Here is a 112,441-nt window from a genome sequence, read left to right as displayed (position 1 = left end):
CGGCGGGATCCACCGCTGGGCCCGCGGCGCCATCGTCACCGGACCCGGGCCGATCGAGGAGCCCGACCTGCCCCCGGACCGGGACGCGATCGTCGCCTGGTTCCGCGAAGGCGCGGACGCCCTCCACGAGACCCTCGCGGCCGCCGACCCGCAGACCCCGTGCTGGTCGTTCGGCCGGGACAAGAGCGTCGCGTTCTGGCTGCGGCGTCAGGCTCTCGAGACCGCGGTGCACCGTTGGGACGCCGAGGCCTCCCAGGGCACGCCTGGCCCGCTCGATCCCGCGCTCGCCGTCGCCGGCGTCCACGAGGTCGCCGAGATGTTCTTCCCGCGCCAGGTCTCCCTCGGCCGGATCCCGCCGCTGGCCCGAACTCTGCGCCTGATCCCGGACGAGGGCGCGCCCGTCGTGTTCGCCGGGGACGGCACGGCGTCCGGCCCGCCGGCCGAGATCGACGCCGACGTCGCCGGTCCCGCGGAGGCGCTGCTCCTCCTGATCTGGGGCCGGACCGTCCTCGACGACCCCCGGCTCCACCTCGCCGGCTCCCGCGCCGCCGCCGAGGAGGTCCTCGCCCAGGCCCTCGCGCCGTAGCTCGCCCCCGTCTGTCGGACACCGGGTCTGGACTATCTGTAGCGGATGTTCAATACTGAAAGTCCGTTACAGAAACGCCCGCGGGATGACGTCCCCTGCGGGCGCTTGTCAGCCCGCCCGGGGGCTGACACGGACCCCCTGCGGGACGTCATCCCACGGAGGTTGGGCATGGCTATGGGGCCGAATGTGTTCGCGCAGAAGCTGTGCATCCATCTGACCGGGCTGTTCTTCGTCCTCGTGGGCGGCGCGTTCGCGGTGGCGGGGTGGGTCCCGCCGTTCTCCCCCGACGGGTCGTTCGAGGAGCTGGCGAACAACTTCCGCGACCAGGACAACGTCCGGATCGCGGCGGCGATGTTCTTCTTCGGCGGGGCGGTGTTCGTCTTCCCGACCGTCGCGATCGCCGGCCAGCTGCGCCGGATCGAGGGCACCGCCCGGCCGGTCATGACCTGGGCTCAGCTGCTCAGCGGCGCCGTCGGTGTCCTCGGCATCCAGATCGCCGCGGCCATCTGGCTCGCGATCTCCTTCTACGACGGCAGCAGCGACGACGTCGTGTCGACGATGAACGCGATGGCGTGGTTCTTCATCCTCGGCGCGGTCGCGCCGGCGGTGTTCCAGAACATGGCGATCGCAACCGTGGTGCTCTCCGGGGACGGCGCGGTGTACCCACGCTGGATCGGCTACCTGAACCTGTACTGCGCGCTCGGACTGACGCTCGGGGTGCTGACGCCGTTCTTCAAGGACGGTCCGTTCGCGTGGAACGGCATCGTCGGGTTCTGGGTCGTGGCCGTCGACTTCTTCGTCTGGATGTTCGTCATGTGGTGGGCCACGGTCCGCGCCATCGACACCGACCGCGGCGAGGAGGTGCCGGCCGATGGGCGGCGGGTTGCGGTACACGTCTGAGGACGAGGGCAACCACACGCCCGGCTCCGATCCCTGGTGGCAGGAGAGCGTCTTCCTGCACTGGTTCGACCCGGCGGCCGGTGTGGGCGGCGTGCACCGGATCGGGCAGGAGGTCCCCCAGGACACCTCCGCGCTGTGCTGCTTCGTCTTCGACCGCGAGGCGCGGTACCGCCGCGTCGAGCGCGTCCCCCTGCTCGCCCCCGACACGCCACGCGGCTTCCGCGCCGGCGGCAGTACGTGGGACGTCGAGGACGGCCGGCCGCGCCTGCGCGTGAAGGAGGACGGGCTCGCGCTCGACCTCGTGATGGAGAACTTCTACGACCTCACCGACTTCTTCCCCTCCGGTGGGTCGATGGTCGAGGACTTCGCCAAGCACCACTACGAGACCTCCGGCCGGGTGCGCGGGACGGCGGTGCTGCAGGGCCGCAGCTACGAGATCGACGGCCTCTGCCACCGCGACCACTCGTGGGGTCCGCGCCGCTGGGACCAGCTGTTGTCCCACCGCTGGGTCTCGGGGACGATCGGCCCCGAGCTCTCGTTCGGCTCGATGGCCTGGCACGCGGCCGACAACAGCGTCGTCCAGATCGGGTACGTCGTCCGCGACGGTGAACTGGTGCTCGCGACGAACGTCGACGTCCTCGCCTACATGGAGGTCGACGCCCTCACCCACCGCGGCGGCGAGGTGTACTGGACGCTGGCTGACGGGTCGTCACTGTCGGCGCGGTGCACGGTCGTCGACGGCGTGGTCACCGGCAACCACGGGGTGGTCTGGGTCGACTCCCTGTGCGAGGTGATCCTCGACGACGGCCGCACCGGCTACTGCGACTTCGAGCTGTCCACCAACCCGCGCGCCGGCACCCGGGACATCGGTCTCGCCGTGCGCGCCGCCCTGCACAACGGATGGAGCACCCGCACATGAGTTCCGCGTCCGACAACCCGGTCCACGCCACCTCCTCCCCCACGACCCGCTGGTCACGGGCGAACTTCGCCGAGGCGATCCAGGGCGTGCAGACCCCGCTCGGGTGGACGTACTGGGACTACGTCATGGAGATCTCCGTGCGCCGCGCCTTCGGGCGCATGGGCGTGTTTCCCCGGAGCCAGCTCAAGATGCCCACGTCGGTCGACGAGAAGTTCGCCGCCGCGTTCTTCGGCCGCCCGGCCGGCAACGTGCGGACGATGTGGCTGATCGGCGAGGCGATGCCGGGCACCTCCGGTGACGCCGTCGTCGAGCAGATGTTCGGCGAGCGCCGTCCCGAGGGCGCCCGGAAGAAGGACTCCGCGGGCAAGCGGCGGTACCCGATCGTCGCGGTGAAGTTGCCGCTGTGCGCCCGGTGGGCCGCGAAGACCTTGCGCCCGATCCTCGCCGACCAGCGGCAGTGGTGGCACCAGTCGGTGATCGTGTCCCCGCCCAAGGACCAGGCGTCCGCGATCGCGCTGCTGAAGCGCTCGGCGGAGGAGTTCATCCGCGTCGGTGAGCGGCACGCGTCGATGACCCTGATCGGCCAGGGCATCGCCGAGCAGATCGAGGCCCTCGCGCAGTCGGCGTGGGGCAGCCGCGACCGCGCCGCCGACCTGATGACCGGCTACGGCTCCATGGAAGAGACCGAGCTGATGGGCGACCTGTGGGAGGTCGCGCAGAACCAGCTCTCGCTCGACGACTTCCTCGCCCGCCACGGCTACCACGGGCCCGACGAGGGCAACCTCGCGAGCACGATCTGGCGCGAGGACCCCAAGCCGGTTCAGCGGATGATCGACCAGTACCGCAGTGCGTCCGTCGCGCACCCCAAGGCGAAGGAGGCGGCGCAGATCACGCGCCGCGAGGCCACGGAGGCCGACCTGCTCGCCGCCCTCGGTCGGGGCAAGCGCTCCAAGGCGAAGCTGCTGCTCAAGCTCGGACGCTCGTTGATCCCGATGCGCGAGGTCGGCAAGGCCGGCTTCCTCCACGCGATCGACGGGGCGCGCTGCGCGGCTCGCGTGCTCGGCGACGACCTCGTCGCGAAGGGCTTCCTCGACGCGCGCGACGACGTCTTCTTCCTGACCTACTCCGAACTGATCGCGGGCGTCAGCACCCCGCAGCAGGAACTCGTCGCCGAGCGCAAGGCGAACCACGCGCAGTACCAGACCCTCGACGTCCCCCAGGCCTGGACGGGTAACCCGACCGCCGAGGTCGCCACCCCGAAGGCGTCGGACGCCCCGGTCGCCGGCGTCGAGCAGATCACCGGCATCGGCGTCTTCGGCGACGAGGAGGTCACCGGCCGCGCCCGCGTCGCTCTCGACCCCGCCGCCGTCGACCTCGAGCCCGGCGACATCCTCGTCTGCCGCACCACCGACCCGAGCTGGACACCGCTGTTCCTCGTCGCCGAGGCCCTCGTCATCGACACCGGCGGGCAGATGAGCCACGGCGCGATCGTCGCCCGCGAGCTCGGCGTCCCCTGCGTCATCAACACGCTCACCGGGACCCGCGACATCCCCGACGGCGCCCACCTCACCGTCAACGGCACCACCGGCGTCGTCACGATCCGCCAGACCGAACCCGCCTGACCATCTCCCTATCGCAGCTTCACTGGCTGGGGCCTCTCCTCACCGGCCGGTCCGCCTGGTGCAGCGGGGGCTCGCCTGGTGAAGTGCGCGGGGTGGCTGGTGAGGTCGGGGCACAACCGAGGGGCGGGGTGTTGGGTCCCCCGCCCTGGAGCGGAGGGCTCCGAGGTGGTGTTATCGGATCCGACACCACCGGTGAGTGAGTGAGGAGCGGGATGAAGACGCGAGCAGCAGTGCTCTGGGAGCTCGGCGGCAAGTGGGAGGTCGAGGAGATCGACCTGGATCCGCCGAACGCGCACGAGGTGCAGGTCAAGATGGTCGCGAGCGGGCTGTGCCACTCCGACGAGCACCTCGTCACCGGCGACATCCCGATCGCCCTGCCGGTGCTCGGCGGGCACGAGGGCGCCGGGATCGTGACCGAGGTCGGCGAGGGCGTCACCGACGTCGAGGTCGGGGACCACGTCGTCATGAGCTTCCTGCCCTCCTGCGGCAAGTGCTCCTACTGCGCCCGCGGCATGACGAACCTCTGCGACAGCGGCGCGGCGCTCATCCTCGGCCCGCAGCTCGACGGGACCTGGCGGTTCCACGCGCGCGGCGAGGACGTCGGCCAGATGTGTCTGCTCGGCACATTCACCGAGCACACGGTCGTGCCGGACCAGTCGGTCGTGAAGATCGACGACGACATCCCGCTGGAGAAGGCCGCGCTCGTCGGCTGCGGCGTCCCGACCGGGTTCGGCAGCGTCGTCCGCACCGGTGCGGTGAAGCCGGGTGACACGGTCGTCGTCATGGGCATCGGCGGCATCGGCATCAACGCCGTGCAGGGCGCGCGGATCGGCGGGGCGCGGAACATCGTCGCCATCGACCCGGTCGAGTTCAAGCGCGAGAAGGCCATGGAGTTGGGCGCGACGCACGCGGTCTCCGACGTCGACGAGGCGTGGACGATCGTCGCCGAGCTGACCCGCGGCCAGCTCGCCGACATCTGCGTCATCACGACCGACGTCGCCGAGGGCGACTACATCGCGCCGGCGCTCTCCCTGGTCGGCAAGCGCGGCAAGGTCGTCGTCACCGCCATCGGTCACCCCGACCAGATGGAGATCAAGACCAACCTGTTCGAGCTGACGCTCTACGAGAAGCAGATCCTCGGCTCGCTGTTCGGCTCGTCGAACCCGCGGCACGACATCCCCCGCATCCTGGAGATGTACCGCGCCGGGCAGCTCAAGCTCGACGAGCTCGTCACCCGCGAGTACACCCTCGACGAGATCAACCAGGGCTACGAGGACATGCTCGCCGGCAAGAACCTGCGCGGTGTGATCCGGTTCTGATCCGGTCGCCGATCTGACGGCAGCCGACGCAAATACCCGCGCAGCGCCCCCGCCTCCCCAATACTGGTGATCTTGGTTTTCGGCCCGGACGGGCCGAGGGGAAGCGGGGGCGTTCGCATGTCTGCACGGTTGCGCCGTGGTCCGGGCCGGGTTCGACTGACCGCGGCCACCGCGGCGCTTGCCCTCGTCGCCCTCGCGGCCGGCTGCAGCAGCGACGACGACAACGATGGCTCCCCCGGCGCGACCGGCGCCCCGGCCCCCGGCGGGGGCAAGACCGCCGCGGTGCAGCTGCCCGACGGCTGCACCACGGTCATCGACGCCGAGAGCCCGGCCGAGGTCTCGGTCGCGGTCAGCTCCGCGCTGTTCACCTCCGCCCCGGTCGTGGTCGTCGCCCCGGCCGAGGGCCCCGGCCTCACCGCCGCCACCCAGGCCGGCCGCGACGCGAACGCCCCGGTCCTGGTCACCGACCTCACCGGCGGCAGCGAGACCGGCGGCGAGACCGGCGGCGAGACCGCCTCCCCGACGAGCGCCGCGACCACCGCGGCCGTCTCCCTCGAGACCGACACCGCCGACTGCGCCGCTCCGCCGGCGACCGCGATCCCCACCGCCGACCCGAGCGCGAGCCCGTCGGCCGCCGGCAGCCCCTCCGCGACCGCCTCCCCGACGGCGACGTCCACGGAGTCGGAGACGGAGTCCGACGAGACGGACGAAAACGACGAGACCGACGAAACCGACGACGCGGTCGCCACCGCGACGCCGTCGATGACCCCGGCCGCGTTCTCGGTCGCGGCCGCGGGGTCGTCGTCGTGCCTCGACGCGCTCGAGGAGACCGCCGGCGCTGAGGGCACCGCGACCCCCGCCCCGAGCGAGACCGCGACCGCGTCCCCGACCGAGACCGCGACCCCGACCGAGACCGCGACCCCGACCGAGACCGCGACCCCGACCGACACGGCGGCCCCGACCGAGACCGCGACGGAGACACCGACCGAGACCCCCGCGGTCCCGGTGAACGTGCCGCTGGACCCGACGGTCGCGGCGGAGATCCAGCGGCTCTCGCCGGAGGCGGTGCTGGCGACCGACCCGGCGGTGGCGACGAAGGTCCGGGAGGCGCTGCCGGGGGTGAAGGTCGTCGAGAACGCGGCCGACCTGCCGCGGACGTCGGCCCCGGCCGGGCTGTCCGGGCTCGCGGTCCTCGTTCCCGCCGAGGAGGACCTGCGCGCCGGTGCCCTGGCGGCGCAGACCTCGGCGACCGTCGCCGGCGCGAACGTCGTGGGCGTCACCGACGGCGACCCGCGCGCGGGCGAGTGCGCCGTCCAGGCGCTGTTCTCGGCGAAGCCGACGAAGGTGCTCGGCGTCGGGGACATCGGGTCGGCCGACCGGCTCTCGGACCGCATGGCGGTCGTCGGCACCGGCGTCGAGCTGCCCGGCGGCGGCCAGGTGTTCTTCCCCGGTCGGCGGCTGATCGCGATGTACGGCTACCCGGGCGCGCCGGAGCTCGGTGTCCTCGGCGCGCAGGGCATCGAGGCCAGCATCGCCCGCGCGAAGAGCATCGCCGACCTCTACGACGGCGTCTCCGACCAGCCGGTCATCCCGACGTTCGAGATCATCACGACCGTCGCGCAGGGCGTGCCCGGCAGCGACGGCGACTACTCGGCCGAGTCCGGCCTGGACAAGATCCGGCCGTGGATCGAGCAGGCCGACGCGGCGGGCATGTACGTCATCCTCGACCTGCAGCCGGGCCGCACGGACTTCCTGACGCAGGCCAAGCGCTACGCCGAGTTGCTCAAGCACCCGCACGTCGGGCTGGCACTCGACCCCGAGTGGCGGCTCAAGCCCGGCCAGGTGCACCTGCGCCAGATCGGCAGCGTGGACTCCTCGGAGATCAACCGCGTCATCGACTGGCTCGCGGACCTGACGGCCGAGAACAACCTGCCGCAGAAGCTGCTCGTCCTGCACCAGTTCAGCCTGACGATGATCACGAACCGCGCGGCGCTGGACACCTCACGGGACGAGCTCGCGCTGTTGATCCACATGGACGGCCAGGGTGAGCCGATCGCCAAGGAAGGGACCTGGCGCATCGTCACCAACACCGTGCCGGACGAGATCTGGATGGGCTGGAAGAACTTCTACAAGAAGGACACCCGGCTCATGAGCCCGACCGAGACGCTGGACCGGGAGCCGGTCCCGGTCATGATCTCCTATCAGTGACCATCGCCTGACGCGCCGTCAGCGCCACCCGTCGACACCCGTGAGGACGTCGGCGGTGGCCTGGCCGGGGCGCAGGATGCTGATCGTCCCGGTCCGCTCGACGATCGCCACCCCCACGTCGGCGTAGGACCCGATCCCGGCGCGGCGCAGGGCCGCGCGCAGGTCGTCCTCGGACAACTGGGCGCTGCGGAGCGCGTCCGAGAGGACCTGGCCGTCCTTCATCACGAGCACCGGTCCCCCGCCGAGCAGGAGGTCGACGCGGGGACTGCCGAGCAGCTGACGCGTTCCCGTGTGCAGGACGAACAGCGTCGCGAGGCCCAGCACACCGGCCGGCAGCGACGGCGTGTACCCGAGGATGGCGCGGCCCATGATCGAGCCGAGGCACAGCCCGAGCGCGAGGTCATAGGCCGACACCGCGGCCACCAGGCGCCGCCCGGCGAGCCGGATCAGCGCGAGCACGGCGACGTACATCCCGGTCGCGGTCAGGACGACGGCGGCGGCTTCTTCCCAGTTCAGCGTGTAGTCCACGGCGCCAACTCTTTCGCACCCGCCCGCGCGTTCAGCGCAGCCGGGTCGCCAGCCAACTCAGGGCGAACTCGCTGATCCGCGGCCAGTACGCCGCCCCGTGCTGGTCGCCGGCGAGGACCTTCAGCGTCGACGGGACGCCGACGCCGCGCGACCGGGCCGCGAACTCCCGCGCCTGTGCGGTGTCGAAGGGGTTCTCCCCCTCGGAGTGGAACAGCAGCGACGGCACGTCGCGACGGTTCAGCGCCGCGGCCGGCGTCGCGTCGCGGTAGACGTCCGGGCATTCGGTCGGGTCGCAGCGCAGCAGCTTGTCCTGCACGACCGCGTCCTCGAAGTCCGGCGCCTGCTTGGTCACCGTCACCGGGTTGAGCAGGCCGGACAGGACGACCACGCCCCGGAAGCGGTCCCGGCCGTCGCCCGCGGTCGCGACCGCGGCCGCGATGTGCCCGCCCGCGGACGAGCCGAGCAGCGCCATCCGTCGACGGTCGATGTTGAAGCGGTCGGCGTTCCGGCGCAGGTAGGACACGGCCGCGCTGACGTCGTCGCGCTGCGCCGGCCAGCGGGCCTGCGTCGCGAGCCGGTAGTTCACCGCCACCGCGACGTAACCCTGGCGCGCGAGCTCGCGGGCCATCGGGGCCATCGACGCCCGACTCCCCCGCGTCCACGCCCCGCCGTGGACCAGCACGACCGTCGGCAGCTTCGCGCCGGTCCGCCCCACCTCGGCGGGCGGCAGGTACACGTCGAGGGTCGACGCCGTCCCGTGGTCCCCGTAGCGGTGGGTCGCCTTCGGGGTGGTTGGCTTCGCCGGCCCCTCCGCTCGCGCGCCCGGCTTCTGTGTCTGCTTCGTCTGCTGCTTCGCCCGGGACTCCGGCGCCGCCACCCCGGGATCCGGCCCCCACCCGCCGGTCGCGGCGTTCCCGGGCGCGGGGAGACCGGTCAGCAACAGGCCGGTCAGTACCGCCGTCCCGACGCGCGCACGCCACATCTGCCCGGATCCCCCTCGCACCGCGACCCCCCGCGGCGAGAGGAATCCTGGCGGTGCGCGGACCCGCGCCGTACCCCGTTGCTCCCGAATGTCCGGCGCTGCCCCGAAACAAGTTCCACCGTCCGGGCGAACGGGGTCCGGCGTGTCGTGCGCGGCGCCGTCAGGACGCGCAGCGCTGCCGGGTTCCGGTGTCGGCGGCCGCCTGGACGGCGTCGAGCATCCGGTGCCGGCGCAGGGCGTCGGCGAAGGTCGGGGTGCGGTGGCCGCCGTCGTCCAGGTCGCGGAGCAGGCCGGCGTAGGCCTGCGCGACCGTGTACGCCGGGCCGCCCCGCCCGTGCGGCACGAGCTCGTAGCCGCCGGGGATCTCGACCGGGCTCAGGACCTTGTCGTCACCCGTCGCCTTCAGCAACTCGACCATGCCGAACTGCAGGTGGCCGTGGACGCCGGCGAACACGAGCTCGCCCTGAGTCCCGCTGATGATCCAACGGAGCTTCTGGTCGCGCGTGCTCCCGCCACGGAAGTGGACGTTGACGACGGCGCCGTTCGCCAGCGTGCCGGTGATCGCCACCTGGTCGGGGGCGGTCATCGTCATCGCCTCGCCGGTCTCGACGTGGTGCACCGTCGGCTGACGGGTCGTCACGGTCGCGGCGACCTCGGCGAACTCACCCAGCGTCCAGGCAAGCGCGTCGACGGCGTGCCCGACCGGCACGGTGAGCAGGGTGGCCCCGTTCGCCGCGTCGATCAGGTACTCGCCGCCGGGACGGACGCTGCCGCCCCACTCCCCGCCGACACCCACGAGCGTCGACGAGAGCACCTCCCCGATCTCCCCGGTGGCGATCAGGTCGGCCGCGTGCCGGATCGCCGGCGTGGCCCGCGCCTGCAGCCCGACCCAGGCGTCGACGCCCCGCTCGGCGGCTTCGGCGGTGAGTGCCTCGGCCTCCGCGGTGCCGTTGCCCAGCGGCCACTCGCACAGGACCTTCTTGCCGTGCGCGATCGCGTGCCGGACCAGCTCGGCGTGGTACGGCACCTTGACGGTGATGACGACGAGGTCGACGTCCGGGTGCGCGGCGAGCTCGGCGGCGTCGGCGCACGCGATCGGAACCTCGTGCGCTTCCGCCGCCGCCTTGCCGCTGGCCGCCGAGCTGGCGCTGGCCGCGCGCAGCTCGAGGCCGGGGATCGCGCGGATCGCCGGGACGTGCGCGGTCCCGGCCCAACCGCGAGCGGCGGACAGACCGACGATGCCGACGCCCAGAGGAGCCGGGCTCACGCGGTCTTCTCCTTCAGCAAGCCCTTCTGCAGCTTGCCCGTGGCCGTTCGTGGCAGCGTGTCCCGGAACTCCCACACGCGCGGGATCTTGAAGCCGGCGATCTTGTCGCGGAGGAAGGTCATCAGCTCCTCCTCCAGCTCCGGGCCGGGCGTCGCGCCGGGAGCGGCCTGGACGAACGCCTTGACCCGCTCGCCCATCTCCGGGTCCGGGATGCCGATGACCGCGACGTCGTCGACCGACGGGTGCAGCGCGAGCGCGTCCTCGATCTCCTGCGGGTAGATGTTCACCCCGCCACTGATGATCATGAAGGCCTTACGGTCCGTCAGGTAGAGGAAGCCCTCGGCGTCGACGTAACCCATGTCGCCGACCGTCGTCCACGTCGGGTGCTCCGGGTGCTGCGCGCCCTTCGTCTTCGCCGGGTCGTTGTGGTACTCGAACGGGAGCTCGTCGCGCTCGAAGTAGACGTCGCCGGGTTCCCCGACGTCGCAGAGCGACCCGTCCTCGCGGCAGATCCGCAGGACGCCGAGCGCCGCGCGGCCGACGGTGCCGGGGTGGGCGAGCCAGTCCTGCGGGGTGACGAACGTCAGGCCGTTGGACTCGGTGGAGGCGTAGTACTCGTGGATGACCGGGCCCCACCAGTCGATCATCTGCTGCTTGACCTCGACCGGGCACGGCGCGGCCGCGTGGATGGCGATCTTCAGGCTGGAGACGTCGGCGGCGCTCCGCACCGACTCGTCGAGCTTGAGCATGCGGACGAAGTGGGTCGGCACCCACTGACTGTGCGTCACGCGGTGCTTCTCGATGAGCTCGAGGGAGCGCTGCGCGTCGAACTTCTCCATCATCACGACCGTGCCGCCGAGGGACTGGACGCCGGCGCAGAAGCGCAGCGGCGCGGCGTGGTACATCGGAGCGGGCGAGAGGTAGACGGTCGAGTCGTCGAACGCCCACAGCATCTTGAGCAGCGGGGTGATGACGCCCGGGTCGTCGGCCGCGAGGGTGCCGGGGATCGGCAGCTTGACGCCCTTGGGGCGGCCGGTGGTGCCACTGCTGTACAGCATGTCGGCGCCGCGGGGCTCGTGCTCGAGCCGCTCGGGGGTGCTCCCGGCGAGCGCGGTCTCGTAGTCGTCGTAGCCGTCGACCGCGCCGATGGCGAGCTTGAAGTCGAGCTGGGGGCACCGCTTCGCGACCTCGGCCGCGAGGTCGGCGAGGTCGGAGTGCACGACCAGCGAGCGGGCGTTCGCGTCGTTGACGATGTAACTCGCCTCGTCCGCGGAGAGGTTGAAGTTGATCGCGGTGACGTAGAGACCCGAGCGCATCGCCGCCCAGTAGATCTCCAGCACCTCGGCGGTGTTCGGCAGCAGCATGGCGACGCCGTCGCCGGTGCGCAGCCCGGCGGCGTGCCACCACTGGGCGAGGCGGTTCGAGCGTTCGTCGAGCTCGCGGTAGGTCACGGTCCTGCCGGTGCCGGCCACGATCAGGGCGGGCTTGTCCGGCGTCGTCTTCGCATGGGTTCCCGGGTACATGGCTGCACGCTATCCAAGGCCCTGCTCTTGCGTCGGCGCTGGTCCTGGTCTATATACAACCGTATGGTTGTAGATCGGGCGGACGTGGATCTGCTCTTCCACGCCCTGGCGGACGCGACGCGCCGCGACATCGTGCGCCGCACCCTGGACGGATCCCACTCCGTCTCCGCCCTGGCCCGCGAGTACCCGATGAGCTTCGCCGCCGTGCAGAAGCACGTGGCCGTGCTGGAGCGGGCGGGCCTGGTGACCAAACAACGACGCGGCCGCGAGCACCTGGTGGCGGGCAACCCCGACGCCCTCGCCGCCGCCCGCGACGCCCTGGACCGACTCGAACTGGTGTGGCGCGACCGCGTCGCCCGGATGGCGGACCTCCTGGCCGCCGACCCTTCCCCCGACAACTCTCCCGACGACGAGGACTTCACATGACCGTCACCTCCGTGGCCAAGGACGCTGCCACCCGCACGATGACGCTGACCGCCGAGTTCGACGCCCCCGTCCCGCGGGTGTGGCAGCTGTACGCCGACCCGCGCCAGCTGGAGCAGTGGTGGGGCCCGCCGACCTATCCGGCGACCGTGGTCGACCACGACCTGTCGCTCGGCGGGACCGTCCGGTACTTCATGACCGGGCCGGAGGGCGACAAGTCCTGCGGGTACTGGATCGTGCGCGCCGTCGACGCCCCGCACTCGCTGGAGTGGGAGAACGGCTTCGCGACCGACGACCTCTCCCCGGACCGCTCGATGCCCGTCATGACGATGCGCATGACCCTCGCCCCGCGCCCCGGCGGCGGGACCGTGATGACGATCGCGACCACCTTCGAGACCGCCGAGAACATGACCTGGTGCCTGGAGATGGGCATGGAGGAAGGGATGTCCTCCGCCGTCGGGCAGATCGAGGCGGTGCTCGCGGGCTGAGGGCTACTGCCGCTCGTCGTCGAGGTAGAGGTCGACCTTCTCGTTGTAGAAGCACACGAGGCCTGCAATGTCCGCGCGCTCCGGCTTCGGGTCTACGTAGCTCCACACGATGTCCGGGTAGGTCTGTTCCCCCACCCGTAGCGACCAATACGACGCGTCGCCCTTGAACGGGCAGTACGTCGAACTGTCGGTGGGAGTCAGCAGGTCCATCCGTACGTCCTCGCGCGGCAGGTAGTACCGCGCCGGCGCGCCGGTCTCGGACAGGATCCGGGGCCGGCGGGACTCCGCGACGACCACGCCGTCGACCTCGACCCGGACATGGCGCGTGGACTGCTCGACATCGATCTGGTGCAACTTCATACCGACGCAACTACCCGGGTCCGTCCAGACATTCCGGCGGGCCCGCGGGATAACGTCCCGTCCATGGCGACCATCCGTGACGTCGAGAAGGTCATCGCCCGGCTGCCCGAGGTGACCGAGGGGCTGCGGTTCGGGCACCAGACCTGGAACGTCGGCAAGAAGGCCTTCGCGTGGGAGCGGCCGTTCAGCAAGGCGGATCTCAAGCGCTTCGGTGACGAGACTCCGCCGGACGGCGACATCCTCGCCGTCACGACCGCGGACGTCGGCGAGAAGGAGGCGCTGCTCTCCGCGCACCCGGGCCCGCTGTTCACGATCCCGCACTTCGACAACTACCCCGCGGTGCTCGTGCACCTGAGGTCGACGCCGGTCAAGCTCCTGCGCGAGGTCGTCGAGGACGGGTGGCTCGCCGTCGCCCCGCGCAAGCTCGCCGAGCAGTACCTGCAGCGTTGACGCTCGACATCCCCGACGCGCTGCGCCCCGCCGGGGGCGCGGACCCCTGGAACGACTGGCTCGCCGTGCTGCCGACACGGGTCGAGGAATTGCTCGGCGAGTGGGCGTTGGCGGTCGACGGCTCGCCGATCGCCGGACGGCTGTCGCTGGTGGTCCCGGTCCGGACCGAGGACGGCCGCGCCGCCATGCTCAAGGTCGGGTACCCGCACGAGGAGGCCGCGCTCGAACACCTCGCTCTCCGCTACTGGGGCGGGACCGGGGCGGTGGAACTGCTCCGTGCGGACCCGCACCGGTTCGCGCTGCTGCTCGAGCGCGCCGGCCCGGAGGATCTGACGGAGCGTTGGGAGCTCGAGGCGTGCGAGATCGTCGGCGAGCTGTACGGACGCATCCACGTCCCCGCTCCCCCGCAGTTCGCGACCCTCCCCGATCAAGTGCTGCGCTGGACCGAGCAGCTGCGGGCGTTGCCGGGCGGCCTGCCGCCGCGGCTGGTGGAGCAGGCGATCTCGCTCGGGACCGATCTTGCCGCCGATCCCGCGAGCGTCGGGACGCTGATCCACACCGATCTGCACTACGAGAACGTCCTCGCCGCCGACCGCGACCCGTGGCTGGTCATCGACCCCAAGCCGCTCTCCGGCGACCCCCACTACGAGATCGCCCCGATGCTGACGAACCGCTGGGACGAGGTCGCGGGCCAGGTCCGCGCCGCCGTCCGCCGCCGCTTCGACACCCTCGTCGACGTCGCCGGGTTCGACGAGAACCGCGCCCGGGCCTGGGTGATCGTCCGCGTCGTCCACAGCGCCGCCTGGGCCCTCACGGAAGGAGGCGCCGGCGGCGTCGACGCCCACGAGTGGCTGACCCGCTGCGTCGCCGTCGCCAAAGCGGTCCAGGGCTGACGCCCCCCGTTGAACAAGGGGTGCCGTCACCCCTTGTTCAATGCCGAGCCGGACGGCGGAGGGGGATCCGACCGAACGGAGGAGCAGGGCGCGCACGGGATCCCCCGAAGATGGACATGTCGGTCACAGGGGGTCGGGGACGTGCGGTTTCGTGTACTTGTTCCGGGTGTGGCGGCGCTCGCCGTGCTGGCGGGCGGACTTGCCGTCCCGGCGGCCGCGGCCGAGCTCGCCCAACCGACGTTCTACTTTTCGCACCAGGAGACGCCGGTCGCGGTGAAGGCGCCCGCGACGCTGGCCACCGCGGGCGATCGCGTCTTCGTGGGTGACCGCGAGGGTCGCCGGGTGCTCGTCCTCGACCGCAACGGCGCCCAGGTCGCGACCATCGCGGATCAGTCCGTGCCGCAGTCGATGACCCCGTCCTCCGACGGCACCAAGGTCTACGTGACGCTGAATCGGGCCGTCAGCGTGCTCGACGTCGCCACGGCCACCGAGACCGCGCGCTACGAGTTGGGCACGGCGGTTCACGAGACCGCGTTCAGCAACGGCCGGATGTACTACTCCTTCTTCGGGGACGGTCGGTATCAGGTGGCCAGCATCGACCTCGCGAGCGAAGCCGCGCCCGTTCCGGCACTGACCGACCTGCCCTCGGTGCCGCAACTGTCCGGCACGGCGACGCACCTCGTCGTCGGACTGGACCGCGAGGTCGAGACCGTCACGAGCTACGCCACGGCGGCGGACGGCACGGTGTCCAAGGCGGCGGCGTACTCGCCGACGTTCGCGCCCTGGGAGGTCGCGGACCTGACGGCGAGTCCCGACGGGAGCCGCGTCGCGGTGCGGCGCGGGGGCCACATCGACGTCCGGACGCTCCCCAGCCTGGCGCCGGCGCATGAGCTCACCGACAACGCGCCCGTGGGCGCGGTCTACTCCCCGGACGGCAGCCGGCTCTTCGTCGGGGCGGCCTACGAGACGACGGTCCGGATGTACCACGCCGGCACCGGCGGCATGCTTTGGCAGCGGTACAGCGCGGACGGCCACAACGGGTGGAGCGAGACCGTGAACGACCGACGCGTTGTGCCCGGAGCGGTGGCGTTCTCCCCCGACGGGTCCAGCGTCTACGCGCTCACCGTCGACTTCAGGAACGAGAACGTCCGGCTCTTCCGCAGCGCCACCATGCCGGGGACCGCGCCGGCGATCTCGTTGTCGTCGCAGGCCACCTACGGCCGGCCGACCACCGTGACCGTGTCCGTTCCGGGCGTGAAGTCCGGGGTGGTCGAACTGATCCTGAAGGCGTACGGCAACGAGCGATCGCTCGGCAAGGCGACCGTGGTCAACGGCGTCGCGCGGCGGACGATCTCCGGCGCCACATCCGGCCCCGTGCAGGCGTACTTCCTCGGCAACACCAACCTGCTCCCGCGGATGTCCGCGACCGTCGACGTCAAGCTGGCCAGCCGCGTCTCGATCGCCATGAAGGGGAAGCAGAAGGTCGTGAAGGGGGTCCACAAGTACGCCCAGCACTCCGACGTCCGCGTGAAGATTCGCCTCGAACCGCAGAAGGCGACCACCGTCCTCGTCACCCTGTGGAAGTGGCACAAGGGGAAGTGGCGCACCGACGGCTACACGAAGCAGCGGACCGACCACCGCGGACACCTGACCCTGGTCTTCAACAACCGGGTGAAGGGCAAGCTGTCGTTCACCGCGTACTTTCAGGGCAACAAGAAGACCGCCGAGTCCGGGATCAGCGGTCCCGTGTTCACGATGGCGAAGTGACGCGAGGACTCCATCCGGAAACGAGTCGCGGAGTAAGGCAACCTGGGACGGCACCCATTCCGTAGAGACGGATGACCGAAGGGGGTCACCGGGGTGGGATCCGACCGGAACGCCGAGGCGGAGTTCGCGGCGTTCGTGCTGAGTGCGCAGCGCCGGCTGCGGCGTGTCGCGTACCTGGTGTGCGGGGACTGGCACCGGGCCGAGGACATCGTCCAGACGGCGTTGGCGCAGGTGTACGCGCGCTGGGACCGGATCCGCCGCGAGGACGGGCCGGAGGGCTACGCCCACCGCGCCGTGGTCAACGCCGCGATCGACGAGCGGCGGCGGCCGTGGCGTCGGGAACGTGCGACCGACGTCCTGCCCGACCGAGCCACTCCGCCCGCCGACGACGGCATCACGCCGGCGGTCCTGGCGGCGCTGGCGACGCTGCCCCGCCGGCAGCGCGCCGTCGTGGTGCTGCGCTACGTCGAGGACCTCGACGTCGAGCAGACCGCCGCGATGCTCGGGATCTCCCCGGGGACGGTCAAGAGCCAGGCCGCCAAGGGCCTGGCGTCCCTGCGGGCGCACCTGTCCGGTGTCCCCGCCGACGCGAGAACGGGTGAGTAGGCCATGACGGGACCGCTGGCACCACACAACGACGACGGCGTCGTGGAACTCCTCCGCGCCGCCGGGCACGGCGGGGGCGACCCCTCCCCCGCCGACGTGCACCGCGCCGTCGCCGCCGGACGGAGGATCCGCCGCCGACGCCAGACCGCCCAGGTCCTGGGCTCCGGCCTCGCGATCGTCGCGGTCCTCGGCGTCGGCATCACCACGGTCAGCGCCCTGAACGACAACGACGGCACCCCTGTGACCACCGCCGACGACCCCGGCCCGACCCAGCCCGGCCCGGCCGCCGGGAGCAACGCCGCCCTCGCCGCCGGCTACCTCGCGGAGGACCTCGGCGACCGCTGGGTGAACAAGGACGGCACCGTCCGCCTCGACCCGACGAGCAAGGCGGCCGAGGGACTCCCCGACGGCGGCTACGCCGCGACCGCGTACGCCGAGATCGTCAGCCGCTCGGCGTTTCACCAGGTCTGTGACGGCGCCGGCGGCAAGCTGCCGTGCGAGGAGATGACGACCTCCGACGGCGCGACGCTTCATCTCTGGAACTGGGCCGATCACGACCTCACGACCGGGGAGGTCCGCGGCGAGGCCGCCGCCTACCGGGCCCTGGACTCCGGGAAGTACCAGCTCATCGGGATCAAGCTCGACGGCCCGGAGATCCCCGCCGCCCAGCGAGACGCGCACCTCAACGCCGTCAAGTCCTGGTACGACGCCCAGGAGGACGGGCTCCGCACGGCCGTCACCGACACCCGTATCGAGAACTCGTTGACCATCGAGCCGAGCCTGGCGGAGGTCGTTCTGGCCCGGAACGCGAACGTCACTCTTCTGATGGAGGCGTTGGGAGCAGACTTCCGCGTGAACGTTCGGGGAGAGCGGCCTGGCGCGATCCTGCGCGCGGGATCACCGGCTGCGGCCGACCTTCCGGCCGGTTACGAAGCTGCTGCCGAGATCTGGGTCAAGGCACCCACCGAGGGCGCGGTCAAACTGGAGGACCTCTGCACGCCGCTGACCGAGAACGGGCTGCGGCGGTCGGGGTGCACGGTGGTGACGACCGCCGACGGCCGAACGGTGCAGATCCAGACCCGGGAGTGGATGCCGACGGCGGGGTCGAACACCTCCGCCTACTCCGCGCTGTTCGCGTTCCTCGACCGCGGGGACGGATCGTTCGTCGAGGTGCGCATGACTGCGACGGACACCACCGACCGTCCGAGCACCGCGCGTCAGGAAGCGGCCGCGGCCTGGCTGGCGAAGTACCGCGACACCCTGGCCGGGGTCGCCGCCGACCCCGAGGTCGAGCCGGGACCCGCTCAGGGCTGAGGGGCCCGCGCCCACAACGAAGGGGCGGTAGCCGGCCGCTACCGCCCCTTCGTGCTGGGTCGAGGAGCTACTCGACGACCAGCGTCCCCCGCATGGACGGGTGGACCTGACACACGAACTCGTACCTGCCCTTGGGCAGCTTCTCGGTGCCGTTCACCTGCTTGACCTGCATCCAGTCGACCAGCCCGCTGCTGAAGCGGGTGGGCGGGCAGTCCTTGCCCGCGCCCGGCTTGTAGGGCGGGGCGGTGCAGCCGGGGATGTACTCGTCGATGCTGTGCGACGGGATGCCCTGCACGACGTCGTAGTTCCCGAACTTGAACGTGCCGCCCTGCGGGATGTGGATCTCGTTGGACGGGAAGTAGCTCCAGCCCGACGCGAACGTGTCGGCCGGGTGGGGCTGGGTCGTGAAGTCCTCGATCGGGTCGGCCGAGGCGTTGCCGGGAACGGTCGCGAGGCCGAGTGCGAGGAAGAACGCCCCGCCGAGGCCCCCGTAACGGGTGGTCTTCTTCATGGAGTCTCCCTTTCCGCTACGAGACCGAGAACGACGGGAAGGTCACGCGCGCACCCTCGAGGGGACGCGACCCGGCCAGACCCAGGACGAAGGGGTGCGGCAGGCAGCCCGCGTGGACCTGAAGCCCCGTCAGGACCCGCACCGTCTCGCCGGCCTTGGACTTCTTGAACAGCGGCACCTCGACGGACCCGCTCTCGTAGTACTTCGGCCCGAACGCGGCCTTGTGCCCGAGCACACGGCCGTTCGAACCCATCACGATGACGTCGATGATCGGGTGCTCGGTCATGATCGCGTCGACGTAGTCGACCCGCACCATCGACGCCGGGCTGTTCGTCACCTGCTCACCGACGAGCGTGGCCCGCGGGCCCTCGCCGACGCAGTGAACGGTGCCCGCCTGCCGGGTGTTGTGCTGGAAGATCGTGATCTCGCCGGTGCCCGCGTCGACCTGGTGGAACGTCGACGCATCGCCGTTGGCCGGCCCGGCCTTCCAGGACGCCGTGGCGTTGGCCGAACTCGCCTCCGCGGGAGCGATCGACCCGGCCACCAGCAGGGCGGCCGCGATCGCTGTCGTGCCGATCCGGAACATGGAGCGCCTCCTGTCTGGTGTGGGGGTCACGGGGTGTACTCGGGCGAGTTGACGTAGCGCCAGAACTCGCGACGTGTACGCGGCCCGATGATCTGGTTGCTGCGGAACGTCGCCATCTCACGGGGCGTCATCGGGTTGAGGATGTACGCATCGCGCATGGCCTGGACCTGGTCGGTCGAGATCTTGCCGCGGTGCGCGTCGGGGTCCATCCCGTAGGCCTTGGCGGCGTTGCGGCCGAGGATGCCGTTGCGGATGCTGCGCTCCGGGTGGGCCTTGTTGTCCGTCGGCCAGCCCTTCACGTTCGGGTGCTTCTTCGTGTAGCTCGACGGGGCCAGCGCGTTCTTGCGCGGGTCGAAGCGGTCGCCGTCGAGGCCGTAGGGCAGGTTGTAGAACTCCTTCGCCTCGTCGCTGAACTGGAGCGCGCGCATCGTGACGAACTGGGGCTGCGGGTTGCCGTACCAGATGCAGTCCGTGCCGAGCACGATCCGCTCGGGGCCGACGTAGGTGATGAGCTTGCCCAGCAGGTGCGCGGCCTGGTCGGCGTCGTTCATGACGTTCCACCAGACGGAGCCGAGCTCGGCGTACATGTTCTTCGTGTTGCCGTGCTCCATGCCCGGCTTGACGAACTGCGTCGCGTCCCAGGCGTTCTCGCGGAGGCTCTTGATGAACGCGTCCACGCTGCGGTTCGAGGAGTTGACCTTCTCGTCACCGGGGTACGCCGTCATGTACTCGCCGTCGTAGCCGCAGTGGTACGTGTAGAAGGCCACGTCGGGGTACATACGGCCGATCACCCCCATGTCGCGCGGGGAGAACTTGGCCGAGTCGAAGGTGCCGTTGAAGGCCAGACCCTTGTGGGTGCAGATGACCTTCGGCCGGTCGTAGCGCTCGCAGATCATGCGGATGTGCTCGACGATCGCGATGCCGTTGTCGTCGTCGAACCACCAGCCGTTCATCGGCGGCGCGCTGCCGAGCGGCGGCGGCGTCCCGAAGGTGGAGTCACCCCAGCCGCAGTACAGCTTCCAGCCGTAGATCGGCATGTTCTTGGCCGCCTGCTCCATCCAGGCGAAGTCCTCGGCCTGGTGGATCGGCGTCATGCCGTTGCGGATGAACCCACGGTTCGGCTGGGCGAACGCGTGCATGAAGCAGCGCTCGGACTTGGAGAGGTTGTTCGCGAGGTCGACGGTCTCCTTCGCGTACGCCACCGGGAGGATGTTCGTCGCGTCCGGGAGATTGGGCAGCGCGGTCAGCAGGCTGACCGTCGTCGAGGAGTCGAGGAACATCTCCTTGAAGTAGTGGTAGCGGCCGAGGTTCTCGATCCAGTCGAGCTCGCCGCCAAAGCCGAAGCCGCGCAGCTCCCCGTCGTCGACGCCCGGCATCTGGCCCATGGCCTGCGAGGTCCACAGCTGCAGGAACTGGCCGAAGCCGGGATTCTCGGTGCGCCACCGGCCGGCGGCGTCGAGGTGGTGGCCCTGGGTGTCGAGGATGAACTCGCCGGGGAGGTTGGCCAGCTGCGCGCCGGGGTTCTCCAGGTCGACGGCTTCCTCGCCGGGGATGCCGTCGTTGGCGAAGGCGTAGCTGCCCCACCGTCCCGCGGTCACCTGGTTGATCGCCCAGACGCCGATGGCGTACCCCGCGGCGGTGCGAACGAACGAGCGACGGTCCATGTTGAACCGACGACGCCAGTGCTCAACCGCCTCGTCCTGCAGCGCCATGATCTGAAGCTGCTTCTTGGTCGGCGGCTTGGGGACGTACTCGCCGTTCGAGGCCGGCATGACGTCGATCGGGACGTCCTCGGGGACGTCCGGCCAGGTTTCCTTCCAGGGCAACTTCGGGGCTTTGGCCATCAGGCGCGCTCCTTACCGGAGGATCGACGAAGAAGCCGTCCGTACGACGGCGTACTCGGCTGCGCGCGCGACCCATTCGCAGAGGGCCCGCACGCCGGGGGCTCGTCTCGGCGACCGGGGCGGGCCGGACATTCGAAACGGGTGTTGGTGTCCGGAAAGTCTCCTGCTGCGCAAGACGCCCCCGCAAGGGTTGCACGACGCTGCATAAGGGGAAATATGCTCCGGACCACCGAAGCGACGAGGTGGACGCGTGAAGGCCCCGAACGGCTTCAATTCCATACGCCCCGGCACGGACCTGCCCACGTACGCGCGCGCCCTTCGACAGGCGCACGAAGCGATCACGAGCACCGGCCGGGCCACCGAACTTCGTCCCCGTCCGGTCATCGCCCGATCGTGGAACCGTTCTCAGGTCTCCGGTCTGCAGCCGCTCGGCGACATCCGCCAGGATCTCTTGACGCCGAGTCAAATCGACGAGCGTCGTGAGTGCTCCTTACTGGCCGAGGTCATCGAGGGTCTTCGACGCACCGTCACTTCCTACGCCGAGGCCTCGCACTACCTGCTCGCGGTCACCGACGACCAGGGAATGATCCTCTGGCGCGAGGGCTCGACCCAGCTGCGGCACGTCGCCGACAGCCACGGCTTCGTCCAGGGGGCCCTCTTCACCGAGGAGCGGGTCGGCACCAACGCGATCGGCACCGCACTGGCCGAGGAATGCGGGGTGCAGGTCTTCTCGGCCGAGCACTACTGCGTCGAGCTGCACCCCTGGTACTGCACCGCCGCGCCCGTGCACGACCCCCGCACCGGCCGGCTGGCCGGCATCGTGGACGTCAGCGGCCCGGCCCTGACGCTCCACCCGGCAATCGGCGCCCTGGTGGAGACGGCGGTCCACTGCGCCGAGATGCAGATCTGGCAGCGCCACGTGACCCACCTCGAGCGCCTGCGCAGCCAGGCCGCGCCGATCATCGCGACGCTCGACGGCCCCGCGCTGATCGTCGATGACGAGGGCTGGATCGCCGAGGCCACCGGCATCGCGACCGGACGCCGGGTGGCGGTGCCGTGCGCCGACCGGGCGATCTCGGTCCCCGGCCTGGGTGTGTGCGTCCCCGAGCGGATCAACGGCGGCTGGCTCCTGCGCCCGGCCGAGCGGCAGGAGCGCATCAACCTCGTCCTCGACCTGCGCAGCGCTCCGGTCGTCTCGACCTGCAGCGACAAGGGCAGCTGGCGCTTCGCGCTGACGGCCCGTCACGCCGAACTGCTGCTGCTCGTGCACCTCGCCGGGCGGGCCGGCATCGGCGCCGCGGCGCTGAGCGAGGCGCTCTACGGGGACGCGGAGCACGTCATCGCCGTCCGGGCCGAGGTGTCGCGGTTGCGGCGCTCGCTCGGGGCGATCCTGCTGAGCCGGCCGTACCGGCTGGCGGACGAGGTCGACCTGGTTCTCGACTGGGGCGACGCGGAGCTTGTCGGTCAGGCGCCCGTGGTCGCGGGGTCGATGGCACCGGCCGTGCGGGCGCTGGCCGACCGGCCGGTCAGCAAGCTCCCCTGATCCACGGCTCCCGCGACTAGGGTTTCGCTCATGGATCTTGGAAGCTTCGGCATCTGGCAGCCCACCGTCCGCTCGACCCCGGAGCTCGCCGCGGAGGCGGAACGGCTCGGGTACGGCACGTTCTGGATCGGCGGGTCTCCGCGTGAGCCGCTGACGGAGGTCGAGGAGCTCCTCGACGCCACCGAGCGCATCGTCATCGCGACCGGCATCGTGAACATGTGGGCCGACGACGCCGGCCCGATCGCGGAGAACTACCACCGCATCGAGGCCAAGCACCCCGGCCGCTTCCTGCTCGGCGTCGGCATCGGGCACCCGGAGGCGATCAAGGAGTACCAGGCCCCGTACCCGACGATGGTCAGCTACCTCGACGAGCTCGACGCCGCGGGCGTCCCGCGCGACCGGATGTGCCTCGCCGCCCTCGGGCCGAAGGTGCTCAAGCTCGCCGCCGACCGCACCGCCGGCGCCCACCCGTACCTGACCAACCCCGCGCACACCGCGCGGGCCCGCGAGATCGTCGGGGGCGCGCTGCTCGCGCCGGAGCACATGGTCGTGGTGAGCACGGACGCCGACGAGGCGCGGGCGATCGCGCGCAAGTCGCTCAAGATGTACCTCGGGCTGATCAACTACCGGAACAACTGGCTGCGCGACGGGTACACCGAGGCCGACCTGGACAACGGCGGTTCGGACGCCTTCGTCGACGCGATGGTGCTGCACGGCGACGCGAAGTCGATCGCCGACGGTCTCCGCGCCCACCACGACGCGGGCGCGGACCACGTCTGCATCCAGGTCCTCGGACCCGACCCCGCCGCCGGGCAGCGGGCGCTGGCCGACGTGCTGTTCTGACCGGGTTCGCGCGCTAGACCGTTTCCAGCAGCAGGACCTCGCCGGTGTCGCCGTCGACGGTGATCGGCTGACCCTCGCGGATCCCGGTGGTGCCGTCCTTGACGTTCACCACGCACGGGATCCCGATCTCGCGCGCCGCGATCGCGGAGTGCGACATCGGACCGCCGACGTCGACGACGACCGCGGACGCCTGGAAGAACAGCGCCGTCCAGGCGGAGTCGGTGCCGGCGGCGACGATGACGTCGCCCTCGTCGAGGTCGACCGCGGACGGGTCGCGCACGATGCGGGCCCGGCCGGTGTGGCGGCCCGGGCTGCCGGGGGCTCCGACGAGGCGGTCGCGGCCGGCGGTGCTCTCGACCGGGGGCAGGACCCCGAGGCCGCGCCACCGCTCGGGCGTGATGACCGACAGCGCGCCGGGGCCGGCGTCGATCATCTCCGGCAGCGGGAGGTCCTGGGCGAGCTCGTGGGTCCGGCGGCGTCGCGCGATCCGGTCGGGCAGATCGGAGACGGGGCGACCGTCGAGGTCGTCGAGGAGCTCGGCCAGGCGGAGGAAGTGGACGTCGTCCGCGGTGGTGAGGCGGCCGCGCTCGACGAGCCGGCGCGCGGCCTCGCGGACGACGAGCCGGATCGAGTGCGTCTGCATCGCGAGCGGCACCTTGCCGTTCTCGCGCCAGCGCATGTGCGTCTCGGCCATTGTGAGCAGGCGGCGGAACACGACCCAGCGGCGGCCGGCCGCGGCCCGGAGCTGGGCGCGGGCCTCGTCGCGGACCGCGGTCGAGTGCTCGGTGCGCGGGGCGGACCGGCCGATGAGCTTCTCCAGCGTCGCGGGGTCGTCGCGCCACGGCGTCGCAGAGAGCTCGAACTCGTTGAAGCCGCGGAAGCCGAACTGGTCGAGGAACTCCTCGCGCGTCAGCGTGCCGCGCGCGACGTCGCCGAGCGCGGCGGTCGCCTCCTGCATGTGGATCCCGCCGAGGCCGGTGACGGCGGCGGTCAGCAGACCGGTCGCCTCCTCGCCGGCGAAACTCGCGGCCATCTCGTTCGCCTTCTTGAAGATCGGCGCGGAGATGACACTCGCGAGGACGTGCGGGACCCGGGCGCGGGTCGCCTCGTCGGTGTGCGCGCGCAACCGGCCGAGGAGCTCGGCGTCGGAGACGGTGGACCAGTCGCGGTTCAGGTCGACGCGCAGCCGGGCGTGGGCCGCGACCCGGTCGCGGGCGGAGTGCTTCGGGTATCCGCGCAGGGCCTTGGTGAAGTTGAGGCCGATCCTCGCCAGCGCGAGCGGGCTCGCGCCGCCGGTAGCGGCGGGCGCGGGGGCGTCCGGGTCCTCGGCGACGCCGAAGTAGTCGCCGTAGACGCCGGCGCGCGACCAGCCCGGGAGGTTGTCGGCCATCGCGGCGGCGGGCTCGACCGCGAAGGTGTACCAGCCGTAGAAGACGGCGTTCCAGGTCCAGGGGCCATGGTCGGGCGCGACGCCGAGCACCTGCGAGAAGGCGACGCCGATGCCGCGTTCCATCGGGAGGCCGATCAGGTCCTGCGTCAGCGGCGTGATCGGGCGGGGCCACTGGTCGTTGGCGTTCGCCCGCGTGAACAGGCCGGGCTCGGCCGGCCAGGTGCAGAGCTCGTCGTCGAGCCCGGCCCGATGCTGTTCCAGGTACCGCTCCAGGGCGTCGCCCATGTGCACCCCTCGCCCGGCAATAAATCGATAGCTAATATAGCGTTAACTGCCGCGGTCACAAGGTGCCGTGCTCGACTCGGGAGACGCGTATGAAGCTGGCCGGCACGCACGCCCTCGTCACCGGCGGGTCGCACGGGATCGGGATCGAGATCGCCCGCGAGTTCGCGGCGCGCGGGGCCCGCGTCACCGTGCTGGGGCGGGACAAGGAGCGCCTCGCCGCCGTCGCGGCGGAGCAGGGGGCGACGCCGCTCGTCGCGGACCTCGCGGACCCGGAGCGGCTCGCGACCGTCCTGTCCGAGGCGGAGGCGGGCCTCGGCCCCGTCGACGTGCTGGTGAACAACGCGGCGCTGACCGCGGTCGCCCCCGCGCAGTCCTCGCCGGCCGGTGAGACCCGGCTGCTGATGGACGTCAACGCGACCGCCCCGATGGAACTGTGCCGCCAGGCGCTGCCGGGCATGCTCGAGCGCCGGCGCGGCCACCTCGTCAACGTCTCGACGCTCGCCGCGGTGAGTGCGGTCCCGGAGCTGTCGGTCTACGGCGCAAGCAAGGCCGCGCTGCACCAGTACACGGCGGTGCTCCAGCGCGACCTCAAGGGGACGCCGCTGACCGCGACCCTCGCCACCCTCGGCGAGGTCGCCGGGACGCACATGATGGAGCAGGCCCGCCAGTCCCCCAAGATCGCCGCGGTCTCGAAGCGGCTCTCCCGCCTGCTGCCGGTCCTCACCCCCGTCGACGTCGCCCGCCAGCTCGCCGACGCCGTCGAGCGCGATGCCCGGTACGTCACCATCCCCCGCCGACTCACCCCCGTCGTGACGATCCGGAACCTCCCCTCGACCCTGAACGACCTCGCGTTCCTCGGCCTCCGGTCCTGACGCCCCGCCCCGCCCCGCCGCTCGCCGCTCGCCGCCGCCGCTGTCAAAAAAGGGTGACACCCCTTACTCCGCAGTAAGGGGTGTCACCCCTTCTTTTCCACAGGCTGCCGTCGACGAGTCACTCGGCGAGGAAGTCGGGGAGGCGCTTCTCCTTCAGGGCTCGCAGGCCGACGCGGATGTCCGGGTGCTTCAGAGCGGCGTTCATGTCCTGGACCGAGCGGGTGTAGGCCTCGTCGAGGGGACCCCAGGCGTCGACCATGAGCTGACGCTTCATCAGCCGGAGCGACTCGCCCGAGCTGTGGCGGGCGAGGGAGGTCGCGAACTCCTGCGCGGCGGGGAGCACCTCGTCCGGGGCGTGGACGGACTGGACCCAGCCGAGGTCGCGGGCGCGGTTGCCGTCGCAGATCGCGGCTGTGTAGAGCAGGATCGCCGCGTTGGTGACGCCGATCTGACGGGGCAACAGCCAGTTGATGCCGTACTCCGCCGGGAGGCCGAGGCGGGCGAACGAGGTTGTGATCCGCGCGTCGGCGGCAGCGAAGCGGAAGTCGGCGTAGGTCGCGAGGACGAACCCCGCGCCGGCGCAGGCGCCGCGGATCGCGGCGATCACCGGCGTCGAGATGAGCAGAGGCACGACGTGGTTGCGCCGCATTCCGTCCGGCGCGCCCTCGGGGTATGGGGGCAACGGGAGCTTCTCCGGCGTGTACGAACCGCCGCCGTCGGAGATCTTGTTCAGCGACTCGGAGTGGGCGCCGGCGCAGAAGTCACCACCGGCACCGGTCAGCACGACGACGCGCACGGCCGGGTGGGTGTCGGCGTGGTGCAACGCCCACCGGTACTCCACCGCCATCCGCCCGGACCACGCGTTGCGCCGCTCCGGGCGGTTCAGCGTGACGGTCGCGACGCCGTCGGCGACGGCGTAGTCCAGTTCGGCGAAGTCGCCGGGTTCCATCGCGTGCTCCTCAGGGCCGGAACTCGTTCACCGTCAGGTAACCACCCGCGTCGACGCGCAGTTGCATCCCGGTCACGTACCGGGACTCGTCGGAGGCGAGGTACAGCACCGCGTGGGTGATGTCCGCGGCGTCGACGAACGGCGTCGGCATCGGGTGCAGCACACCGAACACGCCCTCGGCATCCGCCCGCGTCGGTTGCTCGAGATCGCGCCGGAACTGCCGGTAGATCGAGTCGTTCTGCAGCATCGGCGTGTCGACGTTCGTCGGGTGGACGGCGTTGACGCGGATGCACTCGGGCGCGAGGACCGTCGCGAGCTCGTGGACGTAGTGCGCCAGCGCAAGCTTCGCGTACTTGTACCCCGCGGACCCCGGCCCGGCCTCGTCGTACGCCCGCCGAGGGCGCAGCGCCACCAGCGACCCGGTCGCGATCACCGACGCCCCGACGCCCAGGTACGGCAGCGCCGCGTGGACGGTGTTCACGACCCCGACCAGGTTCACGTCGACGGTGTCGGTCCAGGCGGTGCGCGGGAGCTCGGCGCCGAGCGCGGTGATTCCGGCCTGGGCGACGACCACGTCGAGGCGTCCGAGCTCGGCCACGCCCTCCGCGATCGCGCGACGCAGGTCCGCCCGCTCCCGGACGTCGACGCGCAGCGCCACCACGCGCCGACCGGTGGCGGCGACGAGCTTCGCGGTCTCGTCGAGCTCGTCGGGCGTCGCCAGCGGGTACGGCACCGAGTCGATGTCCGCACACAGGTCGAGGGCGAGGATGTCCGCGCCCTGTTCGGCCAGCCCGACCGCCTGGTGCCGGCCCTGCCCTCGTGCGGCGCCGGTGATCAGGACGACCTTGCCGGCGACGCGACCGCCACCGGGAGAGGTCATGCCGGCTTCGCCGCCGGCAGCTTGCCCTGAACCGCGATCGACTGCCGCGCGATCTTCCACTCGCCGTCGACGGCGCGCAGCTCCCAGTCGTAGTTGACCGAGAACCCGCCGGAGGCGAAGAAGACGAGCATCTTCATCCGCGTCGAGGCCCGGTCGCCGTCGATCGTGGAGTGCAGGCTCGTCGGGTGGTGCGCGATCGCGGTCGGGAAGGACTTGTAGAAGTCGAGCAGGTCGTCGTGCCCGGTCGCGACGCGGCCGTAGACGTCCTGGGCGTCGAACACGCCGTCCGCGGTGTAGAGGGCGACGACGGCGTCCCAGTCCGCGCGGTCGCAGAGGTCGGCGTACCGGGCCGCGAGCTCGTGGATCTCCAGCTTGTCCATCACAGTCCTTTCAGCGTCTCGACCAGGACCCGCAGGTCGTCGAGTTGGTCGTCGAGGTGGGGCTTGCGCAGTTCGAGGACGAGCTCGTCGACGCCGGCGGCAACGTAGCGGGCGGCCCGTTCACGGATCCGCTCCGGCGGTCCGAAGAGCCCGATGGCGTCGACGTAGTCGTCGGTCACGGCCGCCTTCGCGGCCGTCCGGTCCGGCGCCGCGCGGAGCGCCGCGACCAATGCGCCGAAGCCCATCGCGGTCGCGGCGGCGGCGTAGAACTCGCCCATCCCCCGCAGGTACAGCGCGGACCACCCGCGCTCCAGGGCGCGCACCGAGTCGGCGTCACCGACAGCTGCGGGCACCGTGGGCGCGATCGCGACGGCGCGGCCGTTCCCCGCCCGACGCTTCGCCAGCGGGAGCGCGAACGCGGGCTCATCCGGGGTGTACGGCGTGGGCGTCCAGCCGTCGGCGAGGTCGGCGGTCAGTTCCTGGTTGCGGGGACCGAGCGCCCCGACGTAGACCGGCACGGGCGGCACGACGCCGGGCAGGGCGGTGCGCAGCGGCCGCCGGTCGCCGTGCGCGACCGGCTCCCCCGCGACGACGGTCCGGACCGCGGTGACGGTCTCGCGGATCCGGGCCAGCGGGCGCTCGAACGGGACCCCGTGCCAGCCCTCGACCACGTGCGGCCCCGACGTGCCGAGCCCGAGGCGGAAGCGTCCACCCGAGACGTCCTGCAGCGTGGCGGCCATCGCCGCGGTGGCCGCCGGCGTGCGGGCGTACACCGACGCGACGTGGGTGCCGAGCGCGATCCGCCGGGTTCGGGCCGCGCACCAGCCGAGGAGCGCGGAGGCGTCGACGCCCCACGGCTCGCTGACCCAGAAGCCGTCGTAGCCGTACTCCTCCGCAGCGAGGAGCAGCGGCTCCAGCGTGGCGGTCCCGGAGTACCGGACCCGGACCGAGAGGCGCACGACTCACCGCCTCCCGGTGCGGCCGCCGCCGGAACGACCGAAATCGGCAGTAAAATGACCGCTTACACCCCCGGTGGAGATGACATCTCCACCGATCGGCCGGAAGGAGCCGTCGCGATGTCCGAGCCCGCGGCCCCGGTCGATCCCGCGGAGCCGGCTGCCAAGGGCCGGGGCAAGGCGGCCGAGGTGGTCGCGGCGGAACTGCGGCGCCAGATCGTCTCCGGCGAGCGGGCGGAGGGCGAGATGCTCCCGCCCGAGGCGGAGATGACCGCCGAGCTCGGCGTCTCGCGTCCGACGCTCCGTCAGGCGCTGCGGATCCTGGAGACCGAACTGCTCGTCACCGTCCAGCGGGGTCGCCGCGGCGGGACGCGCGTCAACCGGCCCTCGCCGCAGGTCGCGGGGCGGTACCTGGGCAACGTGCTGATGTTCCACTCGACGTCGCTGGACGACGTCCACACCGCACGCCTGCTGCTCGAACCGGCGGCGATCGCGGAGCTCGCGAGCAGCCCGCCGACTTCGGAGCAGATCGCCAAGCTCCGTGACCTGGTCGCCGCCACCCGCGACGAGACCGACTTCGCGACGCTGTGCGCGGTCGGCGGACGGTTCCACACCGAGCTCGTCGCGCTGGCGAACAACCCGCCCCTGACGCTGTTTCAGGAGCTCGTGCAACAGCTCATCGACGCGCACACCGCGCGGTTCGAGAACCAGCGCCTGCGGAGCCGGGAGCCCTCGCGGTCGCAGGAGGGCGTCGACGTGCACGAGCAGGTCGTCGACCTGATCGAGGCCGGGAAGTTCTCCGACGCGGCGAAGGTCTGGCGCGAGCACCTGGAGTTCATCCATCGCCGGCTCGCGCAGACCGTCGACACCGCGAGCGTGCTCGACCTGGAGATCTGACCCGCTCACCGCGCGGCCTTCTCCGCGAGCGCCCGGACGGCCGGGCGGTCCACCTTGCCGTTGGCGACCTTCGGCAGCGCGGGGACGACGAACACGTGCCGCGGCCGCTTGTACGGCGCGAGGCGGGGCGCGACGGCGGCGAGCACGTCCTCCGCCGTCGCCGCGGTCTCGACGACCGCGACGGGGATCTCGCCGAGCTTGTCGTCCGGCAGCCCGACGACCGAGGCCTCGCGCACCCGCGGGTCCTCGGCCAGCGCGGCCTCGACCTCCTCGGGGATGACGTTGAAGCCGCCGCAGATGATCGTGTTCTTCAGCCGGCCCGTGATGTACAGGTACCCGTCGGCGTCGAGGTGGCCGAGGTCGCCGGTGCGCAGCCAGCCGTCGTCGTCGAGCGGGCTCGCGCCGGGCTCGGCGCCGAGGTACCCCGACGTCGTCGAACGCGACCGCGCGCGGATCTCGCCCTGCTCCCCCGGGTTCGCAACGGTCCCGTCGGCACGGACGATCCGGACCTCGACGCCCGGCAGCGGCCGGCCGACCGAGCCCGGGCGACGCCGCCCGGCGAGGACGTCCTTCGCGCTCTCGACCGCGATGCCGCCGAACGCTTCCGTCTGCCCGTACGCCTGCAGGACCGGGACGCCGAAGCGCGCCTCGAACTCCTCCCGCAGCGGTGGGGGCAGCGGGGCGGTGCCCGAGCCGACGTACTTGACCCGGCCGAGATCCTCCCCCGGTTCGAGGGCGTCGAGCAGCAGGCGCAGCATCGTCGGATTGAGCGTCAGATTGTCGATGCCGTGGGCGTCGATGAGCCGCTTCGCCGCGCGGCCGTCGAACTTGCGCAGCAGTGCAATGCGGCGACCGACGTAGAGGGCGAAGATCAACCGCACGACGCCCGCGGTGTGCGAGAGCGGGTTCGCGATCAGGTTCGGGGGCTTGCTCTCGTCGGCGAGCGGGCTCGGTGCGGTGTCGGAGCGGAAGGCCGAAACCGTGGCGCGCACGTTGGACCACGCGTTGTCGTGGGTCAGCACGACACCCTTGGGCGCACCGGTCGTCCCCGAGGTGAGCAGGACCAGGGCGGGCTCGGCGCCGACGTCGCGCGTCGGGGCGGTGTACGCCGCGGCCTCGGCGCCCGGGTCGGTGCGCGGAATCCGGGCGAACGGCACGACGGGGACGTCGAGTTTCGTGCGGGCGGGGTCGTCGGGGTCGAGCACGACGGCCGTGACGCCGAGAGCCGCCACGACCCGCGCGACCTCCTCCGGCGGCGCGGCCGGATGCATGGGCACGACCGCCGCCTCGCGGGACCAGATCGCCGAGGCCGCCGCCAGGAACCGCTCGTCGTTGCCGATGCGGATCACCACGCGGTCGCCGGGGCGGACCGTGTCCAGTCCGGCCGCGACCCGCGCGGCACCCGCGGCCAACTGACGGTACGTCCAGGGACCGTCGTCCTCGACGAGGACGAACCCGGCGTCGGGAGCTTCGTCCCGTCGCCAGGCCAGGAGTCGGGCCAGCGAGCCGCCGGCGTCGCGCGTGCTCATCGGGCCGCGTACTTGATCGTCTGGAGGAGCGTGTACTCGTCGAGGCCCTCGGGCCCGTTCTCGCGGCCCAGGCCCGAACGCTTCCAGCCGCCGAACGGGACGCCCGGGTTCGTCCAGCCGGGGCCACCGTTGAGGTCGACGCTGCCGGTGCGCAGGCGGGTCGCGAGGTCCATCGCCGCCGCGGTGTCCCGGGAGACGACGTGCCCCGCGAGCCCGTAGGGCGAGTCGTTCGCGACCGCGACGGCTTCGTCGTCGTCGCGCACCTCGATGACGACCGCGACCGGCCCGAAGATCTCCTCCTGCGCGACCGGCCAGGAGTTCTCGACGTCCGCCAGCACGGTGGGCCGGTAGTACGCGCCGCCGGACAGGCGGGCCGGGAGGCCGGTCACGCGGGCGGCACCGGAGACGACGGTGGCGCCGCGCTCCAGCGCGCCGGCGACGTAGGACTCGACGCGGTCGCGGGCACTGGACCGGATCAGCGGGCCGACGGTCGTGGACTCGGCGCGCGGGTCGCCGACGACCGCGCGGTCGAGCAGAGCGGCGAGCCGCTCCAGGTACGCCGTGCGGACGTCGACGTGGACGAGGTGACGGGTCGTCAGCGCGCAGCCCTGGCCGGCGTGGGTGGTGACGCTCGCGGCGCCGACACGGGCGGCGAGGTCGAGGTCGGCGTCGGCGCGGACGATCAGCGCGGACTTGCCGCCGAGCTCGAGGACGACCTTGGTCAGCCGCGGCGCGGCGGCCGCGAGGATCTGCGCGCCCACGGCGTCCGAGCCCGTGAACGAGATCAGGTCGACCCGGGGGTCGGTGGTGAGCGCGACGCCGACGTCGGCGCCGCCGGTGAGCACCGTGAGGACCCCGGGCGGGAGGTCCGCGCGCTGCGCGGCCTCGGCGATGGCGAGGGCCGAGTACGGCGTCCACGGCGACGGTTTGAGCACGACGGCGTTCCCGGCGGCGAGTGCCGGGCCGAGCTTCATCACGTTCTCCAGCAACGGGAAGTTGTACGGCGTGATCGCGGCGACGACCCCGTAGGGCGCGCGCCGGACGACCCAGTTGCCGACGACGCCGGACCCGTCGGGGCGCCTCGTCGTCACCGGCGGGCGCGGGTCGAGCGCGGGCCGCGCGGCCGCCTCGGCCCAGTACTCCAGATGCTGCAGCGGCAGCGCGACCTGCTGAGTACGAGCGAGGGCTACCGGGCAGCCCGTCTCGGACACGACGAGGTCGAGCAGGTCGTCGCGCTTGGCGGCGAGCTCGGCGAACAGGCGGTACAGCAGCGCGCTGCGCCCGCGCGGGGTCTCGCGGCCCCACGCACCGTCGGCGGCGGCCCGGGCCGCCGTCAGCGCCGCCTCGACCTCGGCGGGACCGGCGTTCGGGACGGACCCGAGGACCTCACCCGTCGCGGGGTCGAGGATCGACTCGACACTCACCGCGCCCACGGGCCGGAGACCGGCGTCGGCATCCCGGGCAGCAGGCCGTGGTCGGCCGGGGGCTCGGGGAACTCGGGCAGGCCGCGCTCCCGCGAGGGGAGCCGAACGCGGAACGTGCCGTGCGAGGTGCGGTCACCGAACTGGTTGTGGCACTCGACGCGGCACAGCACCTCGGGCCACTCGCCGGTGGTGTCGATCTCGACGACCGAGCCCGTCAGTTTGGTCAGGTCACCGATCGTGTTGAAGCCGGTGATCTTGTCGTCGCAGGCGACGAGGATCGCGTCGTCGCCCATCCAGTCGGTGACGAGCTGGGTCATCCAGGCGTTGCGGAGCATGCCGTAGTCGTAGGCACGGCGGGCGCCGACCGAGCGCGCGTACTCGTCGTCCCAGTGGACGCGCATGGCCGAGTCCCAGGCGCCGTCGGCGTTCCGGGAGTAGAACCCGCCCATCCGCTGCCGGTTCTTGTGGTTGAGCCGGTACGGGTAGATCTCGTGCCGACCGTTGCCCTGGAGCCAGGCGATGATGTCGCCGATCACCATGGGGCCGCGGTACCGGGTCTCCAGTTCCTGACCAACCGTCACGTCCTCGACGTAACGGGCCTCCCCGCCCCGGACCGTCTCGGCCGCGTAGTGCGCGTCGACCTCGGCGACCTCCTCGTCGGTGTAGACGTGCTGGGGCGGCGGCGCCTCCTTGGTGCGGTTGCGCTTGGCGGCGGTGTCGCGCTCGGTGTGGACGAAGTCCGCATCCCAGATCGCGATCAGCTCGCCGGCGTCGTTCCAGTAGACGCGGCGGCGGACCGAGAGCGCCGAGCGGCCGCCGAAGCGTGACTCCTTCGGCTCGATCCCGACGTAGAAGCGGCGGACCCAGAGCCGATCGCCCTCGCGCACGGGGCGGAAGAAGCGGATGTGGTCCCCGGCCCAGAACATGTGGACCCCGGCGAGCGCCCCCTTGCCCCGGCCCTTGTCGCCGGGGTTCCGCGGGATCTCCGGCGTCAGCCCGGCACCCTCGAGGAACCCGGGCGGGGCGATGATCCCGCCCCAGCGACTCGCGGCCGCGTGGTCCGGTTCGGTCCAGAGTGGGTTGTCGTCCCCGAACCCGTGCGCGTAGTGGCGGATCCCGTCCCGGGTCGCCTGCTCGTTCCAGGTCGTCCAGCGGTTGTAGGGCCAGTCGAGGCCGATCTTCTCCCGGAACTTCTCGATCCCCGCGTCGTTCAGCCGCCCGAACGTCACGCCCTCCGGCTCCACCTGCTCAGCCGCCGCCTCGGGCTCGACACTGGTCGTCATCCACGCTCCTACGCTCGCTCCCGCTAAATCGTTGCATATATAACCGATTTAGCCAAGCGGACGTCAGCGAACGCGCGGGGGTGTGGTCACGGTGTAGTCGGAGTCCAGTTCCGCGCGAAGCCGCTCCACCAATTCGTCCCGCAGTGGCTCGAGCGCGTCGATCCATTCACGGCGACGCTTGTCGGCCATCGCCAGCGCTCTCTGCTCATCCGCTTCTCGCGTGAGCCACTGCTGTTCACTGACGTACTCCACCCAGATGTGCACGGCCGACCCCGAGAGAGGCTCGTCGTAGCCCGAGCCCGCGCGGTCCGCGGCTTCGGCGGCTTCGGCGGCTTCGGCAAGCTGCGTGCCGAGCGCCTGCCACGCTCGGAGGTCGGCGACCAGATCTGCGGAGAGTCGCTCCTCCAGCCAGGGTGCGGGCGCACCCCCGACCCACAGGGGTAAGCCGTCCCGGTCCTCGACGAAATGCACGCTCACGGTCGATCGGTCCGCCAGGGGTGGTGGGACCGCCCATCCGTCCGGGAGGGATCTCCACTGACCCCACCCGAACCGACTCTCACAGATCCATTCCGACAGTTTCTCGGCAAGGTCCCGGGCCGCCCAGTCGGCATCCTCCAGCCAGAAGCCGGCCTCCGCGATCGGGTGGATGAAGTCCTCAGACCCCACACTAACCTGCAGCCAGGGGCCGTCGTCACCATCGCTGTGATGCCACCACGAGCCGGCAGGCCGCCGCGGTGACAGCCCCACACGCGTCACCTCGCCGACCTCGAACAACGCAGCGAGGACGGGGTCCACCACCCGCCGCCGAACCTCCTCCAGGTCGGCCGGATCGAGGTCGCGACGGCCATCATCGACCTCGTCCACGCCGCCGAGTTTAACGACGGTGCACCGCACCGGGGTGACCCTCGTCAGTGGATCTCGACCGCACTCTTGCGCCGCCCGGGAAGGGCCGCGAGTCTTGCACCCTGGCCCCACCCGACGAGGAGCCCCGGGTGCGCGCACCGACCCTGCTCACGAGCGCCGCACTGGTCGGTGCACTGGTGGCCCCGGCCGCGGCCGAGGCGGCGCCTTCCCCCGCGGACGCCGCCGTGATCACCAAGACCCAGGCCCAGAAGCTCGCCAACGCCGGGGTGGTCAAGAAGACCGACGTCCGGGGGTTCACGGCGCAGAAGTACGTCGCCGATCCCTCGGACGACCAGTTCGACCAAGAGCTCTACCAGTGCCTCGGCGGCAAACCTCCGAAGGAGGTGGCGAGCAAGCACGGGCCCACGCTCTTCAAGGACAATGTGCGCATCGGGTCCAGCGCTTGGGTGATCTCGACGGTCAAGGGCGCGAAGGCCGACGCGAAGCTGTCACAGTCCCCGAAGGCGCCTCGCTGCCTCAAGAAGGCCATGACCGCCTCCATCGAGCGCGACGGCGGCGTGGTCGAACTCATCCGCTTGAAGCCCATCACGATGACGGTGGCCGGCGCGGACGTCGCCTTCGGGATCCGGTACGAGATCTACGCCGCGGTGGACGACGTCTCCATCTCGATGCTGGGGTACGACCTCAACGCTCTCGTCGGCCAGACCGAGCTCAACGTCGGCTCGTCCCGCTACAACGGGCCCTTCCCCAACCTCACGCAGTCCAAAGCCCTGCTCGCGAAGACCGTCAAGCGGGTCCGCGCACTGACCTGATCACGGCAGGACCCGAACCCGTACCTGCCTGCACGTCTAGTGAGCCCTTCTTCAGGGGCCGGTGTTGCTGATGTGGCGCCAGAGGTGCTACACCAGCGGGTGATCTGGGCGAAAACAGACTGTCGGTGGTGGCCTCTAGGTTCAGCAGTGATGACGGGGACATCGACAGCCACCACTTCCACGCCGAGTGCGTGGCAGGTCTCGCTCGGCCTGAGGCCGAGTGAGGGTGAGTGCGCGTCGATGACCGGGGCCGGGACGGTCGCGGTGCTGCGCGCCAGCCAGCGCCAGCTCAACGCCGCGAACGCGGTTTGGTTGGGCATGGTGGCCGAGGTCGGGTCCCGCGGCCTGGATTCCGAGGACGAGGTCGTGTGCCTGGCGGCCCCGGACCGCTGGGGCGCCGATGAGGTCCGCACCGCGCTGCGGATCTCGGCCTACACCGCGAATGAGCTGCTCGACTTCGCCTGGGCCGTCGTGCGGCGCTTCCCCAAGCTGCACGCCGCGATGACCGCCGGCGAGTTGAGCATCGAACGGGCCCGGGTGATCCATTTCTGGGTCCGAGACATGACCGACGAGCACGCCAACACCGTGATCGAGGAGGTCCTCGGGCACTGCTCGATCGACGCCGACCGCCCCTGGACCAGTGAGCAGATCGGCACGCGCTGCCGCAAACTCGGCATCCAACTGGACCCGGACTGGGCCCAACGACGGTTCGCCGAAGCGCACCGCGAGCGGCGCGTGATCTCCTGGCGCAACGAGGACGGCACCGCCACCCTGGCCGCGCAGAACCAGGACCCCGCCCGGGTCGCCGCCGCGATCGCCCGGGTGCGGAAGCTCGCCGACGACGCCAAACGTGCGGGTGATCCGCGGCCGCTGGATCACCTGCGCTCGGAGATCGCGCTCAACCTGCTGGACGGCACTTACGCCGACTTCACCGACGAGCAGATCCTCGCCCACCTCGCCACCACCCGCCCCACCGAGGACGAGCACGACCAGGCCACCGAGACCGACGACACCGAAGAGACCGACGAGGGCGACGCGTTCGAGCCCGAGCCCCAGCCGGCGCCCGAGCCGGAGTCCGAGCCCGAGCCCCAGCCCGAGCCGGCGCCCGAGCCGGAGTCCGAGCTCGAGCCCCAGCCCGAGCCCCAGCCCGAGCCGGCGCCCGAGTCGGCGCCCGAGCCGGAGTCGGCGCCGGTGGCGCGGTCTCCGCACCACGGGGTGCAGCTGACCGCGAAGCTCTCCACCCTGCTCGGGCTGGACCGCGACCCCGCTGAGCTCGCCGGGCAGGGCCCGATCCACGCCGAACTCGCCCGCGACCTCGCCCAGCAACTCTCCGCCGGGCAGTGGCGGTTCGCGGTCACCGGCCCCGACGGGTACGCGGTCAGCTCCGGGCTCGTCAGCGCCCGGCCGATCGACTGGGAACGGCGCCGGACCAGTGACCACGGCATCGTCGACCTGCTCATCCCGGCCACGCTGCTGCAGGCCCTGCTCGATGAGCCCGTCACCAGCCCCGAGGTCGCGCTCTGGCGCCCCGTCCTGGTCGAGATCGGCCGCCACCACCTCCTCGCCACCGCTAGCGCCGAGAACGAGACCGCCCCGGAAGACCCGGAGGACGCCCGGCGGCGGTTCCCCCGCCAAGGACTACGCCGGGACACCCAGCTCCGGATGACGACCTGCCAGGCCCCCGGCTGCCGGCTCCCCGCCGCGCGGTCGGAGATCGACCACACCCTCGACCACGCCCGCGGGGGCCTGACCCTGGCCGGGAACCTCGGCCCGCTGTGCGAGCACGACCACGACCTCAAGACCAAGGGCGGGTGGCAACTGATCCGGCTCGGCCACGATCGAGTCCGCTGGATCACCCGCCTCGGGGTCGTCTACGACGTCGAGATTCCACCCCTGATCGAACCCGACCCACCCGGCCAGGCCAGCGCACCCGGGGATGAACGACAACCACCCCGCCCCGCACCCGACGAGCCAGCCGCCTGAGGCTCCCGGGGCGGAGGAGCATGTGCCGGATCGGCTAGGCGGCCCGGGCGGCCGGGACGAGGGCCGGGACGGGCGGGGCGAGGGACTCGCCGGTGGGGAGGAGGGCGCCGCCGTCGTCGAAGAGGACCACCCCGTTGATCAGGAGGCTCCAGCCCTGCTCGGGGTGGCGGACGGACACCGGGGCCGTCAGTCGCTCGTCGATCGCCGTCATCGTTCTCACCGCATCCTCACGCTCGCGCCTTTGCTCGCCCCTCCATTGGACGACCGGGGCGCGCGGAGCACAGGAGTAGCGGACTACTCCTCTTCGGCGGGCGCTACTCAGCTGGCCCGAGCGAGGCTCACCAGCGGACGGCCATCCCCGCGTCGACGGGGAAGGAGACGCCGGTGACGAGGCGGGCCTCGTCGGAGCACAGGAACGCGATCGCGGCGCTCACGTCCGCGGGCTCGGCCCAGGGCTCGGGGAGCACGTTCAGGTGCTGCGCGATGCGGGCGAACTGCTCCTGCGTCGGGTTCTCCTTGCCCGGGAGGAACAGGTCGTAGGTCGCGGGGTTCTGCACCATGTCGGTGTTCACCGTCGTGGGGTGGACGGTGTTGACGCGGATCCGGTGCCGGCCGAGCTCGAGCGCCAGGCCCTTCATCATCCCGACCAGGCCGTGCTTGGCGGCGCAGTAGTGCGCGCAGTTCTCGATGCCGCGCAGGCCCGCGGCCGAGCTGGTGAGAACGATCGACCCGCCGTCGCCGTGCGCGAGGAGGTGCGGCAGCGCCGCCTTCACCGTGTGGAAGACGCCGGTGAGGTTGACGTCGATCATCGTCGACCACTGATGGGCCGTCAGCTCGGTGATCGGGGCGTACTGCGCGATGCCCGCGTTGCCGAGGACGATGTCGAGACGGCCGAGCTCGGCCACCCCGGCGTCGACGGCGACGGTCAGCGCGTCGAGGTCCCGGACGTCGGCCTGCGCCGCGACGATCCGCCGGTCCGCGGCCTCGACCAGACGCACCGTCTCGGCCAGGTCGTCCGGGGTCGCGAGCGGGTATGGCGCGACGTCGATGTCCGCGCAGAGGTCGACGGCGATGACATCCGCCCCCTCCTGCGCGAGCTTCACCGCGTGGGACCGACCCTGGCCCCGCGCCGCGCCGGTGATGAACGCGACCTTGCCCGCCAGGCGCCCGCTCATCGGATCTCCGGCTTCGGACGCGCGCCGCCGGAGGAGAAGTCGGTCTGGGACAGCGGATTCGCCAGCTGCGGGTAGACCAACGGGACCTCCCGGGCGGCGTGCGGCGACATCGACAGCGAGTCCCACACCGCCTTCACCGTCCCCTGGATCGCCAGCGGCGGTTTCTCGGCGAGGCGCAACGCGAGAACGTGCGCCCGCTCCCACAGCTCGGCCTGCCCACCCGGCACGACCTCGGACACCAGGCCGATCGAGTACGCGCGCTGGGCTCCCATCCGCTCGTCGAGGCCGAACAGCGCGATCCGCATCGCCTCCCCGAGCGGGATGCGCCGGGCCAGGCCGGCGGGCTCGAGCGCGGAGAGCATGCCGTAGGTGGTGTGCGGGTCGAAGAACGTCGCGTCCTCGGAGCAGATGACGACGTCGGCCTCGTTGATCCAGTAGAACGCGCCGCCCGCGCACATGCCGTGGACCGCGGCGATCAGCGGTTTCCACACGCGGTTCTGCTTAGCGCCGAGGAAGAACCCGGGGTCGTCGGCGCTCCACGGGTTCGGGTGGCGGTCCCGGCCCGCCTTGCGGTCGACGCCGGTGGAGAACGCGCGCTCCCCCGCGGCCCGGAGCACGACGACGCGGACGTCGTCGTCGAGGCGGCAGCGCTTCCAGACGTCCGCGAACTCGTCGAGCATCCGCTGGTCGAAGGCGTTGAGCACCTCGGGCCGGTTCAGCGTCACGGTCGCGACCCCGTCGGCCAGGTCGAACAGGACGGTCTCGTAGCTCTGTGCCGAAGAACTCAACGCTTGGCCTCCTGCGGCTCGCGCGGCAACCCGAGCACGCGCTCGGCCAACATCGTCTTGAGGATCTCCTCGGTCCCGCCGGCGATGCGGTACCCCATGCTGCCCATCAACCAGCGGTTCCAGGTGAACGTGCCCCACTCACCCGTGTCGGCAACGAAGGCCGGGCCGAGCAGCTCGGCGGCGAGATCGCCGATCAGCTTGTAGTTCGCCGCGAGCAGGACCTTGTCGATCGCGCGCTCGGCGCCGGTCAGCGTCCGCTCGTCCGTGGCCTGCATGCGCTGCTGCTGGAACCGCGCGATCTGCAGCCGGGAGTGCAACGCGACCCATGCGTCACGGACCGCGGGGTCGTCCGCGCGGCCGGTGCGTTGCGCCAGCGTCGCGAGCAGCGCCATCGCGCGGGCGTTCATCTCGTGCGAGCGGTCGCCGACCGCGCGCCGCTCCCCCGCCAGCGCCGATGTCGCGACCTTCCACCCGGACCCGGGCTCGCCGAGTCGCAGCGCGTCGTCGAGCCGGACGTCGGAGAGGAACACCTCGCAGAAGCTCGCGCCGCCGGTCATCTGCCGCAGCGGGCGGACCTCGATGCCGGGCGCGTCCATCGGCACCAGAAACATCGTCAGGCCGCGGTGCTTCGGGGCGTCCGGGTCGGTGCGGATCAGCGCGAGCCCGAGGTCGGCGAAGGTCGCGTTCGACGTCCAGACCTTCTGCCCGTCGACGCGCCAGGTGTCGCCCTCGCGGACGCCACGGGTGCGGACGCCGGCGAGGTCAGACCCCGCTTCGGGCTCGGAGAACAGCTGGCAGGCCACAGCCTCACCGCGGTGGAGCGGGACGGCGTGGGTCGCGATCTGCTCCGGGGTCCCGGCGGCGAGCAGTGCGTGGCTGACGGTGCCGAGGCCGATCCGCAGCGGCGCCATGTCGGGGACGTCGTACTCGGCCTCGATCTCGCGGTAGCGCCGGTCGTACTCGGCACTCAGACCGGCGCCGCCGTGCTCGACGGGCCCGGTGATCCAGCCGAATCCGGCCGCCCAGCGCTCCCGCTGCCAGGCCAGGGCGACCTCGGCCTCCGCTCGCTCCTGGGAGTCGGTGGTCTCGTGGAAGAGCGCGAGCCGTTCCTCGCCCGAACCCCACTCGGTCGCGACCGGGGCGCGCCGGGGGCGGCGGGCGTCGAGGAACTCTCGCACCCGGGCCTCGAACTGATCCAGCGTCACGTCAGCCCCACGTGGACGTTCTTGGTGCGGAGGAACTCGCGCATACCCTCGCGGCCGCCCTCGTTCCCGCGGCCGCTGGCCTTCCATCCGCCGAAGGGCGCGGACGGCGGCAGCCCGGCGAGGCTGTTCACACACACGTACCCCGCCTCGAGGCGGTCGGCGACGCGGTGCGCGCGGGCGAGGTCGTTCGTCCAGACGTACCCGGCGAGGCCGTAGCGCGTGCCGTTCGCGATCTCGACGGCCTCGTCCTCGGTGTCGAAGGTCGTGACGGCGAGCACCGGGCCGAAGATCTCCTCCTGCGCCAGGCTGCTGGCCGGGTCGACGTCCGCGAACAACGTGGGCTCGACGTAGGCCGGGCCGGGGCCACGTCCGCCGCCGGCGACGAGTCGGGCCGACGCGGCCGCGATGACGCCGAGGATGCGGTCGGCCGCGGCGACGTCGACGACCGGGCCCATCGAGGTCGTGAGGTCGAAGGGGTCGCCGAGGCGGACCTTCGCGAGTTGCGCGGTCGCGGCCTCGAGCACGGCGTCCGCGACGCCGCGCTGGACCAGCAGCCGCGTCGGGAGGAAGCAGCCCTGGCCACTGTTCTGGACCGCGCCGAGGAGCGCCGCCAGCTTCCCGACCCGCACCGGGTCGGCGTCGTCGAAGACGAGCGACGCGGACTTGCCGCCGAGTTCGAGGACGCAGGGGACGAACCGCGCCGCGGCGGCCGTGCCCACCGCGCGGCCGGCGTTCTCGCCGCCGGTGAAGCTGACCATGTCGACCTGCTCGACCAGGGCGGCCCCGACGTCCCCGGCGCCGCCGAGGACCGAGACCAGTCCCTCGGGCAGACCGAGGGTGTCGGCGAGGCGGATGCAGGAGAACGGCGCGAGGTCGGACGGCTTGAGCACCACCGCGTTGCCGGTCGCGAGCGCCGGGGCGAGCTTGAGCGCCGCCGCCATCACCGGACCGTTCCACGGGATGATCGCGCCGACGACGCCGTGCGGGACGGCGCTCGTGTAGTCGAGCACGTCACCCGGTGCGACGGGCGCGACCTCACCGCCGACCTTGTCCGCCCAGCCGGCGTAGTAGGCGAACCACTCCGCGGCCTGGAGGACGCCGGCCTTCGCGGCGCGGATCGGCATCCCCATCTCGAGGGTGACGACCGAGGCGAGGGCGTCCGCGTCGGCGCGGATCGCGGCGGCGGCCGCGAACAGGGCGTCCCGCCGCCAGGCCGGGTTTTTCGCCCAGGAGGGCTGCACCTTGCGCGCCGCGGCGATCGCGGGCTCGACCTGGTCCGCGCCCGCGAGCCGGAACTCCCCGAGGGCGCTCCCGTCGCCGGGGTGGACGTACGACCGCGCGTTGCCCGTCCCCGCGGTGACGCTCCCGCCGAGGAAGCAGGTCCCGGCGGGGAGGAGGGCGCGGGCGGCGTCAGCCGTCATTGGCTCTGTCGGCACCTCAGATCCCCAGCCGGTCGGCGAGCAGCGCGCGGTGGTGGCGCGGGTTGCCGAAGAGGATCTCAGTGCTCTTGGCGCGCTTGAAGTACAGGTGCGCGGGGTGCTCCCAGGTGAACCCGATGCCGCCGTGGATCTGGATGTTCTCCGCCGCGCAGTGGGTGTAGGCCTCGGAGCAGTAGGCCTTCGCCAGCGGGGCCAGGACCGGGACCTCGTCGCTACCGGCGTCGATCGCCCACCCGACCGCGTAGGCCGCCGAGGTCGAGGACTCGACCTCCAGCAGCATGTCCGCACACTTGTGCTTGATCGCCTGGAACGACCCGATCGGCCGGCCGAACTGCTCGCGGACCTTCGCGTACTCGACCGCCATCTCGAGCGTCCGCCGCGCACCGCCGGCCTGCTCGGCCGCGAGGGCCGCGGCCGCGAGGTCGAGGGTCTGTTCCAGGGGCACGGCCGCGCCGCCGTCCTCCCCGATGAGGCGGGCGGGGGTGTGCTCAAGAACCAGCCGCGACTGCTTGCGCGTGGCGTCCAGGGTGCCAAGGGCTTCACGCGTGACGCCGTCCGCCTCCGCTTCGACCGCGAAAAGCGTCGGACCGGCGGCGGTACGGGCGACGACGAGCAGCAGGTCGGCGACGTGACCGTCGAGGACGAAGGTCTTCTCGCCGGTGAGCCGGTACTGCGCGTCGGCGGTAACGGTGACGTCGTCGGCGCGCCAGCTGCCGCTAGCCTCGGTGACGGCGAGGGTGGCGATCGTCGTGCCCTCGGCGATCCCGGGGAGGTACTCGGCGCAGGCGGCCTCGTCGCCGGAGGTGAGCAGCGCGTTGGCGGCGAGGACGACCGTCGAGAGGAACGGCGCGCACAGCAGGGCGCGGCCCATCTCCTCCAGGACGATCTGCAGGTCGACGAACCCGGCGCCGGAACCGCCGTACTTCTCCGGCAGGGCGAGACCCGGCAGCCCGATCTGATTGGCTATCAGCTTCCAGACCGCCGAGTCGTAACCGTCGGTCGTCTCCATCAGTCGGCGGACCTCGGTCTCCGGGGACCGTTCGGTGAGGAACCGGCGCACGGTGTCGCGCAGGGCCTCGTGCTCGGCGGTGAAGGCGAACGTCCCGGTCATCGGGTGCTCCTTGAGTTGCCGGTCTCCGGGGGCAGTCCCAGGACCTTGTCGGCGATCGTCGTGCGCTGGATCTCGGCCGTTCCCGCCCCGATCGTGCTCGCGCGGGTGCGCAGGAACCCGCGCAGCCAGTTCCCGTCGTGGCGCTCGCCCGAGGCGAGGGTCGGGTCGGCGGCGTCGAGCTGGGCGTGCGGTCCGAGGAGGTCGAGGGCGAGGGTGTGCAATTGCTGCTCGAAGACGCCGTGCTGCAACCGGATCACCGACGCGAGCGGGCCCGGCTCGCCGCCCTCCAGGACGCGGGCGAGAACCCGTTGGCCACTCCACTCGAGCAGCCGCGCGCCGGTGACGGCCCGGGCGAGCCGGTCGCGGACGTGCAGGTCGTCGGCCTGCCCTCGGCGGCGCGCGAGGTCGAGCAGGTCACGCGTCACCCGCTGGTAGCGCATGCCGGACGCCGCCAGCGACGTCGAGCGCTCGTGGCCCATCGTCGCGCGCGCCGCGGCCCAGCCCTCGTTCTCCGCCCCGATGCGATGGCTCACCGGGACCTCGACGTCGTCGAGCTCCACCTCGGCGAAGTGCGCCCCGCCGGTCAGGTCGCGCAGCCGGGACGCGCGGACGCCCGGCGCGTGCATGTCGACGACGAGGCAGGTGATGCCCGCGGCCCCGGAGTCCGGTTCGCCGGTCCGGGTCAGGCAGAGCATCCAGTCGGCGTTCACCGCGCCGGAGATCCAGACCTTGCGGCCGGTGACGCGGTAGACGTCGCCGTCCCGCACCGCGCGGGTGCGCAGTGCGGTGAGGTCCGACCCGGCGTCGGGCTCGGAGAAGCCCTGGCACCACAGCTCGTCGGCGCGCAGCAGCGGCGGGATCCACCGCGAGCGCTGCTCGTCGGTCCCGCAGGTGAGGATCGTCGGGCCCACGATGCCGCCGATGTTGTTCGGCGGCACCGGCGCGCGGCCGGCGGCCATCTCGCGGTGGTAGACCGCCTGCAGCGGCAGGGGCAGCCCCATCCCACCCCACCGCGGCGGCCACCCGGGCCCCGCCCAGCCGTGGTCGAACAACGTCGCCTGCCAGGCCTGAAGGAACGCCAGCCGCTCCCCCGGGTCCTTCGGCGCCCGCCCCGGGTGATGCTCGGTCAGAAACGTCCGCAGCTCGGCCGCGAGCTCGGCCGCCGTCAGGCCTGATCGGTCCGTCACGTCGACCAGACCAGGGGCAGGCGGTCGAGGCCGAAGACCCCGCCGGCGTGCATGGTGACGGTCTCACCGGGGGCGATCTCGTAGTCCGGGATCTGCCGGTGCCAGAGGGTGAGCGCGGTGGCGAGCTCGTCGCGGGCGAGGTGCGAGCCCGCGCAGCGGTGGGGGCCGGCACCGAAGGCGAGGTGGCGGTTGGCGTCGCGGTCGAAGCGGACGGTCGCTTCGTCGGCGAACTCCTCCGGGTCCTGGGCGACGAGCGCCGTCGCGAGCAGCACGCGGTCCCCCTCGCGCAGCTGGACTCCGGCGAACTCGGCGTCGCGGGTGACGGTCCGCGCCGGGTTGACGAAGGAGTGCACGCGGAGCAGTTCCTCGACGGCACTGGGGATCAGCGCCGGATCGTCGACGATCTGACGCCGGTGCTCCGGGTGCAGGGCGAGGAAGCGGAACGACCAGGACAGCGCCGCGGTGACGGTGTCGAGACCGGCGATGAACAGCAGGAAGCAGAGGTTCTGGATCTCGTCGTTCTCGATCGGCCGGCCGTCGACCTCAGAGGCGAGCAGCGCGGACACGACGTCGTCGCGCGGCTCGGCCCGGCGGGCCTCGATCAGCTCCCGGAGGTAGCCGTTGATCTCGAGGCCCGCCTCGCGGCGACGCTCAGGCTGGTCCTGCGAGTGCAGCAACTTGTTGTTCCAGGCCACGAACTTCGGTGCCTCGGCGACGGGCAGGCCGAGGATGTTCGTGAAGATCCGCGTCGGGAACGGCTCGGCGAAGTCGGCGAGGAACTCGGCCCGACCGCGGGGGGCGATCTCGTCGACGAGGGCGGCGCAGGTCGCGTCGATGGCCGCGGTCCGCGCGGTGACGGCCTTCGGCGCGAACAGCGGCGCGATGACGCGGCGGTACGCGGTGTGCGCGGGCGGGTCGAGCTCGAGCGGGTAGAGCTTCTCCTTGCGCTGCACGTGCGCGGGGATGCCGGTCGCCGCGGAGGAGAACAGGTCCGGCTGCTGGTAGGCGCCGCGGATGTCCTCGGCCCGCGTCAGGATCCAGAACCCGCCGTGGCGCGGGCTCCACCAGACTCGCCGATCGCGCAGCTCGCGGTACGCGGCGAAGGGATCGACGAGGAAGTCCGGCCCGAAGACGTGGTCGACGTCGCGGACGAGTTCGGCCGGGACGTGGGCGGGGCGGTCCGGCGGCGCGTCGTAGAGCGGACGCTTCGGCCCCGCCGCCGCGCGGTCGCGCGCCGCGACGAGCAGGTCGAGGCGACGGTTCGCGGCGTCGCGTTCGGTGCCGGCCAGCGCGCCGAGTTGGCCGGTGAGGGCGGCGATCTCGGCGTCGAGCCGTTCGGTCGCCTCGTTTACGGTCAGGAGGTCGAGGTCCGACCAGTCGGAGTCGTTGGGGTCGGGCTTGCCCATCAGGCCGCGTCCGTCGGGGTTCGCGGGAAGTTGAAGAGCTCGCGGCTGTTCCACTCCACCATGCGCGCGACCTCGTCGTCGGGGATGTCGGCGAAGACCTCGATCGCGCGCTTGCGACTGTTCGGCCAGTTCGAGTCCGAGTGCGGGTAGTCGCACTCCCAGGTGATCCGGTCGATGCCGATCTCGTGGCGGTTCTTCAGGCCGTGCACGTCGTCGATGAAACAGCCCCAGATGTGCCGGCGGAAGAGCTCCGACGGCGGGACCGCCTGGTTCACGTTCTGGTACCAGCGGTGCCGGTCCCAGACGTAGTCCGCGCGCTCGAGCAGGTAGGGCACCCAGCCGATGCCGCCCTCGGCGAGCGCGACCTTGAGGTTGGGGTGATGGTGGAACACCGGGGAGAAGATGAGGTCGGCCGCGGCGAACATCGAGTTGCAGCCGAACAGCGTGATCGTGACGGCGAACGGCGCGTCCGGTGCGGTCGTCGGCGCCTGGCCCGACGTCCCGAAGTGCAGGCACAGCGGCAGTCCCGTCTCCTCCGCGGCGGAGAAGACCGGGTCCCAGTGGTCGGTGTGGAAGCTCGGCAGCCCGAGCGGGACGGGGTTCTCGGTGAACGAGATCGCCTTCGCCCCGCGGGCGGCGACGCGGTGGATCTCCTTCACCGCGGCGTCGACGTCCCAGAGCGGCAGGATCGCGATCGGGATGAAGCGCTCGGGCGCGGCGGCGCACCACTCGTCGAGCATGAAGTCGTTCCAGGCCTGGACGCACAGCAGCGCGAGCGCCTTGTCCTCGCCCTGGAGGAAGACCGTGCCCGCGAATCGCGGGAAGCTCGGGAAGCAGATCGCGGCCTGCACGCCGTCGAGGTCCATGTCGATGACGCGCGCCTCGGGCTCGTAGCAGCCCGGGATCATGTCGGTGTACCGCATCGGCTCGGTGCCGAACTGCTCCGGCGGCTTCCCGGCCACGGCGTTGAGGCCGATCTGCGGGTACTTGCGGCCCTCGTAGAGCCAGACGTCGGAGATCTGGCCCGCGTCGTCCTCGACCTGGATGATGCGAGGACCGGCGTCGCGGTGCGCGACCGGGAGGCGGTCCTGCCACAGGTGGGGCGGCTCGACGAGGTGGTCGTCCACCGAGATCAGCTGCATGTCGTCCCGGAGCGGCATCCGCGGTCACCTCGGCGGTCTCGGTTGTCCCTGGCGCTGGGTCGCTTTATCTTATACCGAATTATTCGCCCGGCAACCGGGAGGACGCGATGAGGGTCAAGGTCGACCGCGAGGTCTGCCAGGGCAACGCCCGCTGTTTCGCCCTCGCCCCCGAGGTCTACGTCCTCGACGACGAGGGCTACAACGTCGGCGGCGAGTTCGAGATCGACGACGAGCACGGCGAGGCCGCCTTCCGCGGCGCCGCCGAGTGCCCCGAGCGCGCGATCAAGGTCTTCTTCGAGTAGCGCGCCGCCGCGGTCCCCGGGCGCTGTCAAAAAAGGGTGACACCCCTTACTGCGCAGTAAGGGGTGTCACCCTTTTTTGACATCGCTGCAGGTCAGGAGCGCGGGAGGCCGAGGACGCGCTCGGCGACGAGGTCCTTGAGCACCTCGGTGGTCCCGGCGGCGATCGTCGAGGCCCGGGCGTTCAGCCAGCGCCAGGCGAGGTCGCTGGGGGCTGAGCTGGGGGCGGCGCCGGGGCCGGCCGAACCCACGGTGGCGGGGAGCCCGACGACGTCGAGCGCGGTCTCGGCGAGGGCGCGGTCGGTCAGGCCCCACGACAGCTTGATCAGCGCCTGCAGGCCGGCGGTGTCCTGGCCGGCCTCACCGCGGGCGAGGGTCGCCTGGCCGAGCTGGCCGAGGACGCGCGCCTCGACGTAGCGGCGGACGACCTCGTCGCGGTCGAGCGGGTCGAGGTCCGTCGTCGCGAGGGCGACCTGGCGGGCGCGGTTCTCCAGCTCCGCGGCACGCGAGAGGACGCCGGTCCGCTCGTGCACCAGCGTCCGGACCGTCACACCCCAACCGCCGTGCAACGGGCCGAGCAGCGCGGACGCGGCGACACGGACGCCGGTGAAGAACACCTCCGCGAACTCGGAGTCGCCGGAGATCATCCGAATCGGGCGACGCTCGATGCCGGGGCTGTCCATCGGGACGAGCAGGACGGAAATGCCTTTGTGCTTCGGGCCATCCGGGTCCGTGCGGACCAGCAGCATGCAGTGCGTCGCGTGCATGCCGTGGGAGGTCCAGACTTTCTGACCGTCAATCACAAAGCCGTCGTCGAAGGACTCCCCCGCCGGGCGGGCACGGGTGCGCAGGCCGGCGAGGTCGCTGCCGGCCCCGGGCTCGCTGAAGCCCTGGCACCAGATCTCGGAGCCGTCGAGAATCCGCGGCAGATGCGCCTGCTGCTCGGCGGTGCCGAACTCCATCAGCGCGGGGCCGACGTTCGCGAGGCCGAGGATGCCCGCCGGCAGCGGGACGTCCGCCGCGGCGTACTCGGCGTCGCAGGCGATGCGGTCGGCGACGCCGAGACCCCGGCCGCCGTGCTCGACCGGCCACCCGGGCGCGACCCACCCGGCCGAGGCCAGCCAGCGCTGGGCGGCGAGCATCTCGTCGAAGTCGGCAGCGGGGCCGCGGCGGAGCTCGTCGGGCATCGTCGCGAGCACGGCGCGAAGCTCGTCAGCCGGCGTCATGGGAAATAGCTTATTCCTGATACGATTTTTCCGGCAAATTCCCGGCGGCCGAGAGGAGTGCGCCCGTGGCGACCACGAAGCTGGAGACGATCCGGCTCCCGAAGGCCGCCGAGATCGTGGCTCGCACTCTGCGCCGCAAGATCGTCACCGGCGAACTCGAGGCCGACGACCCGCTGCCGCCCGAGGACCAGTTGATGGCCGAGATGGGCGTCGCGCGGACGACCGTCCGGGAGGCGCTGCGGATCCTCGAGTCCGAGGGCCTGCTGGTGGTTCGTCGGGGGGCCGGCGGTGGCGCGCGCATTCGGACGCCTGCCGTCCCGATGGTCTCCCGCTACATCGGCCTGCTGCTGCAGTACGAGGGCGCGACGCTCGCGGACGTCCACCGCGCGCGGGTGATGCTCGAGGCCCCCGCCGCCGGCCTACTCGCCGAGCGCGGGACGCCGGAGATCGTCGCCGTGCTCCGCGGCGCCCTGGCCGAGGAGGCTGCTGTCATGGGCGACCCGGCGCAGGCGAGCCGTGCGCACGGGCGCTTCCATCATCTCGTCGTACAACTGACGGGGTGTCTGACCTACGACGTCCTCACCTCGGTGACCAACCGGATCATCCAGGTGCAGTCCGACCGCTTCCTCGCGGCGCACGGGTCCGAGGTCAGCACCCGCGAGGGTCTGGAGATCGCGCACCGCGCGCACCGCAAGCTCATCGACCTCATCGCCGCGCGGGACGTCGCCGGCGCCGAAGATCTGTGGCGGCGTCACCTCCAGGCCGGGGACGCGCACCTGCTCTCCGCCCCGGGGGCGAGGTCCGTCCTGGACCTCATGGAATGAGCGGACGCGTTGCCGGGAGGGTCGCGCTGATCACCGGCGCGGCGCGAGGGCAGGGCCGGGCGCACGCCGTCGCGCTCGCCGCGGAGGGCGCGGACGTCGTCGCCCTCGACATCTGCGCCGACATCGCTTCCGCGCCGTACCCGCTCGCCGCCCCCGCCGACCTGGCCGAAACCGTCGCGCTGGTCGAGCAGCACGACCGGCGGGCACTGGGGGTCACCGCCGACGTCCGGGACCCCGCGGCGGTGCGGGCCGCCGTCGACCGCACGATCGCGGAGTTCGGCCGCCTCGACGTCGTCGTCGCCCAGGCCGGGATCGCGCCGCTCGGCGAGGACCGCGGGATCCAGGCCCTGCTCGACGCCGTCGACGTCGACCTGCTCGGCGCGATCGCGACGATCAACGCGGCGGTCCCCCACCTCGGTCCCGGCGCCTCGGTGATCGCGACCGGGTCGTTGACCGCTCTGCGACCCCGCGGCGGCGGCGACGGCGGCCCCGGTGCGGTGGGTTACAAGTACGCGAAGGTCGCGCTGGCGCAGTACGTCCACGAACTCGCGACGGTCCTGGCGCCGCAGTCGATCCGGGTCAACTGCATTCACCCGACCAACGTCGACACCCCGATGCTGCAGAACTCCGGGATGTACCGGCTGTTCCGGCCCGACCTCGACGAGCCGACCCGGGAGGACGCCGAGGCCGCGTTCCCCGCGATGGCGGCGATGCCGGTGCCGTTCGTCGAGGTCGAGGACGTCAGCGCGGCGGTGGTCTACCTCGCTTCCGACGAGTCTCGTTACGTGACGGGGCTTCAGTTGCGCATCGACGCGGGCGGCTACCTGAAGACGGCGGCGTTCCACCCGTGATCGTCGACGACCCTCTGCTCGTCCGCGCCCGCCCCGCCGACGACCCGTTGCACCGGTTCTTCTGGGCGTCCGGGGCCGACGGCCTCCTGCGCATGCTGCGGTGCGGCGACTGCGGCTACTGGCTGCACCCGCCCTCTCCGCGGTGCCCGCAGTGCTCCTCGGCGTCGGTCGCGCCGCAGGAGCTCTCCGGCCGCGGGACGGTGGCATCCTTCACCGTCAACGTCCAGCAGTGGGTGCCGGGCCAGGAGCCGTACGTCTACGCGATCGTCGAGCTCGACGAGCAGCCCGGGCTGCGGCTGAGCACGAACGTCGTGGGCCGCGCGGCGGAGGAGGTCCGGATCGGGCAACCGGTGCAGGTGGCGTTCGTCCACCGGCACGACGTCTTCTACCCCGTCTTCCGTCCCGCCGATGGGTGAGCGCTTCGAGCGCGACTCCGTGATCAGCGGCGTCGCACGGTCGGCGGTCGGACGGCGACTGGGCCGGTCGGCGCTCGACCTGACGGTGGAGGCCGCCCTCGGCGCGATCGCGGACGCCGGGCTGCGACCCGAGGACGTCGACGGCCTCTGCACCTATCCGGGCGGCTACGCGGACACCTCGCGAGGTTACGGCGGTCCCCCGCCCGCGGAGGTGCAGGACGCGCTGCGCTTGAACCTGACGTGGTTTCAGGGATCGGGCGAACTGCCCGGTCAGCTCGGGGCCCTCGTCGCGGCGATGATGGCGATCTCGACCGGGTTGGCGCGGCACGTGCTCGTCTACCGGACCGTCACCGAGTCCTCGGTCCAGGGCGCCCTCGGCCGCGGGTCGGTGCTGCCCGGACTGGAACAGGCGGGCAGCTACGGCGTCTGGAGCCAGCCGTTCGGCGGGATCTCCCCCGCGAACTGGATCGCGCCGATCGCCATGCGGCACATGCACGACTTCGGCACGACGCGTGAGCAGCTCGGGCAGATCGCGGTCACGGCCCGGCGGCACGCGGCGCTCGATTCCCAGGCCGCGGTCTACACCGCTCCTCTGAGCATGGAGGACTACCTCGCGGCCCGGATGATCTCGACGCCGCTGTGCCTGCTCGACTGCGACGTCCCCGTCGACGGCTCGACGGCGCTGATCGTGTCGACGGCTGCCCACGCCGCCGACACCCCGCACGGCGCGGTGCGCGTCGAGGCCGTCGGGACGGCGCTGACCGGCCGGCCATCATGGGACCAGTACGCGGACCTGGCCTCGATGCCGGCGCAGGGCGCAGCCCGGCACCTGTGGAGCCGCACCGACCTCAAGCCGTCCGACGTCCACGTCGCCCAGCTCTACGACGGGTTCTCGATCCTCGCGCTGGTGTGGCTGGAGGCGCTCGGCTTCTGCGGCCACGGCGAGGGAGGTGCGTTCCTGGAGGGCGGGGCGAACATCGCCCTCGACGGGACGTTGCCGCTCAACACCAACGGCGGCCAGCTCTCCGGCGGGCGGCTCCATGGGTATGGGCTCCTGCAGGAGGCAGTGGTCCAGCTCCGCGGCACCGCGGGGGGCCGGCAGGTCCCCGGCGCCGAGGTCGCGGTCGTCGCCAACGGCGGCGGACCCGTGGCCGGGGCCGTCCTGCTGACCCGCTGACCGTCCCTCGTCAGACCGGTTGACCCCGGAGCTCGGCGAGTACCTCGCGGCGGAGGAGCTTGCCGGTCGGAGTCCGGGGCAGTTCGGGGCGGAAGACGATGCGGTCCGGAGTCTTGGACCCCCGCAGCGTCGACCGGACGTGGGTGCGCAGCGCCTCGGCGTCCGGCTCGGCGTCCGGGGCCGGGACGACGACGGCTTCGAGCCGCTGACCCCACTCCGGGTCCGGGACGCCGACCACCGCCGCGTCCGCGACCGCGGGGTGGCGGAGCAGGACGTCCTCGATCTCGGCCGGGGCGATGTTCTCCCCGCCGCGGATGATGGTGTCGTCGACCCGGCCGGTGACGAACAGGTAGCCCTCGTCGTCGAGGCGGCCGGAGTCGCGGGTGTCGAAGAAGCCGCGCTCGTCGACGGCGGAGCCGCTGCCGGCGTACTCCCCCGACACCTGCTCGCCGCGGATCCAGATGCGGCCGGGGGTGCCGGGTGCGACAACCGCACCGGCGTCGTCGCGGACCTCGATCTCGACGCCCGGCACCGGGCGCCCGGCCGAGTGCAGGCGGGCGCGGACCGCCGGGTCGGCCGAGGCGATCGCGGCGCGGTGCTCGGCGGGACCGAGGACAGCGACGGTCGAGCTGGTCTCGGTGAGCCCGTAGGCGTTGACGAAGTCGACGTGCGGCCACGCCCGGAGCGCCGCCTCGATGACCTGCGGCGGCATCGCGGCGCCGCCGTAGGCGAGGGAACGCAGCGACGGAACTGATGGATCGTCACCGCAGGCCATGATCCGGGCCAACATCGTGGGCACGACCATCGCGTGGGTGATGCGCTCCGCGCGGACGGTGGCGAGCCACTCCGCCGGGTCGAACGCCGGGAGCATCACCACCCGGCGGCCCGCGTAGAGGTTGGACAGGACGTTCGAGACCCCCGCGATGTGGTACGGCGGGACGCTCATCAGCGTCGCCTCGTCCTCGTCGGCGGCGGCGAACTCCACGGTGCCGAAGACGTAGGAGACCAGGTTCTCGTGGCGGAGCAGGACACCCTTCGGGGCCGAGGTCGTCCCGCTGGTGTAGATGACGACGGCGGGTCCGTCCCCGGTCGCCGCCTCGGCCGGCCCCTGCGCGGCGGCGGCGAGGAACCGCTCCGGGGTGAGGCCGTCGTCCGCGATGACGAGGGCGGCGGGATGACGGGAGAGAACGCCGTCGAGTTGCTCGGCACCGAGGCGGTAGTTGACCGGGACCAGCGGGACCCCGGCGTACGCGGCCGCGAAGAGCGCGACCGGGAACGCGGGTCCGTTCACCGCGAGGTAGACGATCGCGTCGGCCTTCTGCTCGGCGACCAGGCGGGCACCACCCTGCGCGAGCGCCCGGAGCTGACGTGGCGTCAGGCCGCCCTGGCGGCGTCCGACGACGACCCGGTCGCCGAAGCCGTCGACGGCCATGTCGAGCAGCATCGTCAGGTGCATGACGCCTCAGTCCGAGGCGGGCAGCGGCTTGGCGGTCTTGATCGCCAGCGCGGCGCCGTTGACCGCGAGCGTGCCCGTGCCGGCCTTGGTACAGAGGAGTTCGAGGTCGAGACCGTCGGCGACGTACCGCTTGCCGAGCTGCGCGCCCGCGGACTGGGCGGGGTCCAGCTCAGCCGTCGCCCCGGCGTCCGGCCCCTTGGGGTCGATCATCGGGGCCCCACCGCAGGTGAGGTCGACGTCGGCGTCCGGCCAGCGGACGACGACGACCGTCGTTGCGTCGACGATGCTGGCGAGCGTCTGGCCGATGGCGGCTCTCACGTGGCGGCTCCGGCGATCTTGAGGGCGATCAGTTCCTCGTCGGAGAGGCCGAGCTCGCGCAGGACCTCGTCGGTGTGCTCGGCGAACTGCGGCGCGCGCGTGAGCTGCGGCGGGGTCTGGTCGAACTGCACGGGGTTGGCCACGAGCTCGCGCTCGACACCCTCCGCGTCGACGACCGGGACGATGCCGCCGTTGGCCCGCAGCGCCGGATCCTGACCGACCTCCCAGGCGTTCTGCACGACACCCCACTGCCCGGAGATCTTGCCGAGGACGTCGAGCCACTCGGCGAGCGGCCGCGCGGCGATGACTTCGGCGACGATCTCGCCCGCGGCGGGAGCGTTGGCCATGAGAGCCTCGGTCGTCGCGAAGCGCGGGTCGGTGGTGAGGTCGTCGCGGCCGACGGCCGCGCAGAACTCCGCCCAGTAGCGACCGGGCTGAAGCATCATCAGCTCGATCCACCGGTCGTCCGCGGTGCGGTAAGCGCCGGTCAGCGGGTTGGACACCGAGCCGTGGCGCGGCCGGTTCTTCTCCGGCAGCGAACCGCCGGCCAGCAGCGCGAGGTTCACGCTGAACTGCGTCGCCCAGGCCCCGACGCCGAGCAGCGAGACGTCGACGACCGACGTCTCCCCCGTCGTCGCGCGCTTGAACAACGCGGCCGCGACACCGCCGGCGATCGTCAGGCCGCCGGTCGAGTCGCCGTACGCGCCGGCGGGCATGCGGGTGAGGTCGTCGGCGCCGGGCGACGTCGCCCCGGCCGCGCTGCCGCCGCGGGCCCAGAACGCGGTGCTGTCGTAACCGCCCTTGTCGGCCTCGGGCCCGCGCTGGCCGAAACCGCTGCCGCGGACGTAGACGATCTCGGGGTTGATCGCGCGCACGTCCTCGACGTCGATGCCCAGCTTCGCCCGCGCGCTCGGCAGGTAGTTCGTGAGGAAGACGTCGCTGCGGCGGATCAACTCGTCGAGGACCGGCCGCGCCGCCGGGTTGCCCAGGTCGAGCCCGACGCTCCGCTTGCCGCGGTTCGGGCCCTCCATGACGGGGACGAACGACGACCCCTGGCTGTAGGCGTCGTAGCCCCGGAGCTTGATCAGTCCGCGCTGTGCGTCCCCGCGCTCGGCGTGCTCGATCTTCACGACCTCCGCACCCCAGTCCGCGAGCACCGCCCCGGCCGCCGGCACGAACGTGTACTGGGCGACCTCAAGCACCCGCACGCCCGTCATCGGACCGGCCACGCGACCTCCCTGGGATGGCGAATCGCTAAATACTGTATCGAATTATCTGGCGGGTCGCCAGGGCGGTCCCAGGGCCAGCTTCACCAGCTGTACCCCGCTTCACTGGCCCGGCGGGGCGCGTGAAGGAGGGTTCTGGCCGGTGAAGAGGGCGGCGTGGCTGGTGAAGGCGGCGGGGTGGCGGCGACCGGGATATCGCTGCAGGTTTTGACGGCGGGCCCGGCGGCGGCCTACCGTCGGGATCCATGACGGTGACGGCGGTGGCGTTCGACTTCGGCGGGGTGCTAACGCACTCGGCGTTCGCGGGCTTCAACACCTACGAGGCGGAGCTCGGGCTGCCGACCGACGCGCTGGTCACGTTCTTCCGGGACGACCCGAAGATGGGGCTCCTCGAGACGGGGCAGCTGACGTCGCGCGAGTTCATGAAGTACGTCTGCATCGAGGCCGAGCGGCGGCACGGGACCCGGATCGACATGAAGCGTCTCGGCGCCGCGGCGTCCGAAGGGCAGGTGCTGAACCCGGCGATGCTTGCGTTCGTCGAAGAGGTCCGGGAGCACGCGACGACGGCCCTGCTCACCAACAACGTCGCCGAGGCCGCCTGGCGCGCGACGTTCCCGTTCCACCTGTTCGAGGTCGTCGTCGACTCCAGCGAGGCCGGGGTCCGCAAGCCCGAGCCGCAGATCTACCGGGTCCTGCTCGACAAGCTCGACCGCCCCGCCTCCCAGGTCGCGTTCGTCGACGACCTCGCGGTGAACGTCGACGGCGCCGCCGCCCTCGGCATCCACCCGATCCTGTTCACCGGCCTCGACGCCTGCCGCGCCGAACTCGTCCGCCTCGGCGCCCTCCTCGCTCCCCAACCCGCCTGACCCCGGCCCGATCAGGTGGAGATGTCATCTCCACCGAGGGCGTCGACGAGGCCCCAGGCGAGGGCGGTGTCGAGGTCGAGGGGGGCGCCGGAGAGGACGAGGTACGCCGTCCGCGCGACGCCGATCCGCCGCGGCAGGCTGACGGTGCCGCCGGCGCCGGGGATCAGGCCCATGCCGAGCTCGGGGAGCCGGAACGTCGTGCCCGGGGCGGCGACGACGCGGCCCGCGAACGCCGGGAGCTCGATGCCCGCCCCGATGCACGGGCCGTGCAGGCGGGCCTCGACCCGCGGGGCGAGCTGATGCAACGGCCACGCGGCTCCGGCCTGGGTGCGGATCAGGTGGGCGGTGACGGGGTCGGGGGTGGTGCCGAACTCGTCGAGGTCGCCCCCGGCGCAGAAGCACGGGCCGGCGCCGTCGAGCACCACGTGCACGTCGGGGTCGGCGAGCGCGACGGCGAGGGCGTCGACGAGCGCGTCCCGCACCTGCGCCCCGTAGGCGTTGCGGCGCTCGGGACGGGTGAGCGTGACGTGCAGGACGTCGCCGTCACGCGTCAGTCGCACGGGGTCCGCGACGAGCGGCGGGACCGGGCGCGGCCCACGGCGAAACAGCCAGGTTGCGAACTCGGGCCCGCCGAGCAGCGTCGAGTACGCGAGGGACTCCAGTTCGAGCGCGGTGCGGACGTCGAGGTCGAGCGTCCGGCGCAGCACCGAGACCAGCAGGGCCGCCGCGTGGGGGTTCGCGTCGACGGCCGCTTCGATCCGCGCGGCCTCGGCCGGCGGATCGGCGACCGCGACCTCGTCGGGCGCGGCGTCGGCGCCGGTCGGCACGAGCCGCAGCCCGACGCCGTCCAGCTCCACGACCGCGACGTCTCCCACGACACGCGAGCGTATAGTCGGCCGGTGCTCCCGGGGGCCACCACCGACCGCGTCGCCGACTGGCTCGCCAGCGGCGTCGCTTTCCTGACGGGGCGTCAGGCCGGCCCGCCCCTGGTCCCGCCCGGTGCCGCCGCGACCCTCGCTCGTGAGCTCGGCGAGCAGCTGGCCGACGTCGGGGTCGGGATCGACGGCGCCGCATTGCTCGCCGAGCGGGCCGCGTTCACCGGCGGCCGACGGCAGGGCTCGATGTCCGTCGGTGGGAGCTGCCGGCTGCTGCCGACCGCCGACGGCTGGGCCGCCGTCTCGTGCGCCCGGCCCGACGACCCGCTGCTGCTCGGGGCGCTCGTCGGCGCGGAGCTCCCGGCCGACCCGTGGCCCGCCGTCGCGGACTGGCTCGCCGTCCACAGCGGCGCCGACCTCGCCGAGCGGGCGTCGTTGCTGGGCGTCGCGGCCGCTCCGATCCCCCGACTTCTCCCGCGCGCCGCGCCCTTCGAGGGCGGAGGAAGGGCGCGCCCCGCCGGAGAAGTGGCGGGTCGACTGGTGGTCGACTTCAGCGCGCTGTGGGCCGGGCCGCTGTGCGCGCACCTGCTCGGGCTGGCCGGCGCGCGGGTCGTGAAGGTCGAGACCCCGACCCGGCCCGACGGCGCGCGCCGCGGCAACCCGGACTTCTACCGACTCCTCCACGCGGGGCACCGCTCGGTCGTCGCGGACCCCCACGACCGCGACGGCCGCCGATTCCTGACCGCGCTCGTCGAGGCCGCGGACGTCGTCATCGAGGCCTCACGCCCCCGCGCGCTCGCGAGCTGGGGCCTCACCCCCGAGAGCACCGACGCCACCTGGGTGTCCATCACCGCCGCCGGACGCGCGAGCAACAGGGTCGGGTTCGGGGACGACGTCGCCGCCGGCGCCGGCCTCGTCGCGGGGGACGCCGCCGGGCCGGTGTTCGTCGGGGACGCGATCGCCGACCCCCTCGCCGGGCTGACCGCGGCCGTGCGGGCCGTGACCGCCGCTCCCGGCGAACTCGTCGAGGTCGACATGACGGCCGTGGTCGCGGCGACGCTCACGGGCGGGGAATCCGCGGTGGTCACCGAAGGCGCGCAACCGCCCCGCACGCGGCCGATACGCGGCGAGGCCCCGGACTCCGGAGCGGACACCGACGCGGTCCGCCGGGAGCTCGGATGCTGATCCGCAACGCCCTCCTCGACGACCGCCGCGTCGACCTCCGGCTCGACGGGGACCGGATCGCGGAGATCGAGCCGAACCTGCGCGGCGAGGAACTCCTCGACGCCGCGGGGGCCCAGGTGCTGCCGGGTCTGGTCGACCACCACCTCCACCTACACGCGATCGCGGCCGCCGAAGCCTCGGTGAACCTCACCGGTCTGACGCCATCTCAGATCGCCGCTGCCCTCGAAGCCACCCCGGCCGACGACCACGGCTGGGTCCGGGCCGTCGGGCTGGCCGGCGACCTCGACGCCGGGGCGCTCGACGCCCTGCACCCCCACCGTCCCGTCCGAGCCCAGCACCGGAGCGGGGCGCAGTGGACGGTGAATTCGGCCGGGGCGCGCTTGTTGGATCTCGGCGCGGCCGACCACCCCGGAATCGAGCGCGACGGCACCGGGGCACCGACCGGCCGTCTGCACCGGGCCGACGACTGGCTACGGACCCGGCTGCCGGTCCGCGGCCTGCCGGACCTCACCGCGGTCGGTCGCCGGCTGGCGGCGTACGGCATCACCGCCGTCACGGACGCGACGCCCGACCTCGTCGAGTTCGACGCGACCGCTCTCCCCCAGCGCGTCACGTTGCTCGGGGTCGGGCTGGGGTGCGCCGCACCGCTCGGCACCACTGTCGGGCCGTACAAGATCGTGCTCGCCGACCCCGACCTGCCGGATCTCTACGACCTGACCGCCCGCATCGCCGCCGCCCACGGGACGGGGCGCGCGGTCGCCGTCCACTGCGTCACCCGGGAGGCGTTCGCGCTGCTGCTCGCCGCCCTCGACGCCGCCGGTTTCCGCCCCGGCGACCGGATCGAGCACGCGGCGCTCGTCCCGGCGTCGGCGATCCCGCTGCTGCGCGAGCGCGGGCTGCGCGTCGTCACCCAGCCCGGGTTCCTCGCCGCCCGTGGGGGCGACTACCGCCGGGACGTTCCGGCGTCCGACCACACCGATCTCTACCGCTGCGCCTCCCTGTGCCGCGCCGGAGTTCCCCTCGCGCTCTCCAGCGACGCCCCGCACGGCCCGCTCGACCCGTGGGCGGTGATCGCCGCCGCCACGACTCGCCTCACCCCCGACGGCGAGCCCCTCAACCCCGCCGAGTGCCTCACGCCGGCCGAGGCCCTCGCCGCCTATCTCGCCCCACCCGACGACCCCGGCGGCCCGCCGCGAAAGGTGGAAGTCGGCGCCCCCGCCGACCTCGTCCTCCGCCAGAACGGCGAGACCCGCGCGACCCTCATCGCCGGCCACCTCGTCCACCCGTAGCGTCCGACGATGTGGTCGCTGTTGCAGCCACATCGTCGGACGTCCGGCGTCAGACGAAGCGGCGGGCGGAGCGGATGCGGGCGGTCACCACCGCGGCAAGTGCGCCGAGGACGAGGACGAGGTAAAAGCGGTCGAAGTCGGGGAGCGGTGGGGCGGTGCGGCCGGCGAGCTGGACGCCGTCGGTGCCGGCGGCGCCGGGGACGAGGTTGGTCGTCACGGGCACCGAGGGGAGCTGGCCGACGCCCGCGGCGTCGACGCCCGCGCCGGGGATGCCGACGGGGTCGAGAACGCCCGGCACTTCACCGCCGGACGCCGCACCACCCGGAACGGCAGCGGGCCCCGCGAGCCCGGACGCCTCCGACACCGCCGTCGCGGAGACCTGACCCAGGATCAGACGCACCGTCGTGAGCCCGGCGTTCGGGAGGACCTGCTGGTAGGTCAGACGCAGGCTGGCGGAGGTCACGCTCGTGGCCGTCCGCTGCTCCGGCAGGACCTCGAGGAAGGCCCCGGTGTTCTTGAGCAGCTCCGCGATCGCGGCGTCGTCGACCGGAGTCTTCGAGCCCGGGACGACCAGGCCGTTCGACGTCAGGCCGAACGTCTGGCCCGCAATCGTGACGTTGCCGGCGTCGAAGGTCGACGTCAGGGTCGGCTTGGTCGCGCCCGGCTCCCACACCGCCTTGGCGGTGGTGTGGACCTGCCCGAGCTTGAGAACGTCGGTGTACGACAGCGGCGAGAGCAACGCGTCGGCGAAGGCCGTCGCACCACCGGTCGCGGTGTTCCGCACAACCGAAGTCTTCGTGATCGCGGCCGCGACCTCCGGCGGGGTGGACTGGAGGCCGATCTGCGCCTGGGCCTCGCTGGAGTTCTCGGCGCTGCGCGCCGTCAGCTGCTGGGGCCCGAACTGCAGGACCTGCTCGTTGCGCACCGGGTAGTCGCTGGAGACGTACGCCGGGTACTCGGGCACCGGCGCGGACCCGCCGGAGACGCCCGCGATCGTCGGCGGCAGGCTCACGATCAGGTCACCCGGGTACGGCGCGGACGCGAAGCTGCGCGATCCACCGAAGGAGTCGATCTGCGACTGCGCGCTCGACGGGGTCACCAGCGCGATCTCGCCGCCACCGATCGACACGACCGGAGCGTCCTGGGCGATCGTCTGAATCCCGACCGAGTCCGCGCGTGCGGACAGCGTGAACACGCCGGGCTCGGCGGCGCGGGCCGAGGTCATCAGCGCCGCTCCCCCGGCGAGCGCGAGCAGACCACCCACGGCGACGCCGCTGACGGTGCGTCGGATCATCAGCTCTCTCCCAGGTAGGACGACAGGATGGCGTCGGTGCCCAGCTGCCACGGCTCCCCCGCGAACTCGATCTGCCCGCGGCGCAGCACGTAGACGTAGTCTGCGAGCTCGAGGGCCCGTTTCACGTATTGCTCGACCAAAAGAAGAGATGTGCCCGACGCAGCCAGAACCTTCAGGTGCTCGAAGATCTCGTCGACGATGCGCGGGGCGAGGCCCATCGACACCTCGTCGAGCAGCACCGCGCTGTGCCGGCCCGTGTATGCGTGGGCGAGCGCGAGCATCTGCTGCTCACCGCCGGAGAGGCTGCCCGCCCGCTGCGTGAGCCGCTCCCCCAGCCGCGGGAACGCCGGCAGGACGCGCTCGGCCACCGCCGTCCGGCTCGGCGCCTGCAGCCGCAGGTTCTCGTCCACCGTCAGACCCGGAAACACGCCCCGCCCCTCCGGCACGTGACACACCCCGGCCGCAGCGAGCGCGTGCGACGGCTGACCCGTGACGTCCCGTCCGTCGAGCTCGACGCGCCCCGACCACGGCCGCAGCAGCCCGGACGCGACGCGCAGCAACGTCGTCTTCCCCGCGCCGTTCGGGCCGAGCAGCGCGACCACCGCATTGTCCGGGATCGTCAGGTCGACGCCCCGCAGCACGGTGGTGTCCTCGTACCCGGCGGTGATGTCGGTCAGCCGCATCATGAGACGGCCTCCTCGACGGCCTCGGACCCGAGGTAGGCCGCGCGGACGATCTCGCTGCCGAGCACCTCGCGGGCGGGCCCGCTCGCGATGAGCTTGCCGAAGTCGAGGACGTACAGGCTCGTGCACAGCTCCCGCACCAGCGCGATGTCGTGCTCGACGACCAGCAGGCCCGTCCCGTAGGTCTCGACCATCGACTGCAGGATCTCGATGAACCGCCCGGTCTCCATCGGGTCGAGGCCCGACGACGGCTCGTCCAGCAGTAGGAGGTCGAACCGTGACGCCAGCGCGCGGGCCAGTTCCACCAGGCGCCGTTGACCCGTCGAGAGCTCCCCGGTCCGGACGTCGGCGACCGGACGCAGCCCGCACACCGACAGCGCGTCTTCGGTGCGCTCCCGCACCTCGCGACGCTCCGCGGCGGGGGCGAACAGGTGCGTCCACGTGCTCCGTCCGGCCTGTCGCATCTCCGGCCCGAGCGCGACGTTCTCACGCACCGTCATGGAGTCGAACAGCTCCATGCGCTGGAACGTCCGCCCCAGCCCCAGCTCCGCGCGCGCCGCGGTCGAGAGCCCGTCGATCCGGCGCCCGCCGAGCTCCACCGACCCCGCGCTGATCGGGACGACACCGGTCGTCGCGTTGAACGTCGTCGTCTTGCCGGCGCCGTTGGGGCCGATCAGCCCCGTCACCTCGCCCGCACGCGCGACGAGCGAGACGTCGTCGACGGCGGTCAGACCACCGAAGCGGACGGTGATCCCGGTCAGCCGCAGGTCCGGACTCATCGCGCACCTACCAACTCGGCCTCGCGCGCCCGCGCCGGGCCGACCGCCGGACGAGCCGCCATGCGCCGCGTCGTCGTCGCGGCGGACCAGCCCCGCTCGAGCGCGCCGGTCGCGAGCAGCACGGCGGAGACGCCGAACACGATCGGCAGGTACTCCAGCGCCTCGGCGTTGGTGACGTAGCCGGGGACGACGATCATCGCCGCCGCACCGACGAACGGGGCGACCAGCGGACGCCGGCCGGCGAGGATCAGCACCGCGAGCAGCATCAGCGAGACGCCGAAGTTGAACGACAACCCGCTCGCACTGCCGGTGACCGGCACGAGCACCGCACCGCTGACGCCGGCGAGGAACGCGGAGAAGCAGAACGCGAACAGCCGCAGGACGTTCGCGCGGGTCCCGTGCGCCACCACCGCGGCCGGGGAGTCCGCGAGCGCGCGCAGCAACCGGCCGAGGCGGGACCGGTGGACCAGGACCAGTGACCCGACCGCGAGCAGCGCCACCGTGAGCACCACGTAGTAGTAGGCCGTGTCACCCTCGGCCCAGCCCGGCCTTGGCGCCGCCTGCGACTGCTGCGCGCCGAACATCCAGTCGGACGGGAAGAAGATGCGCTCGACGAGGATGCCGAAACCAAAGGTCGCGATCGCCAGGTAGACCCCGGAGAGCTTCACCGCCGGCAGCGAGATGAACGCGCCGACGGGCAGGGCGATCAGGCCGGCGATCAGGACCGCGAGCAGGAACGGCGCACCGGCGTCCTGCGCGTGCACGGAGGCGGCGGCGCCGATCGCGGCGAAGGCCATCTGACACAGCGACACCTGACCCGACGTCCGGACCAGGAGGTGCAGGGACGCGAACAGCACGACGTAGGCCAGGCCCGTGCTGTACAGCGGCATCCGAGAACCCGGCACCAACGCGGGCACCAGCACGAGCAGCACCAGGGCCGCGGTGGCTCCGCCCGTGACGACCCGAGGCGGCATCGGCCGCGGGGGGCGCTCGCGCTTCACGACCTTCGCACCGCGCTCCGGGAACGCCGACCGCCGGGCCACGAGGAGCACCACGAACAACACGAGGAACGGCACGTTGCTCGGCAGCGGCTGCAGCAACTGCGAGTCGACGTTCTCGACGAGGAAGTCCTTGGAGACGACGTACTTCGTCACCTCCTGGCCGACGCCGATCGCGAGACCGCCGGCGTAGACCAGCGGCAGCGAGTCGAACCGGCCGATCGCCGCGGCGCCGAAGGCCTGGACGACGAGGAGCGTCAGCAGGGTCGCGTCGAGGTTCAACGTCGGGGCGAGCAGCGCACCGGAGAACGCGGCGAAGCAGGACCCGATCATCCACGCGCTGCGCCGGACGCGGACCGGGCTGACCGCCTGCAGACCGAGCAGCGCCGGGTCGTCGACGACGCCCTGCATCGAGACGCCGAGGCGCGTCCGGCGGAAGAACAGCGCGAGTCCCGCGGCACAGCTGAGGGCGACGACGAAGACGATCATCTGCTCGTAGCGGATGTTGACGCTGCCGACCTCGACCGTCTCGGACGGGAGGAAGTAGTCCATCGGGATGCTGGCGCTGCCGTAGTGGATCGTCAGCGCGGCCTGAACGGCGAGCAGCACCCCCACCGTCGCGACGACCCGCAACGCGGCGGGTTTGTCCGCGAGCCCGACGGCGACGCGCTCGAGGACGAACCCACCCACGATCCCGACCGCCGCCACCGCGGTGGCGAGCGCGAGCGGCCACGGCCAACCACGCTGCACCCACAGGTCCCAGGTCACGTACGCCCCGGCCGCCGCCAGCGCGCCGTGACCGAAGTTGAAGACCCCGGACGTCTTGTACGTGAGCACCAGGCCCATCGCCGCGATCGCGAAGACCGACCCGGTGCTCAGCCCGGTGACGATGAACGGGAGCAGGTTGTCGATCACGGGTCGCACACCCCGCACGGCTGACGGTCGATCAGCGTCGCGCGCGGCACCAGCGGCCAGTTCGTGCCGGCGGCAAGGGCGCAGGAGGGCCGGTGGTAGCGACCCTGCTCCGGGTGCGCGACGACCTCCTCGGCGGGCCCTTCCTCCGTCACCGCCGGCGGCGCCGCGGTTCGTCCGGGGCCGACGTCACCGATCACGGCGAACATCGCGTTGCGCCGCGCGTTGCAGACCGCGCGCGCCCGCAGCAGCCAGCTCGTCACGCCGTAGGCGGCGACCATCGCGCCGAGCACCGCGAGACCCATCGCGTCGGTCTGGTCGTTCCACGCCGCTTCGCGGGAGACGATCCACCAGGCCACGGCCACGACGAGCAGACCGACCCCGACCAGCAGCAGGAGCCGCCGGGACTCCACCGGCGACCAGGGAGAGAGCCGCCGGAGGACCGCGGTCACGCCCGGCGCCCCGCCGCGCTGTGCGGTCGGGGCGAGTCGATCCGGGTGACGACCTGCTCGGTGTCGGCACCCGCCGACGGTTCGTCAGAGGTCGCCAGCGCCTTGGTCAGCAGCGTCTCGACGCGGTCGAGCTTGTGCCACTCGTCGCGCAGGTCGGCGGAGATCAGCATCGCCGCGCCGAAGACCACGAGCAGCGCGCCGACAATGCCGGCGGAGACGATGTACGGCATCTGTTCGGCCGGGTACGGCGTCTTCGACACCTTGTACCAACCGAACGCCAGCACGACCGCGCCGACGGCGACCAGACCCCACCCGGACACACGGTCCCAGTGCAGGCGGACCTTCGCGAGCGTGTTCATCTGCGCGCTCCTTCTTCCGCGTCGGGGCGGGACCCTGCGTGGAGTGTCAGCACGTGTACTTCAGCCCCGACGGTGTCGAGAAAACGCCCTTGTTGAGCGCGATCGTGTACCAGCAGGTCATCATCGGCGCCGGCTGTCCCTTGCGGAACGTCAGCGGCGGAGCGAGACCGCCGAGGTTCTCCTTCTTCAGCGCGTACAGCCCGTCCAGGATGTCGGCGGAGGTCACGGTGCCGGCCGGCAGCCCGCGGGACGCGGCCTGGAGCAGCAGGCCACTCCCCCACACCGCGGCCGTCGAGCCGGACGTGTTGATCCGCGGGCCGAAGCGAGCGAGGGCGGCGCCGTAGTCGGCCGCCTCCTTGTCCCGGAGCATCCACGGGAACAGACCCGTGGTGCCGACGAGCCCGTCGAGGTGCGGGCTCTGGCGCAGCGAGTCGACGAGGGCGAGCGCGAACGAGACGTACTGGACGTCGACGTTCTGCTGCTTGCAGTCGCGCGCGATGCGGGCGAGCGAGTTGCCGTCGACGGTCGCGACCAGCGCGTCGATCTCGCGGAAGCGCAGCTGCAGGCACTCGGCGGTGAAGTCCGGCTGCGCGAGGGAGACCTGCGCCGAGTACGCGAGCTGGCCGCCGGCCTTGGTCACGGCGTCGCCCTGGAACAGGTCGCGGGCGCGGTAGCAGGCCGCCGCCTCGCCGCAGTAGAGCAGCGCAACCTTCGGCCCGCCGTGCTTCACCGCGAGCGCCGCGCTCCCGCGCAGCGGGCCGTCGATCAGCGCGCCCTGCGGGAAGAACATCGGGCTCTGGTACCACCCGACGTCGGTGAGGTCGCCGCCCACGATGGGGATCTGCTTCTGCTCCAGGTACGCCTTGGCGCCGTTGAGCGAGAGCGGGGTGATGTTGCCGACGAACGCGACGACGCCCTGGTTCTCCACCAGGTCGCGCGTCAGCGAGAGGTTGCGGGACGGGTCGCCACCGTCGTCGGCGGTGATGACGCGGACGGGGTGGCCGTTGAGTCCGCCCTTGAGGTTGACCCAGTTCGCCCACACCGCGGTCATCTCGCGTCCGCCGTTGAAGATCGCGCCGAGGACGCCGGAGTACGTGCCGATGTGGCCGAGCTTGATCTCGGACTTCGTCGCCACCTGCGGGGCACCGGCCCCGGGTTTGGTGGTGTTCGGCGTCGTCGGGTTGGTCCTCCCGCCACCGGGCGCGGCCGTGGCCGGCGTCCCCGGCACGGGCGTCGCGCCGGGCACGACCGGACTCGACCCCGGCGCCACCGGAACGCTGCCGGGCGCGGCGACCTCACCGCCGCCGGCCACTGCCGGGTCGGTGCCGGTCCCTGTCCCGGGGTTCGCCCCGGTGTCGGGGACGACCTCGCCGGCGGCCCGCGCGATGTCCGCGCGCTCGATCTGCGTCCCGCACCCCGAGAGCACGAGCGCCAGACAGATGGCGGCTCCGACCGATCGCCCCACGGCCCGGTTCCCGGTACTGCGGTGCCCGGTGTGCCGCCTCGCGCGCGGCGAGCACGACGACCCCAGCTTGCGCATGCGCGTCCCTCCGCCGGCTGGCTGATCGATATAGATTTATCATGTATCGATTAGCCGGTAAAGGGTTGCGGAACGTGGCCGTTCGTGGCCCCCCGTGTCCGATTCCGCGCCCGCTCCTCCGGCGGGATGACGTCCCGCAGTCGTGGGGTGTCAGCCCTCCTCCGGGCTGACACGGGCACCCTGCGGGACGTCATCCCGCAGGGGAGACGCGGCGCATGGGGGTGAAACGCCTAAAAGTGCACCGGATTGAGTGGCGCAGGTGCCGACGGAAGGGCTAGCGGGCGGTCCAGACCGGGGCGCGCTTCTCGGCGAAGGCGGTGGGGCCCTCCTTCGCGTCCGCGCTGCGCATGATCTCGGGAATGATCCCGTTGTTGAGCTTCCAGAGAGCTTCCTCATCGGCGCGCTCGCCCTCGGCGACGCCGTAGGCGATGCGCTTGGACGCCTGCACCGCGAGGGGTGCGTTCGCGGCGATGGTCTCCGCGAGCTCCAGGGCCGCGGACAGGGCCTCGCCCGAGGGAACGATCCGGTTGACCAGGCCCCAGCGCAGGGCCTCCTCGGCCGGCATCGGGCGGCCGGTCAGCAGCAGCTCGAGGCCCACGCGTGTCGGCAGCTGCCGGGTGATGCGGAAGGCACCACCGGCGGCGGCGACCAGGCCGCGCTTGACCTCGGGGAGCCCGAAGTTGGCGGTCTCGACGGCGACGACGAGATCGCACGCCAGCGCCAGCTCGGTGCCGCCGCCCAGGGCGTTGCCGTTGACCGCGGCGATCGTCGGCTTGCGCGTGAAGTGGTTGACGAACCCGGCGAAGCTCCAGTGCTCCTTGCCCGGGGGCAGGATCGGCTCGCCGCGCGCGATCGCCTTCAGGTCCGCGCCGGCGCAGAAGGCCTGCTCCCCCGCCCCGGTGAGGACCAGCGCGCGGATCTCCGGGTCGGCCTCGGCCTGCTCGACCGCGTCCCCGACGCCGACGCACACGTCGAGGTCGACCGCGTTGCGCGCCTCCGGCCGGTTGATGGTCACCAGGAGAACGTGACCGCGCTGCTCGACGAGAACCTTGTCGCTCATTGCCCACCCATTGCTAGAAGCGATGCTCGGTCGAGCGTAGCTACCCCCACCTGTGCACCACGAAAGCGCAGTTGCGTACGCGGAAATCGCCAATCGGGCGTACGGATCTGCGCTTTCGTGGGAGCGGCGGGGCGGGGGGCGGAGGCTACCCCGTGATCTCGTGCGCCTGCTCGAACAGGGCCCGGCCCATGGCACCGAGGCGTTCGCCGACCTCCGCCGTGGTCTGACCGGCGAGCATGCGGGCCCAGGAGCCCTCAAGGATGATCCCCAGCCGGTAGCAGGCGAGCACGACGAACCACTCGATGTCGTGAACCTCGCGGCCGGCCGACTCGGCGTACCGCGCCACCAGCGCGTCCGGCTCCGGCAGGCCAGGGATCTCGACCTTCGCGACCGTTCCCGGCCGGCCGGGCCAGGTCGCGATCATGTGGCCGAGGTCGAGGCGGACGTCGCCGATCGTGGCGAGCTCCCAGTCGACGAACGCGGCGACCCGGGGCTCGTCACGACTGACGAGGACGTTCGCGATGTGCGCGTCCCCGTGCACCAGGCCGAGGCGACACTCGGTCGGCTGATGCTCCGTCAGCCAGGCGCTGACCTCCTCGACGTGCGGCAGCGACGGCCCCGGGTATTTCGGGACATCGGCGTAGGAGTCGAGCTGTTTGCGCCAGCGCCCGACCTGCCGCGCGATCCAGTTCTCGGAGCGGCCGAAGTCGGCGAGCCCGCGCGCGACGTGGTCGACGCGACTGAGCGCGGCGATCCCGTCGACCATCGAGAAGCCCAGCCCCTCTCGCCACTCCGGGTCGGTGCGGTACCGCTCGGGCAGGTCCTCGGAGGGGTTGACGCCCGCGACCGGCTCCATCAGGTAGAACGCGGCACCGAGGACGTCCTCGGTCGGGCATGCCGCGATCAGCCCCGGGTGCGGGACGTCGCTGCCGGCCAACGCCCCGAGCACGCGCATCTCGCGGCGCATCGTCTCGTCGCTGTTGGCGCGCTTGTGCACGGGCGGGCGGCGCAGCACGTAGTCCCGGCCGTCGCGGGTGAAGCGCAGCAGGATGTTCTGCGTCCCGCCGACGAGCAACTCGGTGTCGGTGATCGGCCCCGACCCCAGCCCCGCCGAGTCCATCCACGCCGCGAGGGCGGCGAGGTCGACGCCCTCGATGTCGGATGCGTGGCCCGAAGAAGTGTCTGACGCCACGTCAGCCCGCCGCCCAGGCGTAGCCGCCGTCGATCTTCAGCACGGACCCGGTGGTGTAGCCGGACGCGTCGCTCGCGAGGTACAGCGCCGCCCCCACGATCTCGTCCGGCCGGCCACCACGACGGGCGGGGACGTCCTCGGCGAAGCGCTTCGCGGTTTCCGCCGGATCCCAGGCCTTGGAGATGTCGGTCAGGAACATGCCCGGCATGATCGTGTTGACCCGCACCGCGGGGGCGAACACGCGCGCCAGCGCCGTGGTCATGTTGTTCAGCCCGGCCTTCGCCATCGCGTAGGGCACCTCGGCCGCGCTCGGTTGCACGGCCGCGACGCTGCTGACGTTGATGATCGACCCGCGCCCGGCCTCGACCATCCGCGCCCCGATCCGGCTCGCGAGACGGAACGGGCCCTTGAGGTTCACGGCGAGGACCTTGTCGAACAGGTCCTCGCTGATCGTGTCGACCGAGTCGTAGAGCGGCGACATCCCCGCGTTGTTCACCAGGACGTCGCAGCGGCCGAACTCGGAGTACACGGCCTCGACAAGCCGGTCGCACTCGTCCCAGCGCCCGACATGGGTCGGGATCCCGAGCACCCGCCGGCCGGTCTGCTCCCACAGCCGGGCCGCGATCGCGGCACACGCGTCGGGCTTGCGGCTCGCGACGACAACGTCCGCCCCCGCCGCGGCGTAGGCCCGCGCGATCTCGTACCCGAGCCCGCGCGTCCCGCCCGTCACCAACGCGACCCGCCCGGCCAGCTCCCCCGTCACCGCTGCCACGGCGCGACCGCGCCGTCCTTCACCAGCGTCCGGGCGACGACCATCCGGTGCACCTCGTCGGGTCCGTCGTAGATGCGGGCGTACCGCGCGTGCCGGTACATGGACTCAAGCGGGAAGTCCTCGGTGACGCCGGCCGCGCCGTACACCTGGATCGCGCGGTCGATGACGTTGTGCAGGTACTCCGCGCCGCGGAACTTGATCAGGCTGATTTGCACACGGGCGTCCTCGCTGCCCGCGTCGACGGCGCGGGCCGCGTCGAGCGTCATCAGCCGGTGCGCCTGGATGTCGGCGGCGGACTCGGCGATGTAGCGACGGATCTCGCCCTTCTCCGCCAGCAGCGAACCGTGCGCGTACCGCGTCCGCGCCCGGTCGCACATCAGCTCGAACGCGCGCTGCATCTGCCCGAGCCACCGCATGCAGTGGAAGATGCGCCCGGGCCCCAGCCGCGTCTGCGCGATCGCGAACGCCTGCCCCCGCTCGCCGAACAGGTTCGACGCCGGCACCCGGACGTTCTCCAGCCGGATCTCGCCGTGACGGCCGGTGACGCTGCCCATCGTCCGGATGTCGCGCACGTGCGTGAAGCCGGGGGTGTCGACCGGGACGATGATCGCCGAGAACTTCCGGTGCGGCGGGGCGTCGGGGTCGGTCTTCGCCCACACCAGCACCGCGGGCGACGCGCTGGCCCACGACGTGAACCACTTGTGGCCGTTGATCACCCAGTGGGCGTCGTCGCCATCGCCGTCGAGCACGGCCGAGGTCTGCATCTGCGTCGGGTCCGAGCCCGCGACCTCGGGCTCGGTCAGGCCGATGCCGATCCACTCGTACTCGCCGGAGACCAGCGGGTCGAGCCAGCGCCGCTGCTGCGCCTCGGTGCCGTAGCGGCGCCACATGATCGTGTCGTGCTGCGTCATCGACCCGACGGCCCACATGCCGATCTCGGACCGGCCGATGATCTCGTTGAGGTGCACGAACTCGAGGAACGAGAGGCCCTGGCCGCCGAGGTCCTCGGGATGTCCCAGCGCCCACAGCCCGCGCCGTTTCGCCTCGGCCCGCAACCCGTCGAGCGCGGCCTTCGCCTCGGGACCACCGGCGTCGACCGTCTTCTCCAGCGGACAGACCTCGCCGTCGATGAACTCGAGCATGCGGGCCCGGAGGTCGATCACGCGGTCGGTGAGTCCGGGCGTACCCGGAGCTGACATCGTCGTCATGCCCTCGATTCTTCGGCACGACGATTCGTCGTGGTCGGGGGGCCCGAGGCACGGCAACGCCCGGTGACCCTTCCCACCGGGGCCACCGGGCGTTGACCAGGGGGTGTTACTCCTCGGCCGCCGGCTGGGGTCAGCTACCGAAGTTCTGCACCCAGTAGCCGCCGCCGACGACGTAACCGACGCCGAGGTAGTGGTAGCGGCAGTCGAGGATGTTGGCGCGGTGCGCCGGCGAGCGCATCCATGCGTCGACGACGCCGCTGGCGGTGCTGAAGCCGGCGCCCACGTTCTCGCCGATCCGGTCGCCGTCGAAGCCGGCGGCGCGGATGCGCTGGTCGAACGTACGCCCGTCCTTGGAGACGTGGCCCATGTAGTTGTAGCGAGCCATGTCCTCGGCGTGGCCCTGGGCCGAGCGCTCGAGCAGCGAGTGGTAGGTCAGCGGCCTGCAGCCCGCCGCGGACCGGGCCTGGTTGGCGAGGTCGAGGACGACCGACCGGCGACTGTCGTCGGTCGTCGTCGCGCCCTGCGAGGAGTCGGCCAGGAACGCGTTCTTGCTCGAGCTCTCCCCGCGCATCACACTGCGCCGGACCTCCTCGGCGTGGGCCGCCGCCCGCGCCGCGGCCTGCTTCGCGGCCTTCGCCTTGGCGTTGGCCTTCTTGGCCGCCGCCTTGGCCTTGGCGGCGGACCGCCTGGCCCCCGGGGAGCCGAGCTGCTTGGCCCGAGCCGCGGACGCCGCCGCCTTCTTCTTCGCCCGGGTGGCGGCACTGACCGCCTTGCGCGCCCGCGCCTGGGCGGCCTGAGCCTTCGCCTCGGCCTGCTGGACCTGCGGACTCGCCGCGGCCTTCGCCTCCATCGCGCGGACCTCGTCGGCGTTGTTGATCGCCGAGATCCGCCCCTCCTCCGGCGGGTCCTCCGCCCCGGCCGCGAAACCCGGCCCGGCGAGCGCCACCCCCGCAGCGACGGTCACCGCACTCGCGATTCCCCGGATCCGCCATCTCCCACGACGCAGCTGTTCCAAGCCGGCCCCCTCCATCGCACCGCGACGACTTCCGACCCCCGAGATCCTTCGCAAGATCAGCAGGCCCCGTAATGGCCGCCGGGGGCACGGAGTCGTTACGGGACCGGTAAGGCGTTTCTGGCGTGTCGGCAAGGTTCGGAGGACGAAGCGGACCAGAGTTGTCAGAGGCAGCCGGTACACCTGAGACACACGAGAACCGGGAGGGGGCAGCCATGGGGCAGGTTCTGCGACTGGTCGGGTCGCCCGACCCGGTCGAGGTGCTCGACGCCGAGGAGCGACGGGCGGCGCTGGTGCTGATCTACGCGTGCGCCCAGCAGCGGCGGCGCGGGGCGCTGGCCCGGCACCGGCGGCAGCCGTGCGACCCGTGGGCGTTTCTCGACCCCGAGGAGCCCGACGCCCGCGTTCTCGCCTCCGCCTGGGTCCGGGGCTGGGAGGACCACGAGGCGGTCCTGACGGCGGTCGGCCGCGGGGCCTGCGCGGCGGAGGCCGGACAGTCCCCCGAGGCGTGCCCCTACCCCGCCGACTCCGACGACGAGGACGAGAGCTTCCTCGTCAAGCACTGGCTCTACGGCTGGCGCGCCCGCGGCGGCCGGTGCGGCGGTGAGCCCCGGATCGCCCCGGTGATCCCGCTCCCCCGCCCCGCGGCGCAGGGCTGACCTCACGTCAGGGCAGCGCCTATCGTCGCTGGCGTGAGCCACGTCGAGGAGGCCACCCGGAGCCAGGAACTCGCCTGGCAGGCGTTCCGGGACGCCGACCTGCACGGTGCGCGCGGCCATCTGGAGGCCGCGTTCCGGCACTGGCGGGCGGCCCGCGAACCGCGCCACGCGGCCCGGATCGCCGCGACGCTCGCCGACGTCCACGGCACGTTCCTCGGCAACCCCGCGGCCGGGCAGGGGTGGGTGCACCGCGGCCGACGGCAGCTCGAACCGGTCGGGCGGTGCGTCGAGCTCGGGTACCTGGAGCTCGCGATCACGGCGTGCGAGCTCACCGACATCGAGCGGCTGCTCACCGCCGCGGACGCCGCGCTCGAGCTCGCGATCGAGTTCGGTGACCCGGACCTGGAGGTGCGCGCGCTCGCCGACAGCGGCTACGGGCTCGTGCTCCACGGCCGGCTGACCGAGGGGTTCGCGCGGCTCGACGAGGCGATGGCGGCACTGTCCACCGGCGAGCTCGCCGACGTCTCCCTCGCCGCGACCTCGTACTGCGCGATCCTCACCGCCTACGACCGGGCCGGGGACGCCGCCCGTGCGGAGGAGCTGCAGCGCATCGTGACCGCGCTGCCGCCCGAGCGTCGGCCGCGCGTGCTGTACGCGCACTGCCGGCTCGCGTACGGGTCGGTGCTGTGCACGGTCGGGCGTTGGCCCGAGGGTGAGACGGCGATGCGGGACGTCCTCGACGAGCCCGGCGCCACCCCCGGCCAGCGCCACGACGCCGCGACCCGGCTCGCCGAGCTGCGGCTGCTGCAGGGCAAGTTCGCCGAGGCGGCGGAACTGCTCGCGGCGGCGCGCTCCCGGCCGTCGGCCGCCGAGCCGCTGGCCCGGCTGCACCTGGCGACGGGTCGGCCGGACCTCGCCGTCGGGCTGCTGCGGCGGGAGGTCGACGCCGTCCCCGGTGACCGGATGCGGACCGGCGCGCTGCTCGGGCTCCTGGTCGAGGCCGCGGTCGTGCAGCAGGCCCTCGACGAGGCCCGCGCGGCAGCCGCGCGACTGACCGAACTGACGGCGCTGACGGATGATCAGATCCTGCGGGCCGAGGCCGCGCTCGCCGTGGGGCGCGTGGCGGTGGCCGAGGGAGATCCCGCCGCGCTGACGTACTTTCGCGCCGCGCTGGAGCACCTCGGCGGCGAGCGGCCGGTGCGCTCGGCTGCCGTCTGCCTCGAGGTTGCGCAGGTTCTCGCCGACGCCGGCGACACCGCGGCCGCGGTCGTCGAGGCGCAGGACGCGCTGGCCGTCTTCGACCGCGTCGGAGCCCGGCTGTGCTCCGACCGCGCCGCGGCCCTGCTCCGGACGCTCGGCACCCCCACCCGCGCCGCCGGCCGTTCCCCCGACGCCGTCCTCCCCCACCTGACGGCCCGTGAGCGGGAGGTGCTGGAACTGCTCCGCTCCGGCCTCACCAACGCCGAGATCGGGGCCCGGCTCTTCATCTCCGCCAAGACCGCCGAGCACCACGTCGGCCGGCTCCTCGCCAAACTCGGCGTCCGCTCCCGCGCCGAGGCCGCCGCCTTCGCCGCCGCGCACCTGGGCCGCACCTAGGGGGGTGATGGGGGGGGGTTTCCCCGATGCCCGGGACCCGTATCCGTTGCCATCGTCTGCGCACCGACTTGACCGCGACGGAGGTGCAGCGATGGAGACGAGGATCGACGAGATCGCCGACGGGATCTACCGCCTGTCGACCTGGGTGCCGGAGATCGCCCCGCCGGCGGGGTTCACGTTCAACCAGTTCCTTCTCGACGCCGAGCAACCGCTGCTGTTCCACACCGGCCACCGGCGGATGTTCCCGCAGCTGGCCGAGGCGGTGAACCGGATCCGGCCGACGCGGGACCTGCGGTGGATCGCGTTCGGGCACGTCGAGGCGGACGAGTCCGGCGCGGTGAACCACTGGCTGGGCGCGGCCCCGGAGGCGCAGGTCGCGCACGGGGCGCTCGGCTGCGACGTCCAGCTCGCCGACCTGCTCGACCGCCCGCCGGTGCCGCTCGCTGACGGCGAGGTGCTGGACCTCGGCGGCAAGCGCGTCCGGCACCTCGACACCCCGCACGTCCCTCACGGGTGGGAGGCGCGGGTCCTGTTCGAGGAGACCACCGGCACGCTGCTCTGCGGCGACCTGTTCACCCACGTCGGCAACGGGCCGGCGCTGGTGCACGGCGACATCGTCTGCCCGGCCGTCGAGGCCGAGGAGATGTTCCAGGCGATGACGATGGCCCCGAACACCCGGGCCGTTCTGCACCGCCTCGCCGACCTGGAACCCCGCACCCTCGCCCTGATGCACGGCTCCTCGTTCACCGGCGACGGCAGTGCCATGCTTCGCGGCCTCGCCGACACGCTCGCCGAGAGGTCGACCTGCTGCAAGGTCGCGGACCTGATCTTCGTCTGACCGACTGCCAGTCGCGCCCGCCTCAGGTGAGCAGGACCTGGGTCGCGGACTCCTTGAGTTTCGCGTTCGCCCAGCGCATCTGGCGGAGGTTCTCGGCGTGGCAGCGCTGGGCGAGTTCGATCAGCGGGAGGTCCTGGACGCCCTGGGCTCCCTGGGCGATCAGCTCCCAATCGACCGAGACGCCCGCGGCGGCCAGGTAGATCTCCCGCAGGTCGAGGAGCAGGAGCAACCCGGCCTCGGGTTCCCGGCCGAGGACCTCGGCCGCGCGCTCCCGGATCCGTTCGACCAGGCGCGTCTCCAGTCGCGGCTCGGGGTCGAGGTCCTCGTCGTAGCGGCGGGCCTGCTCCGCGATCGCGCGGACGTGCTCGGTCGACCAGGCCGCGAGGGTGCGGGACAGGTGGTAGACGTCCTGGTCCGCCTCGTGCCGCTCCCCGGCGTGCAGCAGCCGTTGGGCGAGCTCGGTCTCGGAACGGTGCAGCTCCCGCAGGGCCAGGCCGAGCTTCATCGCTGCCCACCGTCCTTCGTCAGGTTCCGCACCGACACCGCGGCGGTCTTGAACAACGGCTGGCGCGACGCCGGGTCCCAGGCCGTGATCGTGAGCTCGTTGGCGGCGCGCTCGTGGCCGTCGTCCTCGGTCTTGGTGTCCCAGTAGCCGTAGTGGAACGGCAGGAACACCACGCCCTCGCGGATCCCGCCGATTCGCGCCGGGGCCCGCACGCACCCGCGAGGGGAGCGGATCTCGAGCACGTCGCCTTCGTCGGCGCCGAGCCGCTCGGCGTCCACGGCCGCCACCTCCACCCACACCTCCGGCGCGGCCGCGTCGAGTTGCGGGGCGCGGGCCGTCTTGGTGCGGGTGTGGAAGTGGTAGAGCGTCCGGCCGGTCGTCAGGACGAACGGCTGATCGTCGCTCGGGGTCTCCGGCGGCGGCGTGTACTCGGCGGCCTTGAACATCGCCTTGCCGTCCGGGTTGAGCGCGCGGTACTCCGTGGGCTCCATCGGGGCGCCGGTGAGCAGGTCGCGGCCGTAGGTCTCGCAGTAGTCCGGGGCGGCGAAGAACTTTCCGTCGACGTAGAGGCGCTCGGTCCCGTCGGGGTTCTCGGCGTTGCACGGCCACTGGACGCCGCCGCGCTCACGCAGCATCGCGTAGCTCAGCCCCGTGTAGTCGCAGGGGCGGCCGCGGCTGCACTCCTGCCAGGCCGCGAACGTACTCGCCGGGTCGGTCCAGTGGATGAGCGGCCCCCCGGACCGGTTGCGGAGGTCGAGGCGCCGGGCGTAGTCGAGGAAGATGTCGAGATCTGACCGAGCGTCACCCGGAGGGTCGACCGCCCGACCTGAGTAGTGCACGGTGCGGTCGGCGTTGGTGAACGTGCCCTCCTTCTCGGCCCACGTGGCGGCGGGGAGGACGACGTCGGCGAGCTCCGTGGTCTCGGTCGGGAAGATGTCCTGGACGACCAGGAACAGCCGTTCCTGCGCGAGGATCGACCGGATCCGCGCGAGCTCCGGCAGCGACACCGCCGGGTTGGTCGCCGAGACCCACCACATGCGGATCGACCCCTCCTCGATGTAGCGCAGCTGCTGCATCACGTGGGTCGGCGGGCTGTAGTGCGGAATGTCGTGCATGTCGAGGCCCCATACACGCGCCAGGTCCGCGAGCTGCGCGTCGGAGGACCAGTTGCGGAAGCCCGCGAGGTCGCCGTCGGCGCCGCACTCGCGGGTGTTCTCCGCGGTGGGCTGGCCGTTCATCTGCAGGATCCCGCAGCCCGGCTTGCCCAGCATCCCGCGCAGGAGGTTGAGGTTGTTGACCTGCACGGCGGCGGCGGTCGCCTGGTGCGACTGGTAGAAGCCCTGCAGGACGGTGGACAGCAGCCGCTGTGCGCTCCCCACCACCCGGGCGGCCGCGCGGATGTCCGCCGCCGGCACGCGGCAGATCTCCGCGGCCCACTCGGGGGTGCAGGGCTTCACCTGCTTCGCGAGTTCGTCGTAGCCGACGGTGTGGGCGGCGATGTAGTCCTCGTCCGTCCAGCCGTTCACGATCACCTCGTGCAGCAAAGCGTTCATCAGCGCGAGGTTGGTCCCGGGCAGCGGCGCGAGGTGCACGGTGGCGTGCTCGGCCACCGGCGTCCGCCGCGGGTCGACGCAGATGACCTGCGGCGGGTTCGGCCCGGCGAGGCGGTCGAGGATCCGCGACCACAGCACGGTCTGCGTGGCCGCCATGTTGTGACCGAAGAGCGCGATCACGTCCGCGTGGTCGACGTCGGTGTACGAGCCGGGCTGGCCGTCACACCCGAAGCTCTGCTTCAGCGCCTCGGCCGAGGTCGCGGTGCACAGCCGGGTGTTGCCGTCGACGTGATTGGTGCGCAGCCCGCCGTGCGCGAGGACGCCGAGCGTGTAGTACTCCTCCAGGAACAGCTGGCCGGAGGTGTAGAAGCCGATCGCGGACGGCCCGTGCTCGTCGAGGAGTTCACGCGTGCGGCGGACGATCGCGTCCATCGCCGTGTCCCAGTCGGTCTCGACCAGGTGTCCGTTGCGCCGGATCAGCGGACGCGTGAGCCGGTCGGTCGAATTGTTCGCCTGCCAGCCGTAGAGGTCCTTCGGCCCGAGCCGGCCGTGGTTGACGCGGTCGTGCGCGCGGCCGCGCACCCCGACGATCCGCCCCCCGGCCACCGCGACGTCCAGCGCGTCCCCGTTGGAGTGCAGGATGCTCGCCGTCGGCACCCACCGCTCGACGTCGGCCTCGCTCACCCCGTCCGCGAGGAAACTGTCGACCCGCTCCGGCCAGGTCTCCCCCGGCCCGTAGGGAGTCCGTGCGCCCCAGGGTTCTGCGATCCGTGCGTCCATACCGAGGACGTGCCCGGCTCCCACTTCGGCTAACGCGCCGGATCCTGTCCGTCTCCTTCGAGTGGGGTCGGACGGATCAGCGGGTCAGACGCCGGCGGCGGTGAGGGCGTCGAGGGCGCGGTCGAGGTCCTCGGGGCCGAAGGCGGCGAGGGGGACGATGAGGCGGTCGACGCCGAGGTCGCGGTAGCGGTCGGCGAGGCCGGGGCCGAAGCTGCCGAACGCGGGGGCGATGGAGATCTGGAAACCTTCGCGGGAACGGCCCTCGTTCTCCAGCTCGGCGTCGAGGCGGGTCAGCACGGCCGGCAGCTCCTCCGGCGGGATGTTCATGCCGTAGTAGCCCTGGCCGAAGCGGGCGGCGCGGCGCAGGGCGGCGTCACTCCCGCCCCCGACGTGGATCGGCGGGTGCGGCGTCTGCACCGGCTTCGGGTACAGGCGGCTCGGCGGCAGCTCGTAGTACCGGCCCGAGTAGGACGACACTTCGTCGGTCCACAGCGCGCGCATCACGGCGAGGTGGTCGTCGGTGCGCGGGCCGCGATTCGCCCACGGCACGCCGAGGGCCTCGTACTCCTCGCGCAACCAGCCGATGCCGACGCCGAAGTCGACGCGGCCGCGGGAGAGGACGTCGAGGTCCGCCACCTGCTTCGCGGTGTAGAGCGGGTTGCGCTGGCCGACGATGCAGATGCCGGTGCCGAGGCGGACCGTCGTCGTCCGCGCGGCGAGATAGCTGAGCGCGACGAACGGCTCGAGCAGCCCGGCGTCCGCAGGCAGCGGGGCCTTGCCGTCGCGGCTGTACGGGTACGGGCTGTCGTAGGAGTCGAACAGCACGACGTGCTCCGCGACCCACACCGACGCGATGCCGCGCTCCTCCACCGCGACCGCGAGGTGGTCGAGGAACTCCGGCCGACCCGCCCCGTAGGCGAGGCCGAACAGCACGCCGATCTCCATGAACGCTCCTTCCGGTCCGCGTTATCTAAACCTATTAGACGACGCGGCCGGAAGTGCTCAGACCATGCTGCCCATCGCGGAGGCGACGGTCCCGGCGAGGGCGATCATCAGCCCGATGCCGCCGGCCCCGACGAGCAGACCGACGCCGACGAGAATCGCGTCCCCGAAGAGCACGCCGAGGCTGACCAGCACGATGCCGGCCGACGGGAGGGTGTCCAGGCCGCTGAACGGGGGCGCGGCCAGCGCGCCGATCACGAAGACCACAACGACCAGGCCAAAGACGATCCGCCCCGGGTTGCTCTGCACCGTGCGCGCGAAGCGCGGCCGGGCAACCTTCTCCACCTTCTGCAACGGAGTGACCAGGCGCCGCCGGGCCTTCGCCGACTGCAGCGACTTCAGTTCCTTGTCCCGCACGCGACGCGGGAGCCACGGCTCGTCCCGGCCGACGACCAGCTGCAGCGCGATCAGCAGCGTCGCGGCCTCCAGGACGTGCGTCACGCCCGCCGTCGGGATCGGCAGCGCCGAGGGCATCATCAGCAGGACGAACGCGACCGCGAACGCCTGCTGCCCGAAGTGCGTGAGCAGTCCGCCGAGCGTCTTCGGCTGGTCGTCCCCCAGCCACGCGTCGAGGCGGTCACTGAGCGCACGCTCGGGCGTGGCCTGCTCCGGGGTCGCGCCCCGCGGCTTGGTCATGCCCGGGCCCTACCCCCGAGGGCTTGGTTCAGGCTCGGCGCACCGGTGGCGGTTCCACTCAACAAAATGAGATTTGCTATCTCTAAAATGAGTGAGCCAGTCTCGGCAGGGCCCGGACCGGCCCGCTACGGTGCGGCGAGACCTAGGAGCAGCCCATGGACGAAGCAGCACTGCGGCGCGAGGTTCGGGCGTTCGTCGCCGAGCAGGTCGCCGAGCTCGGCATCCGCCTGGAATGCGATGCCTGGCTCTCGGGCTGCTCCCCCGCGTTCAGCCGGGCCCAGGCCGCGCGCGGTTGGCTCGGCATGACCTGGCCGACCGAGTACGGCGGCCACGCGCGGACCGAGCGCGAGCGTCTGATCGTCAACGAGGAGCTCCTCGCCGCCGGGGCGCCGGTCGCGGCCCACTGGATCGGGGACCGGCAGTCCGGTCCGTCGATCCTCAAGCACGGGACCGAGGAGCAGAAGCAGCGCTTGCTACCCGCCATGGCCCGCGGCGAGTGCTTCTTCGCGATCGGGATGTCCGAGCCGGACAGCGGCTCCGACCTCGCGTCGGTGCGCACGACCGCCCGCCGCGACGGGGAGCACTGGGTCCTCAACGGCACCAAGGTCTGGACCAGCGGCGCCCACGAGGCGCACTACATGATCGCGCTGGTGCGCACCTCGCCCCTGGACCCGAAGGCGCGGCACGCCGGCCTGAGCCAGTTCCTCGTCCCCCTGCGTGCACCCGGCGTGACGATCAACCCGATCGTGTCGCTCGACGGCGGGCACCACTTCAACGAGGTCGTGCTCAGCGACGTCCGCCTCACCGACGCGGACCTGCTCGGCGCCGAGGGCGACGGCTGGAAGCAGGTCACCTCCGAGCTCGCCTACGAGCGGTCCGGACCCGAGCGCTTCCTCTCGACCTTTCCCCTGCTCGCCGCCGCTGCTGACGCCTCGTCAGCCGAGTTCGGAATCGCGCTGGCCGAGCTGACGACGCTGCGCGCGATGTCCGCCGCGGTGGCCGAGGCCCTCGGCCGCGGGGAAGCGCCGGCAGTCGAGGCCGCGCTCGTGAAGGACCTCGGGACACGGTTCGAAGGGCGGGTCATCGACCTGGCCCGCCGGCTGCACCCGCGCGAGGCCGACCCCGACTCCGCCGACGATCTGACGCGGCACCTGGCGCACTCGGTCACCCACTCCCCCGGGTTCACGCTCCGCGGCGGGACCAACGAGATCCTGCGCGGGATCGTCGCCAAGTCCCTCACCACCGACCCCGTCAAGCCCGCCAGCGAGGCCGGGGCGGCGGTGGCCGCGATGTGCGCCGGAACCGAGGTGTTCGAGCCTTCCGGGGTCTGGGCGCCCGAGCGCAGCCGCGCCCTGCTCAAGCGGATGCTCGACGACGGCTGGCACCGCGTCGGCCTGCCCGAGGAGCTCGGGGGGCACGGGGGTGAGCTCCGCGACGCCGCGGACGTCGCCGCCGCCCTGGTCGGGTCGCCCTCGCCGCTGGCGGACACGCTGATCGGGGCCGCCTCGCTGCTCGCCGCGGCGGGGCTCGCGCTGCCCGACGACGCCGAGGTGGTGGTGGTCGTCCCGGCGGCGGACGCGACGCTGTCCGGCGGCCGGGTCACCGCGACCGCGTCCCGGGTGGCGTGGGCGAGCTGGGCGTCGCACCTGCTGGTGCCGGTCGCCGACGGCGCCGGCACGACCGTCGCCCTCGTCCGGGCGGCGGACGCCACGATCACGGCGGGCCGCAACGCCGCCGATGAGCCACGGGACGCGGTGGCCGTCGACGCCGTCCCGCTCGCGACCGCGTCGGTGGATCGGTCGATCGCGGACGTCCTCGCGGAGGTCGAACGGACCGGCGCTCTCACCCGCAGCGTCCAGATCGCGGCGGCGCTGGCGCGGCTGGTCCCGCTGACGGCGACCCACCTTCACGACCGGGTCCAGTTCGGGCGGGCGCTCGTGCAGTTCCAGGCGGTGCAGCAGTCGCTGGCCGAGCTCGCGGCCGAGGCCTCGGCGGCGCGGGCGATCACCGACGTCGCGGTGGCGTCGACCGGCACCCCGCGCGCGTCACTGCTGACCGCGGCGGCGAAGGCGCGGTCCAGCGTCGCCGCCGGGACCGGGGCCCGCATCGCCCACCAGCTGCACGGCGCGCTGGGGGTCAGCCAGGAGCACGCGCTCCACCGGCTCACCCGTCCGCTGTGGTCATGGCGGGACGAGTGGGGCAACGAGGCGACCTGGGGCCGCCACCTCGCCGAGCGCGCCGTGGCCGAGACGAACGGCGAACTCTGGCCCTGGCTCGTCGGCGCCTGACTCAGCTGGCCTGACGGCGGTTGAGCTCGGCCCAGGCGACGCGACGCTCGACGACGTCGTCGAGGTCGCGGAACCGGCACGTCCCGCAGTAGCGCTTGCCGACCGGGTCGAGCCCGAAGCGCTGACGGTACGCCAGCTGAGGGCCCGTCAGCTCTGACTCGGGCGCCGGCTCGCGACGGCAGGTGAACGCGAGGCAGCAGCCGCCCTTCTGGGCGATGAGCACGCGGCCGAGGACGTCGGACTCGGCCCACACCAGCTTCGGACGGGCCTTCCACGGCATGCCGGGCACGGCGACCGCGGCGGTGACGATCTCCTCCGCCAGCGGTGTCACGTCGAGCTTGTCGCAGTAGGCGAGCTCGCTGACGACCCCGTCGGCGACCTCGTCCCAGAGCCCGGAGACGCTGACCTTCGCGAGGCCCCGGCAGGCCTCGATCAGCGGGGCCGCCACCTCGACGAGCGCCGCCATCGTCCGCGGCAGGACCTCGTCGGCGGGCACGACCTCGACGTCCGCGCTCCCGGCCCACGGGTGGTCCGGCGCCACGATCGCGCGGACGCGACCTGGCCGGACGCGCTCGGGCCAGCCCTCCTCCACGACGTCGAAGATCAGCGTCCCGCCGTCGAGCACCAGGCCGGCCCCCGCGGAGGCGAGCCCGAGCCCGACGATCCGCCCGAGCTCGCCGGCGAACCAGCCGGAGATGTAGGTCGCGCCGGCCTGCGGCGTGACGTCCCGGCCCTGCAGGCGCCGGTGCGCCTCGCGGAGCACGGCCGCGTCGTCGACCAGCACCTGCGCCCGGCTCAACGGTCGCGTCGGGTCGGTGGACGTGGTCGCCGTGAGCGCGCGGAACTCACCGCTCAGCCAAGCGGCGAGGTCAGGAGCCGTGGGATCGGGGAAGCGCACGTCGGTCCTCAGGAAGGCAGGGGCGCCCCGTGTCGCCGGGCTCACCCAGAGTCAAGTAAGGCTTACCTTACTCGAATCGAGGCGAAACGAAACCCCACTCCTGGAGATGACATCTCCACCGGAGCGGCTAGGAACCGCTGCTCGCCACGGCACCGGCCGCGGCGACGGCGGCGAGGATCGCGGCCTGGCTCGCCTGAACGGCCTGGCGGACGGCGTCGCTGGCCCAGCTCGCGTCGGCGACCTCCTTCGCGCGCTTCTTGAGGTCGCGGGCGGAGAGCGGGCCGCGGTCGACGACCTTGGCCACGAGGTCGACGGCGGAGAGGAGGGCGATCACGGTGCCCGTCCGCTCCTCCGCGTCGCCGCCGTCGAGCAGGACGCGGCGGAGGTCGGCACGGAGCTCCTCCTCGTGACGGGAGTCCGCGGCGGGCCAGCGCTTGCGCGGGAACAGCCCGAGCACCTTCGACTCCTCGCGGCGCAGGAGGCCGCGCTCGACGAGGCGGTCGCACAGTTCGTCGGGCAGCCGCTTGCCGAGCCGGCCGACGAGGTCCTGCGGAGAGCGCGGCTTCTGGTCGATCTCGTCGAGCGCCGCGAGCAGCACGGGGTCGCTCACGGCGCCGCGGTCCTCCACCGTGACGCGGGTCCGCTTCCAGAACCCGGTCTCGGTCTCGATCTCGACGGCCCCGGCGAGCGCCAGCTCCGCGAGCACCGCGCCGGCCAGCACCGGGCCGCGCTGGTCACTCCCGGCCGCGAACGCCCCCGACTCGTCGTCGAGCAGCAGCAGCAGGACGTCCTCCGCGATCAGCGTCATCCCGTCCCCTGCCCTCGTTGGAGATGTCATCTCCACGGTAGGTGACGACGGTCAGGAACGTGGCGCGACGAAGAGCGACTGGGCACCGAGGCCGACGAGACGGTCCCGGTCGTAGATGCGGGACGACGCGAGACCGAACCCCGTGTTGTCGAGGCGGGTGACGGCGTCGAGGCAGATCCACTCCCCGGCCGGGGGCGCGACGAGGTGGACCGTCAGGTCGGTGTTGATGAACAGCCACTCCTCGGGGTCGAGGCGGTGGGAGACGCCATTGCCGGAGTCCGCGAGGGCGAGGACCCGCTGCAGAGCCGTCGGCTCCTCGCCGGCGACGAGCGGGACGCCCATCCGCGCCCACACCGCGGCCTGACCGACGCCGCGCCGAGTCCCGGGCACCGGCCGCCACTGCATCGCGCGCAGGTAGCCGCCGCCCCACTCGAAGAAGGGTTGATTTTCCTCGGGAAACTCCGGGACGGGGTCGACGGGGCCGCCCGCCGGCACCGGCGGGAGGTCGATCGCCGAGGTACGCATCCGCCACGCCTGGGCCCGCAGCACGGCGCGGTTCCCGGCGAGGAGTTCGCCCTGGACGAGTTCGACGTTGCGGCCGGGACGCAGCACTTGAGTCCGCACCTGCAGGTCGGCGACCGGCACAGCGCCGAGGATGTCGAGGCTGATCCGCGTCAGCGTCCCGGGCCAGGAAGTCTCCATCCGCTCGAGTGCGCGACCGAGGAGCGCCGAAGGCGGTCCGGCGTGCTGCGAGTCGGGGCCCCAGGGCCCGACGGTGTGTTCGGTCGAGCGGTAGGTCTCGTCACCGAGGGGTTCGTAGAACGCGTCTGCCACGCGGCCAGCCTACGAACGGGTGATCAGAGCTCCGGTGGTCGCATCAGTCGTGGCTTGCCGAAGCCCAGCCTGCGCTTCATCCGCGTGCGCCGCGACGGCGGCTGCCAGTCCGGCACCAACCCGTCGATCTCCTTCGGTGGGACGCCCTGAATCCGCAGCAGGTGCGGCCCTTCGGCGAGGAACCCGGCGAGCGCCGGCGCAGTCTCCAACAGGTCCGCGGCAGTCGCATCGAGGATGGCCCGTTCCCGCGCCGTCATCGACATGTAGATCTCCCCGTGTCGTTCGGTCTCACCGAGGGCGCTACCCGGACCTCTCCCGGCCACGCACGGATCGCGCCGCGGCGTAAGCACCCTCACGCAGGCGCTGCTCCCAGGGGTAGAACTCCAGTCCCGGCAAGGGATTCTCGACGGGGTCGAAGGAGATGACCGGGTCGGTCGGATCGGGTTCGGCGTCGAGGACGATCTCGCCGAACGGCGCCACCCCGCCGCGCGCGTCGGCGGCCGAGAGCGTGATCCGCCGCGGGAACGGGCCGCGGCCGTCACCGCGCGCGAACAGCCACAGCGGACCGGTCGGAGTGCGGTAGGCCATCAGCGTCCCGTAGTCCGCGCCGGGGTCGCGGCGCGGCAGCAGCGTGAACTTCGTCAGGACGCCCGTGCCCGTCGTCGCGAGCAACAGGTCGGCGGGCCCGTCGGGACGCTGCACCCGGATCGTCAGGCCGAGGATGTCCGGCAGCGGGTCGGGCAGGCCGGTCGCGCGCGAGAAGCGGACGAGGACGCGGTCCTCCCCGGCCTCGTCGACCCACGGCACACCCCAGGCGCGGCGGGAGCCCCACCGCCGGAGAGTCCCGGGCACCTGCGTCCCGGCCGGGTGCAGGGGTTTGGGCGCTGGGCGAACCTTCGCCACCGTCCCGAACACCGCCGCGAGTGCCGTACTGCCCGCGTCCGCCGCGGTCCGGCCCAGCTGTACTGCTCGCTCCACGTCGTCCCCTTCGTCGCAGTCGGTCCTCCTACCCGGCGCGGGGATGATCAAGCCGCGCGGGCTTCGAACCGCTCGGCGCGGGGAAGGGGATCGTCGAGCGCGTCGACCCGCGGTCACCGGAGGTTGTCATGGGCCTGCTCAAGCGACTGCTCGGTCTGGAGCCGGACGTGCCTGCGCAACGGTCCGGGTCGACCTCCGCGGACGATCAGGCGATCGAGCGCTACCGCTACCTGCTGCGGACCGCTCCACCCGAGACCGTCGAGGACGCCCACGCCGAGGCCTTCGCCGCCCTGACGCCGGATCAGCGCCGTCAGGTCCTCGCCGAGCTCACCACCGTCACGCCGGAACACGAGCGTCCGACCTCCGACGACCCCGACACCCTCGCCCGCGCCGCCACCCGCGCCGAGATGCGCCAGCCCGGCACCCTCGAGCGCACCTTCGGCGGCCTCGGCACCGGCGGCCTGGGGACCGGCGGCCTGATGGCCGGCTCCCTCCTCGCCGGCATCGCCGGGGCTTACGTCGGCACGTCGATCGCCGCCGCGATGTCCGGCGACCCCACCGGCTCGGAGATGGACGCCGCCCAGGAGGGAGGCATCGACTGGTCCGGCCCCTCCGAGGGCCACAGCTGGGGCGGCGGCTTCGACGGCGGCAGCTTCGACGGGGGCGGCAGTTTCTGACGTAACGTCAGTCCGCTGTTCGATAAGGGGTGACACCCCTTGTTCGAGGCGGCGGCCGCCGCCGTCAAGAAAGGGTGACACCCCTTACTCGTCAGTAAGGGGTGTCACCCTTTTTCGACAACGCTCGATCAGGGGGTCACGAGGCGCGGGTCGCGACGGTGAGGAGGACGACGGCGTCGGTGTCGGCGTGGAGGTCGTGGCGGCGGGGCGGGATCGCGAGGTGGTCGCCGGCGGAGCCGGTCCACGACTCGTCGCCGGCGTTCATGCGGACGGTGCGAGGGCGGTCAGCGACGGACTCTCCATCGAACGTCCTCCGGTTGTCATTCGTCGTGCCAGATCGGCAGGGCCAGAGCATCCCCCATGCGCTTGAGCTGATCGCGATGGAGGGAGGCGAGGCGGCTCAGGACCTGCTCCCCGTGCGGAGTCAGGACGACGCGGACGGCGCGGTTGTCGTCCGGGTGGGGCTGCCGCACGACGAGGTCCTGCGCCTGCGCGCGGTTGATCAGCTCGACGACGCTGTGGTGCCGCAGCTGGAGCCGGTCGGCGAGCTCGTGGACGAGTGCCCAGTCGCGGTCGGGGAAGCCCTTGATCGCGAGGAGCAACTGGTACTGCTGCGGGGTCAGTCCGAGGGTGCGGACGATGTCCTCACTGAAGCGCAGGTAGCGCCGGATGCCGAAGCGGAACCGGGCCAGGGCCTCGAAGTCGGACTTGGTCAGCGGTTCCGAGGTGGTCAGGGTCTGCGAGCCCACATCCCGGCGCCGTCCTGCCACGGCCCTATCTCATCACGGGCGTCCCCGGCCGGCCCTCCGATCACGCCCGTCCGGCGGTAAATATCGTGTTACGATAGAAAGCACCGCCAGGAGGAACCGTGGCCGACACATCGACGCGAGTGCTCGTCGCCGTGGACGCGGCCGCGAGCGCGACGGACGCCGTCGAGTGGGCCGCCGCCGAGGCGGGCGCACGCGGCCTCGGCCTGCGGATCGTCCACGTCCTGCGCCCGACGCCGAGCCTCGACCCCTCCGGCTTCGACACCTACGCGCGGCTCCGCACCGCGGCCGCCGTCGCCGTCGAGGTCCTGGAGAGCGCGATGGACCGAGCCCGGCTCGTCGACTCCGACCTTCCGGTGGACGCCGCCCTGCTCCGCGGCCCTGCGATCCGGACGCTGAGCGAGGCCGCGCTCTCCGCGCCGCTGCTCGTCGTCGGCCGCCGCAACCGCTCGGCGACGCGCCGCCTGCTCTCCCCGTCCGTCGCCGGCCGTCTGGCCGCGCGGACGCCCTGCCCCGTCGTCGTGGTCCGGCACCGCGAGCTCGTGCCGATGCCGGCCCCACCCCGCGTCGTCGTCGGCGTGACGCCCGGCCCGGCCGGCCTCGCGGCCGTCGAGTTCGGGTTCACCGCGGCCGCGCAGCGCGGGGTCCCGCTCGCGCTCGTCCACGTCACGCCCGAGGACGCGACGCTCAACGCCCTGGCGGGCGTCCCGCACGGGAGCCCCGCCACCACGGGCGAGGCCGCCGTGCGGGACCCGGAGATCCGGGCCGCCATCACCGCGGGGCAGCAGCAGTTCCCCGACCTCGACGTCTCCGTCGCGGGTCCCGTGGGCGACGCCGCGACCGTGCTCCTCCGCGAGTCGGCGGGAGCGGCACTGCTCGTGCTCGGCTCCGCCGGGCGGAGCCCCCGCCGGCCGTGGGACCTGCGCTCGGTCGGGCAGCGATTGCTGCCGGCGGCGCAGTGCCCGGTCGCCGTCGTCGGGTCGGCAGCCGCGCGCACCCGCCTGGGTGGCGGGGCCCGGGGCGGTCAGTCGCGGTCCCCCGCGGACGCGCGGAAGGTGCTCTGACACGAGACGCACAGCCGCGCCGCGGGCAGCGCCTCCAGGCGCGCCGGCGGGATCGGCAGCCGGCAGCCGTCGCAGATGCCGTACTTGCCTTCGTCGAGCCGCTTGAGCGCCGCCTCGGTCTCCTCGAGCTGACGGCGGGCCGCGGCCAGCAGGCGGGCCGCCAGGCGGGACTCCTCGGTCCGCGCGCCCCCGACGGCCTGGCCGTCCGCGTCGCGGGAGGACTCCACGTCGATCGACAGCCGCGTGACGTCGTCGAGCTGCGTGCGCCACTGGGCCACGAGCAGCTCGCGGTAGTCCGGCAGGGTCTCGCCGGACCCGGCCGAGTCGGTCTGCAGTGAGACAGCGGACATGGGTGTCCCCTTTCAGAAAACCCGCAATCGGCGAAGCAGGCGCCGAAGACGGCTCAGGCCGCCCCGGCGGACGGCTCTCCCTCCACTATCGGTCCGTTTCCGCGGTGGAGCCAGGGGCGAAGCCGGACGACTCCCGCTAAGCTGATTGCGGGATTCCGGCAAACATCCGCGTCGCCGAGCCAGGAGGTCACGGTGGTCACCAGCGCCCCCTCACCGGCGGTCCGGGCGGTCCTGGACGCCGCCGGCGACGCCTCCGGGGCTCCCCCGGAGTTGCTCGGTGAGTACCTCGCGCTGCTGGAGCAGGCGGGGCGTTCGGGCGAGCATGCCTCCGAGGTCGACCTCGAGGCGATCCGGCACCTCGGTGCGCGCGCCGCCGACGAGGGCATCTCGGCCGAGGCGGCCGTCCGGCTCTACCTGGCCGCGGCCTGGCGGCTCTGGCGCGAGCTCCCGATCGGCACCGACCCCGCCGACCCGGCGACCGTACGCTCCGCCGGCGAGGCTGTCCTGCGCGTCGTCGACGACGCGGTCGCGGCCCTGGTCGCCGGCCACCAGGCCCGCCGTCGGGAGGCCGCGTACGAGGAGGAGCGCCAGCGCCGCCGGTTCGTCGACGACCTGCTCCGCGGCGACGCCGACGTGGCCGCGCTCGTCGAACGCGCCGAGCCGTTCGGACTCGACCTCGCGCGGCCGCACCAGATCGCGCTCGCGTTCCCGCTCCGCGGCGGGGCGGCGGCCGAGGGCGCGGCGACGACACTCGAGCGCAGCGTCGTCGACCGGTTCGGCGACCGCGAGGTGCTCGTCGCCGACAAGGACGACGTCGTCGTCGTGCTGGTTCCCGAGACCGAACCCGACCCCCGCGGTGACGTGGGCGACCTGCTGCACAAGGAACTGACGAAGCATCACGGCGGAACGTGGGGCATCGGCGTCGGTCGCCCGCACAGTGGCGCCTACGGCATCGCCCGATCCTACGAGGAGGCCCGCGAGGCCCTCGCGCTGATGCGGCGACTACCGCTGGACACCAACGTCCTGCGGGCCCGCGACCTGCTCGTCTACCGCGTCGTGGCCCGCGACCACGCCGCGATCGCGGACCTCGTCCACGCCGTCTTCACCCCGCTGCTCGCTGCCCGCGGCGGGCCCGAGCCACTGCTGCGGACGCTCGAGACGTACTTCGCCGTCGGCGGCAACGTCACCGAGGCCGCGCGCCGGCTGCACCTCTCGGTCCGGGCCGTCGACTACCGGTTGGAGCGGGTCGCCGCCTTGACCGGGTTCGCCGTCAGCGAGTCCCACGACCGGTTCACGCTCAACGTGGCGGTCGTCGGCGCCCGGCTGCTCGGGTGGCCGAACAACCAGGAGCTACGCCTGCCCTGACCGAACGGCCTCGGGCTCGGCTGCGACCTCGCCGGAGGCGGGCACGCCGAGGTAGACCTCCCGGACGACGGGGTCGGCGAGCACCTCCGCCGGCGGACCCTCGGCGAGGACGGCACCGGCGTCGAGGACGACGACCTGGTCGGCGGCGTCGACGACGTGCCGCGCGTGCTCGACGAGCAGCACCGCGGCGTCGGGAGCGAGCTCGCGGACCAGGCGCAGCATCCGGTCGGCCTCGGACCGGCTCAGACCGGCCGCGGGTTCGTCGAGCAGCAGGACGGCCGGCCGCAGCGACGCGGCGCGGGCGATCTCGACCAGGCGCGCGGTGCCGTGCGCGAGGGAACCCGCGTCCCGGTCCGCCAGGTCGGCGAGATCGGCGGGCAGTTCCGGCTCGGCCCGGCCGTGCCAGCGCGCGGCCAGGGCGAGGTTCTCCCGGACCGTGAGCCGGCCGAACAGGCCGCCGGACTGCAGGGTCCGCACGATCAGGCCGTCGCGACGGCCGGCGACGCGGACCGTCCCCGCCGCGGGCCGCACCGCCCCGGCCACCGCGTCGAGCAGGCTCGTCTTGCCGGCGCCGTTCGCCCCGACGAGGGCAACGACCTCCCCCGGCTCGACCGTCAGGTCCACGCCGTCGACGGCTGTCCGCGACCCGTAACGGACCGTCAGGCCGCGGACGGTGAGCGCCCCCGAGGTCGGCTGCGTCATGCCGCGCAACGCCGGGCGCCGCACCGGGCGCCGCACCGGGCGGCGGAGGCTCACCAGCCCACCGGGCCGGAGCAGCACGACCGCGAGCAGGACGACCGGCGAGACCAGCGCGGCAAGGTCGGGGGCGTCGGCCTGGCGCAGGAGTTCCGGCGCCACCGTGAGCAGCACCGCCCCCAGCAGCGCACCCCACGGGGACTCCAGGCCACCCAGCGCGGCGGCCGACAGGATCGGCAGCGCGGTCAGCGGGTGGGACTGCTCCGGCGCGACCGTGCCGAGCTGATACGCCGTCAGGGCTCCGGCGAGACCGGCCAGGGCGCCCGCGACGACGAGCGCCGCGATCTGCGCACGCACGACCGGCACGGCCAGCCCGGCGGCGGCGCGATCGTGCTCGCGGCCGGCGACCAGCGCCGCTCCGAGGCGGGACCGGGCGAAGGTGCGCAGGCCCAGGAACGCGAGTGCGGTGACCACGAGAACGGTGGCCGTGAAGCGGTGCCCACCCAGGCCGATGCCCGCGATCGAGGCGGCCGACAGCGTCCGGTCCTCGGCGGTGCCGGCGAACGTGGGCCAGGTGAACAGCGTGCCGTGGACGGCGGCGCCGAACGCGACGGTCAGCAGCGCGAACGGGAGGCCGGTGACGCCGCGGGCGACGAAGACTCCGAGCACCGCGGCGGCCACGGCGGCCGCGCACGCGCCGGCGACCAGGGCGAGCAGGAACGGCCATCCCGCCTCGGCCGCGCACCGGGCCGCGACGATGCCGCCGATCCCGGCGAACGCGGGCTGGGCGAGGCAGAGCCGACCGCCCCACCCGGTGAGGACCACGTGGGTGGCGGCGAGCAGGGCGGTGATGGCCGCGAGCTCGGCGATCGTGGCCTGATAGGCCGTCAGCAACGGGGTGCCGGCGAGGGCGAACACCAGCACGACCGCCGCCGGGGCGAGCCGTCCGGTGCCCGGCGGGTGCGTCGGGCCGGTGGCGAGGGCGGTGTCCCGCGACTCCCGGGCACGACGCGCCCGCCGGGCCAGCAGCGCAAGACCCGCGACCGCGAACGGAACGCTCTCCCCCAGACCCGGGATGTCCTGGTACCTGACCGCCATGCTCTCGCCCACCCCGATCGCGACCGCGGCGCCGAACGCGATCGGCAGGCTGACCAGCAGGCCCGCGACCGCCGCCGCGGCCGGCTTGAGCAGGAAGAACAGCGTGAGCGCGGTGGCGTCGAGGTAGAGCAGCGGGACGAGCAGCACCCCGGCCAGGCCGGCGAGCAGCGCGGCGAGGACGTAGCAGCCCGCCTCGATGCGACCGCGCCGCAGACCGATGAGGACCGCGCCGAGCGCGTTGTCCGCGCAGGCCCGCCAGGCGAGGCCGGCCGCGGAAAACCGGAGCACGGCCGCCCCCGCGGCGACCGCGGCCAAGGCGACGGCGATGACGAGGATCTGATGGGCCGACAGCGTCGTGCCGGCGACGTCGAAGCGATGCCCGCCCATCCAGGGCGCGACGAACTGGACGTCCCGCCCGAAGAACAGGACGCAGCTCGCGGTGAGCACGCCGCCCCAGGCCAAACTCGCGACCGCGGCGGTGATCGGGCGGTCGGGCCCAATTCCGCGCGCGGCGGCCGCGCTCACCCCACCGCAGGCCGCCGCCACCGCGAGGGCAGCCACGAACGCGACCGCTCGTGGCTGCCCGCCCCCCGTGCTGGCGTGGTGGTAGACGTAGGCCGCCACCGCCGCGACTCCCCCGAGGGAGAGGTCGACGTTCCCCGTCGTCCGGTGCACGACGAGCAGACCGAGGGCGGCCAGCCCGTACATCGCCCCGAGCGGCAGGCCGGTGAGGGCCAGGTCCAGCACGTCTGAGGCTCCGTCAGATCAGGCAGGTCAGCCGATGCGGTCGAGCTGGGCGTCGGCGATCGCCTCACCCAGCACGACCGTGAGCACCCGGCCGTCCGGCGTCGTCAGGCGGAGCGTCGGGCCGGTCGCCCGCGCCAGCGAGCGGTCACCCGCGGCCGTGTGCGTCGCGCTGCCCGGCAGCACCAGCTCGATGCCGGCGGCCTTCAGCGCGGACAGGTCCGGCGTCCCCGGCCCCGGCTCGAAACCCTTCGGCGTCAGGCGGAACGCCTGCCCACCGACGGTGAGACCCGAGACCAGGCTCGTCGCCGCGCCCTCGCCCGCGGCCCCGTCCGCGACGGCGCGCGCGTCGAGCACGATCTGCTCGATGTGCAGGGTGCCGAGGAGGACGTCGAGCAGGACGACCTTCGAGGTCGACAGCGATCCGGTGGCCGCGGGACCGGCGAGCGCACGAACGTCACCCACGCGGGCGGTCACACCCGGCGCGAGGTCGGCGACGACGGCCGCGGCCTCGGCCAGCGGGCCGTCGGTGATCCGGACGCACGAGGTGCCTCCCGGCCCGCCGACGGCGAGCTGAGAGTCCTGCGGGGGACGGCCGGCGACCTTGGCGCGGCTCGGCTCGCTGATCGCACCGGTCGGCAGCTCCGCGCCGGTGAAGGCGTTCGGCAGACCGGCCGCGTCGCTGTACGGGCTGTAGAACGGCGAGGCGATCGCCTGGCCGAACCCGGTGCGGTCGACCGAGGCCTCGGCCAGCGGCGAGCTCACGTCCGGGGGCGCGATGGTGCCGCCGTCGAGCACGGTGTCGTTGTCGCTGTAGGTCACGAACAGCCCGCGGGCGACGGCCTTGCCGGCGCGCAGGGTCTTCGCGGGGCCGGCCTCCGGCGCGACCGACAGCGACGTGGCGCCGCACAGCTGCGTCACGGCCTCAGCCGGCGTCGCCAGCGCCGCGGGGACACCGACGGCGAGCACCGCGGCGAGCGCCGGAGCGAACACCGGGCGGGTCCAACGGGCCGTCATTCGACACCGGCCGGGGTGTAGAGCTTGCCCACGCGGACCCACGTGCCGTCCTTCACCTCGACCGTCGCGGTCAGGTCGTAGGGCAGGTGCTGGTCATTGGCGTAGCTCAGCGGCGGGACCAGGTCACCGAAGGAGAACGTCCGGCCGGACTCCAGCGCCGAGATCAGGCCGGTGCGCTCGAACCCGCCGATCTTGACGCCCTCGATGAGCAGCTTCGTCCCGAGGCATCCCACGATCGAGAAGAACTGCAGCCGCGACTCCGGGTAGAACTTCTTGATCGCGCCGCACTGCTCGGCGAACGCCGCGCTGGAGGCGCCGGTGAACGGGCTGGAGGAAAGCATCCCCTCGCCCGCCTTGCCGGCACCGCGCAGAATCACCGGGTCGTCGGTGTTGTTGTACGAGATCGACACCGGCACGTCCCAGCCGAGCTGGTCCTTGGCCTGCAGGCACTTCACGGTGCCGAGGTTCTCGGTGATGACGATCAGCGCCTCGGCGCCGGACGCGCGGGCGGCGACCATGCGGCTCGCGCAGTCGGGCGCACCGGGCGCGGTGGCACCGTTGAAGACGACGTCCGCGCCGAGCTTCTTCGCGACGGCGGTGAAGTACTTGGCGCAGTTCGAGACGGCCTCGACGTTGACGTAGACGACCGCCAGCTTGGCGAGCTTGCGCTCGGACACCAAGTGCTGGACGTTGCCCGCCATCTGGCGGCCGCACGGGTTCGTGACCGGGAAGAGCATCGGCTCGCCGAACTCACGGTCGTCCGAGCCGGATGGGAACACCGGCACCTTCGCGGCGCGGATGACCGGCAGCGCGGCCTGCGTCGTGAACGGCGAGAAGATCCCGGCGAAGGCGAAGACCTTGTCCTGCTCGATGAGCTTCTGGACAACGGCCTTGCCGCGGACGGGGTCGAACTGGTCGTCCTCGACGACGAGCTCGAACTTGGTGCCGCGGACGCCGCCGGCGGCGTTGGTCTGGGCGATGACGGCCTGGACGCTCTCCATCATCGCGGTGCCCACCGAGCCCAGCGGGCCCGAGAGCGGGAACACCCCGCCGAGCTTGACGACGGCCGGCCCGGCTGCGGGCTGCTTCCCGCCGGTGACGGCGGCGACGTTGTCCTTGGCCCTGCCGACAGCGTCGGTCGCCGCGGACGCCTCGGGGGCGGGGGTGGTCCCGGCGGCCGGGTTTCCCGGGTCGGGCGAACCCGTCGGCGCGGCGCTCGGGTCGGTGCCCGGGAGCGCGGGGTCGACGGTGTCGGCACCGGTGTCGAGGACCGGGGTCTCGGGCCGGCTCTCGACGGTCGCGACCGCGTCCGGCGCCGCGGTGGTGTCGTCGTCCGAGCCGGAACATCCGGCAGCCAGCAGCGAGGCCGCGAGGACGGCGACCAGCGCGCGGGGGTACGTCACGGGGGCCCTCCGGCAGGGGTTGGAAACAGGCAATCGGGTGAGGCGAGCCTAAGCTAAGTTATGTATCCTCTGACCAGAAACGGCCCGATATCGGAGCGTGAGAATGGCCACCGAGCGCGTGCTGCCGGACCCGGGAGCGGGCCTCGACCCGGCGACGATGCCCGCCCACTGGCTGCTGGCCCAGATGGGCAAGACCGTGATGCGGCCCGGTGGCGGCGACGTCAGCGACGTCATGCTCCGCGGCCTCGGGATCGGTCCCGAGGACGACGTCGTCGACCTCGCGCCCGGCCTCGGCACCACCGTCCGCCGCGTGGAGGCGCTGCGCCCGCGGAGCTTCCACGGCCTCGACCGCACCGAGGTGGAGGCGGAGCGCTCCCGCCGTCAGGTCAGCGCGGTGCCCTACACCTGCGTGGTCGCGCACCCGTCCGACACGGGCCTGCCAACAGGTTCGGCCAGTGTTCTCTACGGCGAGGCGTGCCTGAGCCTGGAGACGAACTCCAGCAAGGCCGCGATCCTCACCGAGGCGGCGCGGCTCCTTCGCCCCGGCGGCCGCCTCGGCCTGCACGAGCTGCTGCTCACCCCGGACGACCTGCCCGCGGAGCGGAAGCGGGAGGTCGGCATCCAGATCAGCCAGGCCGTCCGCGTCGGCGCCCGGCCCCTGACCCGCGCGGAGTGGACCGACCTCCTCGCCGAGCACGGCTTCCAGGTGACGGTGTTTGCGCCGTCCCCGATGCTGCTGCTCTCCCCCGCCACCGTCGTCCGCGACGAGGGCGTCGCCGGCACGGCCCGGCTGGTCGGCAACATCCTCCGCCGCCCCGTCGTCACCCGCCGCGTCGCGCACCTCTGGCGCGTCATGCACCGGCTGCGTCACAACCTCGGCGCGACCGCGATCATCGCCGTCCGCGACTGACGTTGCGTCCGAAGATGCGGCTGCAATTGCAGCCACATCCTCGGACGTACGAGCGGGTCAGTGCCGGAGGAGCTCTTCTTCCTTCATGCGGTCGCTGAAGGCCTCGACCCAGGTCCAGCCGGAGACGACCTCGCGGGTGTCGCCGCGGCGACGGGTCATGCCGCCCTGGGCGCGGTAGCCGCCCCAGCGGGCCTTGTTGAAGCCGGAGAGCTGCTGGGCCGGGTCGCCGACGAAGTCCCAGACGCCGGCCGGGCCGAGGTCGTAGCTCGCGCCGGTGACGTAGCCGTCGGCGTCGACCTCGAACTCGGCGCCGACGTAGTTCGCCTCGGCGATCGCTTTGTTGCCCTCCGCGACGATGCCCGCGCCCCAGCGGCGGCGGCCCTTGGTGATGTTGCCGAACTCGATCGTCCCGTCGGCGTACTTGTTCGCGAAGATGTTCCAGACGATCTGGACGTCGGTGTAGTACGGGTACTCCTTCCACTCACTGCCGTGGCGGAAGTAGACCTGGTCGAAGAAGATCGGGCCCTCGACCCGCTCGCCGAGGATCGTGCCGGTCAGCCAGTAGGGCTGGCTCGCGTAGGCGAGCGGCTCGTCGCGCATCGTCGACAGGAACTGACCACCGAGGGTCGGACGCGGGCCGCTGAGCGAGAGCAGCGAGCCCTCCTCCCACGTCATCTCGTTGTCGTCGATGCGCAGGTCGATCGGCTCCTCGATCAGCGACCTCGTCCACGCCCGGGTCGACGGCGAGTCGCTCAGCCAGGACGAACTGCTGACGATGCTCACGCAGTTCCTCATCGCGGGTAACGAGACCACGACCACCCACATCACGGCCACCGTCATGCTCCTGCTCGAGCAGCCGCAGCTGATGGCGCAGGTCCGGGCGGACCTGTCCCTGGCGCCGAAGCTGATCGAGGAGTCCCTCCGCGTCGAGTCCCCGATCACCGGGCTCTACCGGACCGCGCTCGTCGACACCGAGATCGCCGGCGTCGCCGTCCCCGCCGGCGCGCACCTGCTGCTCTGCTACAGCTCGGGAAACCGGGACCCGGAGCAGTACGCCGACCCCGAGACGATCAAGTTCGACCGCAGCGGCGAGGGGGCCCACCTCGCCTTCGGCCAGGGCCCCCACTTCTGCCTCGGCAGCAACCTGTCCAAGGCCGAAAGCCGCATCGCCCTCGAGGCCCTCCTGACCCGGACCACCAACCTCCGCCTCGACCCCGCCGGCCGGACCCCCGAGCGGATCCCGAGCTACATCCTCCGCGGCGTCTCCCGCCTCGACCTCCTCTTCGACCGCGCCTGACCCCCTGGTTCGCGCCGGCGCCGCCCCGTTGTCAAAAAAGGGTGACACCCCTTACTGCGCAGTAAGGGGTGTCACCCTTTTTTTGACAGGGAGGCGGCCGCGAGGTCGGTCGCCGAGCTACGGGCCGGGGTGAGGCGGAGTTCGGTCCGGGCGTCGAGGGCGGCGGTCGCGCGGGCGGTGCCGGTGGCGTCGGCGATGACCTCGACGGCGGTGCCGACAGTCCCGCTGCTCACTCGATAGCGCACGGTCGGGCGGAGCCGCTCGAAATGCAGCTCGTACTCCCCCGGCGTCCGGGCGGAGAGGACGAGGTCGAGCGCGGCGCCGTCGGAGCGGGCCGCGGCGACGAGGACCTCCGGGAACCCGGCGCGGCCGAGGACCGGTCCGGACCGGATCTTCGGGTCGGTCGGGACGTTGACCGCCGTCCGCCAGGCGTCGACCTCGAGCAGCCGGTCGGTCGCGATCGTGGCGTTCACCAGCGTCGAGCGGCCCGGGAAATAGGTCTCGGTCTCGTCCCACTCCAGCACGTCGAGCAGGCGGGCCATCGCGAGGTCGGCGACCTCGTAGTCCCCCATCTCGCGCGCGGAGCCGTGGTAGCAGGCGAGCGCGAACGCGTCGGAGAGGGTGTAGTTGCCGAAGTCGACGTTGGCCTTGTCGAGGAGAATCCGGCGCTCGCCGTCGATCACCGGCAGGAGCTCGGAGCGGACCAGCGCCCAGTAGCGGTGGGCCAGCTCGGGCAGGACGGCGTTGAGCTCCTTCGCGAGGACGGAGTCCGGCATCGGGAACGGGACGGCGAAGCCCGTGTGCTCGGAGCGCAGGGAGATACAGGTCCCGTCGGGGCGCATGAACTCGGCCTCGAGCTTGGCGCGGAAGGCATCGCGCAGGCGCGGCCAGTGGTCGGTGCCGCGGGCGCGGTCGTAGCCGGCGAGCGTCACGGCGCCGCGGAAGTTGCAGGCCGGGTAGATCCAGTTCGGCTCGCACGGGAACAAGCAGTAGTCGTCGGTGTGTCGAGCGTAGTTCGCCAGCAACGAGTCGCGGACGTCCAGCGAGCTGTGCGGGTACACGCGCCGCTTGCTGACGGCGAAGGGCAGCGCGTCGGGGGCGTCCCAGCGGAAGTCGCCGGTATTGCCCTCGTAGAGCGCGAGGTTGAGGCCGACGTAGCCGGTCAGCATGATGTTGTCGCGAACGATCGGGTCGGCGTCGAGACGCAGGTGTCCCCAGGCCCGCTCGTATCGCCAGTAGCTGCAGACGTCCTTCTGCAGGTACCGGTCGACCAGCCGGATCTGACCCTCACTCAGCTCACCGTGGTGGCTCGGGGCGTAACGGCTCTGCGCGAGCGCCAGCATCCAGCCGAGCTGGTTGATCTGGTAGCGCAGCGCCGAGGTCTGGAACTGGTCGACGCGGTTGAAGCCGCTCCAGTCGTCCTTCGGCTGCATCGCGAGGTCGAGCGCGTACCGGATCCCCTTGAGTTGCTCGGCGCTCATCTCGGGCGCCTTGGGTGCCGCGATCGCCCGGGCGCGGATCGCGTTCACCTCGTCGAGCTGCGCGGGCAGCACGGTGTTGCGCTCCTCCCGTCGGGCGACGGCCTTGCGTTGCTGGGCACGGGAGGCGACGGCACCGCCGAGCAGACCCACGACGGTGACGGCGGCGACGATCGGCAGGCCCGCGTCGGTCGTGTCGCCGACGAGGGCACCGGCGGCCGCGGCGGAGCCGAGCCAGACGATCACCGGGGCGACGACCATGCCCGCGCCGAACCACGCGACCCAGGCGAGGCCCATCAGGAGCAGGCACGGCAGGACGAGGACGACCATCCAGCCCTCGGCGGCGAGGAACCCGGCACCGGGGAAGAACAGGCCGAGCCCGGCGGCCTGCCGGCCGGCGCCCGCGTCGAGCAGGCTCGGGAACGCGCCGAGGACGCAGAGCACGATCCAGACGGCGACGCTGCGCCGGCGGCGCACCTTGGCGACCGGACCTCCCCCGGTCCGCGGACTGATCAGGAGGTCTGCTTCGGCGTTCGGGTGGGCCAGGGTCGTCACGCCACCGGTTCCTCTCGGGCGAGTGGGCATCAACTGGTACCGTGCGGTACCAGACTCTTCCGCCGTCGCAGGGGTGTCAACCTTTCGCCATGACCACGTCGCCCGAGAAGACCTATGGCGGCCTCGGCGCCGGCGAGCGTCAGGCCGCGCGCCGGGCGGCGCTGCGGGAGGCGGCCCTCGAGCTGATCGCGGCCGGCGGCACGACCGCCGCGACCGTCAACTCCGTCTGCGCCGCGGCCGGGCTCAACAAGCGCTACTTCTACGAGAGCTGGGCGACCCGCGACGCTCTGCTCGTCGACCTGCTCACCGCCTTCTTCGACGACTTCTACGCCCGGACGACGAGCGAGATCGTCGACGTCCCCACCGAGCTGGAAGGCCGGCTGCGCCACGCGGTCCGCTCGCTGCTCGCGACCCTGGAGGCCGAACCCGGGACGGCCCGCCTCTACGCCGAGGCCGAGTCCGAGCCCGCCCTGCTGGAGCTCCGGACCGCCGCGTTCGACCGGTTCACCGGACTCTTCGGCGCTGTCGCCGACCTCGACCCGGAGGTCCCGTCGACCCGCTTCGCGCTCTACGCCCTCGTCAGCGGCGTCACCGAGGCCCTGACCCACTGGCTTCGCGGCGACCCGGCCGACCTCTCCCGGGACGAGGTCGTCGAGACCTCCGTCCAACTCTGCCTCGCCGCGATCGCCGTCGCGTCCCGCTGACCCCACCATCAACACTGGGGGTGACACCCCTTATTGAAAGAGGCGGGTGAGGAGGTCGCGGCGGAGGAGCTTGCCGGTCGGGAGGCGGGGGACCTCGTCGACGACGACGTAGCGGCGGGGGCACTTGAAGCCGGAGAGTCGGTCGCGGGCGAACGCATCGAGCTCGGTGGGTAGGGCCGCAGCGTCGGCTCCGGCGGCCGGCTGGACGGCGGCGACGAGGACCTGCCCCAGCTCCGGGTCGGGGACACCGACGCAGGCGACGTCGGCGACGCCGGGGTACAGCACGAGCACGTCCTCGGCCTCGCGGGGATAGAGATTCACTCCCCCGCTGATGACGAGGTCCGCGCGGCGGTCGGCGAGGTAGAGGTAGCCCTCGGCGTCGAGGTACCCCAGGTCGCCGAAGGTCGCCCAGCCGCGGTCGTTCCACGACTGCGCGGTGCGGTCGGGATCGTTGTGGTAGTCGAACGTGTTCGGGGTGTCGAACCAGATCTGCCCGATCTGACCCGTCGTCAGCTCGTTGCCGTCGTCGTCGAGGATGTGCGGGACGCCGAGGGCCGGGCGGCCGACCGATCCACGGTGGGCCAGCCACTCCTCGCTGGAGATCATGCAGAACCCGACGCCCTCGCTGCCGGAGTAGAACTCCGTCACGATCGGGCCGAGCCAGTCGATCATCGCTTCCTTGACGTCGACCGGGCACGGCGCGGCGGCATGGATGACGACCCGCAGGCTGGACAGGTCGTAGCGGGCCCGGACCTCGGGCGGGAGCTTGAGCATCCGCACGAAGTGCGTCGGGACGAACTGCGCGTGGGTGATCCGGTACCGCTCGATCGCGGCGAGACACTCCTCCGCGTCGAAGCGCTCCAGGACGACGACGGTGCCGCCCACGCGGTGCGCCGCGATCGACCACCCCAGCGGAGCCGCGTGGTACAGCGGTGCGGGGACGAGGTAGCGCAGGTTCTCGTCGTACCCGAAGTGGTGGCGGACGATGTGGTCGAACGGCTTCAACGTCCCGAGCGGGTCGCCGACGGCGTCGGGCACGATCCCCTTCGGCCGGCCGGTCGTGCCGGACGAGTAGAACATCCAGACGCCCTCGGCCGCGTCGTCCGGCAGCGTCGGCGGCTCGACCGCACAGAGCTCGTCGTAGTTGCCGTCGACCGTGACGACGGGGCCGTCGAAGGCGACGCCGGCCACGAGCTCCGACGAACCCACCAGCAGCTTCGCCCCGCAGTCGCGGACGATGTACTCGGTCTCCGCCGGCTTCAGGTGGTGATTGACCGGGACGTAGTACAGCCCGCTGCGCTGGGCCGCCCACGCGATCTCCAGGTAGCGCAGGCCGTTCGGGAGCAGGATCGCGATCCGGTCGCCCGGCCGCAGCCCGAGCCGCCGCAGGGCGTGCGCGAACCGGTTCGCGGCGGCGTCGAGCTCGGCGTAGGTCTGGACACCCCCGCCCGGGTGCAGCACCACGGCCGGATGATCCGGCCGTGATGCCGCGAAGGTCCCGGGGTGCACGGTGAGGATGCGTTACTTCAGACCGAAGCGCTGCGCGCCGTCGATGCGGATCGTCTCGCCGTTGACGTAGTCGTTGCGGGCGAGGAACGCGACGAGATCGGCGTACTCGGAGGCGCGGCCCATCCGCTTGGGGAACGGCACGGACTTGCCCCAGAGCTCCTGCGCCTGGTCCTCCTCCATCCGGAACGCCGGGGTGAAGAAGGTCCCCGGCGCGATGGTGACGACGCGGATCCCGACGGCCGACAGGTCGCGCGCCGCGACGAGCGTCAGCCCGTGGACGCCGGCCTTCGCCGCGCTGTAGTCGCTCTGCCCGACCTGCCCCTCGAACGCCGCGATGCTCGCGGTATTGACGACCAGCCCGCGGACGCCGGACTCCAGCGGCTCGAGCGCCGCCATCCGGGCCGCCGGGAGCCGCAGGACCTGAAAGGTCCCCGACAGGTACAGCGACACCGTCCGGTCGAACAGCTCCTGCGGCATCGGCGAGCCGTCGCGGTTCAGCACGCGCATCCCCGCGACCGGCCCGCCGTGGCTGTTCACCGCGACGCGGAGCTCACCGAGCTCGGCCGCCGCGTCGAGGGCCGCGTGAACCGACGCCTCGTCGGTGACGTCCGTGCGGACGTACACCGCGGACCCGCCGAGGTCGGCCGCCAGCTTCGCGCCCTTGTCGTCGGCGAGGTCGGCGATGACGACCTTCGCGCCCTCGGCCACCAACCGGCGGACCGTCGCCTCACCGAGGCCGCCGGCGCCGCCGGTGACGAGTGCCGACTTCCCGGTGATCTCCATCAGCCGAGCAGCTCGAAGATCGTCGCGTTCGCCTGGCCGCCGCCCTCGCACATGGTCTGGAGGCCGTAGCGGATGCCCTCGCGCCGCATGTGGTGCAGCAGCGTGGTGGCGATGCGGGCGCCGGAGCCACCGAGCGGGTGACCGATCGCGATCGCGCCGCCGTTGGGGTTCAGGCGCTCGTCGTCGGCGCCGAGGTCCTTGGCCCACGCCATCGGGACCGGGGCGAACGCCTCGTTGACCTCGTACGCGCCGATGTCGCCGATCGACAGGCCGCTGCGCTTGAGGGCCTTCTCCGTCGCCGGGATCGGGGCGGTCAGCATGATCATCGGGTCGGCCCCGGCAAGCACGCCGGTGTGGTAGCGCGCGATCGGCGTCAGGCCGAGCGCCTTCGCCTTCTCGCTGCTCATCACGAGCAGTGCGGCCGCGCCGTCGGAGATCTGCGAGGAGTTGCCGGCGTGGATGACGCCGTCCGGTTTGAAGGCCGGCTGCAGGCCGGCGAGCTTCTCGACCGAACCGCCGCGCCGAATGCCCTGGTCGACGCTGAAGTCGCCCTCGTCCGTCGGCACGGCAACGATCTCGGCCTCGAAGGCCCCGCGGTCCTGCGCAGCCGCGGCGCGCTCGTGGCTACGGAGGCTGAACTCGTCGAGCTGAGTGCGCGTCAGGCCCCAACGCTCGGCGATCATCTCGGCGCCGATGCCCTGGTTCGGGACCTCGCCGTAGCGGTCCATCCAGCCCTTCGCGGTGTACGGGTTGGAGTCGGCCGAGATCGTCGCGCCCATGGGGATGCGCGTCATCGACTCGACACCACCGGCGACGATGACGTCGGCTGCGCCAGACATCACGGCCTGCGCGGCGAAGTGGATCGCCTGCTGCGACGAACCGCACTGGCGGTCGACGGTGACGCCGGGGATCTCCTCCGGCCAGCCGGCCGCGAGCACCGCCATGCGCGCGGTGTCGTAGGTCTGCTCGCCGAACTGGCCCACGACGCCCCAGACGACGTCCTCGACCTCGGCCGGGTCGACGCCCGCGCGGCGGACGAGCTCGTTCAGCACGAGCGCCGAGAGGTCGACGGGGTGGACGCCGGCGAGGCCTCCGTTCCGCTTACCGACCGGGGTCCGGACGGCCTCGACGATCACTGCGTCAACCATGGAAGATCCTCACTGCTCAGGGGAAAGATGGCGGGCGAAAAATCCTGTATCGATTTTAGCTCAGGTCAGGACGACGTAGGCGGGCCTGCTTGCGGGCGCGGTAGTCCTCCCCCGCGAACAGCGCGACCTGGCCGGCGAGCTCGGCGCGCAGGGCGGCGCGGACCGCGCCGTCCCAGATGCCGTCGACGGTGCTCTTGATCAGCGCGAGGGCGTCGGACGGCTTGTCCGCGAGCTCGGCCGCGAGCGTCGCCGCGACCTCGTCGAGCCGCTCGGGCTCGACGACCTCGTCGACCAGCCCCCACGCCAGCGCCTGCTCGGCGCCGACGGTGCGACCGGTCATCAGCATCCACTTCGCGCGCGAGGGCCCGGCGAGCATCGTCGTCAGCGGCGTCCCGCCGGTGTCGACCATCAGGCCGAACCGAATCTCCGGGAACGCCAGCTGGACGTCGGTGGCGGCGACCCGCAGGTCCGCGGCCAGCGCCAGCTCCAGCCCGCCCCCGAACGTCGCACCGCGCAGCGCGGCGACGACCGGCTTGGGCGCGCTCAGCTGCCGCTCGCGGAACTCCTGGTGACGGCGGATGAACGCACGGTCGCTCTCCCCCGCCGGCCGCTCCCCCAGCTGGGCGGTGTCGCGGCCGGAGCAGAACGAGCGCCCCTCGCCGCGGAGCAGGATGACGCGGACGTCCGGATCCGCGACGACGGCGTCCCACGCCTCGACCAGCTGCTCGTGGAGCGCGTCGTCGATGGCGTTGTGCCGGTGCGGCCGGTTCAGCGACAGCGTCGCCACACCGTCGGCGACCTGCACGCGAACCGGTGCCGTCTCGTCGGTCATGGCGACAACTCTACAAATTATCTTCACTCTTCGCTTCCCGAAGTGACGTGCGGCACGTATCGTCCTGCTTCAGCAGACGTCCCGTTTCCGCACGCCCGGGAGATGCATGTCCGGCCCCCGAATCCGCGCCTTCCCCACCGTCGTCGCGCCGGCGCTGGCATCGGCGCTGGCGCTGGTCCTGCTGGCCGGGTGCGGGACGCGACTGACCCAGGACGAGCTCGTCGCGATGAACGGCGGGACGGTCACGGCGGTCCCGGGCAGCGAGCCCGGCGGTGCGCCGTCGGACATCTCCGGGGGCGTCCCCGGCGCCGTCCCGGCCGATCCCGGCGCCCCGGCGGTCGACCCGAACGCCGCGGCCCCCGGCGCGCAGCCGGGAGCGACCCCCGCCGCCGGCGGCACCGCCGCCCGGCCCGGAACGACCACCGCGACGACGGCGCCCGGGACCGGCGGCTCGGGCGGTGGGAGGAAGAGCGGCCCCGCGACCGCCGCCCTGAAGACCGACAACAAGCCCCTGACGGTGTGTTCGGTGTCCGAGCTCGGGGGTCCGGCCGGCGCCGCGTTCGCCCAGGGCATCGCCGGCCTGCAGTCGTGGGTCGGAGACGTGAACTCCCGGGGCGGGGTGGCCGGCCACAAGATCCGCGTGGTCGTGAAGGACTCGAACTCCGACCCGAACGTCGCGCTCGCGCACGCGCGCACGTGTGTGGAGAACGAGGGCGCGGTCGCGCTCGTCGGCTCCCTGTCGCCGCTGAGCAACCGCGGCATGCAGAAGTACCTGGAGTCCAAGGGTGTGCCGTCGATCGGCGGTGACTGCGGCTCCAGCACCTGGAACGACTCGCCGGTGTTCTTCAACCAGTGCCCGTCGGTGGAGTCCAACTACTGGATGCTCGCCTACGAGGCGGCCCGCGCGGGAACGGAGAACAAGAAGCTCGGATTTCTCTACTGCCAAGAGGCGCAGACCTGCGCCGAGGGCAAGAAGTGGTGGATCGACAACCAGTTCCCGCAGAAGAACGGTCTCGAGCTCGCGTACAGCAAGCAGTTCAGCCTCACCCAGCTGGACTTCACCAGCGAGTGCTCCGCGATGAAGTCCGCCGGGGTGACGGTCGTGATGGCGGTCGTCGACCCGTCCGGGTTGCAGCGCATGGGCCAGTCGTGCGCCCGCCAGGGTTACAACCCGGTCTGGTCGCAGCCCTACGCCAGCGTCTACCCGGACACACCCAAGAAGGCCGGACTCGGCAACATCGTCCTGAGCATGCCGGTCATGCCGTTCGACGGCATCACCGGCAAGGACGCCCAGAACCCCACCTATCAGCGGTACCTGACGGCGTATCAGCGCTATGGCGACGGCAAGCCGCCGGGCCCGTCCGCGGTCATCGGCTTCACCGCCGGGCTGCTGTTCGAGCGCTTCGTCACCGAGGTCGCCCAGAAGAGTCCGTCCGTCACGTCGGCCGCCCTGCTGCAGGCCGCGAGCGGCATCAAGAAGGAGACCCTCGGCGGCGCCATCGCGCCTGCGAACTTCACGACCGGGGAGAAGACCCCCGACTCCAAGTGCTGGTTCCTGCAGGTCGCCCGCGACGGCGGTGCGTTCACGGCCCCGAACGGACTGAAGCAGACATGCCGGAAGTGACGGAGCCCCGGACCGGGAGACGGCGTGCGGTGCGCGCCGGGCTCGCGGTCGTCCTGCTCGCGACGGGGGCGGCCGGCGCGATCGCGACGACGACCGGCAGCGCGACCGCCGCCGGGAGCTACCAGGCGAGCGCCGCGGCCCAGGGGTTGCGGTTCACGATCTCCTCCGAGGCGTTCCCGGTGGAGCAGAGCCCGATCGACGTGACCGCGCCGATGGCGCAGGCGTCCTCGTCGTCGGTCGAGCAGCAGGCATTCGCCAGCTATCCGTACCCGGGCAGCCTGGCCGCGGCGGCACCCGGGCTCATCGGTGGTCTCGCCGCCGATCAGGGGTACCCGTTGCCGTTCGCGGTGCCCGGCTACCCGATGGTCGCCAACTCCCGGTGCACCGACGACAACCGGACCACGAAGGTCCCCGACACCGAGGGGGCCGGCCTGCCGGGCTCACTCCCCTACACGATGACCTCGACCTGCGGCCCGAGCAGCGCGGAGGCGAAGGCGAGTTCAGGGAGTTCCAGCGTCCAGGGCGGGGTCGGGCTGACGGTGGGTCACGTCGCCGCGATCGCCCGGGCCGCGCAGGACGCCGACGGTCTGACGTCGGCGGTCGGGACGTCGGAGGCGACGGGCATCAACGTCGCCGGTGGGCTGCTGCAGCTCTCGGGCCTGACCGCCACCGCCGCCGCGACGGTGAACCCGAGCGGAACGTTCAACCCGGACAGCACCTTCGGCATCGGGACGATCTCGGTCGCGGGGACGCCGGTCAGCTTCGGACCCAAGGGCTTCACCAGCCCCGCGAACAGCACGCCGGTGGACGTCAGCGCGATCAACGCGATCCTGAAGAACGCGGGCATCGAGCTGACCTGGATCACGGAGACGCGCACGAAGACGAGCATCACCTCGGCCGGCCTGCAGATCACGATGACGCAGCAGGACCCGCAGAGCGGGCTGCCGGTCATCACCCGCTGGGTGTTCGGGCAGGTCACCGCCAGCGCCGACGCGCAGAGCTTCGACACCGCCGCCGGGCCGGCGACGTCCCCGGTCGACGCGGCCACCTCGCCCGGCGCCGTGCCCGCCGCACCCGTGCCCGGGGTCGACGCGGCCGGGGCGCCGGGTCTGGTGCCGAGCACCGGCGTCGTCCCGGGCACCGCGCCCACCGTCAACCTCGCCTCGCCGGCGACGCAGGTGATCCGCACCGGGTGGTTCTCCTCCGGGTCGGTGCTGTCGTTCTACGCCGTCCTCGGCCTGGCCGGGCTGGCGTTGCTCGTCTCGAGCGGTCTCGTCTCCCCGTTGCGAAAGGTCGTCCCGTGGACCCGGTGACGTTCGTCCGCTCCCAGCCCGACCGCGCGGCCGCGGTGCTGGCCGCGGTGGTCGGCGTGGTCCTGCTGGTCGTCGGCTGGTTCGGCGTCAGCGACCAGGGCATCGTCGCGGGTCAGATCCCCTACCTGATCTCCTGCGGGCTCGGTGGTCTGTTCGCGCTCGCGACCGCGACCACGCTGTGGCTGTCGGCCGACCTCCGCGACGAGTGGCGGAAGATGGACGCCGTCGAGGCCGCCGTCCTCGAGCAGAACGAGATCCTGCGCAACCTGGCGCCCGGGGCGCTGCCGGCCACGGCCCCGGCCGAGCGCAACGCCCACGACATCCCGTCCCCGGCGCGCGAGCACGCTTGAGAGTGACGGCCCCGGTGACCTCCCCCTCCGCGGCACCCGCCGTGCCCTGGCTCCCCCGCGAGACGTGGTGGGTCGGGGTCGTCGGTGTGCTCGCGATCGCCGCCCTGGTCCTGTGCTGGTGGCAGGCCTCGGGCGAGGGCGATCCCGGCGAGCAGTTGCCGTGGCTGAACCTCGGCACCGCGGCGGTCCTCGGCTACTGGATCCTCGCCGGCCGGACCCTGTCCCGGGCCCGGCGACGGGTCGCCGAGCGGCGGTCGGCTCAGTTCGCGGCGCTGGGCTCGCGGTCGTGGCTGAGTTCTGACGTCCCGTCTGCTCCCGTCGGCGACGGACTGGTCGTCGCCGCCGGCATGACCCGGGCCCACCGGCCGGAGTGCCCGCTGGTCTCCGGGAAGCCGACCTCCCCCGCCCCGGCCGGGGCGCCGGCGTGCGGGATCTGCGGCTGATGGACGCCTATCTCGCCGTCCTCGTCGTCGGGCTCGCGTCGGGCGCGATCTACGCGCTGACCGCGACCGGCCTGACGCTCACCTACGTCACCAGCGGCGTGTTCAACCTCGCCCACGGGTCGACCGGCGCGCTCGGGGCGTACGCCTACTACGAGTTCCGGGCGAAGCAGGGGCTGCCGGCGTGGTTGTCGCTGCTGCTCGTGCTCGGGGTCGTGGCGCCGTTGTTCGGGCTGCTGCTCGAGTTGCTCGCGCGTCGCCTGGCCGAGACCACCGTGGCGTACAAGGTCGTGGCGGTGATCGGGCTGCAGATCGGCATCGTCGGTCTGCTGATTGCGCACTACGGCGCGACCCCGCTCGTGTTCCCCGGCTTCCTGCCGACCGATGGGTTCCCGCTCGCCGGCATCGTCGTCGGCTACGACCAGCTCGCGACCTTCCTCATCGCGCTCGGCGCGGTCGGCGCGTTGGTGGTGTTCTTCCGGTTCTCGGCGCTCGGCACGCAGATGCGCGCGGTCGTCGACAACCCGGACCTGCTGGCGCTCGCGGGCACCAGCACCGCGTGGGTGCGCCGGACGGCGTGGGTGACGGGATCGGTGTTCGCGGCGCTGTCGGGCATCCTCATCGCGCCGACCTCCGGGCTCGACGCGCTGTTCCTCTCACTGCTGGTCCTGCAGGCGTTCGGCGCCGCCGCGGTCGGGCTGTTCCGCAGCCTGCCGCTGACCTTGCTCGGCGGACTCGGGATCGGCGTCGCGCAGGCGCTGGTCGGCAAGGAGGTCGCGCAGTACCAGTCGCTGTCCGGTCTGCCGACCGCCGTGCCGTTCCTCGTGCTGGTGGTCGTCCTGGTGACGGTGCGGTCGTCGCGGCTCGGCGCCGCCGGCGCGGACCGCCGTCTGGCCCCGCCGCTGCAGATCATCCCCGGCCCGGCGAAGGCGCCGCTGCTGGTGCTCGCCCTCGTCGGGGCGGTGCTGGTCCCCGACCTGGTCGGCGCCCGGCTGCCGCTGTACGCGACCGCCGCGGCGTTCGTCGTCCTGTTCGCCTCCCTCAACCTGCTCGTGCGGACGTCGGGTCAGATCTCGCTGTGCCACGCGGCGTTCGCGGCACTCGGCGGTACGACCTTCCACCACCTGCAGGACGCGGGGGTGCCGTGGCTGCTCGCGCTGTTCGGGGTCGGGCTCGTCGCGGTCCCGGCCGGCGCGCTCGTGGCGCTGCCCGCCATCCGGCTCACCGGCATCTACCTCGCGCTGGCGACACTCGGCTTCGGGGTGCTCATCCAGCAGTTGCTGTTCACGACCGACTTCATGTTCGGGGCGCTGAACAATCAGCCGGTCGCGAGACCGAGCGGGTTCACCTCCGACCGGTCCTTCTACTACGTGCTGCTCGTGGCGGCGGTGGTCGCGCTGGCCCTCGTGGCGGCGATCAACGCGGGGCGGCTCGGGCGCCTGCTGCAGGCGATGTCCGACAGCCCGCTGGCCCTGGCGACGGCCGGGACGAGCGTCAACGTCACCAAGGTGCTGGTGTTCTGCATCTCGGCGTGGATGGCCGCGATCGCCGGGGCGCTGCTCGGCGCACAGGGGCTGTCGACGTCCAGCCAGGCGTTCTTCCCGATCACGTCCCTGCTCTGGCTCTCGGTGCTCGCGATCAGTGGGCGCGGCGCGGTGACCGCGCCGATCTTCGCCGCGGCGCTGCTGACGCTGCCCTACGGGTACGTCAGCGACCCCGACGTCACCAAACTGTTCCTCCCCGGCTTCGGCCTCGCCGCGATCGCCGCCGTTCTGCTGACGGGGCGTCCGACCGGCCGCGTCGGCGGCGGCGAGGCGCTCGCCAGCACCCGGGAGTCGCTCCGGGCCCGGGGTGGGCCGGTGCGGGCTCGCGTCACTGCGGCGCGGGGGGCGTGACGTGCTCGAACTGACCGACGTCCGCGCCGGGTACGGCGGCGTCACCGTGCTGCGCGACCTGTCGTTGTGGGTGCCGCGCGGCAGCGTCGTCGCGCTGCTCGGGCCGAACGGGGCCGGGAAGACCACGACGTTGCGGGTCGCGAGCGGACTGCTGCGGCCGAGCAGCGGGCGGATCACCGTCGACGGCCGGCCGTTCCCGCGCGGGGCCGACGCGGTCTCGCGGGCCGGGGTCTGCCACGTCCCCGAGGGTCGTGGGGTGTTCCCGTCGCTGACGGTGCGCGAGAACCTGCTGGTGCAGGCGCGGGGCAAGAACGTCGGCGACGGGATCGAGAAGGCCACCGCCGCGTTCCCGCGGCTCGGGCAGCGGCTGTCCCAGCTCGCCGGGACGATGAGCGGCGGTGAGCAGCAGATGCTCGCGCTCGCGAAGTCCTACGTCTCGTCCCCCGCCTACGTCCTGCTCGACGAGGTGTCGATGGGGCTCGCGCCCAAGGTCGTCGACGAGATCTTCGAGTTCCTGCGCCGGCTCGCCTCCGAGGGCGTCGCACTGCTGCTCGTCGAGCAGTACGTGACGCGGGCGCTGGAGATCGCGGACTACGTCTTCCTGCTCAACCACGGGCGCGTCGCCTTCCGCGGCGAGCCCGGCGAACTGGACAGCTCGGCGATCTTCGCCGAGTACATGGGGGTGGGTGCGTGAGGGTCCTCGTCACCGGGGCGTCCGGGGTGTTCGGCCGGGACGTCGTCCGGCGCCTCGCGCTGCACGGGCACGAGGTCGTCGGCCTGTCTCGGTCGCGGCCCGAACGGCTGCCGGCGGGCATGGCCGACTACCGCGCCGCGGACATCCGCGACGCCGACGGGGTCCGGCGCGCCGTCGAGGGCATGGACGCGGTCGTCCACCTCGCGTGGAACCTGGTGCCGAACAAGGACGTCTCGATCACCCGCAGCATCGACCTCGGCGGGACGCGCAACGTCGTCGACGCCATGAACGCGCACGGCGTGAAGCGACTGGTATTCGCGTCCAGCGTGATGTCCTACGGGTGCCACCCGGACAACCCGCCACGACTGAGCGAGACCTCCCCGCAGCGGCCGGATCCGGAGAGCTTCTACTCGCTCCACAAGGTCGACGCGGAGCGGATGATCGTCGAGGCCGGGCTGGACGCGCTGATGGTGCGCGCCGGGACCGTGATCGGGCGTTCGGCGGACAACATCATCGCGTCGAACTTCGCGACGCCGGTGCTCCCGGGGGTGAAGGGTTACACGAACACGATGCAGTTCGTGCACCCCGAGGACGTCGGGCGGTTCTTCGCCCAGGCGGTCGGGGAGCGCTGGGCGGGGCCGGTGAACCTCGCCGCCCCCGACACCCTGACGATGCGTGAGATCGCGTCGATCCTCGGACGCCGGTACGTGGAGCTCTCGCGGTCCGCGCTGGAGAAGCTGGTCGCCGGATTGTGGCGGGCCGGGGTGGGCGAACTCGACCCGGGCAGCTTCCGGGGCCTGCTGTGGTTCCCGATCGTCGACCCCGCGCGCTTGGACGAACTGGGCTTCCGTTGCGCGTGGACCTCGCGCGAGTGCGTCGAGGACTTCGCGCGGGCAGCGGCGGGGCGGACCCACATCCTCGGCCGCGCGCTGCCGGCCCGCTCGCCGTTCGGGTACCGGGGGCACGTCCGGCCGGCGGCGCCGGTCACGGAGTCGATGTATCCGGCCGGTCCGGAGGGGCTCAACGGCGAGTTCGACTCCCTCGTCGACCCGGCGCTGCCGGACTACTCCTCGGCGAACACCTCCGAGGCGATGCCGGGGCCGATGACGCCGCTGGCCCTCGAGCTCTCGTTGAACTGCATGCGCACCGCGGGGGCCGCGATGGGCGATCTGGTTCAACTCCCCCACGAGATCGCGGAACTGGTCGCGGACCGCTCGACCGCGTCGTTCGGCCACGGCGTGTTCGCCAACATGTCGGTGATCGTCGCCCTGTCCAACGCGATGCCCGGCGCGAGCGAGGACGCCGGGTGGGAGTCGCTGTTCGGCGACGCCAAGGTGACGGCGCCTCACTTCGCTCTGAGCGTGCGGGACAAGGCCCGCATCGGTGCCGCCGCCGTGCGCGCGATCGCGGCGGTCCGGCGGGAGTCGGAGCGTGTGGACCGGGAGGTGCGCGGCGTGGTGCTCGACCCCGGTGCACTGCGCGAACTGACCGACGAGCAGCTGATCGCCCGGCTCGGGCTGCTGCACGACGTCACGATCGACGCGTCGACGGTGTCCTCGAACGCGGCCGCGTTCGTGGCGGCGGTCGCAAGTGCGCTGGAGCAGCGCGGCCTCGACGTGCTCATCACCGGACGGGCGGACGACACCGACCTCGCGAGCGCCGCGGCGCTGCGGGCCGCGGGCCGGCTGGCCGACGAGGTCCGCGCCGACGGCACTCTCCCCGCGGCCGTGACCGCCGCGCTGGCCGACGGCCCGGCCGCCCCGGCCGTGCTGGCCCGGACGCATCCGGCTTTCGCCGAGCGGGTCCGCGCCGCGCTGGCCGAGCACGGGCACCGGGGCCCGCGGGAGCTGGAGCTCGCGAGCGACGTCTTCGCCGTCGCCCCGCACCGGTTCCTGGAGGTGATCGCGAAGCTGGCGCAGCACCCGCCCCGCGCGCTGACGCCTCCGCCCGCGGTCCCGGCCCACCTGCGGCCGCTCGCCGCCTGGTGCCACCGGCTGCAGCACGACCGCGAGCTCGGGCGCGACGCCTGGGTCCGGGGCACCCACGGTTATCGGCTCGCCGCGTTGGAACGGGGCCGGCGGCTGATGACCGCCGGTGTCCTCGACGGTCCCGACGACGCGTTCTACCTGACGTTCGATCAGTTGCTCGCACCCCCGGCGGACGCGCGCGCGGTGGTCGCGCGACGGCGGGCCGAGCGGGAGCGGCTGAAGAGCATCCGCGTCCCGACGTTCTTCTCGAGGACGTGGGAGCCCGAGGCCGCCGACGAGTCCCTGCACGCCGGCGACACGGCGACGGGGATCGGCGTCTCTCCCGGGGTCGTGCGCGGGACGGTCCGGGTGCTCGACGCCGACGCCCTCGAGGATCTGGAGCCCGACGAGATCCTCGTCGCGGCCTACACCGACGCCGGCTGGACGCCGTACTTCGGTCTCGCGGCCGCCGTCATCACCGACACCGGTGGGCAGATGTCGCACGCGGCGGTCGTCGCGCGGGAGTGCGGGATTCCCTGCGTCGTCTCGGTGCCGGCGGCGAGCCGCCGGCTCCGGACCGGGCAGACCGTCGAGGTGGACGGCAGCACCGGCCGGGTTACCGTGCTGAGCGACGGACTTGAGATCGGCGCCCGACCCGACGGGGAGAACTGATGCCCG

General features: G+C 72.5%; 109 protein-coding genes (2 of these 109 cut by a window edge). 45 read left to right on the top strand and 64 right to left on the bottom strand.

Annotated elements, in window-relative coordinates; translation table 11 throughout:
* The 6 genes from SPOPO_RS0116680 to SPOPO_RS32990 form a co-directional block, all read left to right on the top strand.
* Nucleotides 1-586 carry the 3' portion of a maleylpyruvate isomerase family mycothiol-dependent enzyme gene (locus SPOPO_RS0116680; RefSeq protein ID WP_019876076.1) on the top strand. It extends 134 nt beyond the left edge of the window, so the window shows 586 of its 720 coding nt (coding positions 135-720); the start codon falls outside the window, past its left edge; it ends in the stop codon at nt 584-586.
* Between the two features lie 168 nt (nt 587-754).
* On the top strand, nt 755-1,486 hold the full coding sequence (locus SPOPO_RS0116675; RefSeq protein WP_156869958.1) for a hypothetical protein: 732 nt from the start codon (nt 755-757) through the stop codon (nt 1,484-1,486).
* Entirely contained in the window at nt 1,458-2,405 is a 948-nt protein-coding gene (locus tag SPOPO_RS0116670) for a DUF7065 domain-containing protein (protein WP_019876074.1), read from the top strand. The genes SPOPO_RS0116675 and SPOPO_RS0116670 overlap by 29 nt, the downstream gene beginning before the upstream one ends.
* Nucleotides 2,402-4,027, top strand: coding sequence for a PEP-utilizing enzyme (locus SPOPO_RS30090; protein ID WP_019876073.1), 1,626 nt, complete (start codon nt 2,402-2,404; stop codon nt 4,025-4,027). The genes SPOPO_RS0116670 and SPOPO_RS30090 overlap by 4 nt, the downstream gene beginning before the upstream one ends.
* A gap of 212 nt (nt 4,028-4,239) precedes the next feature.
* Nucleotides 4,240-5,346: an NDMA-dependent alcohol dehydrogenase gene (locus SPOPO_RS0116660; RefSeq protein WP_028984847.1), complete on the top strand. Its 1,107-nt coding sequence runs from the start codon at nt 4,240-4,242 to the stop codon at nt 5,344-5,346.
* Nucleotides 5,347-5,463: 117 nt separating this feature from the next.
* Nucleotides 5,464-7,554, top strand: a complete 2,091-nt coding sequence (locus SPOPO_RS32990) for a hypothetical protein (RefSeq protein WP_156869956.1) — start codon at nt 5,464-5,466, stop codon at nt 7,552-7,554.
* An 18-nt stretch (nt 7,555-7,572) separates the two neighbouring features.
* Here the strand turns inward: SPOPO_RS32990 and SPOPO_RS30080 are convergent, their stop codons facing one another.
* The 4 genes from SPOPO_RS30080 to SPOPO_RS0116635 form a co-directional block, all read right to left on the bottom strand.
* Nucleotides 7,573-8,082, bottom strand: coding sequence for a DUF421 domain-containing protein (locus SPOPO_RS30080; protein WP_019876069.1), 510 nt, complete (start codon nt 8,080-8,082; stop codon nt 7,573-7,575).
* Nucleotides 8,083-8,113: 31 nt separating this feature from the next.
* Nucleotides 8,114-9,064, bottom strand: coding sequence for an alpha/beta hydrolase (locus SPOPO_RS32985; protein ID WP_019876067.1), 951 nt, complete (start codon nt 9,062-9,064; stop codon nt 8,114-8,116).
* 160 nt (nt 9,065-9,224) lie between these two features.
* The gene (locus SPOPO_RS0116640; protein WP_019876066.1) at nt 9,225-10,331 is read right to left on the bottom strand and encodes a Gfo/Idh/MocA family protein; all 1,107 of its coding nucleotides are present in this window, start codon (nt 10,329-10,331) and stop codon (nt 9,225-9,227) included.
* Nucleotides 10,328-11,854, bottom strand: coding sequence for an acyl-CoA synthetase (locus SPOPO_RS0116635; RefSeq protein WP_019876065.1), 1,527 nt, complete (start codon nt 11,852-11,854; stop codon nt 10,328-10,330). The genes SPOPO_RS0116640 and SPOPO_RS0116635 overlap by 4 nt, the downstream gene beginning before the upstream one ends.
* Nucleotides 11,855-11,917: 63 nt before the next feature.
* Here SPOPO_RS0116635 and SPOPO_RS0116630 point away from each other — a divergent pair, with 63 nt between their 5' ends.
* The gene (locus SPOPO_RS0116630) at nt 11,918-12,280 is read left to right on the top strand and encodes a metalloregulator ArsR/SmtB family transcription factor (protein ID WP_028984846.1); all 363 of its coding nucleotides are present in this window, start codon (nt 11,918-11,920) and stop codon (nt 12,278-12,280) included.
* Nucleotides 12,277-12,765 carry an SRPBCC family protein gene (locus SPOPO_RS0116625; protein ID WP_019876063.1) on the top strand — a complete coding sequence of 163 codons (489 nt, stop codon included), beginning with the start codon at nt 12,277-12,279 and terminating at the stop codon, nt 12,763-12,765. Before SPOPO_RS0116630 ends, SPOPO_RS0116625 begins: the two co-directional genes overlap by 4 nt.
* A 3-nt stretch (nt 12,766-12,768) precedes the next feature.
* Here the strand turns inward: SPOPO_RS0116625 and SPOPO_RS0116620 are convergent, their stop codons facing one another.
* Nucleotides 12,769-13,125, bottom strand: a complete 357-nt coding sequence (locus SPOPO_RS0116620) for a DUF427 domain-containing protein (RefSeq protein ID WP_019876062.1) — start codon at nt 13,123-13,125, stop codon at nt 12,769-12,771.
* 63 nt (nt 13,126-13,188) lie between these two features.
* Here SPOPO_RS0116620 and SPOPO_RS0116615 point away from each other — a divergent pair, with 63 nt between their 5' ends.
* The 5 genes from SPOPO_RS0116615 (at nt 13,189) to SPOPO_RS0116595 (ending at nt 18,155) form a co-directional block, all read left to right on the top strand.
* Nucleotides 13,189-13,575 carry an MmcQ/YjbR family DNA-binding protein gene (locus SPOPO_RS0116615; protein WP_019876060.1) on the top strand — a complete coding sequence of 129 codons (387 nt, stop codon included), beginning with the start codon at nt 13,189-13,191 and terminating at the stop codon, nt 13,573-13,575.
* A complete protein-coding gene (locus SPOPO_RS0116610) occupies nt 13,572-14,468 on the top strand; it encodes an aminoglycoside phosphotransferase family protein (protein WP_019876058.1) in 897 nt (298 codons plus the stop codon). The genes SPOPO_RS0116615 and SPOPO_RS0116610 overlap by 4 nt, the downstream gene beginning before the upstream one ends.
* A 168-nt stretch (nt 14,469-14,636) precedes the next feature.
* Nucleotides 14,637-16,235 (top strand): YncE family protein, encoded by a 1,599-nt coding sequence (locus SPOPO_RS0116605; RefSeq protein WP_020629233.1) that lies wholly within the window; start codon nt 14,637-14,639, stop codon nt 16,233-16,235.
* Nucleotides 16,236-16,328: 93 nt separating this feature from the next.
* A complete protein-coding gene (locus SPOPO_RS0116600) occupies nt 16,329-16,841 on the top strand; it encodes a SigE family RNA polymerase sigma factor (protein ID WP_019876057.1) in 513 nt (170 codons plus the stop codon).
* Nucleotides 16,842-16,844: 3 nt separating this feature from the next.
* Nucleotides 16,845-18,155: a hypothetical protein gene (locus tag SPOPO_RS0116595; RefSeq protein WP_019876056.1), complete on the top strand. Its 1,311-nt coding sequence runs from the start codon at nt 16,845-16,847 to the stop codon at nt 18,153-18,155.
* A 67-nt stretch (nt 18,156-18,222) separates the two neighbouring features.
* Here the strand turns inward: SPOPO_RS0116595 and SPOPO_RS0116590 are convergent, their stop codons facing one another.
* From SPOPO_RS0116590 to SPOPO_RS0116580, 3 genes are read right to left on the bottom strand one after another with little or no spacing between them, the layout of a single operon-like run.
* A complete protein-coding gene (locus SPOPO_RS0116590; protein WP_019876055.1) occupies nt 18,223-18,666 on the bottom strand; it encodes a cupredoxin domain-containing protein in 444 nt (147 codons plus the stop codon).
* 16 nt (nt 18,667-18,682) lie between these two features.
* Nucleotides 18,683-19,252, bottom strand: a complete 570-nt coding sequence (locus tag SPOPO_RS0116585; protein ID WP_019876054.1) for a hypothetical protein — start codon at nt 19,250-19,252, stop codon at nt 18,683-18,685.
* Nucleotides 19,253-19,278: 26 nt separating this feature from the next.
* The gene (locus tag SPOPO_RS0116580; RefSeq protein WP_019876053.1) at nt 19,279-21,096 is read right to left on the bottom strand and encodes a hypothetical protein; all 1,818 of its coding nucleotides are present in this window, start codon (nt 21,094-21,096) and stop codon (nt 19,279-19,281) included.
* 250 nt (nt 21,097-21,346) lie between these two features.
* On the opposite strand from SPOPO_RS0116580, the gene SPOPO_RS0116575 reads away from it, so the two are divergent.
* Together SPOPO_RS0116575 and SPOPO_RS0116570 are read left to right on the top strand one after the other, a co-directional pair.
* Nucleotides 21,347-22,639, top strand: a complete 1,293-nt coding sequence (locus tag SPOPO_RS0116575; protein ID WP_019876052.1) for a sigma-54-dependent transcriptional regulator family protein — start codon at nt 21,347-21,349, stop codon at nt 22,637-22,639.
* A 30-nt stretch (nt 22,640-22,669) separates the two neighbouring features.
* Nucleotides 22,670-23,482, top strand: coding sequence for an LLM class F420-dependent oxidoreductase (locus SPOPO_RS0116570; RefSeq protein ID WP_019876049.1), 813 nt, complete (start codon nt 22,670-22,672; stop codon nt 23,480-23,482).
* A 13-nt stretch (nt 23,483-23,495) separates the two neighbouring features.
* On the opposite strand, the gene SPOPO_RS0116565 is transcribed toward SPOPO_RS0116570, so the two are convergent.
* Nucleotides 23,496-25,157, bottom strand: coding sequence for a PEP-utilizing enzyme (locus SPOPO_RS0116565; protein WP_019876047.1), 1,662 nt, complete (start codon nt 25,155-25,157; stop codon nt 23,496-23,498).
* A gap of 89 nt (nt 25,158-25,246) precedes the next feature.
* On the opposite strand from SPOPO_RS0116565, the gene SPOPO_RS30070 reads away from it, so the two are divergent.
* The gene (locus SPOPO_RS30070) at nt 25,247-26,029 is read left to right on the top strand and encodes an SDR family NAD(P)-dependent oxidoreductase (RefSeq protein ID WP_019876046.1); all 783 of its coding nucleotides are present in this window, start codon (nt 25,247-25,249) and stop codon (nt 26,027-26,029) included.
* Between the two features lie 118 nt (nt 26,030-26,147).
* Here the strand turns inward: SPOPO_RS30070 and SPOPO_RS0116555 are convergent, their stop codons facing one another.
* Genes SPOPO_RS0116555 through SPOPO_RS0116540 form a run of 4 tightly spaced genes read right to left on the bottom strand, consistent with a single transcriptional unit; the run spans nt 26,148 to nt 29,197 of the window.
* Nucleotides 26,148-26,978, bottom strand: a complete 831-nt coding sequence (locus SPOPO_RS0116555; RefSeq protein WP_019876045.1) for an enoyl-CoA hydratase-related protein — start codon at nt 26,976-26,978, stop codon at nt 26,148-26,150.
* A 10-nt stretch (nt 26,979-26,988) separates the two neighbouring features.
* The gene (locus SPOPO_RS0116550) at nt 26,989-27,858 is read right to left on the bottom strand and encodes a mycofactocin-coupled SDR family oxidoreductase (protein ID WP_019876044.1); all 870 of its coding nucleotides are present in this window, start codon (nt 27,856-27,858) and stop codon (nt 26,989-26,991) included.
* Nucleotides 27,855-28,238, bottom strand: coding sequence for a nuclear transport factor 2 family protein (locus SPOPO_RS0116545; protein WP_019876043.1), 384 nt, complete (start codon nt 28,236-28,238; stop codon nt 27,855-27,857). The genes SPOPO_RS0116550 and SPOPO_RS0116545 overlap by 4 nt, the downstream gene beginning before the upstream one ends.
* Nucleotides 28,238-29,197: an LLM class flavin-dependent oxidoreductase gene (locus SPOPO_RS0116540; protein WP_019876042.1), complete on the bottom strand. Its 960-nt coding sequence runs from the start codon at nt 29,195-29,197 to the stop codon at nt 28,238-28,240. Before SPOPO_RS0116540 ends, SPOPO_RS0116545 begins: the two co-directional genes overlap by 1 nt.
* A 117-nt stretch (nt 29,198-29,314) precedes the next feature.
* Between SPOPO_RS0116540 and SPOPO_RS30065 the strand changes: the two genes are divergently transcribed.
* Nucleotides 29,315-30,091 carry a FadR/GntR family transcriptional regulator gene (locus tag SPOPO_RS30065; RefSeq protein ID WP_019876041.1) on the top strand — a complete coding sequence of 259 codons (777 nt, stop codon included), beginning with the start codon at nt 29,315-29,317 and terminating at the stop codon, nt 30,089-30,091.
* Between the two features lie 5 nt (nt 30,092-30,096).
* Here the strand turns inward: SPOPO_RS30065 and SPOPO_RS0116530 are convergent, their stop codons facing one another.
* From SPOPO_RS0116530 to SPOPO_RS0116515, 4 genes are all read right to left on the bottom strand, one after another.
* Complete coding sequence (locus SPOPO_RS0116530; protein ID WP_019876040.1) at nt 30,097-31,620, bottom strand: class I adenylate-forming enzyme family protein; 1,524 nt, start codon at nt 31,618-31,620, stop codon at nt 30,097-30,099.
* The gene (locus SPOPO_RS30060; protein ID WP_169577209.1) at nt 31,617-33,044 is read right to left on the bottom strand and encodes an aldehyde dehydrogenase family protein; all 1,428 of its coding nucleotides are present in this window, start codon (nt 33,042-33,044) and stop codon (nt 31,617-31,619) included. Before SPOPO_RS30060 ends, SPOPO_RS0116530 begins: the two co-directional genes overlap by 4 nt.
* Nucleotides 33,041-34,327 (bottom strand): FAS1-like dehydratase domain-containing protein, encoded by a 1,287-nt coding sequence (locus tag SPOPO_RS0116520; RefSeq protein WP_019876037.1) that lies wholly within the window; start codon nt 34,325-34,327, stop codon nt 33,041-33,043. Before SPOPO_RS0116520 ends, SPOPO_RS30060 begins: the two co-directional genes overlap by 4 nt.
* Nucleotides 34,328-34,390: 63 nt before the next feature.
* Nucleotides 34,391-35,191 carry a hypothetical protein gene (locus SPOPO_RS0116515; protein WP_156869954.1) on the bottom strand — a complete coding sequence of 267 codons (801 nt, stop codon included), beginning with the start codon at nt 35,189-35,191 and terminating at the stop codon, nt 34,391-34,393.
* A 128-nt stretch (nt 35,192-35,319) separates the two neighbouring features.
* Here SPOPO_RS0116515 and SPOPO_RS0116510 point away from each other — a divergent pair, with 128 nt between their 5' ends.
* Both SPOPO_RS0116510 and SPOPO_RS32980 read left to right on the top strand, forming a co-directional pair.
* Nucleotides 35,320-36,003: a hypothetical protein gene (locus SPOPO_RS0116510; protein ID WP_019876034.1), complete on the top strand. Its 684-nt coding sequence runs from the start codon at nt 35,320-35,322 to the stop codon at nt 36,001-36,003.
* Nucleotides 36,004-36,243: 240 nt separating this feature from the next.
* Nucleotides 36,244-37,986 (top strand): HNH endonuclease signature motif containing protein, encoded by a 1,743-nt coding sequence (locus SPOPO_RS32980; protein WP_019876033.1) that lies wholly within the window; start codon nt 36,244-36,246, stop codon nt 37,984-37,986.
* 34 nt (nt 37,987-38,020) lie between these two features.
* Here SPOPO_RS32980 and SPOPO_RS34865 read toward each other — a convergent pair whose 3' ends face one another.
* The 9 genes from SPOPO_RS34865 to SPOPO_RS0116460 form a co-directional block, all read right to left on the bottom strand.
* Nucleotides 38,021-38,197 (bottom strand): DUF5999 family protein, encoded by a 177-nt coding sequence (locus SPOPO_RS34865; protein WP_019876031.1) that lies wholly within the window; start codon nt 38,195-38,197, stop codon nt 38,021-38,023.
* Between the two features lie 127 nt (nt 38,198-38,324).
* On the bottom strand, nt 38,325-39,161 hold the full coding sequence (locus SPOPO_RS0116495) for a mycofactocin-coupled SDR family oxidoreductase (RefSeq protein WP_019876030.1): 837 nt from the start codon (nt 39,159-39,161) through the stop codon (nt 38,325-38,327).
* The gene (locus tag SPOPO_RS0116490; protein WP_019876028.1) at nt 39,158-39,949 is read right to left on the bottom strand and encodes an enoyl-CoA hydratase/isomerase family protein; all 792 of its coding nucleotides are present in this window, start codon (nt 39,947-39,949) and stop codon (nt 39,158-39,160) included. Before SPOPO_RS0116490 ends, SPOPO_RS0116495 begins: the two co-directional genes overlap by 4 nt.
* On the bottom strand, nt 39,946-41,154 hold the full coding sequence (locus tag SPOPO_RS0116485; protein WP_019876027.1) for an acyl-CoA dehydrogenase family protein: 1,209 nt from the start codon (nt 41,152-41,154) through the stop codon (nt 39,946-39,948). The genes SPOPO_RS0116490 and SPOPO_RS0116485 overlap by 4 nt, the downstream gene beginning before the upstream one ends.
* Entirely contained in the window at nt 41,151-42,575 is a 1,425-nt protein-coding gene (locus SPOPO_RS0116480; protein WP_019876026.1) for an aldehyde dehydrogenase family protein, read from the bottom strand. Before SPOPO_RS0116480 ends, SPOPO_RS0116485 begins: the two co-directional genes overlap by 4 nt.
* 16 nt (nt 42,576-42,591) lie before the next feature.
* Nucleotides 42,592-43,704: an acyl-CoA dehydrogenase family protein gene (locus SPOPO_RS0116475; protein ID WP_019876025.1), complete on the bottom strand. Its 1,113-nt coding sequence runs from the start codon at nt 43,702-43,704 to the stop codon at nt 42,592-42,594.
* Nucleotides 43,701-44,891 carry an acyl-CoA dehydrogenase family protein gene (locus SPOPO_RS0116470; protein ID WP_019876024.1) on the bottom strand — a complete coding sequence of 397 codons (1,191 nt, stop codon included), beginning with the start codon at nt 44,889-44,891 and terminating at the stop codon, nt 43,701-43,703. Before SPOPO_RS0116470 ends, SPOPO_RS0116475 begins: the two co-directional genes overlap by 4 nt.
* Nucleotides 44,888-46,297 (bottom strand): cytochrome P450, encoded by a 1,410-nt coding sequence (locus SPOPO_RS30050; protein ID WP_019876023.1) that lies wholly within the window; start codon nt 46,295-46,297, stop codon nt 44,888-44,890. The genes SPOPO_RS0116470 and SPOPO_RS30050 overlap by 4 nt, the downstream gene beginning before the upstream one ends.
* Nucleotides 46,297-47,457 carry an amidohydrolase family protein gene (locus tag SPOPO_RS0116460; protein ID WP_019876022.1) on the bottom strand — a complete coding sequence of 387 codons (1,161 nt, stop codon included), beginning with the start codon at nt 47,455-47,457 and terminating at the stop codon, nt 46,297-46,299. Before SPOPO_RS0116460 ends, SPOPO_RS30050 begins: the two co-directional genes overlap by 1 nt.
* 89 nt (nt 47,458-47,546) lie before the next feature.
* Here SPOPO_RS0116460 and SPOPO_RS0116455 point away from each other — a divergent pair, with 89 nt between their 5' ends.
* Nucleotides 47,547-47,741, top strand: a complete 195-nt coding sequence (locus SPOPO_RS0116455) for a ferredoxin (protein ID WP_019875990.1) — start codon at nt 47,547-47,549, stop codon at nt 47,739-47,741.
* A gap of 92 nt (nt 47,742-47,833) precedes the next feature.
* On the opposite strand, the gene SPOPO_RS0116450 is transcribed toward SPOPO_RS0116455, so the two are convergent.
* Entirely contained in the window at nt 47,834-48,964 is a 1,131-nt protein-coding gene (locus SPOPO_RS0116450) for an acyl-CoA dehydrogenase family protein (RefSeq protein WP_019875989.1), read from the bottom strand.
* A 65-nt stretch (nt 48,965-49,029) separates the two neighbouring features.
* Here SPOPO_RS0116450 and SPOPO_RS0116445 point away from each other — a divergent pair, with 65 nt between their 5' ends.
* From SPOPO_RS0116445 to SPOPO_RS0116430, 4 genes are read left to right on the top strand one after another with little or no spacing between them, the layout of a single operon-like run.
* The gene (locus tag SPOPO_RS0116445) at nt 49,030-49,788 is read left to right on the top strand and encodes a FadR/GntR family transcriptional regulator (RefSeq protein ID WP_019875988.1); all 759 of its coding nucleotides are present in this window, start codon (nt 49,030-49,032) and stop codon (nt 49,786-49,788) included.
* Entirely contained in the window at nt 49,785-50,639 is an 855-nt protein-coding gene (locus tag SPOPO_RS0116440; protein ID WP_019875985.1) for a mycofactocin-coupled SDR family oxidoreductase, read from the top strand. Before SPOPO_RS0116445 ends, SPOPO_RS0116440 begins: the two co-directional genes overlap by 4 nt.
* Nucleotides 50,636-51,055: a Zn-ribbon domain-containing OB-fold protein gene (locus SPOPO_RS35250; protein ID WP_019875984.1), complete on the top strand. Its 420-nt coding sequence runs from the start codon at nt 50,636-50,638 to the stop codon at nt 51,053-51,055. The genes SPOPO_RS0116440 and SPOPO_RS35250 overlap by 4 nt, the downstream gene beginning before the upstream one ends.
* Entirely contained in the window at nt 51,048-52,232 is a 1,185-nt protein-coding gene (locus SPOPO_RS0116430; protein WP_019875983.1) for a thiolase C-terminal domain-containing protein, read from the top strand. The genes SPOPO_RS35250 and SPOPO_RS0116430 overlap by 8 nt, the downstream gene beginning before the upstream one ends.
* 10 nt (nt 52,233-52,242) lie before the next feature.
* On the opposite strand, the gene SPOPO_RS0116425 is transcribed toward SPOPO_RS0116430, so the two are convergent.
* The 3 genes from SPOPO_RS0116425 to SPOPO_RS0116415 are packed head-to-tail and all read right to left on the bottom strand — an operon-like array spanning nt 52,243 to nt 55,223.
* The gene (locus SPOPO_RS0116425) at nt 52,243-53,688 is read right to left on the bottom strand and encodes a class I adenylate-forming enzyme family protein (protein WP_019875982.1); all 1,446 of its coding nucleotides are present in this window, start codon (nt 53,686-53,688) and stop codon (nt 52,243-52,245) included.
* Nucleotides 53,689-53,694: 6 nt separating this feature from the next.
* Nucleotides 53,695-54,006: a hypothetical protein gene (locus SPOPO_RS0116420; protein ID WP_019875981.1), complete on the bottom strand. Its 312-nt coding sequence runs from the start codon at nt 54,004-54,006 to the stop codon at nt 53,695-53,697.
* Entirely contained in the window at nt 54,003-55,223 is a 1,221-nt protein-coding gene (locus tag SPOPO_RS0116415) for a CoA transferase (RefSeq protein WP_028984842.1), read from the bottom strand. The genes SPOPO_RS0116420 and SPOPO_RS0116415 overlap by 4 nt, the downstream gene beginning before the upstream one ends.
* A gap of 254 nt (nt 55,224-55,477) precedes the next feature.
* On the opposite strand from SPOPO_RS0116415, the gene SPOPO_RS30045 reads away from it, so the two are divergent.
* A complete protein-coding gene (locus tag SPOPO_RS30045) occupies nt 55,478-56,098 on the top strand; it encodes an HAD family hydrolase (protein WP_019875979.1) in 621 nt (206 codons plus the stop codon).
* Between the two features lie 11 nt (nt 56,099-56,109).
* On the opposite strand, the gene SPOPO_RS0116405 is transcribed toward SPOPO_RS30045, so the two are convergent.
* On the bottom strand, nt 56,110-56,973 hold the full coding sequence (locus tag SPOPO_RS0116405; RefSeq protein ID WP_019875978.1) for an enoyl-CoA hydratase/isomerase family protein: 864 nt from the start codon (nt 56,971-56,973) through the stop codon (nt 56,110-56,112).
* A gap of 24 nt (nt 56,974-56,997) precedes the next feature.
* Here SPOPO_RS0116405 and SPOPO_RS35685 point away from each other — a divergent pair, with 24 nt between their 5' ends.
* Entirely contained in the window at nt 56,998-58,158 is a 1,161-nt protein-coding gene (locus SPOPO_RS35685) for a CoA transferase (protein WP_019875977.1), read from the top strand.
* Nucleotides 58,152-59,447, top strand: a complete 1,296-nt coding sequence (locus tag SPOPO_RS0116395; protein ID WP_019875976.1) for an amidohydrolase family protein — start codon at nt 58,152-58,154, stop codon at nt 59,445-59,447. Before SPOPO_RS35685 ends, SPOPO_RS0116395 begins: the two co-directional genes overlap by 7 nt.
* A gap of 49 nt (nt 59,448-59,496) precedes the next feature.
* Here SPOPO_RS0116395 and SPOPO_RS0116390 read toward each other — a convergent pair whose 3' ends face one another.
* From SPOPO_RS0116390 to SPOPO_RS32970, 12 genes are all read right to left on the bottom strand, one after another.
* Nucleotides 59,497-60,741 carry a hypothetical protein gene (locus SPOPO_RS0116390; RefSeq protein WP_019875974.1) on the bottom strand — a complete coding sequence of 415 codons (1,245 nt, stop codon included), beginning with the start codon at nt 60,739-60,741 and terminating at the stop codon, nt 59,497-59,499.
* The gene (locus SPOPO_RS0116385; protein ID WP_019875972.1) at nt 60,741-61,427 is read right to left on the bottom strand and encodes an ABC transporter ATP-binding protein; all 687 of its coding nucleotides are present in this window, start codon (nt 61,425-61,427) and stop codon (nt 60,741-60,743) included. Before SPOPO_RS0116385 ends, SPOPO_RS0116390 begins: the two co-directional genes overlap by 1 nt.
* Nucleotides 61,424-62,203: an ABC transporter ATP-binding protein gene (locus SPOPO_RS30040; protein WP_033385081.1), complete on the bottom strand. Its 780-nt coding sequence runs from the start codon at nt 62,201-62,203 to the stop codon at nt 61,424-61,426. The genes SPOPO_RS0116385 and SPOPO_RS30040 overlap by 4 nt, the downstream gene beginning before the upstream one ends.
* A complete protein-coding gene (locus SPOPO_RS30035) occupies nt 62,200-64,116 on the bottom strand; it encodes a branched-chain amino acid ABC transporter permease (protein WP_051098388.1) in 1,917 nt (638 codons plus the stop codon). Before SPOPO_RS30035 ends, SPOPO_RS30040 begins: the two co-directional genes overlap by 4 nt.
* Nucleotides 64,113-64,565, bottom strand: a complete 453-nt coding sequence (locus tag SPOPO_RS0116375; RefSeq protein ID WP_019875971.1) for a hypothetical protein — start codon at nt 64,563-64,565, stop codon at nt 64,113-64,115. The genes SPOPO_RS30035 and SPOPO_RS0116375 overlap by 4 nt, the downstream gene beginning before the upstream one ends.
* Complete coding sequence (locus SPOPO_RS32975) at nt 64,562-64,924, bottom strand: hypothetical protein (protein ID WP_019875969.1); 363 nt, start codon at nt 64,922-64,924, stop codon at nt 64,562-64,564. The genes SPOPO_RS0116375 and SPOPO_RS32975 overlap by 4 nt, the downstream gene beginning before the upstream one ends.
* Nucleotides 64,925-64,970: 46 nt before the next feature.
* Entirely contained in the window at nt 64,971-66,389 is a 1,419-nt protein-coding gene (locus tag SPOPO_RS0116365) for an ABC transporter substrate-binding protein (RefSeq protein ID WP_019875968.1), read from the bottom strand.
* Nucleotides 66,390-66,738: 349 nt separating this feature from the next.
* Nucleotides 66,739-67,524, bottom strand: a complete 786-nt coding sequence (locus SPOPO_RS0116360; protein ID WP_019875967.1) for a crotonase/enoyl-CoA hydratase family protein — start codon at nt 67,522-67,524, stop codon at nt 66,739-66,741.
* Between the two features lie 145 nt (nt 67,525-67,669).
* Entirely contained in the window at nt 67,670-68,716 is a 1,047-nt protein-coding gene (locus tag SPOPO_RS0116355; protein WP_019875964.1) for a phosphotransferase family protein, read from the bottom strand.
* A 1-nt stretch (nt 68,717) separates the two neighbouring features.
* Entirely contained in the window at nt 68,718-69,488 is a 771-nt protein-coding gene (locus SPOPO_RS0116350) for an SDR family NAD(P)-dependent oxidoreductase (RefSeq protein ID WP_019875961.1), read from the bottom strand.
* On the bottom strand, nt 69,476-70,696 hold the full coding sequence (locus SPOPO_RS0116345; RefSeq protein ID WP_019875960.1) for an acyl-CoA dehydrogenase family protein: 1,221 nt from the start codon (nt 70,694-70,696) through the stop codon (nt 69,476-69,478). Before SPOPO_RS0116345 ends, SPOPO_RS0116350 begins: the two co-directional genes overlap by 13 nt.
* Nucleotides 70,697-70,826: 130 nt before the next feature.
* Nucleotides 70,827-71,660: a CAP domain-containing protein gene (locus SPOPO_RS32970; protein WP_019875958.1), complete on the bottom strand. Its 834-nt coding sequence runs from the start codon at nt 71,658-71,660 to the stop codon at nt 70,827-70,829.
* A 263-nt stretch (nt 71,661-71,923) separates the two neighbouring features.
* Here SPOPO_RS32970 and SPOPO_RS0116335 point away from each other — a divergent pair, with 263 nt between their 5' ends.
* From SPOPO_RS0116335 to SPOPO_RS0116325, 3 genes are all read left to right on the top strand, one after another.
* Nucleotides 71,924-72,367: an Rmf/CrpP family protein gene (locus SPOPO_RS0116335; RefSeq protein WP_019875957.1), complete on the top strand. Its 444-nt coding sequence runs from the start codon at nt 71,924-71,926 to the stop codon at nt 72,365-72,367.
* Between the two features lie 33 nt (nt 72,368-72,400).
* Nucleotides 72,401-73,963: a LuxR family transcriptional regulator gene (locus tag SPOPO_RS35910; RefSeq protein WP_019875956.1), complete on the top strand. Its 1,563-nt coding sequence runs from the start codon at nt 72,401-72,403 to the stop codon at nt 73,961-73,963.
* Nucleotides 73,964-74,054: 91 nt separating this feature from the next.
* Complete coding sequence (locus tag SPOPO_RS0116325; protein ID WP_019875955.1) at nt 74,055-74,801, top strand: oxygen-binding di-iron domain-containing protein; 747 nt, start codon at nt 74,055-74,057, stop codon at nt 74,799-74,801.
* 22 nt (nt 74,802-74,823) lie between these two features.
* Here SPOPO_RS0116325 and SPOPO_RS0116320 read toward each other — a convergent pair whose 3' ends face one another.
* The 4 genes from SPOPO_RS0116320 to SPOPO_RS0116305 all read right to left on the bottom strand — a co-directional run bounded on the left by SPOPO_RS0116320 (nt 74,824) and on the right by SPOPO_RS0116305 (nt 79,277).
* Nucleotides 74,824-75,306: a hypothetical protein gene (locus SPOPO_RS0116320; RefSeq protein ID WP_019875954.1), complete on the bottom strand. Its 483-nt coding sequence runs from the start codon at nt 75,304-75,306 to the stop codon at nt 74,824-74,826.
* The gene (locus tag SPOPO_RS0116315; RefSeq protein ID WP_051098618.1) at nt 75,303-77,639 is read right to left on the bottom strand and encodes a molybdopterin oxidoreductase family protein; all 2,337 of its coding nucleotides are present in this window, start codon (nt 77,637-77,639) and stop codon (nt 75,303-75,305) included. Before SPOPO_RS0116315 ends, SPOPO_RS0116320 begins: the two co-directional genes overlap by 4 nt.
* Nucleotides 77,640-77,723: 84 nt before the next feature.
* On the bottom strand, nt 77,724-78,584 hold the full coding sequence (locus SPOPO_RS0116310; RefSeq protein WP_019875952.1) for an LLM class F420-dependent oxidoreductase: 861 nt from the start codon (nt 78,582-78,584) through the stop codon (nt 77,724-77,726).
* 57 nt (nt 78,585-78,641) lie between these two features.
* Nucleotides 78,642-79,277, bottom strand: a complete 636-nt coding sequence (locus tag SPOPO_RS0116305) for an exopolysaccharide biosynthesis protein (protein ID WP_019875951.1) — start codon at nt 79,275-79,277, stop codon at nt 78,642-78,644.
* A 155-nt stretch (nt 79,278-79,432) separates the two neighbouring features.
* Between SPOPO_RS0116305 and SPOPO_RS33835 the strand changes: the two genes are divergently transcribed.
* Nucleotides 79,433-81,565, top strand: coding sequence for an acyl-CoA dehydrogenase family protein (locus SPOPO_RS33835; RefSeq protein WP_019875950.1), 2,133 nt, complete (start codon nt 79,433-79,435; stop codon nt 81,563-81,565).
* Nucleotide 81,566: 1 nt separating this feature from the next.
* Here the strand turns inward: SPOPO_RS33835 and SPOPO_RS0116295 are convergent, their stop codons facing one another.
* The 5 genes from SPOPO_RS0116295 to SPOPO_RS0116275 all read right to left on the bottom strand — a co-directional run bounded on the left by SPOPO_RS0116295 (nt 81,567) and on the right by SPOPO_RS0116275 (nt 85,083).
* On the bottom strand, nt 81,567-82,463 hold the full coding sequence (locus tag SPOPO_RS0116295) for a hypothetical protein (protein WP_019875949.1): 897 nt from the start codon (nt 82,461-82,463) through the stop codon (nt 81,567-81,569).
* Between the two features lie 127 nt (nt 82,464-82,590).
* The gene (locus tag SPOPO_RS0116290) at nt 82,591-83,271 is read right to left on the bottom strand and encodes a GOLPH3/VPS74 family protein (protein ID WP_019875948.1); all 681 of its coding nucleotides are present in this window, start codon (nt 83,269-83,271) and stop codon (nt 82,591-82,593) included.
* Nucleotides 83,272-83,322: 51 nt separating this feature from the next.
* The gene (locus tag SPOPO_RS0116285) at nt 83,323-84,105 is read right to left on the bottom strand and encodes a thioesterase family protein (RefSeq protein ID WP_019875947.1); all 783 of its coding nucleotides are present in this window, start codon (nt 84,103-84,105) and stop codon (nt 83,323-83,325) included.
* A gap of 23 nt (nt 84,106-84,128) precedes the next feature.
* Entirely contained in the window at nt 84,129-84,368 is a 240-nt protein-coding gene (locus SPOPO_RS0116280) for a hypothetical protein (protein WP_019875946.1), read from the bottom strand.
* A gap of 37 nt (nt 84,369-84,405) precedes the next feature.
* On the bottom strand, nt 84,406-85,083 hold the full coding sequence (locus SPOPO_RS0116275) for a hypothetical protein (protein WP_211210910.1): 678 nt from the start codon (nt 85,081-85,083) through the stop codon (nt 84,406-84,408).
* Nucleotides 85,084-85,211: 128 nt separating this feature from the next.
* Here SPOPO_RS0116275 and SPOPO_RS30010 point away from each other — a divergent pair, with 128 nt between their 5' ends.
* Nucleotides 85,212-85,760 (top strand): hypothetical protein, encoded by a 549-nt coding sequence (locus SPOPO_RS30010; RefSeq protein ID WP_019875942.1) that lies wholly within the window; start codon nt 85,212-85,214, stop codon nt 85,758-85,760.
* 136 nt (nt 85,761-85,896) lie between these two features.
* On the opposite strand, the gene SPOPO_RS35905 is transcribed toward SPOPO_RS30010, so the two are convergent.
* Complete coding sequence (locus tag SPOPO_RS35905) at nt 85,897-86,025, bottom strand: cupin domain-containing protein (protein ID WP_019875941.1); 129 nt, start codon at nt 86,023-86,025, stop codon at nt 85,897-85,899.
* Nucleotides 86,026-86,080: 55 nt separating this feature from the next.
* Nucleotides 86,081-86,509, bottom strand: a complete 429-nt coding sequence (locus SPOPO_RS0116260) for a MarR family winged helix-turn-helix transcriptional regulator (protein ID WP_019875939.1) — start codon at nt 86,507-86,509, stop codon at nt 86,081-86,083.
* A gap of 119 nt (nt 86,510-86,628) precedes the next feature.
* Between SPOPO_RS0116260 and SPOPO_RS32960 the strand changes: the two genes are divergently transcribed.
* Nucleotides 86,629-87,591: a universal stress protein gene (locus tag SPOPO_RS32960; RefSeq protein WP_084671182.1), complete on the top strand. Its 963-nt coding sequence runs from the start codon at nt 86,629-86,631 to the stop codon at nt 87,589-87,591.
* Here the strand turns inward: SPOPO_RS32960 and SPOPO_RS29995 are convergent.
* Entirely contained in the window at nt 87,552-87,941 is a 390-nt protein-coding gene (locus tag SPOPO_RS29995) for a TraR/DksA family transcriptional regulator (protein WP_019875936.1), read from the bottom strand. The two genes, SPOPO_RS32960 and SPOPO_RS29995, sit on opposite strands and share 40 nt — an antisense overlap.
* A 192-nt stretch (nt 87,942-88,133) precedes the next feature.
* Here SPOPO_RS29995 and SPOPO_RS0116245 point away from each other — a divergent pair, with 192 nt between their 5' ends.
* Nucleotides 88,134-89,306, top strand: coding sequence for a PucR family transcriptional regulator (locus tag SPOPO_RS0116245; protein WP_019875935.1), 1,173 nt, complete (start codon nt 88,134-88,136; stop codon nt 89,304-89,306).
* On the opposite strand, the gene SPOPO_RS0116240 is transcribed toward SPOPO_RS0116245, so the two are convergent.
* The 3 genes from SPOPO_RS0116240 to SPOPO_RS0116230 are packed head-to-tail and all read right to left on the bottom strand — an operon-like array spanning nt 89,292 to nt 94,264.
* On the bottom strand, nt 89,292-91,847 hold the full coding sequence (locus tag SPOPO_RS0116240; protein WP_019875934.1) for an ABC transporter permease subunit: 2,556 nt from the start codon (nt 91,845-91,847) through the stop codon (nt 89,292-89,294). The genes SPOPO_RS0116245 and SPOPO_RS0116240 overlap by 15 nt on opposite strands.
* Nucleotides 91,848-91,874: 27 nt before the next feature.
* Nucleotides 91,875-92,861, bottom strand: a complete 987-nt coding sequence (locus SPOPO_RS0116235) for a hypothetical protein (RefSeq protein ID WP_156869950.1) — start codon at nt 92,859-92,861, stop codon at nt 91,875-91,877.
* Nucleotides 92,858-94,264 carry an ABC transporter substrate-binding protein gene (locus SPOPO_RS0116230; RefSeq protein ID WP_019875932.1) on the bottom strand — a complete coding sequence of 469 codons (1,407 nt, stop codon included), beginning with the start codon at nt 94,262-94,264 and terminating at the stop codon, nt 92,858-92,860. The genes SPOPO_RS0116235 and SPOPO_RS0116230 overlap by 4 nt, the downstream gene beginning before the upstream one ends.
* Nucleotides 94,265-94,367: 103 nt before the next feature.
* On the opposite strand from SPOPO_RS0116230, the gene SPOPO_RS0116225 reads away from it, so the two are divergent.
* A complete protein-coding gene (locus SPOPO_RS0116225; protein WP_019875931.1) occupies nt 94,368-95,174 on the top strand; it encodes a class I SAM-dependent methyltransferase in 807 nt (268 codons plus the stop codon).
* A 57-nt stretch (nt 95,175-95,231) separates the two neighbouring features.
* On the opposite strand, the gene SPOPO_RS29990 is transcribed toward SPOPO_RS0116225, so the two are convergent.
* Nucleotides 95,232-95,957 (bottom strand): hypothetical protein, encoded by a 726-nt coding sequence (locus SPOPO_RS29990; protein WP_019875930.1) that lies wholly within the window; start codon nt 95,955-95,957, stop codon nt 95,232-95,234.
* On the opposite strand from SPOPO_RS29990, the gene SPOPO_RS0116215 reads away from it, so the two are divergent.
* Nucleotides 95,863-96,471 carry a cytochrome P450 gene (locus tag SPOPO_RS0116215; RefSeq protein ID WP_084671179.1) on the top strand — a complete coding sequence of 203 codons (609 nt, stop codon included), beginning with the start codon at nt 95,863-95,865 and terminating at the stop codon, nt 96,469-96,471. The genes SPOPO_RS29990 and SPOPO_RS0116215 overlap by 95 nt on opposite strands.
* A gap of 71 nt (nt 96,472-96,542) precedes the next feature.
* On the opposite strand, the gene SPOPO_RS0116210 is transcribed toward SPOPO_RS0116215, so the two are convergent.
* A complete protein-coding gene (locus SPOPO_RS0116210; RefSeq protein WP_019875927.1) occupies nt 96,543-98,504 on the bottom strand; it encodes a linalool dehydratase/isomerase domain-containing protein in 1,962 nt (653 codons plus the stop codon).
* Between the two features lie 89 nt (nt 98,505-98,593).
* Between SPOPO_RS0116210 and SPOPO_RS0116205 the strand changes: the two genes are divergently transcribed.
* The gene (locus SPOPO_RS0116205) at nt 98,594-99,208 is read left to right on the top strand and encodes a TetR/AcrR family transcriptional regulator (RefSeq protein ID WP_019875926.1); all 615 of its coding nucleotides are present in this window, start codon (nt 98,594-98,596) and stop codon (nt 99,206-99,208) included.
* 30 nt (nt 99,209-99,238) lie between these two features.
* Here the strand turns inward: SPOPO_RS0116205 and SPOPO_RS0116200 are convergent, their stop codons facing one another.
* Genes SPOPO_RS0116200 through SPOPO_RS29985 form a run of 4 tightly spaced genes read right to left on the bottom strand, consistent with a single transcriptional unit; the run spans nt 99,239 to nt 103,480 of the window.
* On the bottom strand, nt 99,239-100,717 hold the full coding sequence (locus SPOPO_RS0116200) for an AMP-binding protein (protein ID WP_028984839.1): 1,479 nt from the start codon (nt 100,715-100,717) through the stop codon (nt 99,239-99,241).
* Between the two features lie 12 nt (nt 100,718-100,729).
* Nucleotides 100,730-101,500 carry an SDR family NAD(P)-dependent oxidoreductase gene (locus SPOPO_RS0116195; protein WP_019875924.1) on the bottom strand — a complete coding sequence of 257 codons (771 nt, stop codon included), beginning with the start codon at nt 101,498-101,500 and terminating at the stop codon, nt 100,730-100,732.
* Nucleotides 101,500-102,648, bottom strand: coding sequence for a thiolase family protein (locus SPOPO_RS0116190; RefSeq protein WP_028984838.1), 1,149 nt, complete (start codon nt 102,646-102,648; stop codon nt 101,500-101,502). The genes SPOPO_RS0116195 and SPOPO_RS0116190 overlap by 1 nt, the downstream gene beginning before the upstream one ends.
* Before the next feature lie 55 nt (nt 102,649-102,703).
* A complete protein-coding gene (locus tag SPOPO_RS29985) occupies nt 102,704-103,480 on the bottom strand; it encodes an enoyl-CoA hydratase/isomerase family protein (RefSeq protein ID WP_019875922.1) in 777 nt (258 codons plus the stop codon).
* Between the two features lie 106 nt (nt 103,481-103,586).
* Here SPOPO_RS29985 and SPOPO_RS0116180 point away from each other — a divergent pair, with 106 nt between their 5' ends.
* The 8 genes in view from SPOPO_RS0116180 to SPOPO_RS0116145 are tightly spaced (at most 29 nt apart) and all read left to right on the top strand, a layout consistent with a single transcriptional unit that may run on beyond the window.
* The gene (locus SPOPO_RS0116180) at nt 103,587-105,104 is read left to right on the top strand and encodes an ABC transporter substrate-binding protein (RefSeq protein ID WP_019875921.1); all 1,518 of its coding nucleotides are present in this window, start codon (nt 103,587-103,589) and stop codon (nt 105,102-105,104) included.
* A gap of 29 nt (nt 105,105-105,133) precedes the next feature.
* Nucleotides 105,134-106,417: a hypothetical protein gene (locus tag SPOPO_RS0116175; RefSeq protein ID WP_020629232.1), complete on the top strand. Its 1,284-nt coding sequence runs from the start codon at nt 105,134-105,136 to the stop codon at nt 106,415-106,417.
* A complete protein-coding gene (locus SPOPO_RS0116170) occupies nt 106,405-106,767 on the top strand; it encodes a hypothetical protein (RefSeq protein WP_019875920.1) in 363 nt (120 codons plus the stop codon). Before SPOPO_RS0116175 ends, SPOPO_RS0116170 begins: the two co-directional genes overlap by 13 nt.
* A 14-nt stretch (nt 106,768-106,781) precedes the next feature.
* Nucleotides 106,782-107,210 (top strand): hypothetical protein, encoded by a 429-nt coding sequence (locus tag SPOPO_RS0116165; protein ID WP_156869943.1) that lies wholly within the window; start codon nt 106,782-106,784, stop codon nt 107,208-107,210.
* Nucleotides 107,192-109,102, top strand: coding sequence for a branched-chain amino acid ABC transporter permease (locus SPOPO_RS0116160; RefSeq protein WP_156869941.1), 1,911 nt, complete (start codon nt 107,192-107,194; stop codon nt 109,100-109,102). Before SPOPO_RS0116165 ends, SPOPO_RS0116160 begins: the two co-directional genes overlap by 19 nt.
* A 1-nt stretch (nt 109,103) precedes the next feature.
* Nucleotides 109,104-109,796, top strand: a complete 693-nt coding sequence (locus tag SPOPO_RS0116155) for an ABC transporter ATP-binding protein (RefSeq protein ID WP_028984837.1) — start codon at nt 109,104-109,106, stop codon at nt 109,794-109,796.
* The gene (locus SPOPO_RS0116150; protein WP_019875916.1) at nt 109,793-112,435 is read left to right on the top strand and encodes an NAD-dependent epimerase/dehydratase family protein; all 2,643 of its coding nucleotides are present in this window, start codon (nt 109,793-109,795) and stop codon (nt 112,433-112,435) included. Before SPOPO_RS0116155 ends, SPOPO_RS0116150 begins: the two co-directional genes overlap by 4 nt.
* Nucleotides 112,435-112,441 carry the start of an acyl-CoA dehydrogenase family protein gene (locus SPOPO_RS0116145; RefSeq protein ID WP_033385079.1) on the top strand. 1,124 nt of this gene lie beyond the right edge of the window, so only the first 7 of its 1,131 coding nucleotides appear in the window; its start codon is at nt 112,435-112,437; its stop codon lies off the right edge, out of view. The genes SPOPO_RS0116150 and SPOPO_RS0116145 overlap by 1 nt, the downstream gene beginning before the upstream one ends.

It is taken from the genome of Sporichthya polymorpha DSM 43042, assembly GCF_000384115.1.
Lineage (GTDB): Bacteria > Actinomycetota > Actinomycetes > Sporichthyales > Sporichthyaceae > Sporichthya > Sporichthya polymorpha.
Note: the sequence above shows the minus strand (reverse complement) of the source record. Positions and strands in the feature narration are given on the sequence as shown.

Coding starts and splice junctions, on each gene's coding strand:
- SPOPO_RS0116415 (WP_028984842.1), bottom strand. CDS start 55,223: ATGACGGGCGTGCGGGTGCTTGAGGTCGCCCAGTACACGTTCGTGCCG.
- SPOPO_RS0116615 (WP_019876060.1), top strand. CDS start 13,189: ATGGCGACCATCCGTGACGTCGAGAAGGTCATCGCCCGGCTGCCCGAG.
- SPOPO_RS0116580 (WP_019876053.1), bottom strand. CDS start 21,096: ATGGCCAAAGCCCCGAAGTTGCCCTGGAAGGAAACCTGGCCGGACGTC.
- SPOPO_RS0116585 (WP_019876054.1), bottom strand. CDS start 19,252: ATGTTCCGGATCGGCACGACAGCGATCGCGGCCGCCCTGCTGGTGGCC.
- SPOPO_RS0116205 (WP_019875926.1), top strand. CDS start 98,594: ATGACCACGTCGCCCGAGAAGACCTATGGCGGCCTCGGCGCCGGCGAG.
- SPOPO_RS0116565 (WP_019876047.1), bottom strand. CDS start 25,157: ATGGGCGACGCCCTGGAGCGGTACCTGGAACAGCATCGGGCCGGGCTC.
- SPOPO_RS0116390 (WP_019875974.1), bottom strand. CDS start 60,741: ATGATCCGACGCACCGTCAGCGGCGTCGCCGTGGGTGGTCTGCTCGCG.
- SPOPO_RS0116430 (WP_019875983.1), top strand. CDS start 51,048: ATGGGTGAGCGCTTCGAGCGCGACTCCGTGATCAGCGGCGTCGCACGG.
- SPOPO_RS0116590 (WP_019876055.1), bottom strand. CDS start 18,666: ATGAAGAAGACCACCCGTTACGGGGGCCTCGGCGGGGCGTTCTTCCTC.
- SPOPO_RS0116315 (WP_051098618.1), bottom strand. CDS start 77,639: ATGGACGCACGGATCGCAGAACCCTGGGGCGCACGGACTCCCTACGGG.
- SPOPO_RS35905 (WP_019875941.1), bottom strand. CDS start 86,025: ATGAACGCCGGCGACGAGTCGTGGACCGGCTCCGCCGGCGACCACCTC.
- SPOPO_RS0116235 (WP_156869950.1), bottom strand. CDS start 92,861: ATGACGGCCCGTTGGACCCGCCCGGTGTTCGCTCCGGCGCTCGCCGCG.
- SPOPO_RS0116455 (WP_019875990.1), top strand. CDS start 47,547: ATGAGGGTCAAGGTCGACCGCGAGGTCTGCCAGGGCAACGCCCGCTGT.
- SPOPO_RS0116320 (WP_019875954.1), bottom strand. CDS start 75,306: ATGAAGCTCGGCCTGGCCCTGCGGGAGCTGCACCGTTCCGAGACCGAG.
- SPOPO_RS0116495 (WP_019876030.1), bottom strand. CDS start 39,161: ATGAGCGGGCGCCTGGCGGGCAAGGTCGCGTTCATCACCGGCGCGGCG.
- SPOPO_RS30065 (WP_019876041.1), top strand. CDS start 29,315: ATGTCCGAGCCCGCGGCCCCGGTCGATCCCGCGGAGCCGGCTGCCAAG.
- SPOPO_RS33835 (WP_019875950.1), top strand. CDS start 79,433: ATGGACGAAGCAGCACTGCGGCGCGAGGTTCGGGCGTTCGTCGCCGAG.
- SPOPO_RS0116195 (WP_019875924.1), bottom strand. CDS start 101,500: ATGGAGATCACCGGGAAGTCGGCACTCGTCACCGGCGGCGCCGGCGGC.
- SPOPO_RS0116325 (WP_019875955.1), top strand. CDS start 74,055: ATGGAGACGAGGATCGACGAGATCGCCGACGGGATCTACCGCCTGTCG.
- SPOPO_RS29985 (WP_019875922.1), bottom strand. CDS start 103,480: ATGACCGACGAGACGGCACCGGTTCGCGTGCAGGTCGCCGACGGTGTG.
- SPOPO_RS0116660 (WP_028984847.1), top strand. CDS start 4,240: ATGAAGACGCGAGCAGCAGTGCTCTGGGAGCTCGGCGGCAAGTGGGAG.
- SPOPO_RS0116310 (WP_019875952.1), bottom strand. CDS start 78,584: ATGGAGATCGGCGTGCTGTTCGGCCTCGCCTACGGGGCGGGTCGGCCG.
- SPOPO_RS30045 (WP_019875979.1), top strand. CDS start 55,478: ATGACGGTGACGGCGGTGGCGTTCGACTTCGGCGGGGTGCTAACGCAC.
- SPOPO_RS0116305 (WP_019875951.1), bottom strand. CDS start 79,277: ATGACCAAGCCGCGGGGCGCGACCCCGGAGCAGGCCACGCCCGAGCGT.
- SPOPO_RS0116450 (WP_019875989.1), bottom strand. CDS start 48,964: ATGACGCCGGCTGACGAGCTTCGCGCCGTGCTCGCGACGATGCCCGAC.
- SPOPO_RS34865 (WP_019876031.1), bottom strand. CDS start 38,197: ATGACGGCGATCGACGAGCGACTGACGGCCCCGGTGTCCGTCCGCCAC.
- SPOPO_RS30070 (WP_019876046.1), top strand. CDS start 25,247: ATGAAGCTGGCCGGCACGCACGCCCTCGTCACCGGCGGGTCGCACGGG.
- SPOPO_RS0116480 (WP_019876026.1), bottom strand. CDS start 42,575: ATGACGGCTGACGCCGCCCGCGCCCTCCTCCCCGCCGGGACCTGCTTC.
- SPOPO_RS32980 (WP_019876033.1), top strand. CDS start 36,244: ATGACCGGGGCCGGGACGGTCGCGGTGCTGCGCGCCAGCCAGCGCCAG.
- SPOPO_RS32985 (WP_019876067.1), bottom strand. CDS start 9,064: ATGTGGCGTGCGCGCGTCGGGACGGCGGTACTGACCGGCCTGTTGCTG.
- SPOPO_RS0116635 (WP_019876065.1), bottom strand. CDS start 11,854: ATGTACCCGGGAACCCATGCGAAGACGACGCCGGACAAGCCCGCCCTG.
- SPOPO_RS29995 (WP_019875936.1), bottom strand. CDS start 87,941: ATGTCCGCTGTCTCACTGCAGACCGACTCGGCCGGGTCCGGCGAGACC.
- SPOPO_RS0116555 (WP_019876045.1), bottom strand. CDS start 26,978: ATGGAACCCGGCGACTTCGCCGAACTGGACTACGCCGTCGCCGACGGC.
- SPOPO_RS32990 (WP_156869956.1), top strand. CDS start 5,464: ATGTCTGCACGGTTGCGCCGTGGTCCGGGCCGGGTTCGACTGACCGCG.
- SPOPO_RS0116225 (WP_019875931.1), top strand. CDS start 94,368: ATGGCCACCGAGCGCGTGCTGCCGGACCCGGGAGCGGGCCTCGACCCG.
- SPOPO_RS0116595 (WP_019876056.1), top strand. CDS start 16,845: ATGACGGGACCGCTGGCACCACACAACGACGACGGCGTCGTGGAACTC.
- SPOPO_RS0116675 (WP_156869958.1), top strand. CDS start 755: ATGGCTATGGGGCCGAATGTGTTCGCGCAGAAGCTGTGCATCCATCTG.
- SPOPO_RS0116625 (WP_019876063.1), top strand. CDS start 12,277: ATGACCGTCACCTCCGTGGCCAAGGACGCTGCCACCCGCACGATGACG.
- SPOPO_RS0116345 (WP_019875960.1), bottom strand. CDS start 70,696: ATGACGACGATGTCAGCTCCGGGTACGCCCGGACTCACCGACCGCGTG.
- SPOPO_RS0116570 (WP_019876049.1), top strand. CDS start 22,670: ATGGATCTTGGAAGCTTCGGCATCTGGCAGCCCACCGTCCGCTCGACC.
- SPOPO_RS32975 (WP_019875969.1), bottom strand. CDS start 64,924: ATGAACACGCTCGCGAAGGTCCGCCTGCACTGGGACCGTGTGTCCGGG.
- SPOPO_RS0116395 (WP_019875976.1), top strand. CDS start 58,152: ATGCTGATCCGCAACGCCCTCCTCGACGACCGCCGCGTCGACCTCCGG.
- SPOPO_RS0116550 (WP_019876044.1), bottom strand. CDS start 27,858: ATGACCTCTCCCGGTGGCGGTCGCGTCGCCGGCAAGGTCGTCCTGATC.
- SPOPO_RS0116190 (WP_028984838.1), bottom strand. CDS start 102,648: ATGGTTGACGCAGTGATCGTCGAGGCCGTCCGGACCCCGGTCGGTAAG.
- SPOPO_RS0116360 (WP_019875967.1), bottom strand. CDS start 67,524: ATGAGCGACAAGGTTCTCGTCGAGCAGCGCGGTCACGTTCTCCTGGTG.
- SPOPO_RS30090 (WP_019876073.1), top strand. CDS start 2,402: ATGAGTTCCGCGTCCGACAACCCGGTCCACGCCACCTCCTCCCCCACG.
- SPOPO_RS30010 (WP_019875942.1), top strand. CDS start 85,212: ATGGGCCTGCTCAAGCGACTGCTCGGTCTGGAGCCGGACGTGCCTGCG.
- SPOPO_RS0116440 (WP_019875985.1), top strand. CDS start 49,785: ATGAGCGGACGCGTTGCCGGGAGGGTCGCGCTGATCACCGGCGCGGCG.
- SPOPO_RS0116385 (WP_019875972.1), bottom strand. CDS start 61,427: ATGATGCGGCTGACCGACATCACCGCCGGGTACGAGGACACCACCGTG.
- SPOPO_RS0116215 (WP_084671179.1), top strand. CDS start 95,863: ATGCGCAGGTCGATCGGCTCCTCGATCAGCGACCTCGTCCACGCCCGG.
- SPOPO_RS0116630 (WP_028984846.1), top strand. CDS start 11,918: ATGGTTGTAGATCGGGCGGACGTGGATCTGCTCTTCCACGCCCTGGCG.
- SPOPO_RS0116290 (WP_019875948.1), bottom strand. CDS start 83,271: ATGACGCTGATCGCGGAGGACGTCCTGCTGCTGCTGCTCGACGACGAG.
- SPOPO_RS0116425 (WP_019875982.1), bottom strand. CDS start 53,688: ATGCACCTGACGATGCTGCTCGACATGGCCGTCGACGGCTTCGGCGAC.
- SPOPO_RS0116335 (WP_019875957.1), top strand. CDS start 71,924: ATGGGGCAGGTTCTGCGACTGGTCGGGTCGCCCGACCCGGTCGAGGTG.
- SPOPO_RS0116460 (WP_019876022.1), bottom strand. CDS start 47,457: ATGCCGCTCCGGGACGACATGCAGCTGATCTCGGTGGACGACCACCTC.
- SPOPO_RS30040 (WP_033385081.1), bottom strand. CDS start 62,203: ATGAGTCCGGACCTGCGGCTGACCGGGATCACCGTCCGCTTCGGTGGT.
- SPOPO_RS0116280 (WP_019875946.1), bottom strand. CDS start 84,368: ATGTCGATGACGGCGCGGGAACGGGCCATCCTCGATGCGACTGCCGCG.
- SPOPO_RS0116475 (WP_019876025.1), bottom strand. CDS start 43,704: ATGACCGGGACGTTCGCCTTCACCGCCGAGCACGAGGCCCTGCGCGAC.
- SPOPO_RS0116520 (WP_019876037.1), bottom strand. CDS start 34,327: ATGACGACCAGTGTCGAGCCCGAGGCGGCGGCTGAGCAGGTGGAGCCG.
- SPOPO_RS0116620 (WP_019876062.1), bottom strand. CDS start 13,125: ATGAAGTTGCACCAGATCGATGTCGAGCAGTCCACGCGCCATGTCCGG.
- SPOPO_RS0116180 (WP_019875921.1), top strand. CDS start 103,587: ATGTCCGGCCCCCGAATCCGCGCCTTCCCCACCGTCGTCGCGCCGGCG.
- SPOPO_RS0116670 (WP_019876074.1), top strand. CDS start 1,458: ATGGGCGGCGGGTTGCGGTACACGTCTGAGGACGAGGGCAACCACACG.
- SPOPO_RS0116530 (WP_019876040.1), bottom strand. CDS start 31,620: ATGAGCACGCGCGACGCCGGCGGCTCGCTGGCCCGACTCCTGGCCTGG.
- SPOPO_RS30050 (WP_019876023.1), bottom strand. CDS start 46,297: ATGGGCAAGCCCGACCCCAACGACTCCGACTGGTCGGACCTCGACCTC.
- SPOPO_RS0116545 (WP_019876043.1), bottom strand. CDS start 28,238: ATGGACAAGCTGGAGATCCACGAGCTCGCGGCCCGGTACGCCGACCTC.